Annotated in this window: 96 protein-coding genes, 2 tRNA genes, 3 rRNA genes and 3 riboswitches (1 of these 104 running past the window's edge); of the genes, 59 read left to right on the plus strand and 42 right to left on the minus strand. The window is 70.2% G+C overall.

Annotated features, from left to right (window positions below; genetic code table 11):
* The 9 genes from ACQ0O7_RS03790 to ACQ0O7_RS03830 all read left to right on the plus strand — a co-directional run.
* Positions 1-90, plus strand: a 23S ribosomal RNA gene (locus tag ACQ0O7_RS03790); the annotation flags it as partial.
* Positions 91-187: 97 nt separating this feature from the next.
* A 5S ribosomal RNA gene (gene rrf / locus ACQ0O7_RS03795) occupies positions 188-304 on the plus strand.
* Positions 305-384: 80 nt separating this feature from the next.
* Positions 385-501: ribosomal RNA gene (gene rrf / locus ACQ0O7_RS03800) — 5S ribosomal RNA — on the plus strand.
* A gap of 107 nt (positions 502-608) precedes the next feature.
* Positions 609-699: riboswitch (ZMP/ZTP riboswitch) on the plus strand.
* A gap of 20 nt (positions 700-719) precedes the next feature.
* Positions 720-2,147, plus strand: coding sequence for a glycine hydroxymethyltransferase (locus ACQ0O7_RS03805; protein WP_430780338.1), 1,428 nt, complete (start codon positions 720-722; stop codon positions 2,145-2,147).
* 299 nt (positions 2,148-2,446) lie between these two features.
* Positions 2,447-4,426 (plus strand): putative bifunctional diguanylate cyclase/phosphodiesterase, encoded by a 1,980-nt coding sequence (locus ACQ0O7_RS03810; protein ID WP_430780339.1) that lies wholly within the window; start codon positions 2,447-2,449, stop codon positions 4,424-4,426.
* Positions 4,423-5,313: an ABC transporter substrate-binding protein gene (locus tag ACQ0O7_RS03815; RefSeq protein WP_430780340.1), complete on the plus strand. Its 891-nt coding sequence runs from the start codon at positions 4,423-4,425 to the stop codon at positions 5,311-5,313. Before ACQ0O7_RS03810 ends, ACQ0O7_RS03815 begins: the two co-directional genes overlap by 4 nt.
* A gap of 42 nt (positions 5,314-5,355) precedes the next feature.
* Positions 5,356-6,003, plus strand: a complete 648-nt coding sequence (locus tag ACQ0O7_RS03820; RefSeq protein WP_430780341.1) for a TetR/AcrR family transcriptional regulator — start codon at positions 5,356-5,358, stop codon at positions 6,001-6,003.
* Complete coding sequence (locus ACQ0O7_RS03825) at positions 5,973-6,869, plus strand: ATP-binding cassette domain-containing protein (protein WP_430780342.1); 897 nt, start codon at positions 5,973-5,975, stop codon at positions 6,867-6,869. The genes ACQ0O7_RS03820 and ACQ0O7_RS03825 overlap by 31 nt, the downstream gene beginning before the upstream one ends.
* On the plus strand, positions 6,866-8,437 hold the full coding sequence (locus tag ACQ0O7_RS03830) for an ABC transporter permease (protein ID WP_430780343.1): 1,572 nt from the start codon (positions 6,866-6,868) through the stop codon (positions 8,435-8,437). Before ACQ0O7_RS03825 ends, ACQ0O7_RS03830 begins: the two co-directional genes overlap by 4 nt.
* A 7-nt stretch (positions 8,438-8,444) precedes the next feature.
* On the opposite strand, the gene ACQ0O7_RS03835 is transcribed toward ACQ0O7_RS03830, so the two are convergent.
* Positions 8,445-11,861, minus strand: a complete 3,417-nt coding sequence (locus ACQ0O7_RS03835; protein WP_430780344.1) for a PQQ-dependent sugar dehydrogenase — start codon at positions 11,859-11,861, stop codon at positions 8,445-8,447.
* A gap of 238 nt (positions 11,862-12,099) precedes the next feature.
* Between ACQ0O7_RS03835 and ACQ0O7_RS03840 the strand changes: the two genes are divergently transcribed.
* The gene (locus ACQ0O7_RS03840) at positions 12,100-14,226 is read left to right on the plus strand and encodes an MMPL family transporter (RefSeq protein WP_430780345.1); all 2,127 of its coding nucleotides are present in this window, start codon (positions 12,100-12,102) and stop codon (positions 14,224-14,226) included.
* Here the strand turns inward: ACQ0O7_RS03840 and ACQ0O7_RS03845 are convergent.
* The 5 genes from ACQ0O7_RS03845 to ACQ0O7_RS03865 all read right to left on the minus strand — a co-directional run bounded on the left by ACQ0O7_RS03845 (position 14,168) and on the right by ACQ0O7_RS03865 (position 19,808).
* On the minus strand, positions 14,168-15,805 hold the full coding sequence (locus ACQ0O7_RS03845) for a Na+/H+ antiporter (RefSeq protein WP_430780346.1): 1,638 nt from the start codon (positions 15,803-15,805) through the stop codon (positions 14,168-14,170). The genes ACQ0O7_RS03840 and ACQ0O7_RS03845 overlap by 59 nt on opposite strands.
* A 4-nt stretch (positions 15,806-15,809) precedes the next feature.
* Positions 15,810-16,316 (minus strand): DUF4142 domain-containing protein, encoded by a 507-nt coding sequence (locus tag ACQ0O7_RS03850; RefSeq protein WP_430780347.1) that lies wholly within the window; start codon positions 16,314-16,316, stop codon positions 15,810-15,812.
* Between the two features lie 114 nt (positions 16,317-16,430).
* Complete coding sequence (gene ahcY, locus ACQ0O7_RS03855; protein WP_430780348.1) at positions 16,431-17,891, minus strand: adenosylhomocysteinase; 1,461 nt, start codon at positions 17,889-17,891, stop codon at positions 16,431-16,433.
* An 18-nt stretch (positions 17,892-17,909) separates the two neighbouring features.
* Positions 17,910-17,990: riboswitch (S-adenosyl-L-homocysteine riboswitch) on the minus strand.
* 31 nt (positions 17,991-18,021) lie between these two features.
* On the minus strand, positions 18,022-18,897 hold the full coding sequence (locus tag ACQ0O7_RS03860) for a hypothetical protein (RefSeq protein ID WP_430780349.1): 876 nt from the start codon (positions 18,895-18,897) through the stop codon (positions 18,022-18,024).
* A 5-nt stretch (positions 18,898-18,902) separates the two neighbouring features.
* Positions 18,903-19,808 (minus strand): hypothetical protein, encoded by a 906-nt coding sequence (locus ACQ0O7_RS03865; protein ID WP_430780350.1) that lies wholly within the window; start codon positions 19,806-19,808, stop codon positions 18,903-18,905.
* A 64-nt stretch (positions 19,809-19,872) separates the two neighbouring features.
* Here ACQ0O7_RS03865 and ACQ0O7_RS03870 point away from each other — a divergent pair, with 64 nt between their 5' ends.
* The 5 genes from ACQ0O7_RS03870 to ACQ0O7_RS03890 all read left to right on the plus strand — a co-directional run bounded on the left by ACQ0O7_RS03870 (position 19,873) and on the right by ACQ0O7_RS03890 (position 25,819).
* On the plus strand, positions 19,873-20,820 hold the full coding sequence (locus tag ACQ0O7_RS03870; protein ID WP_430780351.1) for a LacI family DNA-binding transcriptional regulator: 948 nt from the start codon (positions 19,873-19,875) through the stop codon (positions 20,818-20,820).
* 171 nt (positions 20,821-20,991) lie between these two features.
* Entirely contained in the window at positions 20,992-21,987 is a 996-nt protein-coding gene (locus tag ACQ0O7_RS03875) for a methyl-accepting chemotaxis protein (protein WP_430780352.1), read from the plus strand.
* A 114-nt stretch (positions 21,988-22,101) separates the two neighbouring features.
* Complete coding sequence (locus ACQ0O7_RS03880) at positions 22,102-24,090, plus strand: glycosyl hydrolase family 28-related protein (protein WP_430780353.1); 1,989 nt, start codon at positions 22,102-22,104, stop codon at positions 24,088-24,090.
* A 141-nt stretch (positions 24,091-24,231) separates the two neighbouring features.
* Positions 24,232-25,122: an NAD-dependent epimerase/dehydratase family protein gene (locus ACQ0O7_RS03885; RefSeq protein WP_430780354.1), complete on the plus strand. Its 891-nt coding sequence runs from the start codon at positions 24,232-24,234 to the stop codon at positions 25,120-25,122.
* Positions 25,123-25,186: 64 nt separating this feature from the next.
* Positions 25,187-25,819: a LuxR C-terminal-related transcriptional regulator gene (locus tag ACQ0O7_RS03890; protein WP_430780355.1), complete on the plus strand. Its 633-nt coding sequence runs from the start codon at positions 25,187-25,189 to the stop codon at positions 25,817-25,819.
* Positions 25,820-25,823: 4 nt separating this feature from the next.
* On the opposite strand, the gene ACQ0O7_RS03895 is transcribed toward ACQ0O7_RS03890, so the two are convergent.
* The 3 genes from ACQ0O7_RS03895 to ACQ0O7_RS03905 form a co-directional block, all read right to left on the minus strand.
* Complete coding sequence (locus ACQ0O7_RS03895) at positions 25,824-27,296, minus strand: MFS transporter (RefSeq protein WP_430780356.1); 1,473 nt, start codon at positions 27,294-27,296, stop codon at positions 25,824-25,826.
* Positions 27,297-27,425: 129 nt separating this feature from the next.
* Positions 27,426-28,916 carry a calcium-binding protein gene (locus tag ACQ0O7_RS03900; RefSeq protein ID WP_430780357.1) on the minus strand — a complete coding sequence of 497 codons (1,491 nt, stop codon included), beginning with the start codon at positions 28,914-28,916 and terminating at the stop codon, positions 27,426-27,428.
* A complete protein-coding gene (locus tag ACQ0O7_RS03905) occupies positions 28,913-30,493 on the minus strand; it encodes an FG-GAP-like repeat-containing protein (RefSeq protein WP_430780358.1) in 1,581 nt (526 codons plus the stop codon). Before ACQ0O7_RS03905 ends, ACQ0O7_RS03900 begins: the two co-directional genes overlap by 4 nt.
* A gap of 224 nt (positions 30,494-30,717) precedes the next feature.
* Here ACQ0O7_RS03905 and ACQ0O7_RS03910 point away from each other — a divergent pair, with 224 nt between their 5' ends.
* Positions 30,718-30,933 (plus strand): DUF397 domain-containing protein, encoded by a 216-nt coding sequence (locus ACQ0O7_RS03910; RefSeq protein ID WP_430780359.1) that lies wholly within the window; start codon positions 30,718-30,720, stop codon positions 30,931-30,933.
* Here ACQ0O7_RS03910 and ACQ0O7_RS03915 read toward each other — a convergent pair.
* Positions 30,930-32,540 carry a rhamnogalacturonan lyase B N-terminal domain-containing protein gene (locus ACQ0O7_RS03915; RefSeq protein WP_430780360.1) on the minus strand — a complete coding sequence of 537 codons (1,611 nt, stop codon included), beginning with the start codon at positions 32,538-32,540 and terminating at the stop codon, positions 30,930-30,932. The genes ACQ0O7_RS03910 and ACQ0O7_RS03915 overlap by 4 nt on opposite strands.
* 199 nt (positions 32,541-32,739) lie before the next feature.
* Between ACQ0O7_RS03915 and ACQ0O7_RS03920 the strand changes: the two genes are divergently transcribed.
* Positions 32,740-34,035, plus strand: a complete 1,296-nt coding sequence (locus tag ACQ0O7_RS03920; RefSeq protein ID WP_430780361.1) for a pectate lyase — start codon at positions 32,740-32,742, stop codon at positions 34,033-34,035.
* A 55-nt stretch (positions 34,036-34,090) separates the two neighbouring features.
* Here ACQ0O7_RS03920 and ACQ0O7_RS03925 read toward each other — a convergent pair whose 3' ends face one another.
* The 3 genes from ACQ0O7_RS03925 to ACQ0O7_RS03935 all read right to left on the minus strand — a co-directional run bounded on the left by ACQ0O7_RS03925 (position 34,091) and on the right by ACQ0O7_RS03935 (position 37,124).
* Positions 34,091-35,185 (minus strand): DNA glycosylase AlkZ-like family protein, encoded by a 1,095-nt coding sequence (locus tag ACQ0O7_RS03925; protein ID WP_430780362.1) that lies wholly within the window; start codon positions 35,183-35,185, stop codon positions 34,091-34,093.
* Between the two features lie 14 nt (positions 35,186-35,199).
* Complete coding sequence (locus ACQ0O7_RS03930; protein WP_430780363.1) at positions 35,200-35,805, minus strand: GNAT family N-acetyltransferase; 606 nt, start codon at positions 35,803-35,805, stop codon at positions 35,200-35,202.
* 92 nt (positions 35,806-35,897) lie between these two features.
* Positions 35,898-37,124: a saccharopine dehydrogenase family protein gene (locus ACQ0O7_RS03935; RefSeq protein WP_430780364.1), complete on the minus strand. Its 1,227-nt coding sequence runs from the start codon at positions 37,122-37,124 to the stop codon at positions 35,898-35,900.
* Between the two features lie 146 nt (positions 37,125-37,270).
* Positions 37,271-37,444: riboswitch (cyclic di-AMP (ydaO/yuaA leader) on the plus strand.
* On the opposite strand from ACQ0O7_RS03935, the gene ACQ0O7_RS03940 reads away from it, so the two are divergent.
* Complete coding sequence (locus ACQ0O7_RS03940; RefSeq protein ID WP_430780365.1) at positions 37,445-37,990, plus strand: transglycosylase family protein; 546 nt, start codon at positions 37,445-37,447, stop codon at positions 37,988-37,990.
* Positions 37,991-38,038: 48 nt separating this feature from the next.
* Here ACQ0O7_RS03940 and ACQ0O7_RS03945 read toward each other — a convergent pair.
* Positions 38,039-38,114: transfer RNA gene (locus ACQ0O7_RS03945), tRNA-Arg, on the minus strand.
* A 398-nt stretch (positions 38,115-38,512) separates the two neighbouring features.
* Between ACQ0O7_RS03945 and ACQ0O7_RS03950 the strand changes: the two genes are divergently transcribed.
* A complete protein-coding gene (locus tag ACQ0O7_RS03950; protein ID WP_430780366.1) occupies positions 38,513-43,258 on the plus strand; it encodes an ExeM/NucH family extracellular endonuclease in 4,746 nt (1,581 codons plus the stop codon).
* 96 nt (positions 43,259-43,354) lie between these two features.
* Entirely contained in the window at positions 43,355-44,071 is a 717-nt protein-coding gene (locus ACQ0O7_RS03955; RefSeq protein WP_430780367.1) for a hypothetical protein, read from the plus strand.
* Here ACQ0O7_RS03955 and ACQ0O7_RS03960 read toward each other — a convergent pair whose 3' ends face one another.
* The 4 genes from ACQ0O7_RS03960 to ACQ0O7_RS03975 all read right to left on the minus strand — a co-directional run bounded on the left by ACQ0O7_RS03960 (position 44,072) and on the right by ACQ0O7_RS03975 (position 48,231).
* The gene (locus ACQ0O7_RS03960; protein ID WP_430780368.1) at positions 44,072-44,368 is read right to left on the minus strand and encodes a DUF3040 domain-containing protein; all 297 of its coding nucleotides are present in this window, start codon (positions 44,366-44,368) and stop codon (positions 44,072-44,074) included.
* Positions 44,369-44,632: 264 nt separating this feature from the next.
* Entirely contained in the window at positions 44,633-45,697 is a 1,065-nt protein-coding gene (locus tag ACQ0O7_RS03965) for a 3-deoxy-7-phosphoheptulonate synthase (protein WP_430780369.1), read from the minus strand.
* 200 nt (positions 45,698-45,897) lie between these two features.
* Positions 45,898-47,490 carry an ATP-binding protein gene (locus ACQ0O7_RS03970; RefSeq protein ID WP_430780370.1) on the minus strand — a complete coding sequence of 531 codons (1,593 nt, stop codon included), beginning with the start codon at positions 47,488-47,490 and terminating at the stop codon, positions 45,898-45,900.
* Positions 47,491-47,493: 3 nt separating this feature from the next.
* Positions 47,494-48,231: a response regulator transcription factor gene (locus tag ACQ0O7_RS03975; RefSeq protein ID WP_430780371.1), complete on the minus strand. Its 738-nt coding sequence runs from the start codon at positions 48,229-48,231 to the stop codon at positions 47,494-47,496.
* A 208-nt stretch (positions 48,232-48,439) separates the two neighbouring features.
* Here ACQ0O7_RS03975 and ACQ0O7_RS03980 point away from each other — a divergent pair, with 208 nt between their 5' ends.
* Together ACQ0O7_RS03980 and ACQ0O7_RS03985 are read left to right on the plus strand one after the other, a co-directional pair.
* Complete coding sequence (locus tag ACQ0O7_RS03980; protein WP_430780372.1) at positions 48,440-48,811, plus strand: tetratricopeptide repeat protein; 372 nt, start codon at positions 48,440-48,442, stop codon at positions 48,809-48,811.
* A 10-nt stretch (positions 48,812-48,821) separates the two neighbouring features.
* Positions 48,822-49,106: a Smr/MutS family protein gene (locus tag ACQ0O7_RS03985; RefSeq protein WP_430780373.1), complete on the plus strand. Its 285-nt coding sequence runs from the start codon at positions 48,822-48,824 to the stop codon at positions 49,104-49,106.
* A gap of 58 nt (positions 49,107-49,164) precedes the next feature.
* Here the strand turns inward: ACQ0O7_RS03985 and ACQ0O7_RS03990 are convergent, their stop codons facing one another.
* Positions 49,165-51,453 carry a M28 family peptidase gene (locus ACQ0O7_RS03990; protein WP_430780374.1) on the minus strand — a complete coding sequence of 763 codons (2,289 nt, stop codon included), beginning with the start codon at positions 51,451-51,453 and terminating at the stop codon, positions 49,165-49,167.
* 75 nt (positions 51,454-51,528) lie between these two features.
* Here ACQ0O7_RS03990 and ACQ0O7_RS03995 point away from each other — a divergent pair, with 75 nt between their 5' ends.
* The 10 genes from ACQ0O7_RS03995 to ACQ0O7_RS04040 all read left to right on the plus strand — a co-directional run bounded on the left by ACQ0O7_RS03995 (position 51,529) and on the right by ACQ0O7_RS04040 (position 62,698).
* Positions 51,529-51,870 (plus strand): hypothetical protein, encoded by a 342-nt coding sequence (locus tag ACQ0O7_RS03995; protein ID WP_430780375.1) that lies wholly within the window; start codon positions 51,529-51,531, stop codon positions 51,868-51,870.
* A 73-nt stretch (positions 51,871-51,943) separates the two neighbouring features.
* On the plus strand, positions 51,944-53,143 hold the full coding sequence (locus ACQ0O7_RS04000) for a PP2C family protein-serine/threonine phosphatase (protein ID WP_430780376.1): 1,200 nt from the start codon (positions 51,944-51,946) through the stop codon (positions 53,141-53,143).
* Positions 53,140-55,056 (plus strand): sensor histidine kinase, encoded by a 1,917-nt coding sequence (locus ACQ0O7_RS04005; protein ID WP_430780377.1) that lies wholly within the window; start codon positions 53,140-53,142, stop codon positions 55,054-55,056. Before ACQ0O7_RS04000 ends, ACQ0O7_RS04005 begins: the two co-directional genes overlap by 4 nt.
* A gap of 2 nt (positions 55,057-55,058) precedes the next feature.
* A complete protein-coding gene (locus ACQ0O7_RS04010) occupies positions 55,059-55,505 on the plus strand; it encodes a response regulator (protein WP_430780555.1) in 447 nt (148 codons plus the stop codon).
* 4 nt (positions 55,506-55,509) lie between these two features.
* Positions 55,510-56,328, plus strand: a complete 819-nt coding sequence (locus tag ACQ0O7_RS04015) for an inositol monophosphatase family protein (protein WP_430780556.1) — start codon at positions 55,510-55,512, stop codon at positions 56,326-56,328.
* 243 nt (positions 56,329-56,571) lie between these two features.
* Positions 56,572-57,345, plus strand: coding sequence for an SDR family NAD(P)-dependent oxidoreductase (locus tag ACQ0O7_RS04020; protein ID WP_430780378.1), 774 nt, complete (start codon positions 56,572-56,574; stop codon positions 57,343-57,345).
* A gap of 63 nt (positions 57,346-57,408) precedes the next feature.
* Positions 57,409-58,416, plus strand: a complete 1,008-nt coding sequence (locus ACQ0O7_RS04025) for a coiled-coil domain-containing protein (protein WP_430780379.1) — start codon at positions 57,409-57,411, stop codon at positions 58,414-58,416.
* Between the two features lie 81 nt (positions 58,417-58,497).
* Positions 58,498-60,006: a fused MFS/spermidine synthase gene (locus tag ACQ0O7_RS04030; protein ID WP_430780380.1), complete on the plus strand. Its 1,509-nt coding sequence runs from the start codon at positions 58,498-58,500 to the stop codon at positions 60,004-60,006.
* Between the two features lie 90 nt (positions 60,007-60,096).
* Positions 60,097-61,923 carry a serine/threonine-protein kinase gene (locus ACQ0O7_RS04035; RefSeq protein WP_430780381.1) on the plus strand — a complete coding sequence of 609 codons (1,827 nt, stop codon included), beginning with the start codon at positions 60,097-60,099 and terminating at the stop codon, positions 61,921-61,923.
* Between the two features lie 49 nt (positions 61,924-61,972).
* Positions 61,973-62,698 (plus strand): SDR family NAD(P)-dependent oxidoreductase, encoded by a 726-nt coding sequence (locus tag ACQ0O7_RS04040; RefSeq protein ID WP_430780382.1) that lies wholly within the window; start codon positions 61,973-61,975, stop codon positions 62,696-62,698.
* 75 nt (positions 62,699-62,773) lie between these two features.
* Here the strand turns inward: ACQ0O7_RS04040 and ACQ0O7_RS04045 are convergent, their stop codons facing one another.
* The gene (locus ACQ0O7_RS04045; RefSeq protein ID WP_430780384.1) at positions 62,774-63,172 is read right to left on the minus strand and encodes a hypothetical protein; all 399 of its coding nucleotides are present in this window, start codon (positions 63,170-63,172) and stop codon (positions 62,774-62,776) included.
* 345 nt (positions 63,173-63,517) lie between these two features.
* Here ACQ0O7_RS04045 and ACQ0O7_RS04050 point away from each other — a divergent pair, with 345 nt between their 5' ends.
* Positions 63,518-65,650, plus strand: a complete 2,133-nt coding sequence (locus ACQ0O7_RS04050) for a DEAD/DEAH box helicase (RefSeq protein ID WP_430780557.1) — start codon at positions 63,518-63,520, stop codon at positions 65,648-65,650.
* A gap of 440 nt (positions 65,651-66,090) precedes the next feature.
* Here ACQ0O7_RS04050 and ACQ0O7_RS04055 read toward each other — a convergent pair whose 3' ends face one another.
* The 3 genes from ACQ0O7_RS04055 to ACQ0O7_RS04065 form a co-directional block, all read right to left on the minus strand.
* Entirely contained in the window at positions 66,091-66,657 is a 567-nt protein-coding gene (locus ACQ0O7_RS04055; RefSeq protein ID WP_430780385.1) for a GNAT family N-acetyltransferase, read from the minus strand.
* Positions 66,658-66,741: 84 nt separating this feature from the next.
* Positions 66,742-67,800, minus strand: coding sequence for a nucleotidyl transferase AbiEii/AbiGii toxin family protein (locus ACQ0O7_RS04060; protein WP_430780386.1), 1,059 nt, complete (start codon positions 67,798-67,800; stop codon positions 66,742-66,744).
* Complete coding sequence (locus ACQ0O7_RS04065) at positions 67,797-68,393, minus strand: hypothetical protein (RefSeq protein ID WP_430780387.1); 597 nt, start codon at positions 68,391-68,393, stop codon at positions 67,797-67,799. Before ACQ0O7_RS04065 ends, ACQ0O7_RS04060 begins: the two co-directional genes overlap by 4 nt.
* 73 nt (positions 68,394-68,466) lie before the next feature.
* Between ACQ0O7_RS04065 and ACQ0O7_RS04070 the strand changes: the two genes are divergently transcribed.
* A complete protein-coding gene (locus ACQ0O7_RS04070; protein WP_430780388.1) occupies positions 68,467-68,679 on the plus strand; it encodes a heavy-metal-associated domain-containing protein in 213 nt (70 codons plus the stop codon).
* Positions 68,672-69,766 carry a hypothetical protein gene (locus ACQ0O7_RS04075; protein WP_430780389.1) on the plus strand — a complete coding sequence of 365 codons (1,095 nt, stop codon included), beginning with the start codon at positions 68,672-68,674 and terminating at the stop codon, positions 69,764-69,766. Before ACQ0O7_RS04070 ends, ACQ0O7_RS04075 begins: the two co-directional genes overlap by 8 nt.
* Here ACQ0O7_RS04075 and ACQ0O7_RS04080 read toward each other — a convergent pair.
* From ACQ0O7_RS04080 to ACQ0O7_RS04095, 4 genes are all read right to left on the minus strand, one after another.
* A complete protein-coding gene (locus ACQ0O7_RS04080) occupies positions 69,759-70,895 on the minus strand; it encodes a class I SAM-dependent methyltransferase (protein ID WP_430780390.1) in 1,137 nt (378 codons plus the stop codon). The two genes, ACQ0O7_RS04075 and ACQ0O7_RS04080, sit on opposite strands and share 8 nt — an antisense overlap.
* Positions 70,896-70,986: 91 nt before the next feature.
* Positions 70,987-72,891, minus strand: a complete 1,905-nt coding sequence (locus ACQ0O7_RS04085) for a DEAD/DEAH box helicase (RefSeq protein ID WP_430780391.1) — start codon at positions 72,889-72,891, stop codon at positions 70,987-70,989.
* Positions 72,892-73,113: 222 nt separating this feature from the next.
* Positions 73,114-73,338 carry a DUF3107 domain-containing protein gene (locus ACQ0O7_RS04090; protein ID WP_430780392.1) on the minus strand — a complete coding sequence of 75 codons (225 nt, stop codon included), beginning with the start codon at positions 73,336-73,338 and terminating at the stop codon, positions 73,114-73,116.
* Positions 73,339-73,378: 40 nt separating this feature from the next.
* Positions 73,379-74,038 (minus strand): TetR/AcrR family transcriptional regulator, encoded by a 660-nt coding sequence (locus ACQ0O7_RS04095; protein WP_092548965.1) that lies wholly within the window; start codon positions 74,036-74,038, stop codon positions 73,379-73,381.
* Between the two features lie 288 nt (positions 74,039-74,326).
* Here ACQ0O7_RS04095 and ACQ0O7_RS04100 point away from each other — a divergent pair, with 288 nt between their 5' ends.
* From ACQ0O7_RS04100 to ACQ0O7_RS04125, 6 genes are all read left to right on the plus strand, one after another.
* Entirely contained in the window at positions 74,327-76,018 is a 1,692-nt protein-coding gene (locus ACQ0O7_RS04100; RefSeq protein WP_430780393.1) for a Daple, read from the plus strand.
* Positions 76,018-76,986, plus strand: a complete 969-nt coding sequence (locus tag ACQ0O7_RS04105) for an alpha/beta hydrolase (protein WP_430780394.1) — start codon at positions 76,018-76,020, stop codon at positions 76,984-76,986. Before ACQ0O7_RS04100 ends, ACQ0O7_RS04105 begins: the two co-directional genes overlap by 1 nt.
* An 86-nt stretch (positions 76,987-77,072) precedes the next feature.
* A complete protein-coding gene (locus ACQ0O7_RS04110; protein WP_430780395.1) occupies positions 77,073-77,903 on the plus strand; it encodes a DUF3152 domain-containing protein in 831 nt (276 codons plus the stop codon).
* A gap of 180 nt (positions 77,904-78,083) precedes the next feature.
* Entirely contained in the window at positions 78,084-79,916 is a 1,833-nt protein-coding gene (locus ACQ0O7_RS04115; protein ID WP_430780396.1) for a DUF3152 domain-containing protein, read from the plus strand.
* A 108-nt stretch (positions 79,917-80,024) separates the two neighbouring features.
* Entirely contained in the window at positions 80,025-81,206 is a 1,182-nt protein-coding gene (moeZ, locus tag ACQ0O7_RS04120) for an adenylyltransferase/sulfurtransferase MoeZ (protein ID WP_430780397.1), read from the plus strand.
* Positions 81,207-81,293: 87 nt separating this feature from the next.
* Positions 81,294-82,097, plus strand: a complete 804-nt coding sequence (locus ACQ0O7_RS04125) for a prenyltransferase/squalene oxidase repeat-containing protein (RefSeq protein ID WP_430780398.1) — start codon at positions 81,294-81,296, stop codon at positions 82,095-82,097.
* Positions 82,098-82,102: 5 nt separating this feature from the next.
* Here the strand turns inward: ACQ0O7_RS04125 and ACQ0O7_RS04130 are convergent, their stop codons facing one another.
* Both ACQ0O7_RS04130 and proB read right to left on the minus strand, forming a co-directional pair.
* Positions 82,103-83,344, minus strand: a complete 1,242-nt coding sequence (locus ACQ0O7_RS04130; RefSeq protein WP_430780399.1) for a glutamate-5-semialdehyde dehydrogenase — start codon at positions 83,342-83,344, stop codon at positions 82,103-82,105.
* Between the two features lie 11 nt (positions 83,345-83,355).
* Positions 83,356-84,468 carry a glutamate 5-kinase gene (gene proB, locus ACQ0O7_RS04135; RefSeq protein WP_430780400.1) on the minus strand — a complete coding sequence of 371 codons (1,113 nt, stop codon included), beginning with the start codon at positions 84,466-84,468 and terminating at the stop codon, positions 83,356-83,358.
* Between the two features lie 62 nt (positions 84,469-84,530).
* On the opposite strand from proB, the gene ACQ0O7_RS04140 reads away from it, so the two are divergent.
* Together ACQ0O7_RS04140 and ACQ0O7_RS04145 are read left to right on the plus strand one after the other, a co-directional pair.
* Positions 84,531-84,833: an MGMT family protein gene (locus ACQ0O7_RS04140; protein WP_430780401.1), complete on the plus strand. Its 303-nt coding sequence runs from the start codon at positions 84,531-84,533 to the stop codon at positions 84,831-84,833.
* The gene (locus ACQ0O7_RS04145; RefSeq protein WP_430780402.1) at positions 84,833-85,615 is read left to right on the plus strand and encodes a class I SAM-dependent methyltransferase; all 783 of its coding nucleotides are present in this window, start codon (positions 84,833-84,835) and stop codon (positions 85,613-85,615) included. The genes ACQ0O7_RS04140 and ACQ0O7_RS04145 overlap by 1 nt, the downstream gene beginning before the upstream one ends.
* On the opposite strand, the gene ACQ0O7_RS04150 is transcribed toward ACQ0O7_RS04145, so the two are convergent.
* Entirely contained in the window at positions 85,598-86,308 is a 711-nt protein-coding gene (locus ACQ0O7_RS04150) for a TetR/AcrR family transcriptional regulator (RefSeq protein WP_430780403.1), read from the minus strand. The two genes, ACQ0O7_RS04145 and ACQ0O7_RS04150, sit on opposite strands and share 18 nt — an antisense overlap.
* A 101-nt stretch (positions 86,309-86,409) precedes the next feature.
* On the opposite strand from ACQ0O7_RS04150, the gene ACQ0O7_RS04155 reads away from it, so the two are divergent.
* Positions 86,410-87,333, plus strand: a complete 924-nt coding sequence (locus tag ACQ0O7_RS04155) for an NAD-dependent epimerase/dehydratase family protein (RefSeq protein ID WP_430780404.1) — start codon at positions 86,410-86,412, stop codon at positions 87,331-87,333.
* Positions 87,334-87,527: 194 nt separating this feature from the next.
* Here ACQ0O7_RS04155 and ACQ0O7_RS04160 read toward each other — a convergent pair whose 3' ends face one another.
* Complete coding sequence (locus ACQ0O7_RS04160) at positions 87,528-88,919, minus strand: gamma-glutamyltransferase (protein WP_430780405.1); 1,392 nt, start codon at positions 88,917-88,919, stop codon at positions 87,528-87,530.
* A 49-nt stretch (positions 88,920-88,968) separates the two neighbouring features.
* On the opposite strand from ACQ0O7_RS04160, the gene ACQ0O7_RS04165 reads away from it, so the two are divergent.
* From ACQ0O7_RS04165 to ACQ0O7_RS04180, 4 genes are all read left to right on the plus strand, one after another.
* Positions 88,969-90,363 (plus strand): MFS transporter, encoded by a 1,395-nt coding sequence (locus ACQ0O7_RS04165; protein ID WP_430780406.1) that lies wholly within the window; start codon positions 88,969-88,971, stop codon positions 90,361-90,363.
* A 10-nt stretch (positions 90,364-90,373) separates the two neighbouring features.
* Positions 90,374-92,071: a pyridoxal phosphate-dependent decarboxylase family protein gene (locus tag ACQ0O7_RS04170; RefSeq protein ID WP_430780407.1), complete on the plus strand. Its 1,698-nt coding sequence runs from the start codon at positions 90,374-90,376 to the stop codon at positions 92,069-92,071.
* A 129-nt stretch (positions 92,072-92,200) separates the two neighbouring features.
* Positions 92,201-93,421, plus strand: coding sequence for an MFS transporter (locus ACQ0O7_RS04175; protein ID WP_430780408.1), 1,221 nt, complete (start codon positions 92,201-92,203; stop codon positions 93,419-93,421).
* A 126-nt stretch (positions 93,422-93,547) separates the two neighbouring features.
* Positions 93,548-94,078 carry an NADH-quinone oxidoreductase subunit B gene (locus tag ACQ0O7_RS04180; RefSeq protein ID WP_430780409.1) on the plus strand — a complete coding sequence of 177 codons (531 nt, stop codon included), beginning with the start codon at positions 93,548-93,550 and terminating at the stop codon, positions 94,076-94,078.
* On the opposite strand, the gene hemC is transcribed toward ACQ0O7_RS04180, so the two are convergent.
* Complete coding sequence (gene hemC / locus ACQ0O7_RS04185; protein WP_430780410.1) at positions 94,079-95,053, minus strand: hydroxymethylbilane synthase; 975 nt, start codon at positions 95,051-95,053, stop codon at positions 94,079-94,081.
* Positions 95,054-95,102: 49 nt separating this feature from the next.
* Between hemC and ACQ0O7_RS04190 the strand changes: the two genes are divergently transcribed.
* Positions 95,103-96,392, plus strand: coding sequence for a DUF2252 domain-containing protein (locus ACQ0O7_RS04190; protein ID WP_430780411.1), 1,290 nt, complete (start codon positions 95,103-95,105; stop codon positions 96,390-96,392).
* A gap of 4 nt (positions 96,393-96,396) precedes the next feature.
* Here the strand turns inward: ACQ0O7_RS04190 and ACQ0O7_RS04195 are convergent, their stop codons facing one another.
* Together ACQ0O7_RS04195 and ACQ0O7_RS04200 are read right to left on the minus strand one after the other, a co-directional pair.
* Positions 96,397-97,404 (minus strand): hypothetical protein, encoded by a 1,008-nt coding sequence (locus ACQ0O7_RS04195; protein ID WP_430780412.1) that lies wholly within the window; start codon positions 97,402-97,404, stop codon positions 96,397-96,399.
* Positions 97,401-97,931 carry an RNA polymerase sigma factor gene (locus tag ACQ0O7_RS04200; RefSeq protein WP_430780413.1) on the minus strand — a complete coding sequence of 177 codons (531 nt, stop codon included), beginning with the start codon at positions 97,929-97,931 and terminating at the stop codon, positions 97,401-97,403. Before ACQ0O7_RS04200 ends, ACQ0O7_RS04195 begins: the two co-directional genes overlap by 4 nt.
* A gap of 91 nt (positions 97,932-98,022) precedes the next feature.
* On the opposite strand from ACQ0O7_RS04200, the gene ACQ0O7_RS04205 reads away from it, so the two are divergent.
* The 8 genes from ACQ0O7_RS04205 to ACQ0O7_RS04240 are packed head-to-tail and all read left to right on the plus strand — an operon-like array spanning position 98,023 to position 106,146.
* A complete protein-coding gene (locus ACQ0O7_RS04205; protein WP_430780414.1) occupies positions 98,023-98,634 on the plus strand; it encodes an NADH-quinone oxidoreductase subunit C in 612 nt (203 codons plus the stop codon).
* A complete protein-coding gene (locus ACQ0O7_RS04210; RefSeq protein WP_430780415.1) occupies positions 98,634-99,578 on the plus strand; it encodes a complex I subunit 1/NuoH family protein in 945 nt (314 codons plus the stop codon). Before ACQ0O7_RS04205 ends, ACQ0O7_RS04210 begins: the two co-directional genes overlap by 1 nt.
* A 60-nt stretch (positions 99,579-99,638) precedes the next feature.
* Complete coding sequence (locus ACQ0O7_RS04215) at positions 99,639-100,208, plus strand: NuoI/complex I 23 kDa subunit family protein (protein ID WP_430780558.1); 570 nt, start codon at positions 99,639-99,641, stop codon at positions 100,206-100,208.
* Complete coding sequence (locus ACQ0O7_RS04220) at positions 100,205-100,738, plus strand: NADH-quinone oxidoreductase subunit J family protein (RefSeq protein WP_430780416.1); 534 nt, start codon at positions 100,205-100,207, stop codon at positions 100,736-100,738. The genes ACQ0O7_RS04215 and ACQ0O7_RS04220 overlap by 4 nt, the downstream gene beginning before the upstream one ends.
* A complete protein-coding gene (gene nuoK / locus ACQ0O7_RS04225) occupies positions 100,738-101,061 on the plus strand; it encodes an NADH-quinone oxidoreductase subunit NuoK (protein ID WP_430780417.1) in 324 nt (107 codons plus the stop codon). Before ACQ0O7_RS04220 ends, nuoK begins: the two co-directional genes overlap by 1 nt.
* Positions 101,062-101,078: 17 nt before the next feature.
* Positions 101,079-102,959 (plus strand): NADH-quinone oxidoreductase subunit 5 family protein, encoded by a 1,881-nt coding sequence (locus tag ACQ0O7_RS04230; protein WP_430780559.1) that lies wholly within the window; start codon positions 101,079-101,081, stop codon positions 102,957-102,959.
* A complete protein-coding gene (locus tag ACQ0O7_RS04235; RefSeq protein ID WP_430780418.1) occupies positions 102,959-104,644 on the plus strand; it encodes a complex I subunit 4 family protein in 1,686 nt (561 codons plus the stop codon). Before ACQ0O7_RS04230 ends, ACQ0O7_RS04235 begins: the two co-directional genes overlap by 1 nt.
* Complete coding sequence (locus ACQ0O7_RS04240) at positions 104,641-106,146, plus strand: NADH-quinone oxidoreductase subunit N (protein WP_430780419.1); 1,506 nt, start codon at positions 104,641-104,643, stop codon at positions 106,144-106,146. Before ACQ0O7_RS04235 ends, ACQ0O7_RS04240 begins: the two co-directional genes overlap by 4 nt.
* A 55-nt stretch (positions 106,147-106,201) precedes the next feature.
* On the opposite strand, the gene ACQ0O7_RS04245 is transcribed toward ACQ0O7_RS04240, so the two are convergent.
* The 7 genes from ACQ0O7_RS04245 to htpX form a co-directional block, all read right to left on the minus strand.
* Positions 106,202-107,425 (minus strand): serine hydrolase domain-containing protein, encoded by a 1,224-nt coding sequence (locus ACQ0O7_RS04245; protein WP_430780420.1) that lies wholly within the window; start codon positions 107,423-107,425, stop codon positions 106,202-106,204.
* A 758-nt stretch (positions 107,426-108,183) separates the two neighbouring features.
* On the minus strand, positions 108,184-108,852 hold the full coding sequence (locus ACQ0O7_RS04250) for an MOSC domain-containing protein (protein WP_430780421.1): 669 nt from the start codon (positions 108,850-108,852) through the stop codon (positions 108,184-108,186).
* A complete protein-coding gene (locus tag ACQ0O7_RS04255; protein WP_430780422.1) occupies positions 108,849-109,694 on the minus strand; it encodes a GNAT family N-acetyltransferase in 846 nt (281 codons plus the stop codon). Before ACQ0O7_RS04255 ends, ACQ0O7_RS04250 begins: the two co-directional genes overlap by 4 nt.
* Positions 109,691-110,701, minus strand: coding sequence for an LLM class flavin-dependent oxidoreductase (locus ACQ0O7_RS04260; protein WP_430780423.1), 1,011 nt, complete (start codon positions 110,699-110,701; stop codon positions 109,691-109,693). The genes ACQ0O7_RS04255 and ACQ0O7_RS04260 overlap by 4 nt, the downstream gene beginning before the upstream one ends.
* The gene (locus ACQ0O7_RS04265; protein ID WP_430780424.1) at positions 110,698-111,129 is read right to left on the minus strand and encodes a DUF1707 SHOCT-like domain-containing protein; all 432 of its coding nucleotides are present in this window, start codon (positions 111,127-111,129) and stop codon (positions 110,698-110,700) included. Before ACQ0O7_RS04265 ends, ACQ0O7_RS04260 begins: the two co-directional genes overlap by 4 nt.
* Positions 111,130-111,178: 49 nt before the next feature.
* Positions 111,179-112,447 (minus strand): MFS transporter, encoded by a 1,269-nt coding sequence (locus tag ACQ0O7_RS04270; protein WP_430780425.1) that lies wholly within the window; start codon positions 112,445-112,447, stop codon positions 111,179-111,181.
* Positions 112,448-112,531: 84 nt separating this feature from the next.
* Positions 112,532-113,401, minus strand: a complete 870-nt coding sequence (gene htpX, locus ACQ0O7_RS04275) for a zinc metalloprotease HtpX (RefSeq protein ID WP_430780426.1) — start codon at positions 113,399-113,401, stop codon at positions 112,532-112,534.
* A 220-nt stretch (positions 113,402-113,621) separates the two neighbouring features.
* Here htpX and ACQ0O7_RS04280 point away from each other — a divergent pair, with 220 nt between their 5' ends.
* Positions 113,622-114,128 (plus strand): hypothetical protein, encoded by a 507-nt coding sequence (locus tag ACQ0O7_RS04280; protein WP_430780427.1) that lies wholly within the window; start codon positions 113,622-113,624, stop codon positions 114,126-114,128.
* A gap of 305 nt (positions 114,129-114,433) precedes the next feature.
* Here the strand turns inward: ACQ0O7_RS04280 and ACQ0O7_RS04285 are convergent.
* Positions 114,434-114,514: transfer RNA gene (locus ACQ0O7_RS04285), tRNA-Tyr, on the minus strand.
* Between the two features lie 148 nt (positions 114,515-114,662).
* On the opposite strand from ACQ0O7_RS04285, the gene ACQ0O7_RS04290 reads away from it, so the two are divergent.
* Positions 114,663-115,010: the 5' portion of a YajQ family cyclic di-GMP-binding protein gene (locus tag ACQ0O7_RS04290; RefSeq protein ID WP_430780428.1), read on the plus strand. 144 nt of this gene lie beyond the right edge of the window; the window shows 348 of its 492 coding nt (coding positions 1-348); it begins with the start codon at positions 114,663-114,665; its stop codon lies off the right edge, out of view.

The following is a 115,010-nucleotide window of genomic DNA, read 5'->3' on the forward strand; positions in this document are numbered from 1 at the left end:
CCCAGCTAGACTACTGGGTTGATAGGCCGGAGATGTAAGCACGGTAACGTGTTGAGTTGACCGGTACTAATAGGCCGAGGGCTTAACCACCCTATACTTTGTGTTCTGCGTCCACTGTGTGATTCACAGCAAACGAACGACCACCCCCGAGAGATTGGGGTTGCTGGTTTGTTCTGCTGATGGCTGTTTCGGTGGTCATAGCGGAGGGGAAACGCCCGGTTACATTCCGAACCCGGTAGCTAAGCCCTCCAGCGCCGATGGTACTGCACTCGGGAGGGTGTGGGAGAGTAGGACGCCGCCGGNTGCGTCCACTGTGTGATTCACAGCAAACGAACGACCACCCCCGAGAGATTGGGGTTGCTGGTTTTTTCTGCTGATGGCTGTTTCGGTGGTCATAGCGGAGGGGAAACGCCCGGTTACATTCCGAACCCGGTAGCTAAGCCCTCCAGCGCCGATGGTACTGCACTCGGGAGGGTGTGGGAGAGTAGGACGCCGCCGGACTCAACTTGTGGAAAGGCCCACCCGGGTTATCGGGTGGGCCTTTCTGCATTTCCGGAGAAGTCAGCGGGAGGCAGCGGCAGCGGCCGGCCGGGCACGCCGGTATGCTGGGTTCGGGCCGTGACTGGCGCGTTCGGATGGTTGACCATCGGGGAGCGGCTCCGTCGAGACGACGACATGCCGTGCGCCTGGGCCTCTTCGCTACGTGATAGGGAGGTCCCATGTCTGCTGAGTTGAACGCCGAGTCCACCGCTTTCCGGTCCGCGCTCGATGTGGTCCGGACGGTCGACCCGCGAATCGCTGACGCGATCGCGAAGGAGCTCACCGACCAGCGCGAGTCACTGAAGCTGATCGCGAGTGAGAACTACGCTTCTCCGGCCGTCCTGCTCGCCATGGGCAACTGGCTCTCCGACAAGTACGCGGAGGGCACCGTCGGCCGTCGGTTCTACGCCGGCTGCCAGAACGTCGACACCGTCGAGTCCATCGCCGCCGAGCACGCGAAAGAGCTCTTCGGCGCGCCGTATGCGTACGTGCAGCCGCACTCCGGCATCGACGCCAACCTGGTGGCCTACTGGGCGATCCTGGCCGACCGGGTCGAGGTGCCGTATCTGAAGAAGTTCGAGAAGCGGCAGATCAACGACCTGACCGACGCCGAGTGGGCCGAGCTGCGGCAGGCGTTCGGCAACCAGCGGCTGCTGGGCATGTCGCTGGACGCGGGCGGTCACCTGACCCACGGCTTCCGGCCGAACATCTCCGGCAAGATGTTCGACCAGCGCAGCTACGGCGTGGACCCGGCGACCGGCCAGATCGACTACAAGGCCCTGCTGGAGAGCGCCAAGGAGTTCAAGCCGGCGGTCATCGTGGGCGGTTATTCGGCGTACCCGCGGAAGGTGAATTTCGCGAAGATGCGGGAGATCGCCGACGAGGTGGGCGCGACCTTCATGGTCGACATGGCGCACTTCGCCGGGCTGGTCGCCGGTGGTGTCTTCACCGGGGACTACAACCCGATCCCGCACGCGCACATCGTCACCACCACCACCCACAAGAGCCTGCGTGGCCCGCGTGGTGGCGCCGTCCTCTGCCAGCCGGAGCTCGCGCCGCAGGTGGACCGGGGCTGCCCGATGGTGCTCGGTGGCCCGCTGCCGCACGTGATGGCCGCCAAGGCGATCGCGTTCGCCGAGGCCCGCCGGCCGGAGTTCGCCACCTACGCCCAGCAGATCGTGGCCAACAGCCAGGCGCTGGCCGAGGGCCTGCTGAAGCGGGGTGTGCAGCTGGTCTCCGGCGGCACCGACAACCACCTGGTGCTGCTGGACGTGCACCCGTTCGGCATCACCGGCCGGCAGGCCGAGCAGGCCCTGCTGGACTCCGGCATCGTGACGAACCGCAACGCGATCCCGAACGACCCGAACGGCGCGTGGTACACCTCCGGCATCCGGGTCGGCACCCCGGCGCTGACCAGCCGTGGCCTGGGCGTCGCCGAGATGGACCAGATCGCCGAGCTGATCCACTCGGTGCTGTCCGCGACCACCCCGGCCGAGGGTTCGAAGGCGAAGTTCACCCTGGACCCGGCGCTGTCCGACCGGATCAGCAAGCAGGCCACCGAGCTGCTCGCCCCGTTCCCGCTCTACCCGTCGGTCTCTCTCGGCTGACTCGGGACGATCTCCGCTGAGCCCGCCGTGACCCGGTCACGGCGGGCTCAGTCGTGTTCCCCAGAAGATCAAGGACCAGGAACCGGAGCAGCCCGTACGGGCTTCGTGGTCGAGGTCAGACCGTGTGCCGATCTGTGGCTTGAATCGAGCCGCAAGTCGGCACACGAACGGAGCCCCCGCCGCCGGGCGGCCGACTTCCTCACGCCGAGATTCCTCACCCGCCGAGATTCCTCACCCCCCGAGATTCCTCAACCGCCGCGATTCCTCAAGCGCCGCGGGTGGGCGTCGATCTGGACCGTATGTGGTTCCGCCGAGCCCGCCCGCGAGCGCGGAGCACCTCACACCTGTTCGCGACGTACGCCGCGGCCAGTCTGGTCCCGGTGCTGGCTCTGGGCGCGCTGGTGTTCCGGGACTACCACCAGGACGCGGCCGAGCAGGGCCGGGCGCAGGGGCTGGCGCAGGCCGGTGTGATCACTCAGATGGTGATCGCGCCCGCCTTGAACAGCGGTGGCTCGCCGTCGCTGGCGGGCGCCGACCTGAGCCGCCGGGGGCTGACCGCCGAGCAGGACGCCCGGATGCGGGAGGCGACCGGGCTGGCCGTCTACAACGGATCGGTTCAGCATCTGCGGCTGCGCGGTTTCACCGGCCGGGTGATCTTCTCCGACGACGGGTCGACGAGCAGTGGGGTGCCGACCACCGATCCGGATTTCCAGGCCGCGGTGAACGGGGAGTCGCGGGCCCGGGTGATCACCGGCCGGACCACCACGATCCGGGTGATGCAGCCGATGTTCGCCAACGCCACCGGGCAGTCGGTGGGTGTGGTCGAGGTGTATTTGCCGTACCAGGAGATCGCCGCCCGGCTGGAGCAGCAGATCAACCAGACGTTCTGGCGGATCGGCGCCGGGCTGGCCGCCCTCTATCTGGTGCTGGCACTGCTGGCCTGGGTGACCACCCGGTCGTTGCACCGGTACGCGGCCGCCCAGCGGTACGACGCCCAGCACGACGCGCTGACCGGGCTGCCGAACCGTGGTGCGTTCCGCGGCTGGGCCGAGGAGCGGGTGCGGCAGGCGGCCCGGGACGGTGGCCGGGGTGCGGTGGTGCTCGTCGACCTCAACCGGTTCAAGGAGGTCAACGACACCCTCGGCCATCACGCCGGTGACGAGCTGCTGCGTGAGGTGGCGGCCCGGTTCCGGGAGAGGCTGGGCCCGCGGGACATCCTGGGCCGGCTGGGCGGTGACGAGTTCGCGCTGCTGCTGCCGGGCCGGGACGCCGACGAGGCGGTGGCCTTCCTGTCCGGGGTGCGGGACCGGCTGACCGAGGAGATCGTGCTGGACGGGGTCTCGCTCAACATCGAGGCCAGTTTCGGCATCGCCCTCTACCCGGAGCACGGCCACGACCTACAGGAGCTGAAGCGGCGTGCGGACGTCGCGATGTACCAGGGCAAGCGTGGCACCGTCGACATCGTCGTCTACTCCGGTGAGGGCCAGACGCATCAGTGGCTGGTGGTGCAGGCGGAGCTGCGGCACGCCCTGGAGCGTGACGAGCTGGTCCTGCACTACCAGCCGAAGGTGGGTGTGGCCGACGGTGATGTGCGCGGCCTGGAGGCGCTGGTGCGCTGGCGGCATCCGGAGCGCGGGATGGTGCCGCCGGGTGACTTCCTGCCGGCCGCCGAGCACTCCGGCCTGATCGTCCCGCTCACCGAGTGGGTGCTGCGGCGGGCGCTGGCCGACCAGGTCGGCTGGACCGCGGCCGGGCAGCCGTGGGCGGTGTCGGTGAACGTGTCGGCCCGCAATCTGGAGGTGCCCGGGTTCCCGGCGCTGGTGGCGGATTTGCTGGCGGAGACCGGCACCCCGCCGGGGCGGCTGATGCTGGAGGTCACCGAGACCGCGCTGGCCGGTGACGCGGGCACGGTGGAGCGGACGATCGGTGAGCTGGCGGCGCTCGGGGTGGGCATCTCGGTGGACGACTTCGGGGCCGGGTACACCAGCCTCTCGCATCTGCGTGGTCTGCCGGCCACCGAGATCAAGATCGATCGGGCGTTCGTCATGGATGTGGCGCACGACCCGCAGAGCCGGGCCATCGTGCGGTCGGTGATCGAGCTGGCGCACGGTCTGGGCAGCCGGGTCACCGCCGAGGGGGTGGAGACGCCCGAGGTGTACCGCTGGCTGATCGAGGCCGGTTGTGACGAGGCACAGGGCTACCTGATCGGGCGTCCGGTCCCGTGGCCGCAGGTGGCTCCCGAGTTCGTTGTTCCCGACGTCGAAGGGGTAAGCCGATGAGGGTCCGTGGTCTCGCCGTGCTCGGGATCGTCGTTCTCCTGGCGACCGGCGGTTGTACGCGTGCCGAGCCGGTCACCGCCGGTGGGCTGGACGAGGTGGCCGCCGTGACCAGGGACGCGGCTCTGTACGAACGGTTGCCGGGGACCGTACGGGACAGGGGTTTCATTCGTTTCGTGACGGACGCCAGCTATGCGCCGATGGAGTACTTCGCGGCTGACGGCCGTACCATAATCGGGTTTGAACCTGATCTTGCGGCGGCTCTGGGCAATGTGCTGGGGATCCGGGTGGAGATGGTGATGGGTGATTTCGCCACCTCGCTGGACGAGGTGAACGACGGCACCTATGACGGGGTGCTGTCCGCGATGACCGACACCGGGCAGCGGCGCGAGCGGGCCGACTTCGTGAACTACTTCAACACCGGCACCTCGATCCTGGTGCAGCGGGGCAATCCTCGCGGTATCCACACCCTGCTCGACCTGTGTGGCAACTCGGCCGCCGTCAAGAAGGGCACCTATCAGGAGAAAATGCTGCTCACGCTGCGCAAGACATGCTCCGACCGGGGGCTGACCATGCACAGTGTGGCGACGAACGCGGACGCCCTGGTGGAGTTGCGGACCGGGCGGGTGACCGCGGCGCTGCAGGACTTCCCGCCCGCCTCGTTCGTCTCGACCGACGAGCGGACCAGCGCGTTCTTCCAGCTGGCGTCGGAGGAGCAGTACGAGCCCGGCCTGTTCGGCATCGCGGTGGACAAGGGCAACACCGAGCTGCGGGACTGTCTGCGGGACGCGTTGCAGCGGCTGATCGACTCCGGTGTCTACGCCGATCTGCTGGCCCGCTGGGAGCTGACGGCGAGTGCGGTGCCGGCCGCGACGGTGAACGGCACATAGAAATACATGGCTCACTACACACTTGAGTAGTAAGCTACACGCGTGAGTAGTGACAGTGACCTGACCGCGCGTGCCCGGATCCGGGACGCGGCGATCGCCCTCTTCACCGAGCGGGGCATCGCCGGCGCCACCATCCGGGACATCGCTCAGGCCGCCGGCGTCTCCTCCGGGCTGCTGCGGCACCACTTCGGTTCCAAGGAGGGGCTGCGCGACGCCTGCGACGAGTGGGCGCTGAGTCAGATCGCGCAGATGCAGATGCGGTTCATCGACAACCAGGCGCTCGGCGCGGTGCTGCCCGAGGCGCTGGTGTTCCAGCACTATCTGGTGCGGTCCCTGATGGACGGTTCGGCCCGTGGCGCGGCCATGTTCGCCTGGGCGGTCGAACGCGGCGAGCAGTGGCTGGCCGAGACCGATCTGCGGACGTCCGACCCGCAGGCCTTCGCCGCGGTCCTCGGCGCGCTGAAACTGGGCATGTTCCTGATGCGCGACCAGTTGAGCGCGGTGCTCGGCGAGGACGTCAGCGAGCCGCACGGCCATCTGCGCATGACCCGGGCCTCGGTGGAGATCTTCAGCCAGCCGCTACTCACCCCTGAGCAGGCCGATCGCACTCTTCAGGAGCTCGATCGGCTGGAGCGTTCCTGGACAGGAGAGAAGGGGCCATGGCAGATGCCATCGATGCCGACGGACTGATCAAGCGATTCGGGGCGGTCACCGCCCTGGACGGCCTGGACCTGACGGTCCGGACCGGGGAGGTGCACGGCTTCCTCGGGCCGAACGGGGCCGGCAAGACCACCACCATCCGTGTGCTGCTCGGCCTGATGCGGGCCGACGGGGGCTCGGCCCGGCTGCTCGGCGGCGACCCGTGGGCCGACGCCACCGCGCTGCACCGCCGGCTGGCGTACGTGCCGGGTGATGTGACGTTCTGGCCCAACCTCACCGGCGGTGAGGTGATCGACCTGCTCGGGCGCCTGCGCGGCGGACTCGACACGGCCCGCCGCGACCGGCTGATCGAGCGGTTCGAGCTGGACCCGCGCAAGAAGGGCCGGGCCTACTCCAAGGGCAACCGGCAGAAGGTGGCGCTCGTCGCGGCGCTCGCCTCCGATGTGGAGCTGCTCATCCTGGACGAGCCCACCTCCGGGCTGGATCCGCTGATGGAAGAGGTCTTCCGGGAGGTGATCCTGGAGGAGAAACGGCGCGGCGACCGCATCGTCCTGCTGTCCAGCCACATCCTCTCCGAAGTGGAGGCGCTCTGTGACCGGCTGACCATCATCCGGGCCGGCCGGACGGTGGAGACCGGCACCCTCGACGACCTGCGGCACCTGACCCGCACCACGATCCGGGCCGAGCTGACCGGCCCGGTGAACGGGCTGGCCGATCTGGCCGGGGTGCACGACCTGACCGCCGGGGACGGCCGGGTCGCCTTCGACGTGGACGCCGACGCGCTGGAACCGGCGCTGCGCTCGCTCGTCGACGCCGGGGTGCGCAGCCTGGTCAGCCAGCCGCCGTCGCTGGAGGAGCTGTTCCTGCGGCACTACACCGGGGAGCGAGCCCGATGACCGGGACGTTCGCCCTGCTCCGGCTGGTGCTGCGGCGGGACCGGATCGTGATGCCGCTCTGGGTGCTCGGTCTGGGCCTGCTGCCCGCGGTGTACGTGACCGGCTTCGACACCCTGTTCAGCACCGTGGCGGAGCGGATCCAGTACGCCCGGATCAGTGCCGCCAACGCCGGCTTCGTCGGGCTGTACGGCCCGCTGCGCGGCGACAGCGTCGGCGAGCTGGTGGTCTGGCGGGGCGGGTTCGTGCCGGTGCTGATCGGGCTGGCCGCGCTGCTCACCGTGCTGCGGCACACCCGCGCCGACGAGGAGGCCGGGCGCACCGAGTTGATCCGGGCCGGGGTGGTCGGGCGGTTCGCGCCGCTGGCCGCCGCGGTGCTCGCCACCGTGCTGGCCTGCACGCTGCTGGGCGTGCTGGTGGCGGTCACCCTGATCGGGCAGGGCCTGCCTGCTGCCGGTGCGGTGGCGCTGGGCGTGGTCTTCGCCGTCACCGGCTGGCTCTTCGCCGGAGTCGGTGCGGTCGCGGCGCAGCTCAGTGGCAGCGCGCGCGGGGGCCGTACGACAGCGGTCCTGGTCCTCGGGGTGTCCTTCGTCCTGCGGATGGGCGGCGACGTGTCGGCGCTCGGTGACGGCGGCCTGTCCTGGCTGTCCTGGCTGTCCCCGATCGGGTGGGTGCAGCGGATCTTCCCGTTCGGGGCGAACGACTGGTGGCCGGTGCTGCCCGCGATGGTGGCCGTGCTGGTCACGGTGGCCCTCTCGGGGTATCTGTCGACCCGCCGGGACCTCGGCGGCGGTCTGCTCGCCGGGCGGCTCGGACCGGCTTCCGCGGCCACCTCGCTGCGCTCGCCGTTCGTGCTGGCCTGGCGGCTGCACCGGGGTCTGCTGTTCGGGTGGACCGCCGGGTTCGCGGCGCTGGGGCTGGTCTTCGGCGGGGTCAGCGGCAGCGTGGTGCAGCTCGCCGGGGACTCCAGCGCACTGGGTGAGATCTTCACCCGGCTCGGCGGCAGCGACGCGATCATGGACGCCTACCTGGCCTCGATCGCGCAGACCTCGGCGCTGATCGTCGCCTGCTACGCGGTCCAGGCCGCGCTGCGGATCCGCGACGAGGAGCAGAGCGGGCACGCCGAGGCGGTCCTGAGCACCGACGTCAGCCGGTGGGCCTGGGGTGCCGGCCATCTGGTGTTCGCGCTGGCCGGACCGGCGGTGGCGCTGACCGCCGAGGGACTGGCCGCCGGTCTGGTGACCGGGGATCCGGGGTCCGTGCTGCCCGCGGTGCTGGCCCAGCTGCCGGCCGTGTGGGTGCTGGCCGGGGTGACCGCGCTGCTGGTCGGGGTGGTGCCGAAACTGGCCGGCGCGGCGTGGGCGGTGGTCGCGGTGGCGCTGGCCATCCTGATCGTCGGGCCGCTGCTGCGGGTCGATCAGTGGGTGCTCGACCTGTCACCGTTCACCCACGTGCCGCATCTGCCGGGGGACCGGTTCACGGCCGTACCGCTGCTGGTGTTGACCCTGATCGCGGCCGCCCTCGGCGTCGCCGGGCTGCTCGCCCTGCGCCGCCGGGACGTCCCGGTCTGACCGGAGACTACGAGGCGTAGATCGAGTACTTCGCGGTCCAGCGGTTGGCGGTGCCGAACGAGGACGGCCAGGTGCCGAAGGCCCGGGGCTGGCTCCACGCGCCCTGGTCGATGCCGCCGGTGTCGTAACTCAGGTTGTTGTCGCCGTTGGTGTTGTACATCAGCCAGTACGCCGTGTTCGGCGCGAGTGTCGCGGCGACCGGCCTGCTGTTCCACGAGTTCGCGGACAGCGTGCCGGTCGCACTCGACGCGACCAGCGTGCCGGGTGCGCCGTTCACGTCGCTGTAGATCGCCACCTGGTACTGGTCGGCCGGCGCGGCCCGCACCGTCTTGAGGTGCACGGAGATCTGGCTGATCGTCAGTGCGGTGGCGCCGTTGACGAACCGGGAACCGTTCATGAAGTTCGCCGCCCCGGTGTCCAGCGAGCCGCCGACCTGGTCGTAGCCGAACCGTGGCGCGCTCGGGTCGGCGGTGGTGAACGAGAACCGGTGCTCGTCGGCCAGAGCGTTGCCGGCCGCGTCGGTCACGCCGGTCCGGACGGTCACCGTGTACGAGGTGGCGGCGGCCAGTGCCGCACCCGGTGTGATCGTCGCGGTCTGCGAGCCCGGGTCATAGGTCACGGTCCGGTTGACCAGGGTGTTCCCCGGGCCGCGCAGTTCCAGCCCGGCCGGTGTGACGGTGCCCGCGGCCATGCTCTCGCTGAACCGGACGGTGACCGGCGCGTTCGGTGCGACTCCGGTGGCGCCGTCGGCCGGGGTGGTCGAGGTGACCGTCGGCGCGGTGGTGTCCGGGCCGGTGGTGGCGTAGATGGAGAACTTCGCGTTCCACCGGCTGGACGTGCCGAACGTCGCCGGCCAGGTGCCGAACGCGGTGCCGGTGCTCCACGCGCCCTGCCCGGTGGTGCCGGTGTCGTAGCTCAGGTTGTTGTCGCCGTTGGTGTTGTACATCAGCCAGTACGCCGTGTTCGGGGCGAGTGTCGCGGTGACCGGCCGCGTGTTCCACGAGTTCGCGGTCAGTGTGCCCGAGGCGCTGGTGGCCAGCCGGGCGCCGGGCGAGCCGTCGTCGTCGGCGTAGATCGCGAGCTGGTACTGGTTGTTCGGCGCCGCCTGCACCGCCGTCGAGTACACCGACATCGAGCTGACCGCCGCCGCGGTGGATCCGGTGACGAACCGGGAGCCGTTCATGTGGTTCGCCGCGCCGGTGTCCACCGACGCCCCGACCTGGGTGTGCCCGATCCGCTGCGCCGCCGGAGCGGTCGTGTACGTCGCGGTGTAGGTCGTCGGCGTCGTGGGCGCGACCAGGTCGTGGGTCTGCGCCCCGCCGTCGGACCAGGACGCGAAGGTCGAGGAGCCCTGCGGTGACGGTGCGGACACCGAGTTGGTCGAACCCTTGATCACGGTGCGGGTGAACGGCGTGGTGCCGGACGTCGAGCCGACGGTGAGCTGGAGCCCGGACGGCACGGTGGCGAAGTCCAGGTCGACCGTCTCCGGATCCAGCCGGCGCTGCACCGTATGGGTCAGGCCCTCCTGGTCGGTGGCCGTCAACCCCAGCTCCAGATAGGACGGGTACTCGTGGTCGGGCGCCTCGAACGACCCGGACGCCACCCCGGTCCAGGTGCGGATGGCGTGCTCGTGGCAGTTGTCCGGCGCGGAGCAGTGGTGCATGACCAGATCCCAGTCCAGACGCGCCGCGGGCAGGGCGCCCTGCTGCGGATCGGTGGCGTGCCCGGAGAAGCCGATCGTGTCGCCGACCTTCCAGGTGGTGCCCACGGCCGGCGTGTCGATGATCGCCGTCGGGGCCTCGTTGCCGGGCGTGACGGCGACGGTGCTGGTGCCCGTCGCGTTCAGGGTGTCGGTCACGGTCAGCCGCGCGGTGTACGAGCCGGTCGTGGTGTAGGTGAACGTCGCCGTCGGGGACGTCGAGTCGGTCACCCCGTCGCCGGTGAAGTCCCAGGCGTACTTCAGGCGTCCCTCGTCGGCCGGATCCGGGTCGGTGGAGCCGGTGCCGTTGAACGTGACGGTCAGTGGCGCCGGGCCCTGTGTCGGGGTCGCGTCGATGACCGCGGTGGGCGGCTGGTTGCCCGGGAAGTAGCGCACCCGGCGGATGGTGCCGCCCAGGTCGGCGTAGTACAGCTCGCCGCCCGGCCCGACCTCCAGGTCGACCGGGGAGGCCGCGTCGGACATGAACGTCTGCAGGTTGCCGGCCACCGGCAGGCCGCCCGGCGTGGACGGCAGCGACGCCCAGACGCACCGGCGCGAGTAGTCGGCGAAGAAGACCGCCCCGCGGTACGCGGCCGGATAGGCGCCACCGGACGTCGGATAGAACGCCACGCCCGTCGACGAGGAACTCCCGGTCGGGCAGGCCTCGCCCGCGACCAGCTTGGACGAGTGGTTCCAGGCGACGAACGGTGCGGTGTGCGTACCCGCCGGGGCGGTGTAGAGGCTCTCGCAGATCGGCAGGTTCGCGTTGTCGTACCCGGACTGGCGGGCATTGCCCTCCCAGCACGGCCAGCCGAAGTTGGTCACCCCGGCGGTCGGGTTCACCACCCGGTTGACCTCCTCCCAGGTGGTCCAGCCGGTGTCCGAGATCCAGGTCTCGCTGGTGCCCGGCCGCATGGTGATCCGGTACGGGTTGCGCAGGCCGTTCGCGACGATCCGGCGGGTGTCCAGGTCCGCCGAGCCGATGTTCGGGTTGCCGGGCGCGGCGGCGCCGGTGGCCGGGTCCAGCCGCAGCAGCGTGCCGTCCAGCTGTGTCTCGTCACCCGGGGTGCGGATGTCCTGGGCCCGCAGCGCACCGCCCTCGTTGACCGGGTCCGCGCACGGGTTGGTCGGGGCCCCGGAAGGGAACTGGCCGTAGTCGACCGCGCTGAAACTCGCGCCGTCGCCGGCCGCGACGTAGAGCATGCCGTCCGCGCCGAAGGCGATGTCACCGACCGAATGGCTGGGGAACTGCTGACACCAGTCGTGCAGCAGCACCTGCTCGGTCCCGGTTATCGTGTCGCCGTCGGCCCGCAGCCGGGAGAGCCGGCCGGTGACCACACACCGGCCGTTGTTGGCGTTGGCGCACACGTCGTTCCAGACCGGGGCGGTCTGGCCGGGCGGCGCGTCGTAGGTGTAGAGCACGTAGACGTACGGGTCGGCCGGGAAGTTTGGCGCCAGCGCCATGCCGAGCAGGCCCCGGTCCCACTGGTTGTGCACATTGGCCGACAGGTCGGCGAACACCGTCGGGGTGGTGTCGGCGAGGTCGTCGAACACCTTGATCCGCCCGCCCTTCTCGGCGACGAAGACCCGCTCGTCCGCGGCGAACTCCAGGTCGACCGGTGAGCTGAGGCCGCTGAAGACGATCTGCTCCTGGAAGCCGCTCGGCAGCGTCACCGCTGCCGCCGGTGGTGGGCCGACGAACCACGACATCGCGATCACGGTCATGGACGTGATGAAGCCGCCGAGCACACGCCGAAGCACGGGTGTCCCCTCCCCGTTGAATGACAGAAATAGACCTACATCGCTCCGCTGAGTAATGGCGATCCTAAGGGGACGGTGGGGCCGGACGGCGTCGGCTGTCCGACTCGACAGTCCGCCGACCGGTCAGAACCGGCCGTACGACCGGATGATGAACGTCGATGTGAGGCTGACGCGCGGCACGCCCGGATGCTTGCATGCACCGGTGGATCTCGCTGCGCTCGGCCGGTGGTGCGCCCGACGGCGACGGCCCGTCATCGGTGCCTGGCTCGTCCTGCTCGTCGCCGGGCTGGTCCTCGGCGGCCAGGTGTTCGACCGGCTCGGCACCGTCGACAGCCTGCCCCCGGACGCCGAATCACAGGTCGCCGACCGGCGGATCGACCAGTTGCAGCCGGAGGGGCCGGTGGTCGTCGCCGTCGTCGCCGGCCGCGATGTGTTCGATCCGGCCCTGGTCGCGGACGTCACGGCGGTCGCCGAAGCGATCCGGGCGATGGGCGGCGTCACCGAGGTGGAGGACCTGTACGGGGCGCCGGGCGGCCGGATCGGCGCCGGCAACCGGAGCTCGCTGATCCGGGTCGAACTGGACCGCGGCCTGCCGGACCACCGGCGGGAACGGGTGGAGGACGCGGTCGCCGAAGCGTTGCACCGCATCGACGCGCCCGAGGTCCTGGTCGGCGGCGAGAAACTGGCCGAGCGGGCCTTCGCCGAGCAGGCCATCGCGGACGCGGCGTTCGGTGAATCGGTGGCGATCGCCGTCCTGCTGGTGGTGCTGGTGCTGCTCCTCGGCGGGTTCGTGGCCGGTGCGATCCCGTTCGTGACGGCGCTGGCCACGGTGGCCGTGACGATGCTCGGCCTGTTCGGGCTGACCGTTTTCACCGAGCTGAGCCAGTTCACCGTCAACGTGCTCACCCTGCTCGGCATCGGGCTGGCCGTCGACTACGCGCTGCTGATGGTGTCCCGGTTCCGGGAGGAGCGCGCGGCCACCCCCGACGCCCCGGTCGCCGAGCTGGTCGCCCGGACCGGTGCGACCGCCGGCCGTACCGTGCTGTTCTCCGGGCTCGCCGTGGCCGCGGCGATGGCCGGTCTGGCCGTGTTCGCCGACCCGCTGCTCGGCGCGATGGCGCTGGGCGGCGCGGCGGCGGCCCTGTCGGCCACCGCGGCCGGGCTGACCGTCGTACCGGCGCTGATCACCGTGGCGCACCGCCGCATCCCACCCACCCGGCGCCGGGCATCCGGCGGGGTGTTCGCGCACCTCGCCGCGTTCGCGCAGCGCCGGCCCGCCCCGGTGGCGTTCGCCGTGGTGGCCGGCCTGCTGGCGATGTCGTTGCCGTTCCTGTTCGCCGTCGAGTTGGAGAATTCCGACGCCCGAGCGCTGCCTGCCTCGGCCGAGGCGCGCCGGTTGCAGGAGGCGGTGCGCAGCGACTTCAACGCCGGTCAGGCCGACCCGGTCGTGGTGGTGGTCGACACCGACCCGGCCGGTGCCGCGGTCCGGGACTTCCTGGACACGCTCGGCACGCTGGACGGCGTGCTGCGGGTGGCACCGCGCCCGGACATCACCGCCCCGGCCGCGATCGTCGACGTCACCCCGGAGGACGGGACGTCCCGGGACGTGGTGCGGGCGATCCGGGCGCTGACTCCGCCGTTCCCGGTGCTCGTCGGTGGTCCGGCCGCCGAGTCGGCCGACTACCGCGACTCGGTGGCCGCCCGGTTCCCGGTCGCGCTGCTGATCGTGGTGCTGTCCGCGGCCGTGCTGCTGTTCGCGCTGACCGGTTCGGTGGTGGTGCCGGTCAAGGCGCTGCTGATGAACGCGCTCACCCTGCTCGCCACCCTCGGGGCACTGGTCGTGGTGTTCCAGTGGGGCGTCGGCGACACACTGCTCGGCTTCGACTCGTGGGGCGCGATCGACGTCACCACACCGGTGCTGCTGTTCGTGTTCGTCTTCGGGCTCTCGATGGACTACGAGATGTTCCTGATCGCGCGAATCAGCGAGGAGCGTGCCGTACGCGCCGGGATCGTCAAGTCCGGGCCGGTGGTCGCCGCCGCGGCGCTGTGCAGTGGCGTGGTGTTCGCCGGGTTCCTGCTCGGTGACCTGATCGCGGTCAAGGAGATCGGCTTCGCGATGTCGCTGGCGTTGCTGCTGGACGTCACGGTCGTGCGCGGGCTGCTGCTGCCGGCGCTGATGAGCCTGCTCGGCGAGTGGAACTGGTGGGCGCCGGAGTGGCTGCGCCGGCCGCACGAGCGCTGGTTCGCGCCCGTGCGGCCGACCGCAGAGGCTAGTGACTGCCGGGACGCTTCGGCAGCACCAGTTCCTCGTGGTCCAGCTCCCGGTTGAGGACCCGCAGGTTGTCGTCGCTGAGCCGGCCGGCGTCGCGCCAGCGCAGCAGCTCCTCGCGCTCGGCGTCGATGACCGCCTGGCGGACCATCAGCGCCGCCTCGTACTGCGGCGACGACGGCACCTCCTGCGACTCGACCTGCTCCAGCAGGTCCAGCCGGCGCCGGTAGCGGTCCAGGCGGACCTGGAGCTGCTTGCGCATCTGCTCGATCGCCTCGTCCTCGACGTTGTCGTGCTGCTCCTCCTGGATGTCGTCGAGCCGGTTCAGAGCCGCCTGGACGGCCGCCGAACGGGCCTCGTTGCGCAGCCGGGCCTTGTCCTTCTTGTCGGCGCGCAGGCCCAGCCAGCGGACCAGCGGCGCGAAGGTGAGGCCCTGGCCGACCAGGGTGACCAGCACGACCACCAGGGCGCAGAAGACCAGCAGCTCCCGGTTCGGGAAGTCCTGCGGCAGCGCGAAGATGGCCGCCAGGGTGATCACGCCACGGGTGCCGGCCCAGCTCAGGGCGGTCACCTCCCGGCCGTTGATCGGCGCCTCCTTGGCCGAGTCCTCCGTGTCGTCGTCCTGCTGGCCGCCCAGCCGCAGGTGCAGCTGGCGGGGCAGCAACTGGGTGATCACCAGCCAGAGCGGGCGGATCAGCAGCACCGCGCCGAGCGTGATCGACAAGGCGATGGTGATCTGGGTCCAGGAGTAGTTGCCCAGCGCGCCCACGATCGCCCGGACCTGCATGCCGATCATCAGGAAGACGACGCCCTCCAGCAGGAAGTCGATCAGCCGCCAGACCGCGCTGGTCTGCAGACGGCTCGCACCGGTGGTGTACCGCGGGGTGTCGTGCCCGACCATCAGGCCGGCCACCACGACCGCCAGCACGCCGGAGAGGTGCCAGTGCTCGGCCACGAGGAAGGCGGCGAGCGGCGTGATGATGGACAGCGCGTTGGCGCTGAGCGGGTCGGAGCGCAGCGGGCGCAGGAACCGCACGATGTAGGCGACCGCGACACCGATCAGCACACCACCGGTCGCCGAGATGACGAACTGGCCGACCGCCGACGGGAACGAGAAGTCGCCGTTCTGCTGGGCGGCGATCGCCACGGTGAGCAGGGTCAGCGCGGTCGCGTCGTTGAGCAGGCCCTCACCCTGGATCAGGGTGATCAGCTTGCCGGGCAGGCCGGCTTTACGCCCGACGGCCAGTGCGGCGACCGGGTCCGGCGGGGCCACCGCCGCGCCCAGGGCGACACCGGCGGCGAGGGTGGCGCCGGCCACCCAGTAGGAGAAGCCGACACCGATGAGCAGCGCGGTGATCAGGACCAACACCACGGAGAGACTGATCACCGTACGCATGTTGCGCCTGATGTCGAGCAACGAGGAGTCCAGTGCCGCGTTGTAGAGCAACGGTGGCAGGATGAAGTACAGGATGATGTGCTCGTCCAGGATCAGGTTGTGCCCTGGCAGGTACGAGTAGACGATCCCGACCACCGTGAGCAATACAGCGGCGGGGAGGCCGGTCTTCTCCGTGACCCAATGGACCAGGATGATCACCCCGACGGCGCCCAGGGCGAATAACAGGATCTCCTCGTAGCTCATACGATCATTCTTGCGGCTGCTCCAAGCCGAGTTGGTCGCGGGCTGCGGTCAAAGCGCCGCGATTCTCCTCGATCACCGGGGTCGCACCCTCGACGATCCGGCGGACGGCCGGGTCGGTGCTGACCGCGAGCACGATGCCGGCGAGCTTGGCGGCCCGCTCGTAGTTCGCGATCTGGGTGGTGACGAACAGCGCGTCGAAGTCGGCCGGCGAGGCTGCTCGGTACTGCTCGGCGAGCTGTGTCTGCTCCGAGTTCGGCTCGTCCGGCAGGTTCACGTCAAGGCGCTTGGAAACGGCCCTGACCTGGTAATCCAGCTTCTTGTGGTAGTTCGCGAACCGCTTGCCGAGACGGCGTACGACCGGGCTCTCGCTCTTGCGGGCGGCCAGCTTGCCGGCTTTGATCTGGGCCAGGTTCCCCTGGTGCGCGGCGATCAGGAACTCGGCTTCCGGGCTGGCCGGGCGGGCGGCCACCGCGGCGCTGCCGGGCAGGACCAGCAGAGCTGCGAAACCCAACGTAAAAATCATGTGACGCAAAGACATATTCGCAGCATAAGTGGGACAAGTCGGTCGTAAACGCGGCGCGCCCGGCCGTCTCCGAGACGGCCGGGCGCGGTGATCAGAAAACGATCAGTAGCGGTAGTGCTCCGGCTTGTACGGGCCCTCGACGTCCACGCCCAGGTACTCGGCCTGCTTCTTGGTCAGCGTGGTGAGGCGGACACCCAGCGCCTCCAGGTGCAGCCGGGCCACCTTCTCGTCCAGGTGCTTCGGCAGCACGTAGACCTGCTTCTCGTACTCGCCCGGCTTGGTCCACAGCTCGATCTGCGCCATCACCTGGTTGGTGAACGAGTTCGACATCACGAAGCTGGGGTGACCGGTGGCGTTGCCCAGGTTCATCAGGCGGCCCTCGGAGAGCACGATCACCGAGTGACCGTCCGGGAAGCGCCACTCGTGCACCTGCGGCTTGATCTCCACCTTCTCGACGCCCGGGACCTTGGCCAGGCTGGCCATGTCGATCTCGTCGTCGAAGTGGCCGACGTTGCCGACGATCGCGTTGTGCTTCATCGCCGCCAGGTGGTCGGCGGTGATGATGTCGGTGCCACCGGTGGTGGTGATGAAGATGTCGGCCTCGCCGATGACGTCCTCGATCCGGACCACCTGCATGCCGTCCATCGCGGCCTGCAGCGCGCAGATCGGGTCGACCTCGGTGACCACCACGCGGGCGCCCTGGCCGCGCAGCGTCTCCGCCGAGCCCTTGCCGACGTCGCCGTAGCCGCAGACCACGGCCAGCTTGCCGCCGAGCATCACGTCGGTCGCCCGGTTCAGGCCGTCGACCAGCGAGTGGCGGATGCCGTACTTGTTGTCGAACTTGCTCTTGGTGACCGCGTCGTTGACGTTGATCGCCGGGAAGAGCAGCGTGCCCTCCTTGGCCAGCTTGTAGAGCCGGGCCACACCGGTGGTGGTCTCCTCGGTGACACCCTTGATCTCGGCCGCGATCTTGGTGAACCGCTGCTTGTCGGCCGCCAGGCTGCCGCGCAGGGTCTCCAGGATGATCGAGTACTCGTGGTTGTCGTTCTCGGTGGTCGCCGGGACCGCGCCCGCCGCCTCGAACTCGACACCCTTGTGCACCAGCAGGGTGGCGTCACCGCCGTCGTCCAGGATCATGTTCGGGCCCTGGCCGTCGCTGAACTCGAACAGCCGCATGGTGGCCCACCAGTACTCCTCCAGCGACTCGCCCTTCCAGGCGAAGACCGGGACACCGGCCGGGGCCTCGACCGTGCCGGTCGGGCCGACGACGGTGGCGGCGGCCGCCTCGTCCTGGGTGGAGAAGATGTTGCAGGACACCCAGCGGACCTCGGCGCCCAGCTCGACCAGCGTCTCGATCAGCACGGCGGTCTGCACAGTCATGTGCAGCGAGCCGGCGATCCGGGCGCCACGCAGCGGCTTGCTCTCGCCGAACTCCTTGCGCAGCGACATCAGGCCGGGCATCTCGTGCTCGGCGAGACGGAGCTGGTGGCGTCCGGCCTCGGCCAGCGAGAGGTCGGCGACGGCGAAGTCGAGACCGTTGACGGATCGAAGTTTGTCGCTCATTAAAAGAGGGCTCCTCCCTCACAGGAGGCGCCCTTGAGTCATCGTGAGCCCGGCCGAGCGTGGCGGACGTCGTTGTCCGTTGCAGCGCCTCTCGGCGGACCCGGCCAACTTTAGCCGCTGTCCGGCAAGATCACATCCGCCTGAGTGATCCGTCAGTGTCCGTAATCACATACGTTCCGTCGCCGAGTGGTGACATATCGTACTCATCAATGGTTGAAATGCCCATTTCGCCGGTTACCGAACCGGAGCTGGTGTCGACCGTGAAGTGCTTCCACCACATCTCCCCGGTCTCCTCGCCCTCGCCGCTGACCACCACGATCGCGGTCTCCGCGGTGAGGAAACCACCGGCCCACTCGACGCCGGCCTCGCCGAACTCCCAGTCGCCGAACGCGGACAGCGGAACCCGCAGAACCTCCGCGAAATCGCTCACATCGTGGAAGGCCACATCCTCCTGCTCGTGATCCACCGTCATGATCAGACGCTGATCCGGGGAGACGTCGACCGGCACCCGGTTCGACCATTCGTCGAGCCGGGCCACCGGGCCGTCCGGGGTGGCCACGAAACACCAGGTGCCGTCCTGGCCCTCACCCACGTCCAGCAGCATCCGGTCGTCACCCAGCGGATGATGCGAACCGCCGTGCCCGGAAGTGGGCAGACCGTGCCGGGCCAGCGGGGTGCCGGTGGCCGCGTCCAGCACCATCCACAGGTCCTCACCACCGCGGCCGGCCTGCACGTTCGGCAGGTAGAGGAAGAGCGACCGGTCGTCGGTGGAGAAGGCCAGGTCGGCCCGGGCATAACCGTCACCGGCACCCACCTCGAACCGCCACAGCTCACCGCCGCCGGTGTCGACGCAGCTTACGAACTCCTCGGTGGCGTAGGCCAGGCGATCCCGGGCGGACGCCACGGCGTAGGCCTGGACCTGCTCGGCCGGGAAGGTGTGGACCAGTTCGAGCGCGGTGTCGTAGACGTCGACACCGTGCTCGGAGATTCGGGAGATCACGCGCACGGGCGTCAGCGTAGTTCCCGCGTCCCGTCCGGGCGGGTCAGCACGTAGCGGCCGGTGCCGAGGACCTCGATCGCGTACTCGTCGCGGGCCTCGACGTCCAGCTCACCGAGGACCGCACCGGTGCGGGCGCCGACCCGGTAGAACTTCCACCACTCCTCGTCCTCGTGCTCCTCGTCCTCACCCCGTACGACAGTGATCAGGGTCTCGTCGTCGACGAATCCGGGACTCCACTCGACGTAGACCTCGTCGTCCTCGTCGAAGCCGAAATCCGCGACGGTGAGCCGGAACAGCACCTCACCACCGGGGAACGTGTGCACGGCAAGGTCCGCCGAGCCGTGGTCGACGGTCACGAACCGGGTCTCGTCCGGCGCGACACCGCACAGCGAACGGTCGTTCCAGCCGTAGTCGCGCGGTTCGGTGCCCGGCCCGGCCAGATAGATCCGCAGGCCGTCCTGGCCCTCGCCGACCTCCAGCAGCATCCGGCCGTCACGCAGCGGATACTGGTCGCCGCCGTGGCCCACGGTGGGCAGCACATGCCGGGACCGGAGCTCCCCGGTGGCCGCGTCCAGCACGATCCACTCGTCGTCGCCGCGATCGGCCATCGCGTTCGGCACATAGACCCAGACCAGGGCGTCGTCCGCGGACAACGCGACGTCGGTGTAGGCGACACCCCGCCGTGGGCCGCGCTCACCGAGGTCGAAGCGCCATTCCTCGCGCCCGTCCGGATCAGTGCGCAGCACGGCCCGGTCGGTCGCGTAGATCAGCCGGTCGCCCGTACTCGTGACGGCGTGTCCCTCGCTCCCCGGCTCCCGGAAGGTGCTCCGGGGCGGGACGGTGAAGGTCCGCACCGGGGTGAGCTCGGCGTCGTAGACCTCGACCAGGTGGTTCAGCTTTCGGGAGAATACGCGCACGCGGGCAGTTTAAGGGGTGCGAAAACCTTCCTTAGACCCGCAAAAACCCCTCATTCTGTACGGCGTGAAGCACCCGCACCGGATCCGGGAGATCGCCGAGCGGGCCGGGGTCAGCCCGGCCACCGTGGACCGTGTGCTGCACGACCGTGGTGGGGTGCGGGAGAGCACCGCCCGCACGGTCCGGCAGGCGATCGCCGAGCTGGAACGGCGGGAGCCGGCGCCGGCCCACGCCCCGGTCGTGATCGACGTGGTGCTCCAGACGTCGGCGCGGTTCGGCGCCGCGGTGTGGGCGGCGGTGGAGGCCGAGGCCCCGGAGTCGGCGCCGGTGCCGATCCGGGCCCGCCCGCACCTGTCCGACGACGCCGCGGCGGCCCTGGACCGGATCGACCGGGCCGGCTCGGACGGGCTGATCGTGCTGGCCCCGCCGGTCGCCGAGGTGACCGCGGCGATCGACCGGCTCGGTGTCCCGGTGGTCACCCTGAACCACGAGCTGCCGGCCGGCCGGCGGATCGCGCATGTCGGGGTGAACGGGTTCGACGCCGGGGCGACCGCGGCGTACCTGGTGGAGCGGTTTCTCGCGGACCGGGCCGGCGACGTCCTGGTGATCAACGGGAACGGTGAGCGGGAGGCCGGGTTCCGATCGGTGATCCAGTCCCGGCGGGTGGTGTCGGCCCCGTCGTCGCCGCGGGGGATCCTCGCCGGCCACCCGTCGATCCGGGCCGTCTACTCGGCCGGGAGTGGGGGCAGCGCCGAGGTGCCGGCCGCGTTCGCCGCCCTGCACCGCAACTACGACGTGTTCGTCGCGCACGGTCTGGACCGGGAGACCGCCACCCTGCTGCGCGAGCACCGGATCTCCGCGGTGCTGCACCAGGACCTGCGGGCCGATCTGCGGCACGCCCTCCGGTCGATCCTGCGGGCACACGGGGTGCTCGGCGGCCCGGTCCACTCGCTGCCGTCGGCCGTGCGGGTGATCACGCCGTTCAACATGCCCCGAGAGTTCACCTGCTGGTAACTAAACGCGTGCCACCGGTCACCGATTGATCCGGCATGACAAACGACAGTGGGCTCGGGCAGTGGTGCCGGAACCTCAAGGTATCCACCAAAGTGCTCACCGTTGCCGGTGTGGCCATCGCCGGAACCGTGGCGACCGGGACGATCGGTCTGGTCGGCATCAACCAGGCTGGTGGTGGCGCTGCTGCTGGCGATCGTCAGCGCGATGTTCGTGGCCCGGCTGATCGTGCAGCCGCTGCGCCGGGTCGGCCGGGTGCTGGATCAGGTGGCCGAGGGTGACCTGTCCGGCGACCCGAAGGTGGACCAGCGGGACGAGGTGGGGCAGATGGCGGGCGCGCTGCTGCGGGCCACCGGCACCCTCCGGCAGACGGTCACCGACCTGGCCCTGAACTCGCGCAAGCTGGCCGACGAGTCGGAGACGCTGGCCCGGACCAGCCGGAACAGCGCGTCCAGCGCCGACCAGGGTGCCCAGCAAGCCGCCACGGTGGCCGACTCGGCGGCCATCATGTCGGCGAACATCCAGACGGTCGCAGCCGGTGCCGAGGAGATGGGCGCCTCGATCCGGGAGATCAGCGAGAGTGCCACCCAGGCCGCCCAGGTCGCGTCCCGGGCGGTCGACGTCACCGCCACCACCAGCACGGTGATGGCGAAGCTGAACGAGTCGTCGGCGGAGATCGGTGACGTGATCAAGACGATCACCGCGATCGCCGAACAGACCAATCTGCTCGCGCTGAACGCCACCATCGAGGCGGCCCGCGCCGGTGAGCTGGGCAAGGGGTTCGCGGTGGTGGCCAGCGAGGTCAAGGAGCTGTCCCAGGAGACCGCCCGGGCCACCGAGGACATCGGTCAGCGGGTGGCCGCGATCCAGGCGGACACGGCCGGCGCGGTCGCGGCGATCGGTGAGATCAGCGAGATCATCGCGCGGATCAACGACTTCCAGACCACGATCGCCTCCGCGGTCGAGGAGCAGACGGTGACCACGAACGAGATGAGCCGCAACGTCAGTGAGGCCGCGGAGGCCGGCAGCCGGGTCGCGGACACCATCAACGCGGTCGCGTCGTCGGTGCGGGAGACCACCTCCGGGGTGGCCGAGGCCGATCGGGCGGCCACCGATCTGGCCGGGATGTCCGGGGATCTGCGCCGGATCGTGGACAGGTTCAAGCTCTGATTTTGCATTTGATTGCAAGAGATAGGCAGAACTGCGAAAGACATGGACAGAGGCTTGTGAGTTAGATCACCGGACATCTATCGTCGGCTCACCGTCTCTCCCATGGAGCCTTCGATGTCCTTCGACATGAGGCGGATCAGCGCTCCACCGCGCTGGTCCGCCGTCCTTCTCGGCGTGGTGGTCGGCGTGACCGGCCACACGCTTCCGGCATCGGCCGCGAACAAGCCGGTGGTCACCCGGGCCGCCCTCGACCCCGCCCTCACCGCCGGCCGCGGCGCGAACGTCGCCTTCCTGGAGCAGGAGGCCGAGAACGCCGCCACCAACGGAACGGTGATCGGGCCGGACCGCACCGCCTACACCCTGCCGTCCGAGGCGTCCGGGCGGTCCGCGGTCACCCTCGACCCCGGCGAATGGGTGGAGTTCACCCTGCCGAAGGCCGCGAACGCGATCACTGTGCGGTACAGCATCCCGGACTCGGCGACCGGGGGCGGAATCACCGCGCCGCTGACCGTGAAGACCCGGCTGGGCACCCGCACCATGACGTTGACCTCGGAATACTCCTGGCTGTACAACCAGTACCCGTTCACCAACGACCCCGGGGCGGATCTGCTGCACCCGGACTGGTGGATCACCGAGTGCCAGTGTGTGCCGGCCGAGACCACACCCACCCCGGTGATCACCAAGCCGTTCCGGCCCGCGCACTTCTACGACGAGCAGCGGCTCCTCCTCGGCCACACCCACCGGGCCGGTGACACGGTCCGGCTGATCGCGCGGAACGTGCCGACCACCATCGATCTGCTCGACTCGGAGCTGGTCGGGCTGCCGAAACTGGACCTGACCGGGGTCAACGTGCTGGCGTTCGGGGCCGACCCGACCGGCCGGCGGGACGCGGCACCGGCCATCGAGCGGGCCATCGCGTACGCCAAGAAGGTCCATCGCCGGGTCTACCTGCCGCCGGGAGTCTTCCAGGTGAACCGGCACATCGTCGTGGACGACGTGACGATCACCGGCGCCGGCAACTGGTACACGACGGTCAAGGGCCGTTCGGTGGCGCTGAGCGAACCGGCGCCGGACGGCTCGGTGCACACCGGCGTCGGGTTCTACGGGAAGCCCGCGGCCGAGGGCGGCAGCCGCAACGTGCACCTGTCCGGGTTCGCGATCCAGGGCGACGTCCGCGAACGGATCGACACCGACCAGGTCAACGGCGTGGGCGGGGCGATGAGCGACTCGACCATCGACGGCCTGTACATCCAGCACACCAAGGTCGGCCTCTGGTTCGACGGCCCGATGGCGAACACGAAGGTCACGAACAACGTGATCGTCGACCAGATCGCCGACGGCCTGAACTTCCACACCGGGGTCCGGAACTCGCTGGTCCGCGGCAACTTCCTGCGCAACACCGGGGACGACGCGCTGGCCGCCTGGTCGGAGACCACCACCAACACCGGCAACGTCTTCGACCGCAACACCGTCCAGACGCCGACCCTGGCCAACGGCATCGCGATCTACGGCGGCCACGACACCACCGTCTCGAACAACCTGATCGCCGACCCGATCCGGGAGGGCAGCGCGCTGCACGCCGGCACCCGGTTCGGCGCCGAGCCGTTCACCGGTCACCTGCGGTTCCGGGACAACACCACGGTGCGGGCCGGCACGCTGGAACTGAACTGGCGGATCGGCCTCGGCGCGATCTGGTTCTACGCGCTGCAGGGCACCATCGCCGCGGACGTCCGGGTGACCGGCGACCACTACCTGGACAGCACCTACAACGCGGTCATGCTGGTCGCCGACTGGCCGGTCAAGGACCTCTACTCGATCGACGGGATCACGTTCAAGGACATCCGGATCGACGGTACGGGCACCAGCGTGCTGAGCGCCCGGGCCGGGGGTTCGGCCTCGTTCGAGAACGTGGACGCCCGCAATGTGGGGGCCGCCGGCGTCAACAACTGTGGCCGCTTCCTGTTCACCCCGGCCGGATCCGAGTTCGGTCTGACCGATCTCGGTGGCAACGACGGCGGCTGGCTCGGCCCGTACCTGCCGAACGTGATCACGTGTGACGACCGCCCGCCGGTGGTGCCGCCGGCGCCACCGTCGCCCTGGTGACGACCGCACCGCAGCGGCCGTGCCGACCACAGAGTGTCGTCACGGCCGCGCCGGGTAATGCCCGTACGAGCAGTTGGTTTTCGGGTGTACTGCTTGGGTAGCCTGGGCGGCGCTGTTGGACTGCCACAGATGGGAAGTACGTTGAGCCGAACACTGTTGGTCACCGGTGGTGCCGGATTCGTCGGTAGCTCCTTGATCAAGTCGCTGCTGAACGACTTCCCGGACGCCGCGGTGATCTCGCTGGACAACTATTTCACCGGCACCCCGGAGAACCACGTCAACGACCCGCGCGTCACCTACATCGACGGGTCGACGGCAGACATCGCCAAGCTGTGGGCCGACCGCGGTCTGCCCGCCCCGGAGCTGGTCTTCCACCTGGGTGAATACTCGCGGATCCCCCAGTCGTTCGAGGATCACGACCTGACCTGGGACTTCAACCTCCTCGGCACCAAAGAGGTGGTCAAGTTCACCGCCGGCCACGGCGCCAAGCTGATCTATGCCGGATCCAGCTCGAAATTCGGCAACGACGGCGAGGACGAGAACCTCAACCCGTATGCCTGGACCAAGGCCAAGAACATCGAGTACATCAAGAACTACTCGAACTGGTTCGGCCTGGACTACGCGATCGCCTACTTCTACAACGTGTACGGGCCGGGCCAGATCAGCCAGGGCAAGTACGCCACCGTGATCGGCATCTTCGAGCGGCAGTACCTGTCCGGCGAGCAGTTGACAGTGGTCTCCCCGGGCACCCAGACGCGTGACTTCACCCACATCGACGACATCGTCCGGGGCCTGGTCCTGGTCGCCCGCAGCGGCTCCGGCGACGGCTATCTGCTCGGCACCGGCTCCGAGTGGCCGCTGGCCGAGGTGGCCGAGATGTTCGGCGCCGGGTTCACCCTGATCCCCGAACGCCGAGGTGAGCGCGTCCGCGGGCAGGCCGACACCACCAAGGCCAACAGCCTCGGCTGGCACCCCGAGAACCGGCTCGACGAGTACATCGCCGGCTTCGTGGCCGCGAACCCGCGCCGATAAATTCATCACCGAGTTTCCGGTTCGGCGATACATAAACTGCCGCTGGAGGGGAATTCGGGCCCTCATGCGGAACGGGATCAGTATCGTCGTCGTCTCCGGCCACGCCCCCCTGGTGCGCGGCCTGCAACAGTCACTGCCGGAGGCGACCGGCGGACGGGCCGCCGTGACCGGGGTGGATGACGGATCGGACGTGACCGGCCCGGTCCGGGACGCCGAACCGGACGTGGTCCTGGTCGACCTGCGACCACCGGCCGGGGTCGCCGCCGTCACCGCGGCCCGCGCCGCCGCCCCACGAGCCCGGATCCTGGCCATCGGTGGCGATGACCCGTCGACCACGATCGAGGCGCTGCGGGCCGGGGCCTCCGGGGTGCTGCCCCGCGGCGACGAGGCGATCCCGCCCCTGCTCGCCGCGCTGGAAGGCTGGGCGGTCGTGCCCGTCCCGCTGCTCACCTCGCTGGTCGAGCGATCCGGCCCGGCGGGCGACCAGGTGACCAACCCGGTGACCACCCAGCTCGACGACCACGACCGGCGACTGCTGCGGTTGATCGCCACCGGCTCGTCGACAAGCGAGATCGCCGGGCTGCTGCACGTCTCGGACCGTACCGTCAAGCGGTTGACCGCGGCGCTGCTGCGCAAGCTGCACGTCTCCAGCCGTACCGAAGCGGCTGCTCTCGCCGGCAGCGCCGGCCTGGTCTGACCGCCTATCCGGTGGCGCGTGGCCGCGTCGACACCGCCGACAGCGGCGTGGCCACGTCCTCCAGCGACTTCCCCTCCGCGTCGATGCCGATGACCGCCTCGACGACACCGCCGATCGCCATCACCCCGGCGCCGATCAGGAACCCGAGGAACAACTTGCCGGGATCCTCGCCCTCACCGATCAGCCAGCCGTAGAAGACCGGCCCGATCGCGCCGAAACACTGGGCGATCGCGAAGAACACCGCGATCGCCTGGGCCCGGATCTCCAACGGGAAGATCTCACTGACCGTCAGGTACGCCGAACTGGCCCCCGCCGACGCGAAGAAGAAGATGACACTCCACGCGATCGTCTGGGTGGTGGCGTTGAGCGCGCCCGCGTCGAACAGGAACGCGGTGATCGCCAGCAGGAACCCGGACAGCAGGTACGTCCCGGCGATCATCTTGCGCCGCCCGACGGTGTCGAAGAGGCGTCCGATGGTGAGCGGGCCGATCAGGTTCCCGGCCGCGAACGCCACCATGTAGAGCGGCGCCGTCTTCTCGTCCACCCCGTAGAACGTGGTCAGCACCAGCGTGTAGGTGAAGAAGATCGCGTTGTAGAGGAACGACTGCGTGATCATCAAGGTGGCGCCGAGCGTGGACCGGGCCGGATACAGCCGGAACAGCACCCGCAGCAGAGACAGATAACCGTGCGCCCGGGTGGGCCGGATGTCGATCGCCTTCGACTCGTCCAGCGGGGCCAGCGTCTGACCGGACGCCTCGGCGGCCCGCTCGATCCGGGCGATGTTCTCCTCGGCCTCCGCCTCCCGGCCGTGCATGACCAGCCAGCGCGGGCTCTCCGGCAGGTGCCGGCGCAGACCCCAGATCGCCAGGCCGATGATCGGGCCGAGCAGGAAGCCGATCCGCCACGCCCAGTTCAGGTCGATGTTGTTGAGCAGGATGTACGTGCCCAGGGTGCCGATGATCGCGCCGCCCCAGTAGGTGCCGTTCACCCCGATGTCCACCCGGCCGCGATACTTCGCCGGCATCATCTCGTCGATCGCCGAGTTGATCGCGGCGTACTCGCCACCGATGCCGGCTCCGGCGATGAACCGGGTGAGATACAGGAAGATCAGGGCGGCCGTGCCGTTGCCCCAGGTGAGCGCGGTGAGCGCGTTGCCGGACAGGTAGACGGCGAGCGTGACGATGAACAGGTTGCGCCGGCCCAGGGCGTCCGAGAGCCGCCCGAAGAAGAGCGCCCCGAACACCTCGCCGAGCAGGTAGACGGTGGCGATCAGGCCGACCTGGGTACTGCTCAGCGCCAGTGTCTCCTGTTCGGACAGAACCGGCCCGAGCGAACTGGCGACGGTGATCTCCAGCCCGTCGAGGACCCAGGCGGTCCCCAGGGCCATCACGATCCTGGTGTGGAACGGCGACCAGCTCAGCCGGTCGATCCGCGCGGGAATGAGACTGCGGATGGTGGTCTCTGATCCGCTGGCCATAGACGGACCTCCATTGCTGGGATGTCCTTCGCGACTACCCAGCAACCTCCCAGCTATTCCTCAAAATGCAAGGTCGTCACGACGCGGGGCCGGACCACCGGCCCGGCCCCGCGTCGTGCGGCCGCCGTGTCAGCGGCCGGTGGTCTCGCAGTTCAGCAGCTCACCGGTGGCCTGGCCGTAGTCCAGCAGGCAGGCGTCGGCGCCGTCGCCGCCGTCCAGGGCGTAGCGGTTGTACGCCTCCGGACCGCCGTAGTACAGCGTGTCGTCACCGGCCTCGCCGAACACCTTGTCGACGCCCGAACGGGAGCCGTCGTTGGCGTACAGGGTGTCGTCGCCGCCACCACCGCGGATCACGTCCGCGCCGCCCGAACCGTAGATCACGTTCGCGCCGCCGTTGCCGGTCAGCACGTCGTCGGCCCAGCCGCCGTACAGGTTCTCCACGTCGGCGCCGATGGTGTCCCGTTCACCCGCGGAACCGTCATCACCGGTCTGGCCGTCCAGGTCCGCGCGCACCGGGACGAGCCGGCCGCCGTAGTTGACCCCGTCGACACCACTGCCACCGGCGGTCAGGTCGCTGCCGAAGCCGCCGGTCAGGTCGTCGTCGCCGGCCCCGCCGGACAGCTTGTCGTTGCCGTCGTCGCCGGTCAGGTAGTCGTCGCCGCCCAGCCCATACAGGGTGTCATCACCGTAGCCGCCGAGCAGATTGTTGCTCATCCCGTTGCCGGCCAGCCAGTCGTCGCCGCTGCCGCCGTACAGGCCCTCCACGTCGGATCTGATCGAGTCGCCCTCGCCCGACTGGCCGTCGTCACCGGACGCGCCGTCCGCGTCGGCGGCGACACGCCGGGACCGGTACCCGTAGTTGACCCAGTCGTAGCCGGATCCGCCGTGCATGACCTCCCGGGCCGTGCCGTGCCAGGCGCCCTGATGGAACTCGTCGCTGCCGGCGTCGCCGTACAGCACGTCCCGCCCGGTCGCCTCGTCGAAGCTGTCGTCATGGGGGCCACCGTGCGCCACGTCGTTGCCGGCGCCCGTATCGATCCGGTCGCCGCCCTCCTGGCCCCAGATCGTGTCCCGGCCCGGTCCGCCACGCAGGTCGTCACGGCCGGGACCGCCGTACACGACGTCGTTGCCCTCGGCCGCGTAGACGTAGTCGTTGCCGCCGTTGCCCCAGATCGTGTCGTTGCCGTCACCGCCGAAGAGATTCTCGCTGCGCGGGCCGCCGATGATCTTGTTGGTGCCGCTGCCGACCCGGATTGACAGCCCGAGGTCGCTCTTGTTCACCACGGTGTCGTTCTTGTCGTACGTCGCGATGCTGCCCCAGGTGGGAGCGCCGGAGGTGGTGCAGCGGACCCGGGTCTTGTCCTTGCCGGCCTGCTTGCAGCCCTTGCCCGGTTTGATGGTGACCCGGTCGTCGATGGTGACCGTGTTGCCGGAGCGGGTGATGGTCACGTAGTTGACCTTCTTGGCCCCGGCGGTGAATTTGATCTGGGTGCGGTTGACGACCTGGGCGGTGCCCACCGGCGCGGCCTGAGCCGGGCCGCCGACGAGCAGACCACCGAGAACCGCGGCGGTGATGGCGCCGGCCCGCAACGCTGTCATCGAGCTGCTGCTGTTCTTCATCGCGCGACGTACCCGCCGTAGCTGACGCGGAAGTCGTGGGTGAGGAACCGGCCGCTGGTCACCGTGGCGCTGCCCAGCCCCGAAGACCCGCCGAGGAACCGGGTCACGCTTCCCGAGCCGAGACCGGGCCTGTCCCCGCTGTGCACCTCGCCCGGGCTTCCGACCAGCGCGTCCAGCCCGCCGCCGCCGTCGAGGTTCAGCAGGGCCACGGCGGTACCGAACTGGTCGTCGCGTTCGGGGCTGTCCGGCACCCCGGCCGACGCCTGACTCAGAGTTTGCGACTTGGCGCCGGTCAGGCCCTTGGCGGAGCCGCGCAGCAGCACGACGGCCCCGGCCCCGTTGTTCTCCCCGGGGATCCCGGCCAGCACGTCCGCGCGACCGTCGCGGGTCACGTCACCGATGGCGATGCTCCCACCGAAGCTGTCACCCTCCTCGGCCGCGCCGGCCACCCCGGCGCTGTTCTGGGTGATCACGATGGCGCCCTTGGCCGACAGGCCGGTGGAGCGGCCCGGAATGCTGATCACCGCGCCGGCGGCGCTGTGCCTGCCCACCTGCGCCCCTACGCCGGAGACGACCTCGCCGTACCCGTCGCCGGTGACGTCCCCGACGGCGAGGTCTGCTCCGAACGACCAGAGGGAGAGATTGTCCAGGTTGCGAGTCCTGACGACGTGACCCCCGCTGAGCGCGGTGACCTTCTTGAGTGACACTCCGGAGGCGGAGCCCCAGAACTGGGTGATCGTCCCGTTGCCGAACCCGCCGTCCGGTGCCTTGCCCGGCGCGCCGACGACCAGGTCCTGATAGCGGTTCTTGTCGATCCGGCCGATCGCCACGCTGGAGCCGAACTCGTCGCCGCCCCTCGACGCGCCGGGCACCCCGGCGGTGCTCTGGCTGATCCAGCGCGCGCCGGTGGCGGTGACGCCGCCCGCCCCGCCCTTGAGCACGACGACCGCGCCGGCCGACTCCTGCTTCCCGATCGTCTTCAGCGGAATGCCGATGGCCAGGTCGTCCCGGCCGTCACCGGTGATGTCCCCGGCCGCCAGCGAGGCACCGAACCAGTCCGAGTCGGCGGAAGCGCCGGGAATGCCCGCGGTGCTCTGGCTGAAGTGTTTCGCCCCGCTGATCCGCAGCCCACCGGAACCGCCCGGAACGACCCAGACGCCACCCGCCTGGTATCCCATGTTGCGCAGGTCGGGCTCGGTGTAGTCGCCGATCGCCAAGTCGTCGTACCCATCGGCGTTGAAGTCGCCGACCGCCATCGACCGGCCGAGCTCGGAGCCCGGGTGACCGGGGATCTCGGTGCGCAGGACTTCGCGGTACGCGGTGGACGAGTAGGTGACGGCCACCCCGGCGTAGCTGAAGACGGCGACGTCGTCGCGGCCGTCACCGTCGAAGTCGGCTCTGGTGGGGCCCTTGCCCTTGGCCGCCTTCACGGTGACCGGGGTGCGTTCGGACAGCAGCCGGATGCCGTCGCGGACGGTCTCCGTGGTGGTCGGCGCGGCGCTGGCGGACCCGCCGGTGGTCATCAGGATCGTGGTGGCGGCGATCGCCGTGGCGATCACGGTTCGCGTGTTGCTCATGGGTGCTCCTCGAAGCGTAGGAGCGCAGATTACGCATCGACGCATCTACCGATGTGCCTCTCGGGGCCACCGGCGGATCACGATTCAGCGACGATCCGTCTGCGTCACGACGTACCGGGATCGGATCGTCCTGAACCGGGTGGTTTACACCTGCCTGTCGCCTGATCGCGGCCTGCTCCCGGCCCGGTCGGGCCGTCTATCTTGTGGGGCAGGAGGTGGGCAGGATGTCAGAGAAGTCCTATGCGGACACGTTCGACGCCGGGACCGCGGAGTGGCTGCGCGCCGGCGGGGCCGGAATGGAACACGTGGAGATCTCCCGGTTACCCGACGGCGGTGTGGCCATGCGCAACTCCAGCGACCCGGACACGGTCCTCTTCTTCACCCGGGCCGAGTGGGACGCCTTCACCGGTGGTGTCGGCGACGGCGAGTTCGATCTCTAGGCCGGGTCCAGGGCCAGGGCGTCGAAGATGAAGTTCGGGCTCAGGAACGTCGCACCGCTGCTGCCGCTGACCACCGAGACGGACAGGGTGTTCGCGCCGGTCTTCAAGGCGCTCGCCGGGATCGTGTAGGTGTAGGTGGTGTTGAGGCCCCGCCACGTGCCCCGGGTGACGTTGCGGGAGTTCAGGTTCACCGGAGTGGGGGAGGCCGACGCGGGCGACGAGTAGTTTCCGATGCTGACCGCGGGACGGCCACCGGCGAAGGTGGAGGTGGTGGCGATGCGCAGCTTGACGCCGTTCGCGGGCACCGACGCCAGGGTGAAACCGAGCGCCATCGGTGAGTTGACCGCCTTGAACGCGGCCATCGGGAACTTCGCGGCCCCGTTCGCCACGCTGTAGGAGCTCGCCTTCCACGGCGACATGCGCGCGTCGGACGGGTGCATCGTCTCGATCCGGTCGGCGTTCAGGAAGCCGGCCGGGGTGCCGTCGAACGTGCCGAGCTGGAACAGGGTGCCCGCGGCCGGGACGCTCCCGGAGATGGCCAGGGCCGTGGTGGCGCCCGCCGGCACGGTCACCGACCGGGTGCCGACGGCCAGCTCCCCGGCGTACAGAGTGGCGGTGTAGGTCCCGGGTTTGATGTGCCCGATCACGAACTTCCCGGCTTTCACCTGGCCCCAGTACTGCCCGGTCGGGCCGGCCAGCGCGACGGTGGCCCGCAGGCCGTTCCAGCTGCCGGTGGCGGTGCCGCTGACGCCGCCGCGCTGCGCGTCGGAGAGCATCCCCGGGATGAACGACGCCAGGAAGTCCATGCTGCGTGCGGTCGGCGCGGAGCCGTCGGTGAGAGCGAGGGCGTACGGGCCGTGCAGGCCCAGCCGCAGCGCCTCGGTCTGCTGGTGTCCGCTGAACATGTAGTGCGTGATGTTGACAGCGCCACCGGTGTCGTTGACCTCGATGTCCCGGAAGAACGGGCCGCCCGAGGTCATGTCGGTGTAAGCGGGCAGGATGAACGCCCCGTGCCCGGTGCCACTGGCGCCGAACGGCTGCTGGGTGATCAGCCGCTGCGAGCTGTAGAACTTCGACGCGGTCCGGCCGGCCGCGTTCGCGAAGACGTCCGAGCCCTCGACGGTGGTGCCGAACCCGCCGGTCTTCGCTCCGGCCGGAGAGGTGGTCAGCAGTGACGGCTTCAGCCGGGCGATGAAACGGGCCTCGCCGGGATTCAGCGCCTTGGTGATGTTCGTGGCCATGTAGAGGGTGTTGTCGTTCTTGCGGGCGAAGTAGTACTGGGTCACGCCGATCGACGTGTTCGCCACGCTCACCAGGATCGAACTGCCGTTGTTGAAGGTCTTGCCGGTCACGGCCGCCGACGACCAGCCGGACTGGAACTGGCCGGCGGCGAATCCGGCGGCGGCCAACTCGGTGCCGTTGTGCTTCAGCGACGTCACGTTGCCGTTGCCGCCGTTGATCGTGAACGCCAGGCCGGTGCCGGTGTCGAAGCTGACATTCGCGGCGGCGTTGGCCCAGGGCTGACCGACACCGAGCAGTCCGGCACCGGCGAGAACCGCGGCCGAGGCGAGGCCGGCAGCGAGGGCTTGACGACGTTTACGCGACATGTGACCACCTAGGAGAGCTGTTGCTGACGTCGGGTAGGTGGTCCGGCGGCGCACAAAGGTTGCCCTCTTCTCAGAAATCGTCCGCGGCGTTGACTCCGATTTCCGGGCGCTCCTAGATTGACGGCGCTTCGACTTCCACCATTTCGACGGTTTCCCCATCCGGGCATCGCTGTGCCCGGGTCCGTGGAGAGGATCCGCAATGTCCGAGAAACCTTCCCTGCTGCGGCGCTGGCGGGCCGGCGTCCTGACCGGCGTCGTCACCATGGGCCTCGGTGTCGGCGCGGTCGTGGTGACCCAGCAGGCCAACGCCGCGACGATCGACACCAGCGCGTTCTACGTGCTGAAGAACCGCAACAGCGGCAAGGCGCTGGAGGTCTTCACCCAGTCGACCGCCGACGGCGCCAAGGTCACCCAGTGGGCCGTCAACAACGGCGCCTGGCAGCAGTTCAAATTCCTGGACATGGGCAGCGGCTTCTATCGCCTCCAGGCCAAGCACAGCGGCAAGGTCGTCAACGTGCGGAGCGCCTCCAAGTCCGACGGCGCCGCGGTCGTGCAGTCGACCGGCGACAAGAACGCCACCAGCCAGCAGTGGACCGTGCAGGACATCAGCAGCGGGTACGTCCGGCTGATCAACCGGAACAGCAGCAAGGTCCTGAACATCACCGGCTCCTCCACCGCCGACGGCGCGGCCGCGGTCACCTCGACCGGCAGCACCAGCGCGAACAGCCAGCAGTGGCAGCTCGTCAAGGTCGGCGCGTCGTCCGGTGGCGGCACCACCACCCCGGCCACCCCGGCCACCCCGAGCACTCCGACCGCCGCGTGGCCGTCCGCCACCAGCACCAAGCCGGTCAGCTCGACGATCCCGGTCTCCGGCACGCTCGACGGCAAGAACGTCCGGTACGTCGGCAGCGGCGCCCTGGGCGGCAGCGGTCAGGACGAGGGTCAGGACCCGCTGTTCAAGCTGGCCGACGGTGCGGTGCTGAAGAACGTCATCCTCGGTGCCCCGGCCGCCGACGGCATCCACTGTTCCGGCTCCTGCACGTTGCAGAACGTGTGGTGGGAGAACGTGGGTGAGGACGCGGCCACCTTCAAGGGCGGCGCGTCGGCGAAGTACATCGTGGACGGCGGTGGCGCCCGCAGCGCCGACGACAAGGTGTTCCAGCACAACGGCGGCGGCACGCTGACCATCAAGAACTTCCAGGTCGCCGACTTCGGCAAGCTCTACCGCTCGTGCGGCAACTGCTCCACCCAGCACAAGCGTGCGGTGGTGGTGCAGAACGTGGTGGCCACCGCCCCGGCCGGCAGCCTGGTCGGCATCAACCAGAACTTCGGCGACACCGCCACCCTCTCGGCGATCACCGTGGTCGGCAAGAAGAGCCTGGACATCTGCGTCCGGTTCACCGGCAACAACACCGGCAAGGAGCCGACCAAGGTCGGCACCGGCCCGGACGGGACCTTCTGCAAGTACTCGACCTCGTCGATCACCTTCAAGTGAGCTTCACTCCGGGGTGAGAGAGGGAGGGCTGTGGCGCGCGAGCCACGGCCCTCCCTCACTCGATCGTGACGGTCGCCTCGGTGACACCCCGGGCCCGGGCGACCGTGCCGGCCTCCGCCTCGACCGCGCCGATCCGCGCGGGCGTCAGCGGGGCGAACGGAGAGACGGTCAGATCAACCCGTTCCCTCTTCAGGGCGGCCCGCCACACCCCGGCGATCTCGCCGTCCAGCAGCAGCACGCCCGGGTTGCCGAGGATCCGCCACACCTGCTTCTGCCGGTCCTTGGCGGGCACCAGCAGGTCCCGGTCACGGGCCTGGAGCAGCGGATCCATCGCCGGGAGGAAACGCACCCCGGCCGGTCGCGGCGCCGACTCCAGCAGACCGGTGGCACCGGCCGGCAGCCAGGCCCGCCGGCCGTCCACCCGCACCTCGGCCAGATCGGCCGGCCACACCCGTTTGAGCACCGTGGCGGTGGTGCCCAGATACTTCGCCACCTCACCCGGGCCGGCCGGGCCGAGGAAGCGCAGGTAGGTCTCGATCAGGCGGCCGGCGCCGGCGTTCGCGGCCGGGATCGGTGGCGCGCCGGGGATCGGGCCGAGCGTCGCGTCCCGGCCCCGGGAGATCACCTCCACCCCGCCGGCCAGGCCGGCCTGCTGCCAGACGTTGCCGGCCACGTGCCGGGCCGCGCAGGCCGCGCAGTCGTACGTCACCTCGACCGGAACCCGCCGGCTCACCTCCGTGCTCGCCTCGCCGCGCGGAATGGGCCGGGTGACCACGGCCCGGAACGCCTCGGCGGTCGCGGTGAACGCCCGGACACCCAGCGCGGGCGCGTCCGGGATCTGCCCGCTCCGCATCCGGGCCGCCGCGTCGTCGTCACCGATCGGCCACAGCTGCTCCACCAGGGCCGGCAGGTCGGCGCGCCGGTGCAGGTGCGGGGCGCCGCGGGCGGCCCAGACGGTGATCAGGCGGTCGTCGGCGCCGACGTCGGCGGTGGTCCGGGCGGCGAGGGCCACGTGGGGGGAGCCAGGTGTGTACTCCTGCACACCCAGGTCGAGCAGCGGCAGGTCGGCGGGCCGGTCACCGGTGCGTCCGGCCAGCCCCTGCGCGGCGACCCGGTAGGCCATCACCCGCTCGCGATCCACCTCGATCATGGTCGGACACCCCCTCACCGCCGACCGTACCGCCGCGAGGCGACGTTCCTCCGGCGATCGTCGCGGGTGTCGGCGCGCCCCTCCACGTACTCCCAGGTGTCCAGGTGCACCGGACCGTACGGCCCGGTCTGCTGGATCGCCGGCTCGGCGGCCGGGCGGTACCCGCAGCGACGGGCCACCGACGTGCTCGCGGTGTTGCCCCGGTCGATCCGCAGCAGCAGCCGGCGCAGCCGCAGGTTGTCCATCGCGAACGCGGTGAGCAGGGAGAGTGCCGCCGAGGCCAGGCCGCGGCGGCGAAAGGGCAGGCCGACCAGATAGCCCAGCTCGGCCTCGTGGGCGTCGGCCCGCACGTTGAAGAGCAGCACCTCACCGAGCGGCCGGCCGCCGTCGGTGGTGATCGCGAGCTGGATCCGGCTGCCGTCGAGCCGGCCCCGGTGGGCACGCCGCAGATAGGCCAGCCCGGCCTCCACGTCGAACGGCGACGGCCGCAGTGTCCAGCGGGCGATGTCCGGCTCGTCCAGCAGCGCCACCAGATCGTCGAGATCCTCCCAGCGCCACTCGCGCAGGACGATGCCGTCCCCCGTCAGCCTCAGCGGGTAGGGCAGCGGGCTGACGGTCACCCCTGAATCGTGCCGGTAATTGCACCTTTAGTGCTAGTGGTCTTCGATGCGATCCGGGTCAGATCCTTGATACCGCTTTCGGCCGTTTCGGGTTAGGCCTCACCAGCGGTGATCTCCAATCCGGCGGCGCGCAGCCGGTCGACGAGGGCGTCGCCGATGCCGGTGGCCGGGGTCAGCACCCCACCGTCGGACTCCGGCAGACGATCCCGGTCCAGGGCCAGGGCCAGGGCGGATTCGCCGAGCATGACAGCCGTCGCGGCATACCCGGGATCGCCTTCGGCCCGGACCCGGGAGCGGTAGCGCGCCCCGGTCGTGGTGGTGGCGAAGATGTCCACGGTGAAGTGTCCATTGCGGCGGGTGGCCTCGTCCGGGCCGGTGCCGGGGGCGGGCAGGAGCCGGTCCAGCACGAACCGGACCGGCGGCACGGTCAGGCCGACGACCAGGCCGGTCATCAGGATCTTGGTGGCCCGGGCGAGGACCGGGGAGGCGGCGGAGGTGCCGACGCTCATCACCTCGCGGTAGCGGAACCCGCGGCCGTACGCCCACCCGCGCAGCGCGTTGCTCCGGCGCACCACCCGGGTGTTGTAGGAGGCCATCACGAACGGCGCCAGATGCCCGCGCAGTGTCGGGTGCACCGCGGAGCCGGGCAGGGTGAGCATGTCCGGCTGGCGGCCCAGGTCGGGTTCGGCCTCCCGGTCGGGGCTCAGCGAGTACGGGCTGGCGCCGATCCGCCGCAGCCGCCGGTCCCGTTTCATCTCGTCGATCTGGTGCCGCATCGAGTCGATGGTGCCGCCGCTGATCCCGCCGCGCATGCTGGTCACGACCAGTGTGGTGTCGGTGAGTTCGCCGGCGCCGTCGGCGCGGACCCGCTCATGCAGGACGTGCACCCCGATATCGGACGGGATCGAATCGAAGCCGCAGGAGTGCACGATCCGTGCACCGGTGCGCCGGGCGGTCTCATGGTTGTCGTCGATGCTGTCCCGGGCGAACAGCACCTCACCGGTCAGATCCACGTAGTCGGTGCCGGTCTCGGCGCAGGCGCGGGCCAGTGCCCGGCCGAACTTCGCGTACGGCCCCACGGTGGTCACCACCACCCGGGTCCGGGCGGCCATCGTGGTCAGGGCCCCGGTGTCGTGCGCGTCGGCGACCACGATGGGCAGTTTCAGGCCGAGCCGTTCCAGTCGCTGCGCGGACCGGCCGGCCAGCGCGAGCCGGGTGCCCTCCGGGGCGCTGCCGGCCAGATGCTTCGCCACCAGCGCTCCGACGAAACCCGAGGCACCGTAGACGATCACGTCGAACTCGCGCTGTCGATCGCTCATGGCTGCCGATTGTGCACCCTCCGTGGAGGGTTGGGTACCCGGCGCGGCGCGCCGGGATCAGCACGTTATCCACACAAAGGAAGATCAAAGCAGCTAATTTGTGACCAACAACTCCATTGCGACGGCCCGCACCACGCGGGCACCGCCGACCGGTAACGCCGAGTCCTGCCGCCGGTCGCGGATCTACACGAAACAGGCACGGAGCGGGGGACCCACACGTTCCTCGGCGCTACGGCGCCTCGGGGTGAAGCCGCCACGCGCGGCCGGGCACCTCTGCCCGAACCCGACAGCTGACCTCGCAGGCGTGGAGGAGAAAGCTCATGGTTCAGACAAGTGCACAGTTGAAGCGCGTCATCGGACTGACGATCGCGTGTGTCGCCGGAAGCGCCGTGCTGTCCGGGCCGGCCTCGGCCGTTCCCGCCGACATCAACTGGGACGCGATCGCGCGCTGCGAATCCGGTGGCAACTGGCGCATCAACACCGGCAACGGCTACTACGGCGGCCTGCAGTTCAGCCATGGCACCTGGCGGGCGTACGGCGGCGGCCGGTACGCCAGCACCGCCAACCGGGCCAGCAAGTCGGAGCAGATCCGCATCGCCGAGCGGGTGCTGCGCGGGCAGGGCATCGGCGCGTGGCCGACCTGCGGGCGCCGGCACGGCTACCAGCCCGCCTCCCGGGCCAAGAAGCGCACCTCGCACGTCCGCAAGGCCTCGAACGGCTCGTACGTGGTCCGCCGCGGCGACACCCTGGCCGGGATCGCCGACCGGTACGACGTGCGGGGTGGGTGGAAGGCGCTCTACCGGGCCAACGCCGGCACCCTGCGCAGCCCGCACCGGCTGGTGGTGGGGCAGCGCCTGAAGCTCTGAGCGAAGCCGGCCGGCCGCTCCGCGAGTGCGGGGCGGCCGGTGCGCGCATGGTGGGCCCGGCGCGACTTGAACGCGCGACCTACCGCTTAGGAGGCGGTTGCTCTATCCACTGAGCTACGAGCCCATGCTGATCTGTGCTGAGGGTACCAGGACGGCTCGGCTCCGGAGGTTGACGTACTCGATGTGGCCTGATCCGCCGATCCGTGCCGGTTGACCGATTTCGTCATCGGCATACCATTCCGCGCGGGAAGTTTTCCGGGGCGTGTCGGTGGATCTACATTTCGGCGACCGTACAAAAGCGAACAATGAACGGCGGGAAAATCCTCACTCCAATGTGCAGGGCATGACCTTTCCGTTACCTATCCGATTGTCTTTCGTCACCCGAACTACCTACGCTCCGGCGGATCTACTTCGTTCGGAGGGTCCACCTCGATGCGTTCCTACATACGCAGCGTGGGTGTCGCCGGACGGTCCATCCCCGTACCGAGCCCTGCCGGGTTCCGTGCGCTGGGTGCTGCCGTCATGGCGACCGCGCTTGGTCTCAGCCTCACCGGCCCGGTTTCCGCGGCCACCGATGTGCCGTTCATCAGCGAGATCCACTACGACAACGCCGGTGCCGACACCGGCGAGGCGATCGAGATCCAGGCCCCGGTCGGCTATGACCTGAGTGGCTGGAAGATCTACCTCTACAACGGGACCGGCGGCGTCACCTACAACCCGACCACGACGCTCAGCGGTGTGGTCCCGTCGTCCGGTGTGGTCGTCACCGAATACCCGGTCAACGGTCTGCAGAACGGTGACCCGGACGGCGTCGCGCTGGTGCAGCCGGACGGCACGGTCAGCGAGTTCATCAGCTACGAGGGCACCTTCACCGCGACGAACGGCCCGGCCGCGGGCCGGCTCAGCGTCGACATCGGAGTGGCCCAGACCGGCTCCTCGCCGGCCGGCCACTCACTGCAGAAGATCGACGGCAAGTGGACCGGGCCGGCGGCGAACAGCTTCGGCAAGGTCAACACCGCGCCGGCCACCCCCGAGGAGCCGGAGGAGCCGGGCGAGCCCGGCGCCGGCTGCGAGACCGCCGTCACCCACACGATCGCCCAGGTGCAGGGCACCGGTTCGGCGACGCCGCTGGCCGGTCAGGTGGTCACCGTCGAGGGCGTGGTCACCGCCGACCACCGCACCGGTGGCTACAACGGCATCTACATCCAGACGGCGGGCAGCGGTGGGGACCGTCCGGTCGCCGCGGGCACCCCCTCCGAGGCGATCTTCGTCTACCTGACCAACAACGCCGCCAACCACCCGTCGGTGGCCATCGGTGACACGGTCAAGGTGGCCGGCACGGTCAGCGAGTACAACTCGCTCACCCAGATCACCATCGGCGCGAAGGCCGACGTGGCGGTCTGCGCCACCGGCGCCACCCTGCCCACCCCGGTCCCGCTGACCCTGCCGCTGTCCGACGAGGCCCGGGAGTCCGCCGAGGGCATGCTGGTCGCCCCGGCCGGAACCTTCACGGTCTCCGAGGTCTACAACACCAACCGGTACGGCGAGGTCGTCCTCGCGGCCGGCGACACCCCGGCCCGGATCCCCACCGACGTGGCCCGGCCCGGCAGCCCCGCCGCCCTGGAGCGCAAGGCCGCCAACAAGGCCGGCCGGATCCTCGTCGACGACGGCCGGACCACCAACCTGGCCGAGGCCGGCCTGCCCCCGGCGTACATGGCCAAGGACAAGCCGCTGCGGGTCGGTGACTCGGTCCAGAAGTTCGGCCCGAGCGTGCTGGCCTACGGTTTCAGCGAGTGGCGCCTCCAGCCGGCCGAACCGGCGGCCCCGGGCACCACGTTCGCCGCGACCAACCCGCGGACCAGCGCCCCGGTCAACGTCGGCGGGGACATCAAGGTCGCCAGCTTCAACGTGCTGAACTACTTCGTCCACTTCGGTGGCGACGCGCGCGGTGCGGCGAACGAGGCGGCCAAGGAGAAGCAGGAAGCGAAGATCGTCTCGGCGATCAGCGCCCTGGACGCCGACGTGGTCGCCCTGATGGAGATCGAGAACTCGGTCCGGTTCGAGGCCGTCGAGACCCAGCTGGCGCTGAAGACCCTGGTCGGCGAGCTGAACGCGGTCGACGGCGCGGGCGTGTGGGACTACGTGCTGTCGCCGGCCGAGCTGCCCGGCGCGTCCGCCCAGGACGTCATCACCAACGCGATCATCTTCAAGCCGGCCTCGGTCACCCCGAAGGGCCCGTCGAAGTCGATCAACGACGAGTCGGTGTGGAACAACGCCCGCGAGCCGATCGCGCAGACGTTCACCGCCGGCAGCATCGACTTCACCGTGGTCGCGAACCACTTCAAGTCGAAGAGCACCTCGGTCACGCCGACCGGTGACAACGTGGACACCGGTGACGGGCAGGGCGCCTACAACGGCGACCGGATCCGGCAGGCGGAGGCGCTGGCCGAGTTCGTCAAGGACCTCGGCGACGACAAGGTGATCCTGCTCGGTGACTTCAACTCGTACGGCCAGGAGGACCCGCTCCAGGTCCTGTACGAGGAGGGCTACTCGGACGCGCGCGCCGCGTTCGCGCCGGACAAGTCGTCGTACGTCTTCGGCGGCGAGTCCGGTTCGCTGGACCACGCCCTGGTCACCGGCGAGTTCGCGAAGCGGATCACCGGCGTCGACATCTGGAACATCAACTCGGTCGAGTCGTTCGCCTTCCAGTACGACGGCTACGGCCCGTTCTACGAGGCCGGCCCGTTCCGCTCCAGCGACCACGACCCGGTGGTCGTCGGCCTGAACACCGCCGCCGAGCCGACCACCGTCGACCTGCAGCTGCTGAGCATCAACGACTTCCACGGCCGGCTCGAAGCCCCGTCCGCCGGCAACGGTGGCGCGGCCCAGTTGGTCGGCGCGGTCAACAAGCTGCGCTCGGAGAACCCGAACACCGCGTGGGTGTCGGTCGGCGACAACATCGGCGCCTCCACCTTCATCTCCGCGATCGACGGCGACAACCCGACCCTGGACGCGCTCAACGCCGGTGGCCTGAACGTCTCCGCGGTCGGCAACCACGAGTTCGACAAGGGCCTCGCCGACCTGCTCGGCCGGGTCGAGGAGCGGTCGAACTTCCCGCACCTGGCGGCCAACGTCTACAAGGACGGCGAGCGGGTCCTGCCCGGCTACGTCGTGCAGGAGATCGGCGGCGTCAAGGTCGGCTACATCGGTGTGGTGACCGAGCAGACCGGTTCGCTGGTCAGCCCGGACGGCATCCGGGGTGTGGAGTTCCGCGACCCGGTCGCCGAGACCAACGCCCTCGCCGCGCAGCTCTCCGACGGCGACGCGGCCAACGGTGAGGCGGACGTGCTGGTGCTGCTGGCCCACGAGGGTGCGGCCACCGCGAACATCGGCTCCGCCGAGGCGCTCGCCGCCGACCCGGTCTTCGGTGAGTTCACCACGGTGAGCGCCGAGATCGACGCCATCTTCAGCGGGCACACCCACCAGCCGTACGCGTTCCAGGTCCCGGTCCCCGGCACCGACCGCACGCGCCCGGTGATCCAGGCCGAGGACTACGGTCTGCGGCTGGGCAAGGCGGTGCTGACCGTCGACAAGGCCACCAAGTCGGTGACCGCGTCGACGTCCGAGCTGCTCACCGTCACCGGCTACCCGTCCGACCCGGCGGTCGAGCGGATCGTGGCCGACGCCAAGGTCAAGGCCACCGAGCTGGGCAAGCAGGAACTCGGCAAGATCACCGGCGACATCAAGCGGGCCTACAACCCGGAGACCAACGCCGAGGACCGTGGCTCCGAGTCGGTGCTGGGCAACTTCATCGCCGACGTGCAGCTGGACCAGACCAGCGACGCCGGCCGTGGTGGGGCGCAGATCGCCTTCATGAACCCGGGCGGCCTGCGCAACGACCTGCTGTACGGCACCGACGGAACGGTCACCTACTCGGCCGCGTTCGCGGTCCAGCCGTTCGCCAACGACGTGGTCACCCAGACTCTCACCGGCGCCCAGATCAAGCAGGTGCTGGAGGAGCAGTGGCAGCCGGCCGGCGCGTCCCGCCCGGTGCTGCACCTGGGCTCGTCGAAGGGGCTGACCTACTCCTACGACGACGCCCAGCCGCGCGGCTCGAAGATCATCGCGTCGACGCTGAAGCTGAACGGGACCGTCCTGGACCCGGCCGGCACCTACCGCGTCACGTCGAACTCGTTCCTCGCCTCCGGCGGTGACAACTTCACCACCCTCGGCCAGGGCACGAACCAGACGACCACCGGTGACAACGACCTCACCATGCTGGTCAACTACTTCGCGAAGTACACCCCGATCACGCCGGACACCACGCCGCGCAGCACCGCCGGGGTGCCGGACAGCACCGCCCCGACCGGGACCTACGCCCTGAACACGGCGGCGATCTGGCCCGGCCAGTCGGTCACGCTGACCGAGTCCGCGCTGAACGACGACGTCAGCGACAAGGCGAAGATCACCCGGGTGGTCACCTGGGGCGACGGCAGCGCCGCCCAGACCATCCCGGCCGGCGCCACCAAGGTCACCCACGCCTACGCCAAGGCGGGCAGCTTCACGGTCACCGTGGCGCTCACCGACGAGGCCGGCAACAAGGGCGCCGGCAAGGTCACCGGCACGTCCACGGTGGCGGTGAAGGCGCAGGCCGGCACGTACAGGCTGAATGCGAAGTCGATCTGGGCCACCCAGTCGGTCAACCTCGGCGTCAGCGGTGTCACCGGCGCCACCGGGCTCACCATCACCTGGGGCGACGGCAGCACCACCAAGACCACGGCGAAGAACGCGACGGTGTCCCACAAGTACACCAAGGCCGGGAACTTCACGGTCAAGGTGACGCCGTCGAACACGGCCGGGACCGGCAAGGCCGTCACGGTCGGCAGCGTCAAGGTCACCAAGGACACCGTCAAGCCGACGGTGAGCCTGACCGTGCCGAAGCAGCCGGCCAAGGCCTCCTCGTGGAAGTCGATCACCGGTAAGGCGTCCGACAAGGGCCTCGGTGTCGCCAAGGCGAAGGCCAAGGCGATCGAGGAGCGGTCCGGCAAGTGGTACTACTACTCGGCCGGCAAGTGGACCAAGGCGAAGTCGAAGAAGGACGCCCTGGCCAAGGCCGCGGTGCTGACCGCGACCCCGAACGCCAAGGGGATCTGGAGCATCAAGCTCTCCGGCGTCACCAAAGGCAAGCTGGTGATCGGATACTGGGGCACCGACAAGGCGGGTAACGCCTCCGCCGGCCGGTTCCACACCGTGAAGATCACCAAGTAACGAATCCGCGCACAAAGTCGAGGCCCCCGCTGTATGGCGGGGGCCTCTTCACGTCCGGTAGCGGTATTTTGATCACCACCTGATACGGGAGGTTGGATGAGCGGCCGGACGAGTCGATCATCATCGATAGTTCTCATCGTCGGACTGGCAGTTCTCGCCTCCGGCGTCATCCTGCTGCTGACCGGTGACTCCACCTGTGGAACCACCGAGATGCACATCGGCGGTCAGTGCATCACGTACGGTGACGGATCTTCGCGTGTCCTGGAGCCGGACGGCCAGACCCGGCTGCCCGCTCTGGTCGCTGTCGGACTCGGCGGCCTGATCGCAGCGGCCGGGGTGTGGCTGGTCTTCTTCGCCGATCAGTCGGTGCCCCAGTCGGCGGGTGTCGGCGACCGGATCGAGTTGGCCCGGCGGCAGGGCTGGCAGTTCCTCGACGTGGACGCCGATCTGCTGACCGCCTGGAGCGACACCCCCGACTTCGGCGAGGAGCAGCCGGCGTACGCGGTGCTCCGCGGCCATTACGACGACCTGGAGTTCGTCGTCTTCGACTTCCGCAAGCCGGACACCGGTGAGCTGTGCACGGCGTGGATCGTCTACCTGCCCGAGCCGTCCCGGGCCTTCGTCCGGTGGGCCACCGCGCAGGAGCCGTTGTATCGCCGCCCGCTCAACCTGGTCGGAGTGCGGGCCGACGCGGTCGTCGACATCGCCGCGCGACTGCACCGGTCGACCGAGCCGGACGCCGTGTTGCGGCAGGTCCGGGCGCTTGTCGAGATCGTCCGCCGGTTCGAGGCGCAGGCCGCGACCAGCTCCTGATCAGGATTGCCGGTACGCGGTCTCGGCGCGCTGCCGGCGCCACCGCTGGACCGCTCCGGCCACGGTGATCGCCGCCCACACCGCCACGATGTACGCCGCGGCCGGCCAGCCCGTCACGGCCAGCACCACGGCGACCGTGCCGATCACGGCGGCCATGATGAACAGTCGTAGCGGAGGGCGACCGGTCGCTGACACACTGAAGTTTCCGCCGCCCATTCGGGCACAGAAGTCGGGATCGTCACGTCGCAGCTGGCGTTCCAGGGCTGCCAGTCGCCGGGTGTCCTCTTTGCTGAGCATGATCGCTACCTTCCGGTCTGCCGCGCCGGTGAAGCATGGATCGAGATGTCGCGATCCCGATCAGTGCTCATTGTTACCTCTGAGTTGCCGTTGTGATACGGCCTGGTGTGCCGAATTTTCGGTCCGTTCCGTTCCGGACAGCAGGACCTGTTGCAATCCCACTTTTTCGGGTACAACGGCCCAGTTGATCAGGGATGACGGCCGGGCGGCAGCCGGCCGTCATCCTGGTGAGTCCGATGCGGACCCACCAGGGGCCCGATCACCTCAGACCGTGCGCCGCTTCGCCGACGCCGCGGCCAGCCGCTCCAGCACATCCACCGTGGCGTCCCAGCCCATGCAGGCGTCGGTCACCGACTGGCCGTACGTCAGCTCGCCGCCCAGGTCCTGCCGGCCCGGCTCCAGGAAACTCTCCAGCATCACACCGCTGATCGCGCGCTGGCCGGACTCCATCTGCCGGGCGATGTCCTCGGCCACCACCGGCTGCCGGTTGTGGTCCTTGCCGCTGTTGCCGTGCGAGCAGTCGATCACCAGCCGTTCCGGCAGGCCCGCCTTGCGCAGCAGGGCCAGCGACGACTCGACATCCTCGGCGCTGTAGTTCGGCTTGCCGCCGCCACCACGCAGCACCAGGTGGCAGTCCGGGTTGCCGGCGGTGTGCAGGATCGCCGGGGTGCCCGAGTAGTCGATGCCCGGGAACACGTGCCGGGCCTCGGCGGCCTGGATCGCGTCGACGGCGGTGGCGACACTGCCGTCCGGGCGGTTCTTCATGCCGATCGGCATCGACAGGCCGGACGACAGCTGCCGGTGCACCTGCGACTCGACGGTCCGGGCGCCGATCGCACCCCAGGCCACGGTGTCCGCGATGTACTGCGGGGTGATCGGGTCGAGGAACTCCACGGCCACCGGCAGCCCTCGCTTGACCACCTCGAGCAGCAGCTTGCGGGCGATCCGCAGACCGGCGCCGACGTCACCCGAGCCGTCCAGGGCCGGATCCATGATCAGGCCCTTCCAGCCGACCGTGGAACGCGGCTTCTCGAAGTACACCCGCATCACGATCAGCAGGTCCTCGCTGAGCCGTTCGGCCTCCAGCCTGAGGCGGTCGGCGTATTCGGCGGCGGCCACCGGATCGTGCACCGAGCACGGGCCGACCACCACGATCAGCCGTTGATCTCGGCCGTTCAGGACGTCCTCGACCTGCTTCCGGCCGGCCAGCACGGTGTCGTGGAGGTCACTGGTCAGCGGCAGCTCGTGGTGCAGCAGTGCCGGGCTCATCAGCGGGACGACCTTCTCGATCCGCTGGTCACGAACGCGCTGCACCTCTGGGGCGGTCATGGTCTCTCGTCTCCTTCGACCGGCCCTGCGTCAGAGCCGGTTTGCTCGGGGCAAACAAAAAGGCAGCGACGTCGTCGCTGCCTTCGCCGGCTCTGGCGGGTGTCTCAGGTCATGCGGTCATGGCCGAGGCACCGGCGTGAGCCGGCCTCGTAAACCAATAGAAGGACCGCATCCGAGACATGCCCGCCAGCATAGCCACATCAGCGGGCCGGATGCAGCATCCGCGGCTCCTGTTCAGCTGTTGGGACGACAGGCGGAGGGCCGAGCGGCAGCATCACGGTGAAGACGGTCTGGCCCGGACCGCTCTGCACACCGACCTTGCCCCGGTGCGACGTGACCACCGCGTGCACGATCGACAGGCCCAGCCCGGTGCTGCCGGCCGCCCGTGACCGGGAGCTGTCGCCCCGGGCGAACCGCTCGAAGATCCGGGGCACCAGGTCCGGTGGGATGCCCGGCCCGTCGTCGATCACCTGGATCACCGCGGCGTTCGGCACCGCGCCGACCTTGACCGTCACCGTCGACCCCTCCGGTGTATGGGTACGGGCGTTGGCCAGCAGGTTCGCCACCACCTGATGCAGCCGGGCGCCGTCGCCGGTGACCGTGACCGGCTCCTCCGGCAGATCCAGCTGCCAGTAGTGCCGGGGCCCGGCGGCGTGCGCGTCACTGGTCGCGTCCACGGCCAGCATGGTCAGGTCGACCGGGTCCTGGGCCAGTGGCCGGCCGGCGTCCAGCCGGGCCAGCAGCAACAGGTCCTCGACCAGGGCGGTCATCCGTTTCGCCTCGGACTCGACCCGGGTCAGCACGTGCGAGATCTCGTCCGGGATCGGCTGGCGGCTGCGGCGGGACAACTCGGCGTACCCACGGATCGCGGCCAGCGGGGTGCGCAGCTCGTGGCTGGCGTCCGCGACGAACTGGCGGACCTGCATCTCCGAGGCGTGCCGCGCCTCCAGGGCGTTGCCGACGTGGTCCAGCATCCGGTTCAGGGCGGCGCCCACCTGGCCGACCTCGGTGCGCGGATCGGTGTCCTGCTCCGGCACCCGCTGCGCGAGCCGGACCTCGCCCCGGTCCAGGCGCAGTTCGGAGACGCGGGTCGCGGTCGCCGCGACCCGATCGAGAGGCAGCAGTGTGCGGCGGACGATGAGCGCCCCGGCCCAGCCCGCGATCAGCAGCGACCCGAGGATCACACAGCCGGTGAACCCGGCCACGGTCAGCAGCGTGGAATAGGTCTTGTCCAGGGGGAGGCCGGTGTACAAGGTCACCGCCTGGCCGTTGTACGACGCCGAGCTGGCGATCACCCGGTAGGCCGGGATCTCGCTGCCCAGATTCACGTCGACCCCCTGCCGCCCGCCCTTGACCTCGCTGATCAGGGTGGCCACCGCGGCTGCGCTCAGGTCGTCGTAGTCGCTCTCCGGGCCGCGGCTGCCGGCCACGAACTTGACCAGACCGCCGTCGACGACGGTCCCGTCCGGGGCGATCCACAGCGTGATCGACTTGTCCTGGCTGCCGAACCCGGGCCGCTTGCCGTCCGGCGGCGCCTGCGGGCTCCCCGGTTCGCCGAAGGTGGCGTAGTTGTCGCTCTTGATCACCCGCAGGCGCTTCTCGATCGACGCCAGGTCGTTGTCGAGCTGATCGTGCAGCGAGTTGTAGAGGTAGAGCTCGGCGGTGCCGCCGACGACCAGGCCCAGCACGGCCAGCAGCGCGATCATGGTGGTGACGATGCGGGTGCGCAGTGACCAGCCGGCCGGGTGGAACCAGCGGGCCGGGCGGCGGGTGGTCGAGGCGGCGTCACTCATCGGTCAGTCGGCCGGCTTCAGGACATAGCCGGCGCCGCGCATGGTGTGGATCATCGGCGTACGGCCGGCGTCGATCTTCTTGCGCAGGTACGAGATGTACAGCTCGACCACGTTCGCCTGCCCGCCGAAGTCGTAGTTCCAGACCCGGTCCAGGATCTGCGGCTTGCTCAGCACCCGGCGCGGGTTGCGCATCAGGTAGCGCAGCAGCTCGAACTCGGTGGCGGTCAGCGTGACCAGGTCACCGCCGCGGCGCACCTCGTGCGAGTCCTCGTCCAGGGTGAGGTCACCGACGACCAGCTGCGACTCGGTACGCATCGGGGCGTGCCCCATCCGGCGCATCAGCCCACGCAGCCGGGCCACCACCTCCTCCAGGCTGAACGGCTTGGTCACGTAGTCGTCGCCACCGGCGGTCAGGCCGGTGATCCGGTCCTCCACCGAGTCCTTGGCGGTGAGGAACAGCACCGGCACCTCGGGGGACTCGCCCCGCAGCCGGCGCAGCACCTCCAGCCCGTCGATGTCGGGCAGCATCATGTCGAGGACGACGGCGTCCGGGCGGAAGTCGCGCGCGGTGCGGACCGCGGTCATGCCGTCGCCGGCGCTGCGCACGTCCCAGCCCTCGTAGCGCAGGGCCATCGAGAGCAGCTCCGCCAGCGTCGGTTCGTCATCCACGACCAGCACCCGGACCGGGGTGCCGTCGGGCCGCCGGAGTTCGGTGCCGGATTCCGCGTTCGCCATCGTCATGACCCTCACTGTGGTGCCCCACGCTCTGCGCCGGCTTTCCGTTTGCTGTGTGCCGCCTGTGTGTTCCATCTTCGGCCGTACGGCCCGGCGGATGAGGACCGGACGTGACCGCCCTTGTTGACGACCTCGTATCGGGGGAACACTCGATGTCGGGGCGATGTTGTGCGAGCGTTGGTCAAAGTCACGGCGCGAGCGTGAGGAGCATGCAGTGGATCTTCTCGAGGACTACCGCAGGGCCACCTTCTTCTTCGAGTCGGGAGACCCGCTCGGAGCCGCCAAGCTCCTGGAGCCGATAGTCGAGGCCGAGCCGCACAACGCGGCGGTCCGGCAGCTGCTGGCCCGGGCCTACTTCAACTCGGCCCAGCTCAACGGGGCGGAAGAGCATCTGCGGGTGCTGATCGAGCATGATCCCTCCGATCACTACTCGCATCACGTGCTCGGCCGGACCCTGGAGAGGGCCGGCCGATTTCGTGAGGCGCTGCCGCACCTGCGGCTCGCCGCCGCGATGAAGACGCAGACCGACTACCAGGAGGCACTGCGCCGGGTCGAGACGTGGCTCGGCAAGTCCGGCGCGGCGTAGGGTCACGATCGTGAAGCTGAAGCTGGACCTGCACGACATCTTCAACAAGGGCCACGAGATCGACCGCGCCCTCCGCGGGATCATCGACGAGGCGATCCAGAAGAAGGCGAGTCTGGTCGAGATCATCCCGGGCAAGGGCAGCGGCGCCCTGAAGAAGAAGGTCATCCGCTTCCTGGACCAGAAAGAGATCAAGCAGCTCTACCACCGGGTGGAGAAGGACGGCGACAACTGGGGCCGTCTCTTCGTCCACTTCCGGCACGACGTCTCCACCGGCCGCCGCGGCCGAGGACGCTAGAGGTCTCTGTTCGTGGGGCGATCCGCGGCTCGCATCGAGCCGCGGATCGCCCCACGAGTCACAGGGTGTAGGTCCTGGCCACCGCCACCAGTTCGCTGCTGTGCGAGCCGAGGACACCGACACCCGGCGGGCGCGGCCGGAAATCCGGGACCGTGGGCAGGTCGTCGCTGCCGTCCATCACCCGGAACGTGACCGGGCCGGTGGACCGTACCGTCAATTCGATCTCGACGCCGGTCTCCGGCGGCGCGTGGAAGACGAACCCGAAACCCCACCTGCCGTCCGCCGGGATGCCGACCTCCGCCGGCCGGCCCCCGATCGTCGCCGCGGTCACCGGCGTCGCGGCCGCCACGTGCAGCGTGGTGAACCGGGCCGCCCGCTGCGGGTCGAGCAGCAGTCGCATGCTCCGCTGGTCGCCCGAGCGGGACTCGGACACCAGGGTCAGGGCCGGGGCGGGCAGCGTCGCGGTCGTCGCCGGGCCGGTGCGCAGCAGCTCCGCACCGAACGCCGGGAACCGGTCGGCCACCGTCGCCGGCTCGTTCGCCAGATGACCCGCGGTCCACGGCTGCGGCTCGGACTCCTCGCTCAACCAGACGGCCACACCGTCGTCGGTGTCCAGCGCGTACATCAGATGGGTCAGCGACGGGTGCTCGTCGTCGAAGGTGTCGACCGCCAGGCCGGTCACCACACACCCCACCACGGTCACCGTTGCGACGAGTGACGGCAGTGCCTTGCGTACGCGTACCGCAATCGTGTCCGGGTGTAGAAGATCGATCATCGGGAGCAGCGCCAGAGCGAGCAGGACGGTCAGGAACGCACCCACCCCGGCCATCGGCATGCCCAGCGCGGGGAAGAGCATCAGCACGGTCGGCAGCAGGATGACGATCGGGACCAGCGCGCCGACGGTCTGGACACCGAGCGCCGGCCAGGCCCGCAATCGTGCCGCGACCAGGGCGGCGACCGAACCGGCCAGGGCGGGCAGGGTGGCCAGGTAGGCGCCGCCCGGGGTGAACACGGCCAGCACCACGCCGAGGATCGCCAGCCAGATCAGGCCACCGGCGGTCAGCGCGGCCGGAGTGATCCGGCGCCGGAACAAGGCATACCAGACCAGGACGACGAGTACCGACAGGGCGATCACTGCCAGGCGGTACCACATCGGACGGTACGGGTCGATCGGCAGACCGCCGTACTCCGGGCGGATCGCCACCAGGGCCATCCACAGCCCCTGCGCCAGCAGCGGTGCCACCACGATCGGGATCAGGGCCATCGGCGCCGCGGCGAACACCCGGCGGCCCACCGTCCAGGCCAGGGCCAGCGCCACGATCAGCGCGAGCACCGCCAGTGGCAGCACCAGCTCACCCGGGTAACGGATCAGCAGGCCCGGCACCGGGAAGTAGGTGGCGTCCCCGGAGCTCCGGATCGTGCCCAGATCGAGGGCGCCGAACTCGCGGACCAGGGCGAGCGCGTTCGACCCGTGATGCTGCAGGCTGTCGCGGTCCATCGCCTCCGGCCGGTCGGTCGGCGCGTGATAGACCGCCGCGCCGTCGATGTACGCCGTGTTCAAGCCCAGGAACCGGCCCGACTCACGGAACGGGGTGAAATCGGTGTCGTTCGGCAACAATCGGTAGATCTCCACGGCGAAGGACGTGCCCACCGGGTACGGCGTCCGCGCGTACGTCTCGACCAGCTCCCGATTGCCCTCGGTGGTCTCGAACATGATCGCCGGGCCACTGCTGCCCCGCGCCTCCAGATTGAGCACCACGCCACCGTCCCGGGCCAGCGGATGCTGATCGACGAACGCCTTGGCCCCGCAGAGACAGGCCTCCTCGGCATCGGTGAGCACCAGCACCACGTCGTTGCGGGGCCGCTCCCCGGCGGTCAGCGCCCGCGCCGTCTCCAGAATGGTGGCGGTGCCCGCGCCGTCGTCGTTGGCGCCCGGGGCGATCTGCGCCGAGTCGTAGTGCGCCATCAGGAAGACCCGGCCCGTCGGGGCCGTGCCGGGCACCACCGTGATCACGTTGCGTACCCGGGCGTACCCGGTGCCGCCCACCGACGACGACAGGCCGGCGCCCTGCACCGACACGGTGTCCTGGACCTCGGGGGACAGGCCCAGGTCGCGGAGGGCGCCGATCAGATGCTCCCGGACCCGGTCGTTGGCGACACTGCCGGCCGGGTGCGGGGTGGTGGAGATGGTGCGTACCGTCGCGAATGCTCTCTCCGCACTGAAATCGGTCGCCGGTGCCGAATCCGCGCGCGCTGCCGGCGGCTGCGCCGAACGGATCGCCACGAACCCGGTCAAGACGAGCACTACCAGGGCGGCAGCCGCTTTGGTGAGAGCTGAGTCACGCATGAGCACATCTAATCGTCCGGGTGCGCCCGGCGGGTAGCCCGAAGATCGATTCTTGCGTGCAATAGCGTGGTCCGGGTGACTAAGCCGCTAGATCCAGCAGCCGTCATCGCAGAGTTCATCGAACGGGTGGCCCCGTACAACCCCCAGCCGGGCGCCGACCCCGTCGCCGTCCTCGGGGTGCGTACCGCGCTCGGCGAGGACGTCTTCACACTCAGCGATCACGTCATCCGTGCCCTGTGCCGCGCGATCGAGTCCTATCGCGACCCCGAAGACCGCGGCGACTGTGCCAACTGCGGTGGACGTCACCTGGACGAGAACCTGCACTGCCGGGACTGCGGGCAACTGCACGGCATCCTCGGCCAGGTGATCGCCGAACACGCGCGACGCGTCGCCGCCACCGGCGACGACTCCCGGTGACGACCGAAGTTGTGCAGCCGGGCCGCGTGGTACACGATTTGCGGGTCACCTATGCGTCGAGTGGGGAAACCGAATGACAGAGCGCTCGCTCGCACCCCGCAGGTACGCGCCCGCCCAGATGGAACGGTTGCGGATCCTGCTCGTCGAAGACGACGAAGGTGACGCCTTCCTGGTGCGTGAACTGCTCAGTGAGGCCGAGGCGCCGTTCGAGCTGACCGTGGCCAGCAGCCTCCGCCAAGCTCGCGAGATGCTGACCGACATCGAATGCGTCCTGCTCGATCTCGGGCTGCCCGACGCCGAAGGCATCGACGGGCTGCGCAAACTCCTCGCCGTCGCCGGCAGCGCCGCCGTCTGCGTCCTCACCGGCCGCTCCGACGAACACCTCGGCGTCCAGGCGGTCGCCGAAGGAGCCCAGGACTACCTGGTCAAAGGCCAGGTCGACGGGGTCTTGCTGATCCGCTCGCTGCGGTACGCGGTCGAACGCAAACGCGCCGACGAGAACGCCCGGCTGCTGCGCGAAGTCGAACTGCTCCAAGCCGAATCCGCCCGTCTCGAACGCGGCCTGCTGCCGAAACCCCTCAAGAAGGACGACTTCGGCATCGAGGTCGAACCGTTCTACCGCTCCGGCCGGGCCATGGGCCTGCTCGGCGGCGACTTCTACGACGTGGTCCAGGTCGGCGACGACAAACTCCACGTCATCGTCGGCGACGTCTGCGGCCACGGCGTCGACGAAGCCGCCCTCGGCGTCGAACTCCGGGTCGCCTGGCGGGCCCTCATCCTGGCCGGCGTCCCCGAGGAATACGTGCTGTCCGCTCTTGAACAGGTACTGATGACCGAACGGCGAGCCCGTGAGGTCTTCGCCACCGTCGCCTCCGCCGTCATCGACCTGCCCGCCAACCGGGCCACCGTCCGCGTCGCCGGACACCCGCCGCCCGTCGTCCTCTCCGGCGGCAAAGCCGCACCCGTCGCCGTACGCACCGGCATCGTCCTCGGCGTCCGGCCCACCCCCACCCCCGCCACCGAACTGGAATTCACCGGCGAAGACTGGTCACTGCTGATGTACACCGACGGGCTCATCGAAGGACGCACCGGCGCCGGCGACGAACGACTCGACGTCGACGGGCTCTGCAAACTCCTCGACGAACCGGAAGCCCGGGCCAAACCCCTACCCGAACTACCGGAATGGCTGGTGGCCCGCGCCGACCGGGACAACGGCGGCCCCCTCACCGACGACGTCGCCATGCTGCTGATCTCCCGGGGCGGTGGCCGGTGAGCGCCCTCAGCATCCGCACCTGGACCCTGCGCGGCCGGATCTTCGCGCTCTGCCTGGCCGCCGGCATACTCCTCGGCGGGCTCGGCGTGGTCGCCGCGATCACCGCCGCCGCCAACAACCGGCAGGTCGACGACGTGCTCGACCGGGCCAGCCCGATGCGGGCCGCCGGCGAGACCCTGAGCACCGCGCTCGTCAACCAGGAGACCGGCATCCGCGGGTACGCGATCACCGGCCAGGAGCGCACCCTCGAACCGTATCGCCGCGGCGTCGAGTCGGAAGCCGAACAGGTCGCCCGGATCCAGCGGCTCCTCGCCCCCGGCGACGACGAGATCCGCGCCGCCCTCGACACCGTCGAAGCCCGTGCCGCCACCTGGCGGGCCAACGTGGCCGAACCCCTCATGCGGACCGTCCAGACCGAAGGTACCTCCGCGGCCCAGGAACGCGTCGAAGCCTCCGACACCCGCGACTTCGACGAACTGCGCGGCGCCGTCAGCGTCATGCAGGACCACATCTCGGTGATGCGGGCACAATCCGCGCAGGACGCCCGGGACAGCAGCCGGATGATGGTGATCATCGAGGTCATCGCCGCCGCCATCATCCTGGCCACCGGCGTACTCCTGCTGATCCTCCTCGACCGGCTGGTCAGCCGGCCGATCCTGCACCTCGCCGGGCAGGTCCGCCAGGTCGCCGCCGGCGACTACGACAAACACATCGACGGCACTGTGTACGGGTCACCCGACCTGGCCGGACTCGCCGACGACGTCGACCGGATGCGACAACAGATCGCCAGCGAACTCAGCGAAGTCCGCGACGCCCGCCAACAGGTCGAGTGGATCAACAAGCAACTGCAGAACCAGGCCGAGGAACTCACCCGATCCAACCGGGACCTCGAACAGTTCGCCTACGTCGCCTCACACGACCTGCAGGAACCGCTGCGCAAGGTGGCCAGCTTCTGCCAGCTGCTGCAACGCCGGTACGCCGGGCAGATGGACGAACGGGCCGACCAGTACATCGCCTTCGCCGTCGACGGTGCCCAGCGGATGCAGCGCCTGATCAACGACCTGCTCGCGTTCTCCCGGATCGGGCGGCTCACCACCGGGTTCACCGATGTCGACCTGGGTAGGGTTCTTGCGGACGTACGGTCACAGCTCTCCACCCGGGCCGGTGAGGGCGCGGAGATCAGCTGGACCGGACTGCCCACCGTGGACGGCGAGGAGCCGCTGCTCACCACACTCTTCGTCAACCTGGTCGGCAACTCGCTCAAGTTCCGCCGCCCCGACGTGCCGGTCACGGTCCGGGTCAGCGCTGCACGCGACGACTCCGAGTGGAAGATCAACGTCCGGGACAACGGCATCGGCATCGAAGCCGAGTTCGCCGACAAGGTGTTCGTGATCTTCCAGAGGCTGCACGCGCGGGACGCTTACGAGGGCACCGGCATCGGACTGGCGATCGTCAAGAAGATCGTCGAATACCATGGCGGACGGATCTGGCTGGACGTCGATGTGCCGGAAGGCGCCTCGATCTGGTTCACCCTTCCGGTGATGCCGGGCATGGACGCCCTGGGCGAGGCGTCATCCGTTTCATCCGAGTCCGATCCGGCGGCTATCGCCGCATCGGAATCCGATGCGGCCGCACCTGAGGCGGCCGCACCTGGTTCGGCCGCACCTGGTTCGGCCGGGTCTGGTTCGGCCGGGTCTGGTTCGGCCGGGTCTGGTTCGGCCGGTTCCGGTACGGCCGGGTCTGGTTCGGCCGGGTCTGGGGCGTCCGCGTCTGTTTCATCCGTATCGTCCGAGGGTTCAGGTTCGGCCGAGTGGTCATCCGGTTCGTCCGATGGGTCATCCGGTTCGGCCGAGGGATCATCCGGTTCGTCCGATGGGTCATCCGGGGACGAGGAAGAGAAGGTGGGCACGTGAGCATGAATCGGGAGAACGGCACCCCGATCGAGGTGTTGCTCGTCGAGGACGACCCCGGCGACGTGCTGATGACGCAGGAGGCGTTCGAGGAGCACAAGGTCCGCAATCGTCTCAACGTCGTCTCCGACGGCGCGGAGGCGCTCGCCTACCTGCGGCGCGAGGGACAGTACGCGAACGCCGTCCGCCCCGACCTGATCCTGCTCGACCTCAACCTGCCGCGGCGGGACGGCCGCGAGGTCCTCGCCGAGATCAAGAAGGACGACGAACTCGGCCGGATCCCGGTGGTCGTGCTGACCACCTCGTCCGCCGACGAGGACATCCTGCGCAGCTACCAGTTGCACGCCAACGCCTACGTGACCAAGCCGGTCGACTTCGAGCGTTTCATCGCGGTCATCCGCCAGATCGACGAGTTCTTCGTCAGCGTCGTGAAGCTGCCGCCGCGTGCCTGACCGGATGCTGGATCAGGTCGCCGAACTCGTCCGCGAGGTGGCGCACACCGTTGTGCTGCCCCGCTTCAAACACCTGTCGGCCGACGAGGTGCACCAGAAGTCGCCCGGTGACCTGGTCACCATCGCCGACCAGGAGTCCGAGAAGGCGCTGACCCGCGGCCTCACCGCGCTGCTGCCCGGTTCGGTCGTCGTCGGTGAGGAGGGGGTGGCCGCCGACCCCAGGGTCCAGGACCGGCTCGGTGACAGCGGCGCGGTCTGGGTCGTGGACCCGGTCGACGGCACCAACAACTTCGCCCAGGGGCGGACCCCGTTCTGTGTGATGGTCGCCCTGGTCCGGGACGGCGAGACCACCGCGGCCTGGATTCTCGACGTGGTCGCGGACCGGCTGACCGTGGCCGAGACGGGCTCCGGCGCCTACCGTGACGGCGTCCGGGTGAAGACCCGCACCGACGACCCCGGCGCGACGGCCCTGACCGGCGTGATCGCCCACCGTTACTTCCCGGACGACCTGCGCGCACAGGTCCTGGCCCAGGCCGCCGGGCTGGGGAACCACCACATCGGGCGGCACTGTGCCGGCTACGAGTACCCAGCCGTCGCCACCGACGAGCAGCAGTTCGCGATGTTCTGGCGAATCCTGCCGTGGGACCACGTCCCCGGAAGCCTGATCGTCCGCGAGGCCGGCGGCGTCGTCCGCCACCTGGACGGCGCGGAGTACCGCCCCGTGGGCCACAAACGGGGCCTGCTGGTAGCCGCCAACGAGGACATCTGGACCTCGGTCCACAGCACGCTGTTCCCCGACGGCCGGCCCCCGGCCCACACCTGACCCGAGCCCGCCCCGGGGCGTCGCGCACGTCCCATGCTCGGCCCGCGACGTCGCGTCTGGCCCGCATCCGTTTTGTGGTGTCGTGCCTGGCCGGGGTCTGTGCCCCTCGCCGGGCGGTGCGCTCGACTCGTGCGAAATCCGGCCGGCCGGATGATTCGGTCTTCGCGGTCCAATATCGGGTGAGCGGCCCGTCACATTCCGCGGGTGACGCCGGGAACGGCCCTGGCGATCTAGGGTGCGGGCATGACGTCGTACCTCGATGAGCTCTTCGGGCTGACTGGGCGGACCGCTGTGGTGACCGGCGGCAGCTCCGGGATCGGCCGTGCCATGGCCCTCGCCCTGGGCCGTGCCGGCGCCCGGATCGTGCTGGTGGCCCGCCGGGAGGCGCCTCTGGTTGAGGTGGTGGCCGAACTGCGCGGCCACGGCGTCGAAGCCGGCTCGATCTCGGCGGATCTCGCCGACCGGGAGGCCGTCAAGGGCGCCGCCACGGCGATCATCGCGGAGTTCGGCTCTCCCGACATCCTGGTGAACTCGGCGGCCGTCAACCTGCGCCCACCTCTCGGTGAGTTGAGCGATGAGGTGTGGGATCTCACCCTGGCCGCCAACCTGACCGCCCCGTTCATGCTGGGTCAGGCCTTCGCCCCGGCGATGGCCGCCCGTGGCTGGGGCCGGATCGTCAACGTCGTCTCGCAACAGGCGTTCCGCGCGTACGGCAACAGTGGCGCCTACGGCGCGGCCAAGGCCGGACTGGTCGGTCTCACCCGATCGCAGGCCGAGGCGTGGTCTCCGCAGGGGGTCTGCTGCAACGCGATCGCCCCCGGAGTGGTGCACACCCCCCTGACCGATGCGGTCTTCGCCGATCCCACGAAAGTGTCGGTTCACACCGCCCGAACGATGATCGGACGCAACGGTGTACCGGGCGATTTTGCCGGTTGCGTCGTTTTTCTGGCTAGCAATGCTGGTCAGGCGGTCACCGGGCAGACACTCTTCGTCGACGGTGGATATTCGGCCACCTGATCGATCTCCCTTTCGCCTGCTGAGACACGGTAAAGTACCGGCGCTCACGACTTGGAGGTAACTGTGGCGGCCAGTCTCCCGCGCCGGTTCACTACCCTGCTCGCGCTTCTGGCTGCCGTTTTCGCGGTGGTCCTGGTCGCACCCGCCTCGCCGGCCCTCGCAGACCCCGAGGGTGGCACGAAGAAGTTGCGCAACGCTCTGGAGACCGCGGCCAAGGGCTACGACTCGGCGAAGACGAAGCTCGCCAACTCCAAGAAGCGGCAGAAGCTCCTGACCACCGCGCTGAAGCAGGCGGAGACGAACGCGTCGGCCCTGACCGCACAGGTCAACGAGGTCGCCGGCCGCTCCTATCAGATGGGCCGGGTGAGCACCGCCGGGTTGCTGCTCAACAGCGCGGACCCGAGTGACTTCATCGAGAAGGTCCAGAGTCTGGACATGCTCGCCCAGATGGACAGCGGCACGCTCGCCGAGTACCGCGACGAGATCGCCACCTCGAAGAAGGCCAAGCTCGCCCTCGATGCCGAGGTCAAGGAACAGCAGCGTCAGGTCAACGTGATGGCCAAGCGGAAGCGCGACGCCGAGATCGCCCTGGCCGAGGTCGGCGGCGGTTCGGCGGGTGGCTTCATCGACCCGAACTCGCCCGCGGCCGATCCCGCCCCGCGAAACTCCGACGGGTCCTGGCCCAAGGAGTCGTGCACGGTCAAGGACCCGACCTCGAACGGGTGCATCACGCCCCGCACCCTGCACGCCCACCAGCAGGCCCGGGCGGCCGGCTTCAAGCGGTACACGGTCTGCTTCAGTGAGCGCGCCTCCGGCGAGCACCCCAAGGGCCGGGCGTGTGACAACTCCGCGGCGTCCAGCGGCTTCGAGAACGTGGCGGCCACCGGCGGCGACAAGGCCTACGGCGACCGGCTCGCCGCGTACTACGTGAAGAACGCGAGCAGCCTCGGCGTGATGTACGTGATCTGGTACCGCCAGATCTGGATGCCGAGCACCGGCTGGCGTGCCTACAGCGCGAGCGGCGGCCCGGCGGCGGTACACACCAACCACGTACATCTGTCCATGCTCTAGAAGGTTCCTCAGCTTTCGCACAGGTGGAATGCGGCCTGTCGATGAGGTGGCACCTCCTCCACCGCCGGTAGCATCCCGGCGGTGGAGAACCAGCCGCGTGCCCTGCCCTCGGTCCTGGCGACCGCTCTGGCGTTCGGATCCAGTGGTGCCGTCCTCGTCCTGGAGATCGTCGCGTTGCGGCTCGTCGGGCCCTACGTCGGCGTGACCCTCCAGGTGAGCAGTTCGGTGATCGGAGTGGCGCTGGCCGCGATCGCCTACGGCTCCTGGATCGGTGGCCGTCTCGCCGACAAGTTCGACGCCCGGACCATGCTGGCGCCCGCCCTGATCCTGGGTGCGATCGGTACCGCGGCGACCCTGCCTCTCGTCCGCTGGGGCGGTGAGCTGCTGCGTGGTGGCGCCGCCCCGGCCGTGTTGATGCTGGCCGCCCTGGCGATCTTCCTGCCCGCCCTGGTGTTGTCCACGATCGCGCCGATGGTGGTGAAGCTCCAGCTCGCCGACCTGCGTCAGGCCGGCTCGGTGGTGGGCCGGCTGTCCAGCATCGGCACACTCGGCGCGATCACGGCCACCCTGGTGACCGGGTTCGTCTTCGTCGCGGCCATGCCGAGCAGCGCGATCGTCCTGAGCCTGGCCGTCCTGTTGGCGGTCAGTGGACTGGTGCTGGGCTGGTGGCTGCACCGCGACGGGACCCGCTCGAAACTGCCCGGGTCGCCACGGATCCGGGCGTCGCTGGCCGTGCTGGGGCTGGTCGGTGCCGGGCTGGGGGCCGCCGCGCCGACGCCCTGCGACGTGGAGACGGCTTATCACTGCGCGGACGTGACCGAGGATCCGTCGCGCGAGGGCGGCCGGACCCTGATGCTCAACTCGGCCCGTCACTCGTACGTCGATCTGAACGACCCGACCTACCTGGAGTTCGAGTACGTCCAGTGGATCGGTGCCGTCGCCGATGTGCTGAAGCCGGCCGGCACCCCGGTCGACGCGCTGCATCTCGGCGGCGGCGGGTTCACCGTCCCGAACTATCTGCGCGCCACCCGGCCCGGCAGTGAGCAGCTCGTCCTCGAACTCGACGGCGGGCTTGTCGATCTGGACGAGCGCAGTCTCGGGCTGAAGACCGGCCCGGACATGCGGGTGCGGGTCGGTGACGCGCGGGTGGGGCTGGCCGAGCGCCCGGACGCCTCCTACGACCTGGTCGTCGGCGACGCCTTCGGGCACCTGGCCGTCCCCTGGCACCTGGCCACCCGTGAGATGGCCGAGGACGTCGCCCGGGTGCTGCGCACCGACGGCGTCTACGCCCAGAACGTGATCGATTACCCGCCGAACCGTTTCATCCGCGCCGAGACGGCCACTGTCGCGGCGGCGTTCCCGCATGTCGCACTGATCGCCCCGCCCGCCGCGCTGACCGGGGACCGCGGCTCGAACTTCGTCATCCTGGCCTCGCACTCGCCGCTTCCGCTGGATGCCGTCCGTCCCGCCCTCTCGGCGCTGAAGGAGCCGGTCACCGTGCTCTCCGGGCCCGAGTTGACCGACTTCATCGGCGATTCCCGGGTCCTCACCGACGACTACGCGCCGGTGGATCAGCTGCTGGCGGGCTGACGCCGCTGCCGGTGCGGTGCCGCCCACGGTTTCCGAACGGGTTTTCGTGTGCGGCACCGTCGGGTGATCCCGGCGGGCGAGAATCGGCGCATGGGGCGAACGGAGCGAAACGGTCATGATGGATCGCTCCGTCTGGCCGGTCGCTACCGCCTGGTCGAGAAGCTCGGAACCGGCGGGATGTCGGTGGTCTGGCGTGGCTACGACGAGGTCCTCGGTCGTGACGTCGCCGTCAAGGTGCTCTCCCCGCAGCTGGCCGGCGACCTGGCCTTCCGGGACCGGCTCCGCCAGGAGGCGCTCGCCGCGGCCCGGCTCTGTCACCCGCACATCACCGGGATCCACGATTTCGGCGAGGCCCCGATCTCCGAGCGGTTGACCGTCCCCTACGTGGTCATGGAGCTCAACGACGGCGAATCCGTCGGCGACCGTCTCGGCCGGCAGGGCTCGCTCGACTGGCGGGAAGCCGTCATGATCGCCGCCGAGGTCGCGTCCGCACTGGCCACCGCCCATGCCCGCGGGCTGGTGCACCGCGACGTGACACCCGCGAACATCATGCTCACCGGCGCGGGTGCGAAGGTCGTCGACTTCGGGATCTCTGCGATCGTCGGCCAGCGGGACGCGGCACCCGACGGCAGCCTGCTCGGCACACCCGCCTACCTCGCCCCGGAACGGCTGGGCAACTCCTCGGTCTCGCCAGCCGCCGACGTCTACGCCCTCGGGATCCTGCTCTACCGAGCGCTCACCGGCCGGATGCCGTGGCCCGCGGTGAGCACCACCGAGGCGCTGCGCGCCCACCTCTACGCCGACCCCGAGCCGATCCCCGAACTGGACGGGATGCCGACCGTCGTCGCCGACCTGTGCCTGCGCTGCCTGGCGAAGAGCCCGGAGGAACGCCCGGCCGCCGCTGAGGTGGCGCGGTCCCTGGCGGCGACCGTCGGGCTGCGACCGGTCATCCCGCCCGTGCGACAGGGGGAGAACGCCGCGGCGCCCACGACCCGAGCGGTGGCGACGGTGCCGGGTGGCCGGTTCGGACGGCTCCGGCCCACCTCGGTGGCGACCACCATGCGGCTGCGTGCCGGTCTGCGGATCGGATCCGCCCTGCACCGAGGCTCGGTACGCCCACTCGGCGGTGGCCTCTTCCTGGCGAAGCGGCGCCGGCGGGCCACCATCGCCGCGAACCGGCTGACCGGGACCCGGGACCGGAAACCCGCGATAGCCGCCCTGGCCACTGTGATCCTGCTCGCCGGGACCGCGCTCAACTGGTCCGCGCGCCACGAGGCCTCGGACGCCGAACCGTCCCGGACCACCGAGGTGGGCGTCACCACTGCCGGTGCCGGTGCCACGGCGGAGGGTGCCACCGCGGTGGACGCCACCACGGAGGGTGCCTCCGCGATCGTGCCGGATCGTGGCCGATGCCTGGTCAGATACCAGATTCGACGGGACTCCGGCGCCTACTTCGAGGCACGGCTGAGCGTGATGACGACGGAGGCGTCGGCGTGGCGGGTCGAGTTCACCTTTCCCGGTACGCAACGCCTGGCCGCCCTGCCCGAGACCGTGATCCAGGAGGGCCGCCGGGTGGTGCTCGACGGGCGGGGGCGCTCCCGTGCCGTCACCCTGCACGGCGGTTATCGAGGCCGGAATCCGCTGCCGCTCGCCTTCACCTTGAACGGCCGGCCGTGCCGCGCCGAGGTCCTCGGCGGCACTGTCACCACCAGGCCACCGGCCGCACCCGGGGACGACTCGGTCAACGCGGCGACGGTCGAGCGCCCACCAGCCGGCAAGGAAGCGGCGGGCAAGGACCGTAAGCGCCTGCCGTCCCGTCGCGGCGGAACGGCGCGCAAGAACCCGGCGGTGGCCCCGCCCGGCCGGGACCTCATCCCCGCCCCGAAACGGTCGGCCGGCTTCTCTCTGGCGCTCTGAGCGCCGAGGCCGGCGATCGTCCGGATGAACCGCGGATAGGGTCGAGATCATGACGAGACTCGCAGTTGTCACGGGTGGCGGGACCGGGATCGGCAGGGCGACGGCGGGAATGCTCGCCGGCGAGGGCTTCGACGTGATCGTCGTCGGCCGCCGTGCCGAGGTGCTCGCCGACGCCGTGAAATGGATCGGACCGCAGGCCACCGCGGTGACCGCCGACGTCTCCGACCCGGCCCAGGTGCCGGCTGTGGTCGAGGCGGTGGCCGGCCGGCCACTCGACGTGCTGGTCAACAACGCCGGGGCGTACCTCTCCGGGGACGAGAGCAGCCTCCACGGAGTGGCGGACCGCTGGCGGGCCAACCTGGACTCCAACGTGCTCACCGCGGTTCTCATGACCACCGCGCTCCTTCCGCAGCTCCGCCGCCCGGGCGGAAAAATCATCCTGACCAGTTCGATCGCCGCCCAGCGTGGTGGCGGCGGTCCCTACTCGGCGGCCAAGGCCGCCCTGCACGGCTACGCCCTCGACCTGGCCACCTCGCTCGGCACCGAGGGCATCACCGCCAACGTCATCTCTCCCGGCTACGTCACCGACAGCGAGTTCTTCGACGGCCGGATGACCCCGGAAGGACACCAGAAGCGCGTCGACGCCACACTCGTCAAGCGCGCCGGCACTCCCGACGACATCGCCGAGACGGTCCGCTGGCTGGCCGGCCCCGGCGGCGGGTTCGTCACCGGGCAGATCATCAACGTCAACGGAGGCTCGGTCCTGGGCCGGTAGGCGCGGGCCGGAGGAGATCCGGCCGCCGCCACCCGCCTCGGGCGACGACGGCCGGCTCCGGTGGCCGGGCCCACCTCATCCCGCACCGCCGGTGAAGCGGCCCTCGTCAGGACGATTGGCCCGGAACCGCAGCCCCGACCATCGCTCGTCGATCGACACCTGCCCACACGGGCGCATGTCGAAGTCGGCGACGATCGGCCACAGCGAATCCCGGTTGATGTCGGCCTTGTTCCCCTTCGGATAGGCGATCCAGAACGCGCCCGGTTTGTCGAGGTCGGTACGGTGCTGTTCGAGCTGATCCCGCACTCCTGCGGCATCCTCGGCGAACAGCACCGCCGTACTCGCGGTCGCGAGGGTCGCCGTCTCCCGAACCCCCTCCGGCATCGGAGTGAGCAGCGGAAGCCGGGCCGGCTCGTTGAGCCAGACGGTCGAGTTCGGCTTGATCAGCAGTTTCTCGGCGATGGTTGTGCTCATGTCACCGAGACTTCCATCCGTGTGGCACCGCTTCGCCGTCTTCGCCGAACGCTCCCCGCCCGGGTGCCGGACCGGCCCGTGAGCCGGCCCGGCATGGTGGTGGGCGGGGGCCGGCCTCGGCCGGCTTGACGCCACTCCGTGCCGGAACGAAACGGGCCGTACCTCCACCTGACGCCTTCATGGTGACCCTCCGATCGATTCCGCTTGGACGCCTTGGAGCATGGCCGATTCGCCACGCCGCCGTTCGAATTCGCCCGCCGGCCTGTGGACAACTTCCGGCTGTGGATAACTCGAAGGAGGCCTGCCGCGGCCTGATAGACATGCCGGGTGACTGATACGACGCGGATGGCGGCCGGCGAGGCCGAGCGGGCGGTCGTGCGAGAGCGGGCCGAGGAGGTTCTCCGCCGACTGGCCGGGGAGCACGCGGTGCTCCGGGAGGACCAGTGGCGGGCGATCGAGGCACTCACCGTCGACCGGCGGCGAGTGCTGTGTGTGCAGCGCACCGGGTGGGGCAAGTCGGCGGTCTACTTCGTGGCCACCGCCCTGCTGCGATCCGGTGACCGGGCGGCCGGCCCGACGGTCATCGTGTCACCGCTGCTCGCCCTGATGCGCAACCAGGTCGACTCGGCGGCCCGGGCCGGCATCACCGCCCGCACGATCAACTCGGCCAACCTCGACGAGTGGTCCCTGATCGAGCAGGAGATCCGGGCCGGCGAGGTGGATGTGCTGCTGATCAGCCCGGAGCGGCTCAACAATCCCGATTTCCGTGACAACGTCCTGCCCGGTCTCGCGGGCAGCACCGGCCTTCTGGTGGTCGACGAGGCGCATTGCGTCTCCGACTGGGGGCACGACTTCCGCCCCGACTACCGGCGCTTGCGGACCTTCCTGGCCGGTCTGCCCGCCCGGACACCGGTTCTGGCCACCACCGCGACCGCCAACGCACGGGTCACCGCCGACATCGCCGACCAACTCGGCGACGCTCTGGTCCTGCGCGGCCCGCTGGAGCGCGACTCGCTCCGCCTGGCAGCTCTGCGCCTGGAGGACCCGGCACACCGGCTGGCCTGGCTCGCCGACCACCTGGAGCGGCTGCCGGGTTCCGGCATCATCTACACGCTGACCGTCGCGGCGGCCGGGGAGACCACGGACTTCCTGCGGTCCCGGGGCTTCGAGGTGGCCTCCTACACCGGTCAGGTCGAGGACGCCGACCGCCGGGCCGCCGAGCAGGACCTGCTCACCAACAAGATCAAGGCGCTGGTTGCGACCTCGGCGCTCGGGATGGGGTTCGACAAACCCGATCTGGGGTTCGTCGTCCACCTCGGCGCGCCACCCTCCCCGATCGCCTACTACCAGCAGGTCGGCCGGGCCGGCCGCGCGGTCGAGCATGCCGAGGTGGTGCTGCTGCCCGGTCCGGAGGATGTCGCGATCTGGCGCTACTTCGCGTCCCTGGCATTCCCGCCGGAGGAGCAGGTGCGCGCCGTGCTGGCGCAGCTGTCTCCGAGCCAGCCGATGTCCACGCAGGCGCTGGAGCCGCTGGTCGACCTGCGACGGACCAGGTTGGAGCTGATGCTCAAGGTCCTCGACGTGGACGGCGCGGTGCGCCGCACACGCGGTGGCTGGCTAGCCACCGGGGAGCCGTGGACCTACGACGAGGCCCGCTTGCGGCGCGTCGCCGAGGCACGGGAGGCCGAGCAGAAAACCATGATCGAGTATGCGGTGACGACCTCCTGCCGCATGGAGTTCCTGCGCAGATGTCTCGACGATCCCGAGGCGGTCCCGTGCGGCAGGTGTGACAACTGTGCGGATCCGCTGTTCGACAGCGAGGTGTCCGCGGGCTCGCTCGCGGCGGCCGAGGCGTTCCTGGGTCGCCCCGGTCTCCAGATCGCTCCGAAGAAGATGTGGCCCACCGGCTTGGCCGCGGTCGGCGTCTCGCTGAAGGGCCGGATCGCCCCGGCCGAGCAGATCGAGCCGGGCCGGGCAGTCGGCCGTCTCTCCGACTTGGGGTGGGGCAACCGGCTGCGCGCCGCGGTCTCGCCCGAGGCGGTGGACGGCCCGATCCCACCGGAGCTGGCGGATGCCGTTGTCGAGGTTCTCAAGGCCTGGGCCAGGGGAGACGACGCCTGGCAGCAGCGCCCGGCCGCCGTCGCGGCAGTTTATTCACAGCGTCATCCACAACTTATCCACAGCCTTGCCGAGCGCATCGCGGCGGTCGGCCGACTGCCGATGCTCGGGGTTGTCCAGTCCACCCCGGCACCGGACGGCGGCGGTCATCGGGGAAACAGCGCCCAGCGGGTCCGGGCGCTGCACGACGCTTTCGAGGTGCCGCCGGAGATGGCCACGGCGCTGCGTGAGCTGTCCGGCCCGGTGCTGCTCGTCGACGACCTGGTCGATTCCGGCTGGACGATGACCCTCGCCGGGCGGGCCCTCCGCCGGTCCGGTGCTCCCGGGGTCCTTCCACTCGCCCTCGCGGTGGCCGGATGAGCGATCCCAGAGCCTGTCGGTGACCGGCCGAAACGGCTTGAGCCGCCGCACGTGACGCCCCGGCCGCGCAGGAGCCGGGACGGCGCGGTCCGGCATGGGGTGGTGCGGGACGGCGCGGTCTGGCGTGAGGTGGTGCGGGACGGCGCGGTCTGGCGTGAGGCGGTGCGGGACGGCGCGGTCTGGCGTGAGGCGGTGCCGGCGGTGCGGGTTGTGCGGTCCGATGTCAAGCGGTGCGGGCGGTGCGTGCGGGCGGTGCGTGCGGGCGGTGCGGTCTGGCTTAAGGCTCGGCGATGCTGGGGCGGGACGGTGCGGTCCTGCGCGAATCCGGTGTGGTGCGGTGCGGGGTGGAGCTGTCCCGCACGAATCCGGTGCGGGGTGGAGCGGGGCGGGTGCGATCCGGCATGAAGCTGGGTGGAACAGCGTGGAACGGGGTGATTCGGTTAGGAGTTGCCGAGGACGGATTCTCTGGTGGGGCGGCGGTCGATCTCCATGAAACGGTGAGTGCCGGCCAACTCGGTGAACCCGGAACGGCGGTAGACGTCATGGGCGTCCCTGGTGGCTAGGAGGAAACGCTGGATACCGCGTTCGGACAGGTCGGCAAGGATGGTGTCGATCATCCATTTGCCCAGGCCGTGGCCTCGGTGATGCTGGTCCACGAAGACGTCGCAGATCCAGGCGAAGGTGGCTCCGTCAGTGACCGCCCGAGCGAATGCCACCTGCTCGCCCGAGGGCGGAACCGGCGAATCGGTGAGTGGGGCCGAGGTCTGGAGGAGTGCTGAGGCGGCGGGCCGGGACGCTACGGCGGCGGGCGAGGACGCTACGGCGGCGGGCGGTGTGGGTGCGAACACCGAGTAGGGGACTGAGCCGTCGATGGAGCGGGCTACCAGGTCGTAGGACCGGCCGGCCGCCCAGTACGACTCCTCGGCGAGCCAGCGGTGCACGCGAGTGAAGTCGACGCGCTTCGGGTCTGCGGACAGGACGTATCCGTCGCGTTCCAAGTCTTCCACGGAATCCTCCTTCGTCATGTCACGTGTCCGGCCGGTCGCATCGTGTCACAGAGGTCGATCGGCCCGGGCGTCCAGGCCGTCGACTCAGGGAAGGGGGTGCAGCAGACGATCTGTCACCGCGGCTAGACGGGACAGCCACGCGGCCGGTGAGTCGCCGTCGGGAAGAGGGCCCTCGATCGTCCAGGACAGGACTGCGGATGGAGACAGCAGGGACGCATAGGGCAACGCCACGGGCGCGGCGGTCAGGGAGCCATGGTGTGCCGCGTCGAGGGAACCGTGCGGCGCGGATGCGGTGGCCAGGGAACCGCGGGGTGTAGCGCCTAAAGCGACCCGCCTCAGATATGGCCTCAGCCGGATGCCCGGCGACTCGGCCAGTAGGACGGCGTCGTACACGTCCTTCATCGCGGACCGCTGATAGGCGTCCTGATCGGCGGCCAGCCAGTGCAGTTTCCAGGCCAGGGAGAGTTCCCGGCTCGGGGTCCACAAGCCCAGCGGCGACTGCCCACCGGCTCGGGGGATCGCCGTGCACACCGGTGGTTCGGGTAGGTGCTCGCCGAACGACAAATCGATCTGTACGCTGCCGATCTCGAAGTCGGGGGCGTGCCAGGGGATGGTGATCCGGACCCGGCCGGTGTCGGGCTCGGAGTCGTCGTAATCCTGGTACTCCCAGTCCGAGGTCGAACTGATCTCACCGGGGGCGAACACGATGCCCTCCGGAGACCACGGCCGCTCGGTGAGGAGCGCACCGACGACCTCCTCGAAGTCGAGCTGTGAGTCGGGCTGTTCGAGGTCGGACACCCAGGTAAGACCGTCGGGTGGCAGCCGGCATCGACGGCCCCGGGTGTCGAACTCCTCGAACTCCCACATCTCGTTGCGGATGGCGCCGTGCACCGCCTCCGGCCACTCCTGCACCGGTTTGAGCGTGTCATGGTACGGGTCGGGACTCTGCCGATCAGGCGTTGTGACGAGCGGCTGCGGCACCATCCAGTCCAGGTCGCCGGGTGTCCGGGCGGCGTCGCCGATCCAGGCCGGCATGGTCATGCTGCCGCGCAGCACCAGGCGCTCCGCCCAGGACGACTCGGCGATCACCGTCAGCACATGGTCGAGGGCGGCCCGATGACGGTGGGGCTGGTCCGGGCTCATACGAACCATCCGTCGTCCAGCGCCGGATTGTCGTCGACCAGCACGAACTCCTCTTCCACCTCGGCGACCTCCCATCCGGCGCCGGTCAGGTCGGCCAGCAGCCCGGCCAGGGCGGCCGCCGCCTGCGGGCGCCCGGCCCGGTAGCAGCGCTGGGTCACGAACCGCTCCCGCACCCCGTCGGCCCGCACCCGGCGCGCGTTGCGGGACAGCCGGGCGTCGTGCCGGGTGGCCACCGCGCGCACCGGCTCCAGGTCGGTGCCGGCGGGCAGCAGCAGTTTCACGTGATGCTCGAAATAGCGGGAACCGGCCTCGGCCGCGGTGCCGGGCGCGTCCCGCCCGGACGCGGCGGCTTCGACCTTGAGCCGGGTGACCGGGAACCCGTCGCCGGTGAGGGTCGCGGCGGTGTGCCGGGCCGCCGACTCCGCCTCGCCGGGTGTGCCGTCGGTGAGCCAGCTCAGCATCGGCTGGTCGGCGGTGACCCCGCTGTCCAGCAGGATGCGGGTGAACTTGACCCCGGATCCGGCCGCCCAGGATCGAAGCTTCTCGTCGTCGGCGTCCGCGGACACCGTCAGGTGGATCTCGTATCGGCTCACGCCCCGCACGCTAACCCGCGGGTCTGACAGTTACGCTGAGGTCGGAGCCGAACCTGGCGGAAGGGGACCCGACATGGCTGTGACCAGCAAATACACCGTCAAGGGCATGACCTGCTCGCACTGCGTCCAGTCGGTCACCGAGGAGCTGTCCGCGCTGCCGGGTGTCACCGCCGTCGAGGTCGATCTTCCCTCCGGTGGGGTCACCGTGGCCAGCGACTCCGTGTTGGCCGAGGACGCGGTGCGCGCGGCGGTCGACGAGGCCGGCTACGAGCTCGTCGATGCCTGACGGGGTCGGGGAACTGCCGCGACAAAAGACGGCGAGTGCCGGTGAAAGCCCGGAAGCGGCGAGTGCCGGTGAAAGCCCGGAAACAGCGAGCGCCGCTCAGAACCCGGAACTGGACGAAGAGCCACAATTCGGGCTCTCCGCTAGAAGAGATAAAAAGCCCGAAGGCGACGGTTTCCGATTCGCCGCCATCGGCGCCCTGCTGATCGTCGTCCTTTTCGCCGGCTACGGTATCGGCCGTCTGAACAGCAGCGGCGACAGCGGCGGCGAGAGCAGCGTCGGCGCCCCCGCCGCGGTGAGCACCCCCACACCCACCGCCTCCCCGTTCGACGAGAGCCAGCCGCACACCCACGGCAACACCGCCCCGATCGGTACGGCCGGGAGCGCCCCGGTCGGCGGCCTCTCCCTGAGCGGCTCGGGCCTCACCCTGACCCCGCTGGTCACAGCGTTCCAGCCGGGCGAGACCCAGCGACTGGAGTTCACGATCAACGGCCCGGGTGGTGCGCCGGTCACCACCTTTGCCGTCGTACACGACAAGCCGTTGCATTTGATCGTGATTCGCCGTGACCTCACCGGTTTCCAGCATCTACACCCGGTGATGGCGCCCGACGGCACGTGGAGTGTCGATCTGACGCTGGCCGAGCCGGGCCTGTATCGCATGATCGCCGACTTCACCGCGCGGGTCGGTGGGGTCGACACGGTCAGCAGCCTGGGCAGCGACCTGACGGTCGCGGGAGACTACGCGCCGGTCACCCTGCCTGATCCGGCCCGGTCCGCGACCGCCGGCGACTTCCGAGTGGGGTACGAGGGCACCCCCTCCACCGAGTCCACCCAGCCGCTGCTGATGACGGTGTCCGACAGTGCCGGGAAGCCGGTGACGCTGGAGCCGTACCTGGGCGCGTTCGGCCACCTGGTGGTGCTGCGCCAGAACGATCTGGGGTATGTCCACGTGCACCCGGAGACGCGGCTGATCGACGGGCGGATCAAGTTCTGGCTGTCCGCGCCGAGTCCGGGCACCTACCGGATGTTCCTCGACTTCCAGGTCGCCGGGAAGGTCTCCACAGCGACCTGGACGGTCGTGGTCAGCTGAGCAGTCCGGCCAGCGCCGGCGTGACGCCCCACTGGCCGGTCAGCGCGGCGTACTCGTCCCGCTGCTCCGGGGTGGGCGCGGCACCGGTCCGCCGGGCCCGCAGCATCAGGTTGCGCGGCGTGTGTGCCGAGTCGATGAACTCGACGACGTCGACCCGGTAGCCGTGCAGCCGCAGCAGGGCGGCCCGCAGCGAGTCGGTCAGCACGTCGGCGAAGCGCTCACGCAGGATCGCGTGCCGCGTGACCTCCCCGTACGGCGATGGGGTCGTGGTGCCTTTGAGCTGCGCCGCGATGTCGTGGTGGCAGCAGGGGGCGGCCAGCACCCACCGGGCCCGCCAGCCGACCGCCCGGGCCAGCGCCTGATCGGTGGCAGTGTCGCAGGCGTGCAGCGCGAGCACCAGATCGGGTTCGAACGGCACGGTCGCCTCCTCGATGGTGCCCGCCACGAACGTCACCTGCTCGGCACAGCCCAGCTCGGCGGCCACCGCGCTGTTGCGTACCCGCTGGTCCTCGCGGACGTCCACACCGACCACCTCGACGGTCACACCACGCCCGGCCAGATAGCGGTAGGCGGCGAAGGTGAGATAGGCGTTTCCGCAGCCCAGGTCGACGACACGCAGCGGTGACGGCAGCTCGTCGGGCAGCGTCGCGGCGAGCGCGCGGAGGAAGGCGTCGATCTGCCGGCGTTTGGCCGCGGTGCCGCCGATCACACGGAACAGCGGGTCACCCGGGTCGAGCAGCCACTGTTTGGCCCGGTCGTGGGTCTCCGGCGCGCGCTGCCCGGCGACGGCCGCGCCCCGGTGCACCTGGGCGTCGCCCTTCTTGGTCACCCGGACCTGCACGGTGGCCGACTCGGTCTCCACGTGCCAGTTGCCGAACGGCTCGGCCAGCAGGGCGTCCACCGCCTCGGCGGCCTCGGTGCCGTCGACGTTGCGGGTGAACGGCCGGGCGCCGTCGTCGGTGACGATCTGTAGCTTCCGTCCCTGCTTCAAGGTGACCGGGCGTACTTGAGCGCGGGTCACCGACGGTGCGTGCCCGCGACGGCGGCCGGCCGCGACGGCCCGGGTGAGGCCGGGCGCGAGCAGGAGTTCCCGCACCTCGGCGAGGACGGATTCGAGCGGTTCTGGCATGACTTCCATTCTGCCCGCGACCGATGACGGCCTGCCGGGGCCGTGCGCCGCATGAGATCCACCAGGACCCCATGCGGCGGTACGGGGGAGATCAGGCCTCGGTCGCTGTGCCCTCGGACACGGCAGCCGTGGTGCGCCGACGGCGGCGCCGGGGCGCGGCCGGCTCGTCAGAAGCAGCCGGAGCCGCCGGAGCCGAGTCAGCCGGAGCCGAGTCAGCCGAAGCCGGGGCCGGGGCGGCCGGAGCCGAGTCAGCCGAAGCCGGAGCCGAGTCGGCCGGCGCGGCGTTGTCGGAGAACGTCAGCGAGGTCGCCGGAGCCCGCCGCCGACGGGTCCGGGTGCGGGGCGGGGCCTCCCCAGCCACCGACGCGTCAACCGACGCGTCAACCGGAGCGGCGGCCGGAGTGGCAACCGGAGCAGTGGCCGGAGTATCGGCCGGAGTATCGGCCGAGGGCACGGCCGGAGTGTCCACCGAGGGCGCCGCCACGGTGCCCGCAGCCGGAGCCTCTTCGCTGATCCGGCGCCGCCGCCGCTGCCGCTTGGGCCGCTCGGCGGTGTCCGCACCGGAGTCCGGGCCGGCACTCGAACCGGTGCTGTCGGCCGGCCCGCTGCTCCCGCCACGGGAACGCCCGTTCCGGTCGCGGTCGCGGTCCCGGCCGCGGCCGCCGCGGTTGCCACCACGCCGCCCGGCGGTGCCGAGGTCCTCCTCGACCTCGGCGGACAGCCCGGCCCGGCTGCGCGAGGCGGTCGGCAGGGTGCCCGAGATCCCGTCCGGGATGTCCAGGTCGGAGTAGAGCGCGGGGCTGGTGTGGTAGGTCTCCGGGGGTTCCGGCATGGCGAGACCGAGCGACTTGTCGATCAGCACCCAGCGCGGCATGTCCTCCCAGTCGACGAAGGTCACCGCGACACCGGTGGCGCCGGCCCGGCCGGTGCGGCCGATCCGGTGCGTGTAGGTCTCCGGGTCTTCCGGACAGTCGTAGTTGATCACGTGGGTGACGCCGGAGACGTCCAGGCCGCGGGCCGCCACGTCGGTCGCCACCAGCACGTCGATCTTGCCGCTGCGGAACGCCCGCAGCGCCCGCTCGCGCGCGCCCTGGCCCAGGTCGCCGTGCACCGCGGCGACCGCGAACCCGCGGAAGTCGAGGTCCTCGGAGACCCGGTCGGCGGCCCGCTTGGTCCGCGTGAAGATCATCGTGAGGCCGCGGTCCTGGGCCTGCAGGATGCGGGCCACCATCTCCACCTTGTTCAGCGGGTGGGTGCGGTAGACGACCTGCTTGGTCAGCGGCGACGGCCCGCTCTGGGTGGTGTGCCCGGCGTGGATGGTGACCGGGTTGCGCAGGAACCGGCGGGACAGCGCGACGATCGGGTCCGGCATGGTGGCCGAGAACAGCATGGTCTGCCGCTGCTCGGGGATCATCGCCAGGATCTTCTCGACGTCCTCCAGGAAGCCCAGGTCGAGCATCCGGTCGGCCTCGTCGAGCACCAGAGCCTTGACCGAGCTCAGCTTGAGCATCTTCTGCTTGCACAGGTCGAGCAGACGGCCTGGGGTGCCGACCAGGATCTCGACGCCCTTCTTGAGGACCTCGACCTGCGGCTCGTACGCCACCCCACCGTAGATCGGCAGCACCCGGACGCCCCGGGTGCTGCCCGCGGCGGCCAGGTCACGGGCCACCTGGAGACCGAGCTCACGGGTGGGGACGACGATCAGTGCCTGCGGCTGGCCGTCGGCGCCCTCGGACGGGGCGGTGACGCGCTCCAGCAGGGGGAGGCCGAAACCGAGGGTCTTGCCGGTGCCGGTGGGTGCCTGGCCGATCAGGTCGGTGCCCCGCAGGGCGATCGGCAGCGCGTACTCCTGGATGGCGAAGGCGTGGGTGATGCCGGCCTTGGACAGCGCCTCGACGGTCTCGGCCCGGACGCCGAGCTCGGCGAAGGTGGGGCTGTCGGCGCGGACCGGCGCACGGCTGGTCACGGGTACTAGAGCTTGCTCATTGTCGGTCATGAAGTTTTACGGGTGCCCTCTCGTGGTGCGCCCGTCGGAAAGTCTTTGGGCGCGGTCTCGTATAGGCGCGGGCCGCACGCTCGAAAGCGGGCCACACGCGGGCCGTCGACTTGACAAATCGACGACGACACAGGCCACTCTACCCGACCTGATAGCAGACGCACCCGAGAGAGAGTTACGGGAGGGAGCCCTGTGACCGGGCATCCCTCCCGGCGCTGAAGTTCAGCGAGTGGTGAAGCCGAAGGGCCGGTGCGACGCCTCGGCGATCTCCACGTAGGCCACCTTGGCGATCGGAATGATCACCTTGCGGCCCTTCTCGTCAGTCAGTGACAGGACACCGTCCTTGGCCAGAGCATCCGTCACGGCCTGCTCGACCTCCGCCGGGGTCTGAGCGCTCTCCAGCACAAGCTCGCGCGGCGACTGCTGCACGCCGATCTTGACCTCCACGGAGTCCCTCCTAAAAAGATCCGTCTACCCGTTCGAAAGGCTATCCGATTTCCGGGGCCATTCCGGCCGTTGAACCGCCCTGGAGCGGGAAGCTGGCGATCCCACGCCAGATCAGTGCAGCTACGAGCGCTTCGGCTTCAGCTTTGGGCGTACGCCGTCCGTTCGCCAGCCAGAACTGCGCGGCCTGTCCGGCGGCCCCGGCGAGGCCGGAGGCGAGCAGCTCGGCCTGGTCGGCCCGGAGCCCGGTGTCGGAGATGATGGTGTCGGTCACCGCGGCGATGCAGCCCTGCTCGACCCGCTCCACCCGCTGGCGGACCTGGGGGTCGTTGCGCAGGTCCGACTCGAAGACGAGCCGGAACGCCTCGCTCTCGTGGTCCATGAAGTCGAAGTACGCCCGGACGGCGCCCTTCACCCGGTCCTTGTTGTCCGGGGACGCCAGCATGGCCCCACGCACCTTGGCGATTATCGCGTCGCAGTGCGTGTCCAGCAGGGCCAGGTAGAGCTCGAGCTTGCCGGGGAAGTGCTGGTAGAGGACAGGCTTCGAGACGCCGGCCCGCTCCGCGATGTCGTCCATCGCCGCGGCGTGGTAGCCGTGGGCGACGAAAACTTGCTGCGCGGCGGCCAGCAACTGCTTACGGCGCGCCGAGCGTGGCAGGCGGGTGGGTCGTGCGGTCTGTGGCCCGCCGGACGCAGCGGTCATTTCTGTGAACCTCCAGGGGGTCGGGTCCCCGCGGTGTAGTCGTCTCGGATTGCCCGGTTCGGCGCATGTCGCGGTCGTGCGGGCAATTGTCGCGACGCTGCAACTTATCGCCACTGCAACGACACGGTAGCCTCAGCGGGGGCGAGCGAGGAGCACGCGGTGGATGAATCAGGGCATTCCGGTGACACCGGAGCCTCAACGGGTGGCAACGGAGCCGACTCGCATGACCGCACACGGGTGAACGGCTGGGCGAGCAACGACAGCTCGTGGAGCAACACAGGAGCGGGGTTGGAGCAGGGAGTGGACACGCCTCCATGGCGGCGGCCGGCGGACGGGCGAACCTTCGGGCGGCAGCAGTTCCCGGCCGAGAGGCCGTATGGGACGGAGCCGTCGTCCGGGATTCCCGATTCGTCGCAGAACTCCGAGAATCCCCCTTCCGGGTCCACTGACGGGTGGCCCGCCGAGCGGAACCGGCTCGCCGACATCCTCGGCCATCGCCGCCCGCCGGGCGTGCCGCCGCTGCCCGCCACACCGAACAGCGCACCGCCCTATCCGTACGAGGGTGACCTCGACGACTCGTACCCCCAGCAGCGTGCCGCGGTGCCGATGCCCCGCCCGGACTGGCTGCCCGAGGCGCCGGCCGAGCAGCCGCCCGCCGCGCCGGTCCCGCCCGAGCCGATCCGGTCCCGGCATGCCCTGGTCACCGACACTCTGGCGCAGGGGTTGCCGCCTTTCGACGGGGCGACCGGCGACGGTTCGGCGTACGATTCGCCGAGCTTCCCGCGTAACCCGTCATTCCCCTCGCCGGGGCTGCCGGGCACCGACGACGCCGAGACCGGTGACGACGGTGAACCGCGCGGGGTCCTGCCCCAGCGCGTTCCGGCCCAGCCGGACGTCCCGAGAGTTCCGGAGCCGCCCTCCGTGGAGCCGTCGGCCGAAGCACCGGCATTGGCGCGGATAGCGACGCACCTGCGCCGCGGCGACGTCGTGCCCGCCCAGGAGCGCCAGGAGGGCTTCGACGTCCAGGACATCCTGGCCGCGGTCCGCGAGGTCGACGGTGTCCGGGACGCGTCGCTGCGGGCCACCCCGGCCGGTGCGCACAGCCTCCGCCTCGATCTGTCCGACGGCGCCGACCCGGCCGAGGTGAGCCGCCAGGTGGCGCGTCTGCTCCAGGACCGGATGGGCCTGGACGCGGCGATGCCGGGCGATCCGCCGGCCGCGCTCCGGCCGTCCAGCGCCCCGGTCTCCTCGCCGCGCACGCCGCTGCTGCCCAGCCAGCCCACCCGCCAGGCCCGTGCCTCGGTCCCGGTGGCGCCGGTGTCCAGCCCGGTGCGCCCGGTCTCCAGCCCGGCCCGCCCGGTGTCGAGTCCGGCCGCGCCGGTCTCCGGCCCGGCCGCTCCGGTCTTCACGCCGGCCGCTCCGGTCTCGGTGCCGCCGGCCGCCCCGATCGGCCCGACGGCGCTGATGGCCCCGCCGCCCGCGTTCACCCCGCCCCCGCCGATCAGCACCCCGGCGGCTCTGGTCCCGGCGGACGCCTCCAAGCCCCGCCCACTGGATCCGGGGGACAACCCGGGCCCTCGCGTGATCATCGAGAACGTGCACGTCAACTCGTTCGGCGCGGACGCCACCGTCGAGGTGCGGCTGCGTGCCGGCGGCCGGACCGCCTCCGGTGTGGCCACCGGCCCGGCGGTCGACGGCTACCTGCTGCGCCTGTGCGCGACGGCCACCGCGGGCGCCGTCGACGAGCTGCTGTCCACCTCCGGTCACCCGGACGGCCCGGCACGCTGCTTCGTCGAGCACGCCGCAGCCGTCTCGTTCGGCCCGATGCAGGTCGCCGTGGTGGTGCTGCTGCTGTCCTGCGGTGGCGGCTGGGTCGAGCAGCTGGCCGGCTCGGCGGTGGTGACCGGTGACGACCGGCATGCGATGGTCCGCGCCACACTGGCCGCCGTCAACCGCCGGCTTGAGGCACTCTTGGCCTGATGAAGGGTGCGATTCTGGCCGACGACAGCGCGCTGTTGCCGGAGGGTGAGATTCCGCCACCGTGGCCCGCGCGCCGGGTGACAGTCGGCGGCGCGATGCTGCACGTCCGGGACACCCCCGGGCAGAGCCCGGACGCCGAGCCCGCGGTGTATGTGCACGGTCTCGGCGGTTCCTCGCAGAACTTCACCGATCTGGCCGGGCTGCTCGCCGACCGGCTGGACGGGCAGGCGGTGGACCTGCCCGGATTCGGCTACAGCGACCCCAGTCCGCGGTATTCGATTCCGGCCTTCGCGTCGACGCTGATCGACTATCTGGAGCATGACGGCCGTGGCCCGGTCCACCTGATCGGCAACTCGCTGGGCGGGGCCATCTCGGTGCGGGTGGCGGCGCTGCGGCCGGATCTGGTCCGGACCCTCACGCTGATCTCCCCGGCGATGCCGTTCCTCGATCCGCGCCGGACCGCCCAGGGCCCGGTCCTGCCGGTGCTGGCGCTGCCCGGCGCCGAGCGGCTGATGGCCTGGGCGCTGACCCGGCTCACCGCCGAGCAGATGGCCGAGCAGGTGCTGGCCGCCTGTTTCGGGGACACCAGCAAGGTGCATCCGCAGCGGCGGGCCGAGGCGATGGAGGAGATCCAGCTCCGCTACACGGTGGCTCACTATCCGAAGGCGTACCTGGGCACTCTTCGCGGTCTGGTCGGCAGTTTCCTGCGGGCCTACCTGCCGGGGATCAACTCGCAGTGGCGGCTGGCCGCCCGGGTCGAGGTGCCCACGCTGGTGATGGGCGGCCTGAACGACCGGCTGGTGGACCCACGGGTGCCGGCCCAGGTGGCCCGGGTGATCCCGGACAGCCGGCTGCTGGTGCTGCCCGGGGTCGGGCACGTCGCCCAGATGGAGGTGCCCCGCCTGGTGGCCCGGGGGATCGTCGGCCTGCTGGCCGAGGTCCGCCAGTCGACCAGCAGAAACTCCTGACCCGCCGGGGTTGCACGATGTAACGCACGGCACCAAGGTTGTCCCCTGCTGGGCGCCGTACGCGGTATGTGGAAATCTGAAAAACGATGATCTCCCATGCCCACCGCCGACAGCGGACCTGGATCGCCGTGACCGTGGGCGTGCTCACGGCCACCCTGATCGCCGGCTGTTCGACAAGTGAATCCGGTCCCGCCTGGCATCCGGCGGCGGCCGCCCCGCCGTCGGTGAGCGTGCCGGAGCCGTCCGACGAGCCGGTGGCCGGCGTGTCGCCGAGCGAGGAGCCGACCCGGGAGACACTGGCCGAGGACGTGCTCCAGCTCAAGGGCAGGACGCCGACGACGGGATCCGGGAAGTTCACGTTCTCCGGGGAGCGCGGTCCGGTGGCCGGCCGCAAGGGCAAGCTGCACCGGTTCAAGGTCGCTGTCGAGAAGGGCAGCGGCGAGGACGTCGACGACTTCACCGCGCAGGTGCGGGCGACGCTGGAGGACGACCGCAGCTGGTCCGGCTCCGGCAAGCTGCGGCTGCAGATGGTGGCCGGCACCGACAAGGCCGACTTCACCGTCTACCTGGCCACCCGGGACACCGCCGGGCGGATGTGTGAGCAGGGCGGCACCAACATCCGGATCGGTGGGGTGCCGTTCACCTCCTGCCGGACCACCGGCAAGGCGATCCTGAACCTGGACCGCTGGCGGAAGTCGTCGACGCCGTACCTGGAGGCGAAGGTGGGGCTGGCCGAGTACCGGCGGTACGTGATCAATCACGAGGTCGGGCACGAGCTGGGGCACCGGCACGAGGGGTGTCCCAAGGCGGGCGGACCGGCTCCGGTGATGGTGCAGCAGACGCTGATCCTGCGAGGCTGCAAGCCGTACTCCTGGCCGCGCCGCAACGACAAGGACCTCTCCGGACCGCTGCTCTGAAAGCCCATCCGGTACGGAAACGCGAAAGTCCTGTGACGGACGGTGAGTCATGGCAGGCTTTCGCTTGCTATGGCAAACGCGACAAACAGCCCTGTTGACCCGGCCGCCGGAGATGACCGAGGCCGGGCCGGGCGTTCCCGCGCCCGTGCCGTGCCGGCGACCTCCACCACGAAGTCGCCGGTGACCGAGCCGGTCCGCAAGCCCGCGCGCAAACCGGCCGCCAAGAAGTCCACCACCGCGGAGAACCCGGAGAAGCCGAGGCCGGCCGCGGTCAAGAGCACCTCGGCGCGGACCGCACCGACCCGGACACCGGCCCGCAAGACCGCTGTCACCCGGGCGCCGGCCGAGGAGGAACCGCCCAAGCCGTCCCGGCGCCGGGCCATCGCGGCGAAGCCGGTGACCGAACCGGTGGAGCCGCCGGTGGAGACCGTGGCGGAGGCGCCGGAGCCGGCGATGACCCGCGGGATCCTGGAGCTGGCCGCCGAGCGTCTCGCCGCCTCGCAGCCCCGGGAGCCTCAGCCGGAGCCGCCCGCGCCGGCCGGCGGCGACCCGATGGCGGCGCCGGGCGCCTTCGTGAACCCTCGGGCCACCGGTGGCCGCCGCCCGAGCCGCTCGGTCGGTGCCGGTCCGGCCTTCCGGGCCGCTCCCGGTGGCACCCGGCCCGGCGTGGGCAGCCGTCCGACGCTGACCTCCCGGCCGCCGGCCGGCCCGCCCGAAGCGGTGCGCCCATCGGTCCCGGAGCTTGCGGCGGTACGCCCACCGGCCCCGGAGATCGAGGAGGTGGAACCGGTCCGGGATCTCCCGCCGGTGGACCTCTATCCGCGGACCGCGAACCGGCGGGGTCTGCCGCCGAGCCTGCGCCTGCCGGCCGAGCTGCCGGACAACCTGTGGCCGCCGAAGAGCCTGCTGGATCGCAACCTGGCGGAGAACATCCATGTCCCGGCCCGGGTCGAGGCATGGCCCGAGCCGGAGGGCCGGCACCACGCGCCGGAGTTCGAGGCGGTCACCGAGGAGCGGATCTACGTTCCGCCGGCGCCCGAGCCGGAACCCGACTTCCTGCCGGTGGTGCTGAGCCGCCCGGAGCCGGCCGTGCCCGCGGCGCCCGAGCTGTTGCCCGAGACACCCGAGCTGTTGCCCGAGGCGCCCGAGCTGTTCGTCGAGGAGGAGCCCGAGTACGTTCCGGCGCACTCGCGCTCGATGCCGGCCCGGCACGCGGTTCCCGAGGCGACCTCGGTGCGGCGGATCCGGCGGCGCAGGCGTGCGGTTCTGGTGGCGTACGTCATGGTCGTTCTTCTGGTGTTGGTCGTGGGTCATGAATTGTGGAACGACGAGCAGCCGATCGCACCGGGCCGGGAGACGTCGCAGACCGCCGGCGAGATCGGGGTGCCGGCCGAGACGGCGCCCGCGGTGGAGCCGACGGCCGACAAGGCCGAACCGAAGCCCGAGGGTACGGCCGGGCAGTTCCGCTACGAGCGCAGCCGCGGCCCGATGCTCGGTGACGGCGGCCGTCTGTACCGCTTCCGGGTGGCGGTCGAGGAGATCGTCGAGGGCACCTCGGCCAAGGAGTTCGCCGAGACGATAGACGCCACGTTGGGTGACGACCGGAGTTGGGTGCACGACGGGAGTCTGCGCCTGCGCCGGGTCGCGAAGGGTGGTGCCGACGTGGACTTCACCGTCTACCTGGCGTCGGCGAAGACCTCGGAGAAGATGTGCGCGACTGGCGGCCTGGACACCGAGGGTTACACCTCGTGCCGGGTTCCCGGGCGGGTGATAATCAACTCCGATCGATGGGCCGAGGCGGTTCCGGAGTTCGGTGACCGGCTGCAGACCTATCGCCGCTACGCGATCAACCATGAGGTCGGGCACGAGCTGGGGCACGGCCACGAGGCCTGTCCGGGCAAGGGCGAGCCGGCGCCGGTGATGCAGCAGCAGACGTTCGGCCTGAAGGGCTGCACGCCGAACCCGTGGCCGTATCTGGACGGCGAACGGTACGACGGTGAGCCGGTCGCCTGATTATTCCGCGATCCCGCATGTCGGGCCGGTGGCCAACGTCATGGATGCACAGGTGCTAATCGAGCAACAATGGTCGGCGATCCTTACCACCGAACCCGGGGAGTGAATGTGGCTCTGCCCCCGCTCGTCGAGCCGGCCGCCGAGCTGAGCGTCGACGAGATCCGCCGCTATTCGCGTCACCTGATCATCCCGGACGTCGGGATGGACGGGCAGAAGCGGTTGAAGAACGCCAAGGTCCTCGCGGTCGGCGCGGGCGGTCTCGGCTCGCCGGCGCTGCTCTACCTGGCCGCGGCCGGGGTGGGCACGCTCGGCATCATCGACTTCGACACGGTCGACGAGTCCAACCTCCAGCGCCAGGTCATCCACGGTGTCTCGGACGTCGGCACGCCCAAGGCGGAGTCCGCGGCCCGGAGCATCGCCGAGATCAACCCGCTGGTCAACGTGGTCATTCACAACACCGCGCTGGACCGCGACAACGTCAAAGAGATCTTCAGCCAGTACGACCTGATCGTCGACGGCACCGACAACTTCGCGACGCGTTACATGGTGAACGACGCCGCGGTGCTGTTGGGTAAGCCGTACGTCTGGGGATCCATCTACCGCTTCGACGGCCAGGTCTCGGTCTTCTGGGAGGAGCACGGTCCCTGCTACCGCTGCCTCTACCCGGAGCCCCCGCCGCCCGGCATGGTCCCGAGCTGCGCCGAGGGTGGCGTGCTCGGTGTGCTGTGCGCGTCGATCGGCTCGATCCAGGTCAACGAGGCGATCAAGCTGATCACCGGCATCGGTGAGCCGCTGGTCGGCCGCCTGATGGTCTACGACGCCCTGGAGATGGAGTACCGCAAGATCAAGGTCCGGAAGGACCCGAACTGCGCGCTCTGCGGTGACAACCCGACGGTCACCGACCTGCTGGAGGACTACGAGGACTTCTGCGGCGCGGTCTCCGACGAGGCGCAGGAGGCGATCACCGGCTCCACGATCACCGCCCGCGAGCTCAAGGACTGGCAGGACAGCGGCAAGGACATCTTCCTGGCCGACGTCCGCGAGCCGGCCGAGTGGGAGATCAACCGGATCCCCGGCGCGGTCCTGATCCCCAAGGGCGAGATCCTGTCCGGCGCGGCGCTGTCCCAGTTCCCGCAGGACAAGCAGATCGTGCTGCACTGCAAGTCGGGTGTGCGGTCGGCGGAGGCGCTGGCCGCGCTCAAGGCGGCCGGTTTCAAGGACGCCGTGCACGTCCAGGGCGGCATCGTGTCCTGGGTCAACACGGTCGACCCGTCGCTCCCGGCGTACTGAGTCGTCATGATCGGGGAGTCACCAACGGGTGACTCCCCGGACAGAACGGGCCTGCGTTCCACAGGTCCGGCCGGTACCGTCGTCACCGTGATCGATATAGACGCCGCGATTGGCTATGTGGTCGCCCACGGTGACCCCGTCGAACGGGCGCGGTTGTCCCATATCAGGACCGGTCAGCCGCCCCCGCCGGACGCCGTCGACCGGATCGCCGCCGGGCAGATGCCCGAGGGCGGCTGGCCCGCCTCCGCCGACGGTGCGATCCCGTCGGTCGACGCCACCTGCTTCCGCCTCGCCGAGCTGGACGACATCGGCGCCCTCAACGGCCCGATCGGCGAGCGTGCCCTGCAATGGCTGGCCTCGGCACAGCGGGCCGACGGCACCTGGCAGGAGCACGAGTCGCTGACCGAGCAGGCGCCGCCGTGGGCGCTGCCCGGCGACCCGGAGGCCACCCTCTACCTGACCTCGGTGGCCGGCTTCTGGCTCACCGCCGCCGCGGTGATCACCGACCCCTTTCAAACCCGTTCGGCGTACGGCGAGATCGCTCGCTCGTCAGCCGCCTGGGTGGTGGCGCAGCTGCGGCCGGACGGCAGCTGGCCTTCCTTCCTGGCCACCGGCTGGCACGCCGCCGGGCTCCTGCACCAGCAGCAGTTCTTCTACGAGTCGGCCCGGGTCCAGCAGGTGCTCGGCAGCCGCCTGCCGGACATGTCACCGGCCGACGTGGCGTCGATGGCGGTGGCGCTGCGGCGGGTCAACCTGGGCGACGACTGGCTGCTGCAGAGCGCCTGGAAACGCCTGGGCGAGACGCAGCGCCCGGACGGCGGCTGGGACAGCAACGAGGGCCCGCTCTTCGACGTCAACACGACGCTGACGGCGCTGCGGGCCCTTCGTTGACCTGACTAGCGGGTGTGACCGTTACCGGTCACCACATACTTCGTGGAGGTCAGCTCCGGCAAGCCCATCGGGCCGCGGGCGTGCAGTTTCTGCGTGCTGATGCCGATCTCCGCACCGAAGCCGAACTCGCCGCCGTCGGTGAACCGGGTCGACGCGTTCACCATCACCGCCGCCGCGTCCACCCCGGCCACGAACCGCCGGGTCGCCGTGGTCGACTCGCTCACGATGGCCTCGGTGTGACCGGTGCCCCACTGGCGGATGTGGTCGAGCGCGTCGTCCAAGGAGTCGACGACGGCCACCGCGATGTCCGGGGACAGGTATTCCGTACCCCAATCGTCGGAAGTGGCAGGGACCACCGCATCGTCGTAACCCGCCACGCGGGCGTCGCCGTGCACGGTGACGCCGCGGCTCTGCAACTCCTCCAGCACCAGCGGCAGGAAGGTGTCCGCGATCTCGGCGTGCACCAGCAGCGACTCGGCGGTGTTGCAGGTGGAGTAGCGCTGTGTCTTCGAGTTGACGGTGACCGCCAGCGCCTTCTCCAGATCGGCGGCCGAGTCCACGTAGACGTGGCAGTTGCCCACCCCGGTCTCGATCACCGGAACCGTCGACTGCTCCACCACCGTCTTGATCAGCGAGGCGCCACCGCGCGGGATCAGCACGTCGACCAGCCCGCGGGCCCGCATCAGCTCCTTCACCGAGTCGCGGGTGGTGGCGTCCAGCAGCTGGATCGTGTTGACCGGCAGGCCGGCGTCGGCGATCGCCTTGCGCAGCACCGCGACGATCGCTGCGTTCGACGAGAAGGCCGAGCCGGAACCGCGCAGCAGAGCCGCGTTGCCGCTCTTCAGACAGATGCCGGCGGCGTCGGCGGTCACGTTCGGCCGGCCCTCGTAGATCATCCCGACCACCCCGAACGGCACCCGCACCTGCCGCAGCTCCAGCCCGTTGGCCAGAGTCGAACCGCGCACCACGTCACCGATCGGGTCGGGCAGCACGGCGAGCTGGCGCAGACCGTCGGCCATCGCCTCGACCCGCTCCGGGGTCAGCGTCAGCCGGTCGATCATCGCCTCGGACAGGCCACTCTCCCGCGCGTTCGTGATGTCCACCCCGTTGGCGTGGACGATGTCGTCGGTCCGCTCGACCATCCGGTCGGCCATCAGCAGCAGGGCGGCATCCTTCTCGGCACGGGTGGCCCGGGCCAGATCGATGGAGGCGACCCGCGCGGCGGCGGCTTGTTCCAGCACGCTCATGGCGAGCCTTTCTATAGCAGCACCAGATCGTCCCGGTGGACGACCTCTCGTTCATATCCCGGCCCCAGCGCCGCGGCCAACTCCGGTGTGGACCGCCCGAGCAGCGGCGGCAACTCCACCGCGTCGTAGTTGACCAGCCCGCGCGCCACCGGAGTGCCCGAACCGGCGTCCACCAGGTCCACCGGGTCGCCGGCCGCGAACGACCCGTCGACCGCGGTGATCCCGGCCGGCAGCAGCGACTTGCGCCGGGCCACCACCGCCGCGACCGCGCCCGCGTCCAGATGCAGACGCCCACGCGGCGACGTGGCGTGGGCCAGCCAGAACAACCGGGCCGCCGGACGGGTGGCGGCCGCCGTGAACAGCGTGCCCACCTCCTCGCCGGCCAGCGCCGCGGCGGCCAGCGGCGCCGCGGTCAGCACCACCGGGATGCCGAACCCGGTGGCGATCCGGGCCGCCTCGACCTTGGTGACCATGCCACCGGTGCCGACCCCGGCCTTGCCCGCCGAGCCGATCGTCACCCCTTCGAGATCGCCGTCGTCCCGGACCAGCGCGATCCGCCGGGACGACGGGTCGGCCGGATCGCCGGTGTAGAGCGCGTCCACATCGGAGAGCAGCACCAGCAGGTCGGCGTCGGCCAGCACGGCCACCAGCGCGGCCAGCCGGTCGTTGTCCCCGAAACGGATCTCCTCGGTGGCCACCGTGTCGTTCTCGTTGACGATCGGCAGCGCGCCCAGATCCAGCAGTTTGCGCAGCGTGCGATAGGCGTTGCGGTAGTGCGCCCGCCGGGTCACGTCGTCGACGGTCAACAGCACCTGGCCCACCGTCACGCCGTGCCGGGCGAAACCGGAGATGTAACGCCCGATCAGAAGCCCCTGGCCCACCGAGGCCGCCGCCTGCTGGGTGGCCAGGTCACGCGGTCGGCGCGACAGATGCAGTGGGGCCAGCCCGGCGGCGATCGCGCCGCTGGAGACCAGAACCACCTCACGGCCACCGGTCGCGAGCCTGCCCAGCTCGTCGATCAGGGCGTCCACCCGCTGCTCGTCGATGCCGCCCGCCGCGGTGGTCAGCGAGGACGACCCCACCTTGACCACGATCCGGCGTGCACCGGTCACCTCATCCCGCACTCGGCCCATTGTGCTCGGCAGGCGGGTGTCGATCGTTGTCAGATCCCATATCGTGGCGGGCGATGACACCGCAGGAGTACGTCGAAGAGGTCCTGACCCTCGTGGAGCGGATCCCCGAGGGCCGGGTGATGTCGTACGGCGCCATCGCCGACGCCCTGGCCGAGCGCTCCGGCCGCAACTCGCCCCGCCAGATCGGCCGGATCATGTCGCTGCACGGCGGCGCGGTCCCCTGGCACCGGGTGTGCAGCGGCGGCGGCCGGCTCCCACCCGGCCACGAGGCGCGGGCCAAGGCGTTGCTGCTGGCCGAGGGCGTGCCGATGCGCGGCGACCGGGTGCTGATCGCGGACGCCGGATGGATGCCCTGATGCGCGCCGGATCACCGAGCCGGACAGCGTGGAGCGCCGCCCGCTACCGGGCCGCCCATCAGCTCCTGGAGGGCGGGTCGATCTTCAAGGACGATTTGGCGGTACGGGTGTCCGGAGAACCCGAGCAGGCCCTCCTCGCCGACGCACCACGCCGGGGCATGCGCCTGTTCATCGCGGCCCGGCACCGGTTCGCCGAGGACGCCCTGGCCGCCGCGGTGTCCCGGGGTGTGCGCCAGGCCGTCGTGCTGGGGGCCGGGCTGGACACTTTCGGGTACCGCAACCCGTACCCCGGCCTGTCGGTCGTCGAAGTCGACCATCCGGACACCCAGCTGTGGAAACGGGAGCGGCTGGCATCCGCGGGCATCGACATCCCGCCGACCGTGAGCTACCTGGGTGTCGACTTCGAGACCACCGCGCTACCGGTCTGGGATCAGCCGACGTTCTTCCTCTGGCTCGGCGTGGTTCCCTACCTGACCCCGGACGCCTTCACCACGACGCTGACGTCGATCGCCGGTCACGAGGTGGTCTTCGACTACGCCCAGTCACCCGCCCTGATGGCCGACGATCGGCGGGCCGCTCTGGAGGCGCGGGCCGCGCGGGCGGCCGCGATCGGCGAGCCCTGGCTGTCGTACGCCGAACCGGCCGAGATCGGCTCCCGGTTGCGCGGTCTCGGATTCACCGAGATCGAGGATCTGGGGCCGTCGGCGCTGGCCGCGCGTTACTTCGGCCGTACCGACGTGCCCCCGTCGACGCCCGGTGGTCACCTACTGCGGGCCCGTTAGTCCCACGGTCGCCGCCGCGTTGCGCATCTGGAACTCGAAGAAACCCCGCCGGTCCTCCTCGATCGAGTGCCTGAGCTGCCCGAACAGCTCATAGCTGATCGCGCCGCAGAGCTGGAAGTAGGCCGCGATGGTGTCCGCCACGAACCGTGCCGGCAGGCCCGGATAGAACTGCTCGGCGATCGGCCCGAGCTGGTCGAGGAAGCGTCCGGTGATCGGCTCCCGGCCGGCGAGTTCCCCGTCTCGGTACGCCTGCGCGAGCGCCGCCCCCATCTGCAGGAGCAGTCGGGTGGCCGGTAGCACCGTGTCCTGCGGCGCCTCGTACCCGGGCACCGGGCTGCCGTAGATCAGCGCCCACTCGTGCGGGTTCGCCAGCGCCCAGTCCCGGGCCGCGTGCGCCGCCGCCAGCCATTTCCCCAGTGGTGTGGCCTGCTGCGCCGCGGCCTGCTCGGCGGCCTCGCCGACCGTGTTGTACGCGTCGACGATCAGCGCGGTGAGCAGCTCGTCCCGGCTGGCGAAGTACCGGTAGACCGCCGACGAGGCCATCCCCAGGTCCCGGGCCACCGCGCGCAGGGACAGGTTCGCCCCGTCGGTGGACAGGTGCTGCCGGGCCACCGACTTGATCTCCTCGGTCATCTCGGCCCGCACCCGGGCCCGCAGGCCGGTCGGCGTTTTTGCTGGTGGGCGCTCAGTCATGGGGACAGTGTGCCATAACGAGAGCACTGCTCTTGCTTTTTCCTAGCGCGTTGTGCGATCGTTGTTCTCAATAGAGAGCACTGCTCACAAAGGAGAGCGCCATGCACCTGATTGTCGGTTCCGGTCCGATCGGCTCCACCGTCGCCCGCCTGCTCGCCGATCGCGGCGAACACGTCCGCATGGTGACCCGCGGCGGCGGCGGCCCCACCCACGAGCTGATCGAGCGGGTCGCCGCCGACGCCTCCGACACCGGCCGGCTCACCCGGCTGGCCGAGGGCGCCGAGGTCGTCTACAACTGCGCCAACCCGAAATACACCGAGTGGACCCGACTCTGGTTCCCGATGAACGACGCGATGATCGCCGCGGCGAAAGCGTCCGGAGCGGTGTACGCCATCACCGGCAACCTGTACGGCTACGGCCCCCAGCCCGGCGGCTTGATGACCGAGCACAGCCCGCTCGCCGCCACCGGCCGCAAGGGGCGGGTGCGCAACAAGATGTGGCAGGACGCCCTGGACAGTGGGGTGCGCACCTTCGAGGCCCGCGCCTCCGACTACCTGGGCGCCGGGGCGGTCGGCGTGTTCTCCAGCGTGCTGCTGCCCGCCATCAAGGCCGGCCGGGCCGCGTGGGGCCCCGGCGACATGGACGCCCCGCACACCTTCACCTACACCGGTGACATGGCCCGCACGCTGGTCGAGCTGGCCCGCGACGAGCGCGCGTGGGGCCGGGCCTGGCACGTGCCGTCACCGGAGGCGATCAGCATCCGCGCCCTGGCCGACCGTTACTGCGACCTGACCGGCCAGCCCCGCCTGAAGGTGCACGGCATGCCCCGCTTCGTGATGCGCACGGCGGGCGTGGCCGTCCCGATGGCCCGCGAGATGGCCGAGATGGACTACCAGTTCTACGCCCCGTTCATCCTCGACTCGTCGCTGACCGAGCGCACCTTCGGCCTGAAGCCCACCCCGCTGGACGTCCCCCTCCACGAAACCGCCGCAGCCGCCGAATCAACAGCGGCCCGGACCATGTGACCCCACCATCCATCCAGCGCTGTTATCTGCCGCCCGGCGCTCGCCTTCCGCCCAGCGATCGCTTTCCGTCCGGCGCTCGCCTTCCGCCCAGCGATCGCTTTCCGTCCGGCGGTCGCTTTCCGTGCGGCGCCCGCCTTCCGTCCGGCGCCCGCCAGCCGTCCTGGTCGGCGCTGACCCGGCCGTCTGTGGCTCGCTTACAGCAGTAGCCCTACTCCGCCGCGTCGTGGGTCGCCGGCCGCACCGGATCGGCCCACGGCGGTGACACCCCCGAAATAATGGTTGATGTCCGGCCATTCCACGATCTGCCAGCCGGCCTCCGCCAGAGCCGCGAGCTCACCGGGCGGACAGCCGGCCTCGGCGTGCACGGTGTCCTCGACCGCGTGGAACCGTGGCCGCGCGATCGCCTCCGGCACGCTCAAACCGTCGACGAGCACCCCGAGCAGCGTGTCCACCAGCGCGGTCCGGATCCGCGAGGCCCCCGCCGAACCCGCCGCCACGGCCAGCCCACCATCCGGCGCGGTCACCACGAGCGGGCACATGTACGACGACATCCGCTGCCCCGGAACCAGATCATCGGACAACAGCTCACCCTCACCCAGCATCGAGTTCAGGTTGATGCCGAGCCCCGGCAGCCAGACCCCGGCCCCCAGCCCGAGCGTCGTGGTGATCACACAGGCGTTGCCCTCGATGTCCACCACCGAGACGTTGGTGGTGTCCCCGAGCCGCTGCTGACCCCGGTTGACCAGAGCGGACGCCACCCCGGCCGCCCGAGTGGACCGGGTCAGATCGGCGGGTAGCGCACCGATCGTGTCGACGGTCCGGTTCAGGTCGTGCCGGGCGTGCACCCGGTACCCCGCCAGCGACGCGTGGTCCACCGGCACCGAGGCGACCCGATAGGCCGCGAGATCCGCCGGCCCGATCGTCCCGCCCGCCGCCCGTACCGTGTCGACGAGCAACTTCCCGTACTCCCCGGTATAGAACACCTCCGGTCCGTCGTTAGCCAGCGCGTCCATCGCGGTCGCCAGTCCCGGATGGAAGAGCAGTTCGTCGCCCTGCAACAGCCGGCCGCCCGGCTGGTAGAGGGCAGCCCCGTCACCGTAGGCCAGCGCCGGCGCGCACGACTCCAGCGTCCGCGCGTGCGCCGGTGGCAGCAGCACCCCGGTCCGGGCCAGTCCCGCGGCCGGCGCCACCACCTCCGGCCAGGGCAGCCGGCCCCAGCGGCGGTGCACCTCCCCGAGCCCGGCCGGCACACCCGGCACGGCCACACTGGCCCCGCCGATCGAGTAGATCTGCGGCAGCCCGCCGAAGAACACGTCCACCGCCACCATGTCGGCCGGGCTCCGATCGCCGTCGAGCCCCGGCACCGCCACGAAGAAGTCGAGGCAGGTGACCTCACGCGTCCTCGCGTCGAAGTAGGTGGCGAACCCCCCTCCGCCCAGCCCGGTGTAGACGGTCTCGGCGACACAGCAGGCCAGCACCGCGGCCACCGCCGCATCGGCCGCGGAACCACCGGCCTGCAGAACGCGCATCCCGGTACGAGCGGTCGCCGGGTGACTGGCGGCGACGCCGGCAGCAACGCTTTTCATAGCGGCGAGCGTAGGCGGAGCAGGGCGATCATGGTTACGATGCGCGTCGATGACGACCTCCGGTCCCTCTCCCGTGGTACCTCCGACGAGTGGCCTACCCCGCAGCGTTTTGGCTGGATATGCCCTCGGCTCGTTGGTCACCGGAGCGTTCGGTACGGTGCCCGGTTTGCTTCTTCTGCCTTATCTGACCGACACGCTGGGTGTAGCCGCCGGTGTGTCCGGATTACTGGTCCTCCTTCCGAAGGCATGGGACGTCCTCGCCAACCCGGTGGCCGGCCGGATCTCCGATCGCCGTGGTTCCCGCCGACCCTTTCTCTTGATCGCCGGACTGCTGCTGGGCGTGCTCTTCGCCGCCATCTTCGCGGCCCCCTTCCCGGGTGGGACCGCCTCCGCCGCGTGGGTCGCCCTCCTCTTCCTCGCCGCCGCCACCGCCTTCGCCTTCTTCCAGGTCCCCTACGTCGCGATGCCCGCCGAACTCACCGACGGATACGCCGAGCGGACCCGGCTGATGACCTGGCGGGTCGCCGTCCTGGCCCTGGCCATCCTGGTCTCCGGCGCACTAGCCCCACTCGTCGTCGAGCTCACCGGCGGAGGACGCGAGGGCCACCGGTGGTCCGGGTCGTTCGTCGGCGCGCTCATCGTCGTGGGCGCGGTCGCCACCTTCCTCGGTACGCGTAAAACCGCCCCGCACACCGCCGTCGAGGCCGAGCCGAGCCTCCGGGCGCAACTTCGGGTAGCCAACGGGAACGCCCCCTTCCGTGCACTGTTGACCTGCTGGATCGTCCAGGCCGCCGGCATCGGCACCATGCTGGCCGGAGTCAAGTACTTCGCTGATCACGTCCTCGTCCAGAAGTCCGGTTCGACCTTCCTGTTCGCCGCCTTCGTCGGCCCCGCCCTCCTGGTCATGCCGCTCTGGACCGCTGTCGGTAGACGGCACGGCAAGCTTCGTTCCCTGGTCGCCGCCTCGCTGCTCTTCGCCGTCGCGGCGCTGGGCCTGGTCGTCGCACCGGCCCTGCCCGCGGTCGCCGCCTATCTGATCGTGGCCGTGGTCGGAGTCGGGTACGCCGGTCAGCAGGTTTTCGCCATGGCGATGCTGCCGGACTGCATCGCCCACGACACCGAGCGCACCGGCCGTCGGCAGGCCGGCGTCTTCACCGGCCTGTGGACCGCGGGGGAGACCTTCGGGTTGGCGCTCGGGCCCGGAATCTACGCATTGATCCTCCAGCTCTTCGGTTACGTCTCGTCGGCCACCGGTGAGCCGGCCGCTCAGAGCGACTCGGCCCGGCTCGGGGTACTGCTCGGATTCACGGTCGTCCCGGCCCTGCTGGTCGGTGCCGCCGTGGTGCTGCTGCGACGTTACGACGATCGAGCCGGATCGGGTTCCGGCCCTGTGGATAACTCCCCGCTGTGGACAACCGAGGGCGTGCCGCCGGAGAAGGGATAACGTCGCCGTCATGACCGATGCGCTGCCCGCGAAGGGCGTTCCGGGCGAGCGGATCCTCGCCGAGCTGCGCGAGATGCGTGGCGCCGACCTGCCGACACACGGCGGCCGGCTGTTCGCTTATGTCTACGACCCCGCGCTGGACGGCCTGGACGAGCTGACCCGGGCGGCGCACGCGACAACCGCCCACGTCAACGGTCTCGACCCGACCGCCTTCCCGTCCCTGCTGGCGATGGAGAATGCGCTGGTCGCCGCCGCGGCCAAACTGCTAGGCGGTGGCCCGTCCACGGTCGGCAGCGTCACCAGCGGTGGCACCGAATCACTGATCCTGGCGGTCAAGGCGGCGCGCGACGCCCACCCCGACATCGCGCACCCCCGCCTGGTGGTCCCCGCCACCGCACATGCCGCGTTCGCGAAGGCGGCCCATTACCTACGCGTCGAGCTGGACACCGTGCCGGTCCAGGCCCCCACGCCCGGCCCATGGGAAGCAGAGCGGGGGAATGGCGTAGCGCCCGGCAACGCTCCGGGGGAGAGGCCGACGGCGAGTGGAGTCCCGGTCCGGGGGCTGACGGTTGATCCGCGGGCGATTGCCGCCGCGATCACGCCGGATACGGTGCTTGTCGCGGCTTCCGCCCCCAGCTATGCCCATGGCGTCGTCGACCCGATTCCCGAGATCGCAGCCGTGGCCGCGGCTCACGGGGTCCGGTTCCATGTGGACGCCTGCTTCGGCGGCTGGATCCTGCCCTACCTGCGTCGGCTCGGGGCCGATCTGCCGCCGTTCGACCTGTCCGTGCCCGGCGTCACCAGCATTTCGGTCGACCTGCACAAATACGCCTACACCCCGAAGGGCGTCTCGATCCTCCTGCATGCCTCCGAGGAACTGCGCCTCCCGCAGTACTTCGCGTATGCGGACTGGCCCGGCTACACGATGATCAACCCGGTGATCTCGTCCACCCGCTCGGGCGGCCCGATCGCCGCCGCCTACGCCACCTTGCGCAGCATCGGCGACGACGGCTACGCGAAGCTGGCCGAAGCGACCCGCTCGGCAGTCGACATCCTCGCGTCAGCGGTCGAGGCCACCGACGGCGTCCGGCTCTTCGCCCCACCCGAGACAAGCGTGGTCTGCCTGGCCGCCGAAAGTGAAAGCACCATGAACGCCGATCACGGTGGCCGCACCGATCACGGCGACCGCACCGATCACGGCGACCGCACCGGCCGCGGCGATGACAATCCCGGCGGTGGCGGTGGCGGTGGCGGTGGCGGTGGCGGTGGCGGTGGCGGTGGCGGTGGCGGTGGCGGTGGCGGTGAGTGGAGTGGCGTTGAGAACCGGGTCGACCTGTTTGTTCTGGCTGATGAGTTGGCTGCTCGCGGTTGGCACACCCAGCCGCAGATGGCGTTCGGTGATCTGCCGCCCACGATCCATCTGACGGTGACTGCTGCCGTTCACGCCACCGCGCCCGCCTTTGCGGCCGACCTGGAGTCCGCGGTTGCGGCGGCGCGCGCTCGTGGCCCGGTTGTGCTGCCACCGTTGCCGCCCCTGACACCGGAGATGATCACCCCGGAGTTGATCGCCTCCCTGGCTGACGGCCTGGGTCTGGGTGGTGGAGATTTCACGCAGATGGCCGTCGTCAACACGGTTCTGAACGCGGCGCCGCCACCGTTGCGTGAAGCCCTGCTGACCGGATTTCTGAGTCTGATGCAGCGACCATGACCCGGTAGGGTGGCCGTCATGGCTTTCCTCTGTGCGTAGGAGCGCGTCCCCGCATCCCCGATGCGGATCGCCGCCTCCTGATCGCCCCGTGACGTCCTCGTTCGGCGTCGCGTCCTCCGAGGAAGAGTCATGTCTTCGTACCTTGTGGTGCTGCGCACCCCGCATGCTGCCCGCGCGTTCGCCGCCGCCCTGATCGGCCGCTTGTCGTACGGCCTGGTCTACCTGGCCCTCATGCTCGCCGTCATCCGGGCCACCGGTTCGTACCCGACGGCCGGTGTTTTTCTGGCCCTGTTCGGCCTGACCAGTTCGGTGCTGTCGCCGCTTCGGGCGCGGTTCGTCGACCGGCACGGCCCGCGGCGGGTGCTGCCGGTGATGGCGGCCGTCTACGCGTCGGCGCTGGCCGCGATCGCGGTGGCGACCTGGCATCCGGGGGCGTCAGAGCCGACGTTGTACGTGCTGGCGGCCGCCGCCGGTTCGTCGACGCCACCGCTCGGCCCGGTGATGCGTGCCCTCTGGAGTGACCTGCTGCCCGACCCGGCCTTGCGACAGCGCGCGTTCTCCTTGGACACCGTGGCTGAGGAGGTGATGTACATCGGCGGCCCCCTGCTGGCCGGTGCGGTCGCGGCGGTGGCGAACCCGTCCCTGGGCGTGGCCCTGAGCGCGTTCCTGATCCTGACCGGCAATCTCCTGCTGGTCACGTCCCCAGCGGTGAAAGGCGCAGCCGGGGTTGAGCCGGGAACGGTGGGGGCGGCAAGGTTCGCGGCTGCTGTCCGGCTGCACCGGCCGATGTTGATCGCGGCCTCGGTGGGCATGTGTCTGGGCGCGTTGAGCCTGCTGGTGGTCGCGTTCGCCCAGTCCGAGAACCATCTGGCCGCGGTCGCCTGGATCGAGGCCGCTCTGGCGGCGGGAAGTGTTGCCGGTGGCCTGACCTACGGCGCGATCACGTGGCGAATGCCGGCCGCCCGTCGTCTGCCGCTGTTGGCGGCCGCGATGGGCGCGTCCTTGGCGGTGGCCGGCCTGTCCGCGAACCTGTACGTGCTGGCCGCCCTGGTCGGCGTGGTCGGCCTGTTCGTCTCCCCGTCGCTGACCACGGCCTACCTGATCGTCGACGAGACGGCCGCGCCGGATGCCCGTATCCAGGCCGGCGCCTGGGTCAGCACTGCCTTCAACCTGTCCAATTCAGTGGGTGTCGCGGTGGTCGGTCTCCTGTTGGCTCATCTCTCGCTGCCGTTGTGCTTTGCGATTGCGGCGACACCGGCGTGCATGGCGGCGCTGATGGCGTTCACCCGGGTGAAGACCGCGAAGCAAGCCGCCGCGATCTCCGGGATCTCGCCGCCGCGGGTCTTCTGATGCCGGTGGGACGTACCAGGGCGCGTTACTACACCGAGGGGCCGAACCTTCCCGAGCGGGTGCTTGAGGTGGCGCGGACGCCGATGACGCTGCGGCAGCCGTACGCGGATGCGTTAGGTTGACCGGGTGGCCGGTCTGCCAGGAGTGCTCGGGGAACCCATCCGGTTTGTGCTGAACTGGGGGCGGCGCTATTCGCTCTGGGTGTTCAATTTCGGGCTCGCCTGTTGTGCGATCGAGTTCATCGCGTCGAGCATGGCGCGGCACGACTTCATGCGGCTCGGGGTGATCCCGTTTGCGCACGGGCCGCGCCAAGCCGACCTGATGGTGGTGTCCGGCACGGTCACCGACAAGATGGCTCCGGCGATCAAGCGGCTGTACGACCAGATGCCCGAGCCGAAGTATGTGATCTCGTTCGGCTCCTGTTCGAACTGTGGTGGGCCGTATTGGGATTCTTATTCGGTCACCAAGGGCGTCGACCAGATCATTCCGGTGGACGTCTACGTGCCGGGGTGCCCGCCCCGGCCGGAGGCCCTGCTGCACGGCATCCTGAAGTTGCAGGAGAAGATCGCCGCCGAGCAGTCGGGCCTGGGCGGGGTGCACCGCCCGGACCCGCTGGCACTGACGGCCCCGATGATCACGAAACCGGAAGAAAAATGATCACGAGGCCGGGAGCGAGGCCGGCAGCGAGGCCGGCAGCGAAGAAGTAGGAGAGGCCGGAAGCGAAGCAGTAAGGATCTCCCGCGCGCCCTGCCGGAGCAGCGAGGCGGCGACCGAGGTCCCGAGCACAACCGGATCGCTGGCCCACTCGTGCGCGTCCAGCACGGTCTTCCCGTCGAGGCTGATCACCCGGGCCCGCAGACTGATCCGCCCGTCGGGCTCGGTGCGCGCGTACCCGCCGATCGGCGAATGGCAGCTGCCTTGCAGGATGTGCAGCATGGTGCGCTCGGCTTCGGTCTCCTGCGCGGTCCGCCGGTCACTGAGGGTTTCGGCGATCTCCAGGGCCGCGGTGTCGTCGCGCCGGCATTGCAGGACGAGGGTGCCGGAGCCGACGGCGGGCACGAAAGTGTCGACGTCGATCGGCTGGGTGATCCGTTCCGGCAGGTTGATGCGGTGCAGGCCGGCGACGGCGAGCAGGAGCACGTCGTAATCGCCGGCGTCGAGTTTGGCGAGCCGGGAGTTGGCGTTGCCGCGGATCGGCACCGGGGTCAGGTGCGGCCAGTGCAGGTTGAGCTGGGCGACGCGCCGGACGGCGGAGGTGCCGACCCGGGTGCCGGCCGGCAGGTCGTCGAGGGTGCGCCCGGCCGGGTCGACGAGGCAGTCGCGGACGTCGTCGCGGGTCAGGTAGCCGGCGAACACGGTGCCGGCGGGCGCCGGCCGATCGCCGGGTACGTCTTTGACGCAGTGCACGGCCAGGTCGGCCCGCCCGTCGAGGAGCGCCTGGTCGACCTCTTTGGTGAACGCGCCCTTGCCCCCGAGCTCGGACAGCGCGCCCTGCCATCGGTCTCCGCTGGTGGTGAGGGGCACCACTTCCACGTCGGCGATTCCGGTCAGCATGCGGCGGACGCGTTCGACCTGGGCGAGTGCCATGGGGGAGGAGCGGGTGCCGATACGCAGCAGGCGGGAAGCGGACATAGCGGAAAGAGTAACCGCCGGTGTGCGTGGCTTGAGTAGCGTGGCCGACATGAGAGCGGACTTCATCATCGACGTTCTGACTCGGGAGTTCGGCCAGCTCATGGCGCAGGACCCGGCTGCCTTCCGCCGCAAGTTCCGAAAGATGGCGGCGTCCCCGTTCGCTTTCTACCGGGGTAGCGCGTCACTTTTCTACGCCGATTTGAGCGGCGATTTCCGCGATGGCAGTTTTCTCGATGAGCGGACCAGCCGGGTGTGGATCCACGGCGATCTGCACGCCGAGAACTTCGGGACGTACATGAATTCCGATGGCCACCTGGTCTTCAACGTCAACGACTTCGATGAGGCGTACGTCGGCCCGTTCAGTTGGGATCTGAAACGGTTCGCGGCCAGCGTGGCCCTGCTCGGCTACTCCAAGGCGCTCTCCGACGAGCACATCTCGGCGCTGGTCACCGGCTTCGCCGAGTCGTACCTGACCGAGTTGCGGGCGATCGCGCAGGGCGGTGACGACGCGATCGGCTCGATCACCCTGGCGAACGCGGACGGGGTGCTGCGCCGGGTGCTGCAGCAGGCCCGCCTGAGCACCCGGGTGGATCTGCTCGACAGCCAGACCACGATCGACGACTTCGACCGCCGGTTCTCCATGGGTGACGGGATCTACGAGGTCGGCGAGGAGGCGGCGGCGAAGGTGCGGAAGGCGTTCGGCCGCTATCTGGGCACCCTGCCCGAGTCGACCCGGCCGGTGTCGTTGCACATCAAGGACATCAAGCTGCGCAAGGGTGTGGGCATCGGGTCGGCCGGGCTGCCGTCGTACAACCTGCTGCTGGAGGGGCACACCGAGGCCCTGGAGAACGACGTGATCATCTACATGAAGCAGGCGCAGGTGCCGGCGGTGGCCCGATGGATCGACGACGAGCGGGTCAAGAGCTACTTCCGGCACCAGGGCCACCGTACGGCGGAGTCCCAGCGTGCCCTGCAGGCGCACGCCGACCCGTGGCTGGGTTTCACCGAGCTGGACGGGGTGGGTCAGCTGGTGGCGGAGGTGTCGCCGTACGCCGCGGATCTGGACTGGTCGGACGTCAACGAGCCGGAGGACCTGTCCGGGGTGATCGCCGACCTGGGCCGTGCGGTGGCCCGGATGCATTCGGTGGCCGACGACGAGTCCAGCCATGATCTGGTCGACTTCTCCACCGAGGAGGCGATCGTCGCGGTCGTCGACAAGGACGAGGCCGGGTTCGTACGGCATCTGGTCGAGTTCGCACACCGGTACGGTGACCAGGCTCGCGAGGACCACCAGGACTTCGTCGACGTGTTCCGCAACGGCCGCCTCCCCGGCCTGTGAACGGTCAGCGGTAGGAGAGCGAATAGGCCATCTCGCCGTCGACCGGGTCGGCCCCGCCCTGATACCGCATCCGGATCTCGATGTTCCTGTCGAGCGCCGCCTTGATGACGAGCTTGCGGATCTTCGGGTCCGCTTCGCAGGGCACCGAGAGTTCGGCCAGTACCTTTCCGGCGTCCGGCGTGTGTGCGCCCTTCTGCCGTCGGTACTGCATGGCGACGGTTCCGCCGGGGCCCCGGCAGATCATCGAGAGGGTGGCCGGCCGGGTCGGGAAGTTGGACGAGGCGTACCGGCTGTACCAGCGGAACTCCGGTCCGATCTCGCTCAGCGTCCGGGTGCCGGAGTCCTTGATCCCGGGTTCGCCCCCGATGCCCACCCGGATGTGCAGGTTGTCCTCGTCGTAGGTGCCGGGGGCCAGTGGAAGCCGCAGGTCGGGCCGGGGCGAGGTGACCCGGAACGCGAATCCGGACCGGTCGGCCTGTTCGATGTCGTCGAGGCCGAAGACCAGTGCCTTCCCTTTCAGCTCGACCTCCTGGCGTACCGGAACCGGCTGGTCCCCGCATCCGACCGCGATCCGGGCGGTCTCCGGGCCGCCCTTGACCACGAGTGTGGCCTTCCCGGCGCCGACGCAGGCCACGGTGACCACGATGGGCGTGACATAGAACTTCTCGGTGTGGGTGAACGCGGCGGTGACCGGCGACTTCACGTCCCGTCCCGGCACACCGGCGGCATCGGCGATCAGCCGGTCCAGGGCGACCTGGGCCCGTTCCTCGGGGGTGGCCGGCACCGCGGAGGACGCCGCCGGCAAGGGCTGGGGAAGCGCCTGCCGTCCCTGAGCCGCGATGGCCACACCGCCGGTGACGGCCAGGATCGCCGCCGCGGCCGAGCCCACCACCTTGGCGAGGCGCCGCTGCCGGGTGGTTCGGCGGACCGCCCCGGTGCCCGGTGGCCGCACCCGCGGCAGGGTGTCCTCCCGCAGGTCGGCGAAGAGGTCCTTCAGCGGATCCGTGGTCATGACACACCCCCGTCGAGCCGTGCGGCGAGGGCGGCCCGCCCGCGATGGAGATTGGAGCGGACGGTCGCCTCGGTGACCCGTTCCCGGACGGCGATCTCGGCGACCGCCAGATCGGCCAGATAGTGCAGCACCACGGCCCGGCGCTGGGCCGGCGGCAGGGTGCCGAGCGCGGCGACCAGCGCGACCCGTTCCGGCCCCGGCCCGTCCACCTGTGGTTCGGCGGGCCGCTGCCGGCGCAGGAATCCGAGCGCGGTCCGGGCCCGGCGCCAGCGGCTGACCGCCAGATTCCAGGCGACCCGGCGGATCCACGCGACCGGATCCTCGTACCCGGCGATGTTCTTCCACCTGGTGTACGCCCGGCAGAACGCCTCCTGGACGACGTCCTGTGCCTCCTGCCGGTCCCCGAAGTAGGCGTAGAGCTGCACGGTGAGATCGCCGAAATGGGCGGCGTACACCTCGTCGAACGACGGCGGATCGTGCTGCACGGGGTCCGGCGTCTCCGATCGGGGTTCGACGATGGCTGTCACGACGACTACACGCCGAACCCGCCCCGAACGTTGCAACCTACCTGGGGTCGCCTGAACCGCGGGAGCGGGCCTGGACCATAGGATGACCGGCATGACGCCCGAAGAGGTCGGTGAACGCCTGGTCAATCTGCTGGCCACCGACGACCCGGAGAAGGGCACGGTGACCGCCTCGGTCTCGGGCGGCGGTCCGGGGCATGCCCGCGCGGTGGTCGACGTGCCGGTGGCCCGCTGGTGGTTCGCCGCCGAGGCGGCCCGGGACGCCGGTGCGCTGGGCTGCGACTTCTTCGACTGGCTGTCCGCCGTGGACGAGCTGGACGGCGGCTTCTCGGTGCTCGCCCACCTGTGGTCCACCCGCCGCCGGCACGGTGTGCTGCTGCGCACCCGGGTGTCCCGGACGGAGCCGCTGGTGGAGTCCCTGGTGGACCTCTATCCGGGTGCGGAGTGGCACGAGCGGGAGACGTACGAGATGTTCGGGATCGATTTCTCCCGGCATCCCGGCCTGCGCCCGCTGCTGCTGCCGCCGGAGTTCGAGGGGCATCCGCTGCGCAAGGAGTTCGTGCTGGCCTCGCGGGTGGCGAAACCGTGGCCGGGCGCGAAGGAGCCGGGCGAGTCGGAGGGCGGTGCCGGCAAACGTGCCCCGATGCGCCCGCCGGGTGTCCCGGACCCGAACGAGTGGGGCCCGCACGCCGGGGAGCGGTCCTGATGGATCTCCTCGTCCGGGTGCTCGCGGTGATGGCCGCCTTCCTGGTGTTGCCGCTGGTCATCGGCCAGGTGGAGCACAAGGTGATGGCACACATGCAGGGCCGGGTCGGCCCGATGTACGCGGGCGCCTTCCACGGCTGGGCGCAGCTGATCGCGGACGGGGTGAAGTTCGTCCAGAAGGAGGACATCACCCCCGGGAACGCCGATCGTACGGTCTTCCAGCTCGCCCCGATCGTGGCGTTGCTGCCGTACCTGGTGGTCCTCATGACCATTCCGCTCGGCCCCGGCCTGGTCGCGCAGAGCCTGGACATCGGCCTGTTCCTGGTGCTGGCGGTGCTCGGGTTCGGGGTGGTCGCGGTGCTGATGTCGGCCTGGTCGTCGGCCAACAAGTACAGCCTGCTCGGTGGTGTCCGCGGTGCCGCCCAGCTGCTCGGCTACGAGCTGCCGCTGGTGCTGTCGGCGGCCAGTGTGGCGATGGCGGCCGGCACGCTGAGCCTGCCCGGCATCGTCGAGGCGTGGCAGCCGTGGTGGCTGATCTGGCAGGCGCCGGCCGCGCTGGTGTTCTTCACCGCCGGTCTGGCCGAGATCCGCCGTCCGCCGTTCGACATGCCGATCGCCGACTCGGAGCTGGTCTTCGGCTACATGACCGAGTACACCGGGCTGCGGTTCGCGTTCTTCCTGCTGGCCGAGTACGTCGGCATCGTGGTGATCGCCGCACTGACCACGGTGCTGTTCCTGGGCGGTTGGCATGGCCCGTACGCCGATCAGCTGGGTTGGCTCTGGACCCTGATGAAGATCTTCGCCCTGTCTTTCGTGATCATCTGGGTCCGGGTCAGCTACCCCCGGCTGCGGGAGGATCAGCTGCAGCGTCTGTGCTGGCTGGTCCTGGTTCCGGTGTCGCTGGCGCAGCTGGTTCTGACGGTGGCTGTGAAATCCCTGCTCTGAGGAGCGGGGCGAGGTCGCGCCGACACCGGCGACGGGGCAGGATGGTCGTTTGTGAGTGAGATGCCCGGCAAAGGTCTGCTCGACGGTCTCGCCGTCACCCTGAAGACGATGACCAAGCGGACCACCACCCAGCAGTACCCCGATGTCGAGCCCGATCTGCCGCCACGTTCCCGCGGTGTGATCGCGCTGTCCGAGGAGAACTGCACGGTCTGCATGCTGTGCGCCCGGGAGTGCCCCGACTGGTGCATCTACATCGACTCGCACAAGGAGGAGGTCGTCGTCCCGGGCGCCGCGCGCGCCCGCCAGCGCAACGTGCTGGACAAGTTCGACATCGACTTCTCCCTCTGCATGTACTGCGGTATCTGCATCGAGGTGTGCCCGTTCGACGCGCTGCACTGGACTCCCGAGTTCGAGTACGCGGAGACCGACGTCCTCTCGCTGCTGCACGACAAGACCCGGCTGGGCGAGTGGATGCGGACCGTCCCACCGCCGCCGGCGCACGACGTGCTCGGCGAGCCCTCCAAGGAGGAGGCGACGGCGGCACGCCGGGCGGCCGGTCCGGGCGCGGCGACGGCGGCGCGAACGGCCCGATCAGCCGCGGTACGCCCGAGGCCGGGTGCCGAGCGGTGACCGTCGCCGACGTGCTGCTGCTGGCCCTGGGCGCTGTCGCCGTCGGCTCCGCGGCCCTGGTCGTCACCAGCTCCCACCTGGTCCGTGCCGGGCTGTACCTGGTGGTCAGCCTGGGCGCGATCGCCGGCCTCTACCTGGTCCTCGGCGCCGAGCTGGTGGCCTGGGTGCAGATCCTGGTCTACGTCGGCGCGGTGGTGGTGCTGCTGCTGTTCGCGGTGATGCTGACCCGCGCGCCGATCGGCCCGTCCCCCGACCTGGACCGGCCGGCGCTGCCCGCGATCCTGATCGGCGGTGGGGTCGGCGTCGGGCTGGCGGCGCTGTTCGTGGACGCCTTCCGCTGGGCGCGCCATCCACAGGTCGAGCCGGGCACCGCCGAGCGGGTCGGTGAGCAGATCTTCGGCGCCTGGGTGCTGCCGTTCGAGGTGCTGTCGATCCTGCTGCTGTCCGCCCTGGTGGGTGCGATCGTGCTGTCCCGCCCGGATGTCGGCGCCCGTGTGGCCGGGTCCCGCGACGAGGAGCCGGAGGCCTGATGCACGTCGTCATCCCGTACGTCATCGCCGCCCTGCTCTTCGGCCTCGGCGTCTACGGCGTGCTGCGCCGGCGCAACGCGATCCTGGTGCTGATGGCCGTCGAGCTGATGCTCAACGCGGTCAACCTGATCCTGGTCACCGCGGACGTGTCGCTGCGGTCGGCCACCGGGACCGGGGGCGTGCTCACCCTCTTCGTGATCGTGCTGGCCGCCGCCGAGGTGGGTGTCGGCCTGGCGATCGTCCTGCAGTACTACCGGATGCGGAAGGCGGTCGTGCTCGACGACGTGCGCCTGGACGACGACGGGGAACGGGTGGCCGGGTGAGCGCCGATGTCGCCGGGATGCTGCTCCCGGCCGTACCGCTGCTGGTGGGTCTGATCGGTCTGCTGCCGCCGCCCGGCGACGGCGACCGCCGGCGGATCGCCGCGGGCCTCGGTGTCTCCGGTGCCGCGATCGCGTTGCTCCTGGCGTTCTGGCTGGTCCTGGACCCGATGCGAGTGCCGTCCACGGGCCTGCCGCTGGGCGGGTTCGGGTCGCTGAGCATCGGCTGGAGCGCTCTGGTCGACCCGGCGGCCGGTTATGTGGCGCTCGCGGTCACCACCGTGGCCCTGTGCGTGCAGATCTACTCGATCGGCTACCTGCACGACGACCCCCGATACGGGCCGTACGCCGCCCAGGTCAGCCTCTTCACCGGCGCCATGCTGCTGGTGGTGGCGAGCAGTGACCTGATCGTCATGCTGATCGGCTGGGAGGTGATGGGCGCCTGCTCGTACCTGCTGATCGGTCACGACCGGCGACTACCCGAGGCCCCGGCCGCGGCGGTGAAGGCGTTCCTGGTCACCCGGATCGGTGACGTCGGCTTCCTGCTCGGCATCGCGGTCCTGATCGCCTCCGCGGGCAGCACCCGCCTGCCCGACGTGCTCACCCACGACCATTCGGCCGGCACGCTGACCGCCGCGCTGCTGCTGATCCTGGCCGGGGTGGCCGGCAAGAGCGCCCAGTTCCCGCTGCACACCTGGCTGCCGGACGCGATGGCCGGCCCCACCCCGATCTCCGCGCTGATCCACGCCGCCACCATGGTCGCGGCCGGCGTCTACGTGGTGTTCCGGCTCTACCCGCTCTATCTGCGGTCGCCCGCGGCGCTGGCGGTGCTCGCGGTGCTGGCGTCGATCACCATCCTGCTCGGCGCGATGTCCGCGATGGTTCAGGACGACCTGAAGCGGGTGCTGGCCTGGTCCACCGTCTCGCAGATCGGCTACATGACCGGTGCGCTGGCCGTCGGATCGCCCGCCGCCGCCCTGTTCCACCTGCTCACCCACGCCGCGTTCAAGGCGCTGCTGTTCCTCGCCGCGGGCGCGGTGATCCACGCGGTGGGCACCAACCTGCTGTCCCGGATGGGTGGCCTGCGCGAGCACATGCCGGTCACCTTCTGGTCGTTCGTGATCGGTCTCGGCGCGCTGGCCGGCCTGCCTCCGCTGGCCGGTTTCTGGTCCAAGGAGAACGTGCTGACCGCCGCCGCGCACGCCACCGAGGGTGGTGAGGTCACGCCGGTCTGGGCCGGGTGGCTGGTCTGGATCGCCGCGCTGCTCGCCGTCGGCCTGACCGCCTGGTACTCGACCCGCCTGCTGCTCCGCGCCTTCTTCGGCGTCTCCCGCGCCCACGGCCCGCACGGCCCGGACTGGGAGGTCGGCTTCGACGACGCCCGCCACCTGACCCCGGCCGAGCCGCACGATCCACCCGGCTCGATGCGCTGGCCGTTGATCCTGCTCGCGATCCCGGCCGCCCTGCTCGGCCTGGCCGCCTTCGCCCCCGGCTTCCGCACCGCCCTGGAACTCGACGACCCACACCTCGGCGTGGCCGTCGCCCTGCCGATGCTGCTGCTGGCCACCGGCGCCGGCACCGCCTGGTGGCTGTGGCGCGAACTGCCCGGCGTCGATCCGGCCGAGGCGCTGGGCCGGTCCCGCCCGCTGCTGGCCGCCGGTTTCCACATCGACGACATTCAACACCGATTGGTGGTACGCCCGGCGAAGGCACTCGCCCGCTGGGCCACCACCGGGGACATCCGCATCGTCGACGCCGCCGTGACCGGAACCGGCGCCGGCACCTCCCGAGCCGGTGAGGCGCTCGCCGAGGCACACCGGCTGCCCCTGCCCGCCGCCGCGGTCGCCGTCTGTGTGGCCGCCCTGCTGCTCGGCGCCATCGCCTGGTGGGGAGCCCTCTGATGTACCGCGACTACGCCGAGCCCGAACTCGGCCTCCCGCAGATCCTGCTCATCGCCATGCTCGTGGTGCCGCTGCTGGGCGCGGCGGTGGTGGCGCTGTTCCCGGCGGCCCGCGACCGGCAGGCCCGGCTCGTCGCCACCGGATTCGCCGCGGTCACCTTCCTGCTGTCGGTGGCCCCGCTGCTCTATCAGGAGTCCGAGTACGGCTGGTTCCAGTACGGCGACCGCGACACCCCGCCGCTGCTGCCGTGGGCGCGGGTCGACATCGAGTGGGTGCCTGCCCTCGGACTCGACCTCCACCTCGGCGTGGACGGGATCTCGTACCCGCTGATCGTCCTGACCGGGCTGCTCACGCTGCTGTGTTGCGCGTACACGGTGAAGAAGGTCCCGGACGGCGGCGCCGGCCGCACCCTGGCCGCCCTGCTGCTGGTCCTGGAAGTCGGCGTGCTCGGCACCTTCCTGGCCCTCGACCTGATCCTGTTCTTCCTGTTCTTCGAGGTCGTCCTGCTGCCGATGTTCGCGGTGATCGCCGGCTGGGGCGGGCCGCGACGCCGGGCGGCGGCCCGCAAGTTCGTCCTCTACACCCTGGCCGGCTCGGTCCTGCTGCTGCTCGGCGTGCTGATCGTCGTCGCCCGGGCCGGGACCGGCGACCTGGTGGCGCTCACCGGCGCCTCGCCGCTCGACCGCACCGTCCAGTACTCGGTGTTCGCCCTGCTCGCCGTCGCGTTCGCGATCAAGGCCCCGCTCTGGCCGCTGCACACCTGGCTGCCCGACGCGCACACCGAGGCGCCCACCGTCGGATCGGTGATCCTGGCCGGCGTACTGCTGAAAATGGGCACCTACGGCCTGATCCGCGTCGGTGTCGGTGTGGCCCCGCTCGGCGCCGCATGGGCCGCCCCGGTCCTCGGGATCCTGGCCGTCATCGCGATCATCGCCGGTGCACTGATCTGCCTGCGCCAGACCGAACTGAAACGGCTGATCGCCTACTCCAGCGTCGGCCACATGGGCTTCGTCATGCTCGGCATCGCCACGTTGTCGATCACCGGGATCCAGGCGGCGCTGATCGGCAACATCGCCCACGGCCTCATCACCGGACTGCTGTTCTTCCTGGCCGGGGCACTCAAGGACCGCACCGGCACCGGCTCCCTCAACCAGCTCAGCGGACTCCGCGAGACCGCGCCCCGGCTGGCCGCGCTGTTCGGTTTCGCCGCCATCGCCTCGCTCGGGCTGCCCGGCCTGGCCGGTTTCTGGGGCGAGGCGTTCGCGGTGGTCGCGGCGGTCCAGCGCGGGGGGCCGCTGTGGCTGACCCTGGCCGTGTTCGCCGCGATCGGCGGCGCCCTCACGGCCGCCTACTTCCTGCGGTTGCTGCGCCAGGTCACGCACGGTCCGCCGACTCCCGAGGTCCGGGCCCTGGACCCTTCGTCGTACGAGGCCCACGTCCTGCATCCACCGACCTCGCCCGGCCCGGCCTCACCCTCGGCCTCGCCTTTCTCCTCGCCCTCGGCCTCGCCCCTCTCCTCGCCCTCGGCCGGCTCGGACGATGAGCCGCGCTCCGAGCTCTCCCGGGCCGAGTGGTTCGCCTGGGCCCCGCTGGTCCTGCTCACCCTGGCCGTCGGGGTGCTGCCCGCCCTGATCCTGGGTGGCACCCTTCAGCCTCTGACCACCCTGCTGGGAGTCCACCGGTGAGAAGCCAGGCCGTCGACCACATCGCCCTGCTGCCGCTCTACGCCGCCGCCGGAACCGCGATCCTGGCCCTGCTGGCTGATCTGCTGGTGGCCCGGCGGGCGGTCACCGTGGCGGTCACCCTGCTCGGCACGCTGGCGGTCGCGGGCAGTGCTCTGTCGGTCGGGTCGTGGGACGGAACGTTCTGTTCACCGGACGGCTGCTCCTGGGTGCCGACCTGGCCGGCCGCCGTGACCGCCGCCCTGTTCGCCGCCCTCACCGCCGGAACCCTCGCCCTGTCGATGCCCATGTTGCGCCTGGGCACCGCGCCGGCCGGCGAGTTCTGCTTCCTGCTGGCCTGCTCGATGACCGGCGGCGTGACCGTGGCGTACGCGGGCGATCTGTTGACCTTGATCGTCGGCCTGGAGACCTTGACCCTGCCGCTGTACGTGCTGGTCGGCCTGCGCCGCTACGCCCCCACCGACCGGCCCAGCGTGCGCCCGGCCGAGGCGTCCCTGACGTTCTTCCTGATCAGCGTCATCGCCACGGCGATCGCCCTGCTCGGCATCGCCCTGACGTACACCGCGACCGGTGTGGTCCACCTGAACCGGCTGGGTCCCGCCGAGCCGCCGTTCCAGGCCCTGGCCGGGGTGGGCGCCGCCCTGCTGCTGATCGGCCTGGCGTTCAAGGTGGCGGCGGTCCCGCTGCACGCGTGGGCCCCCAGCACCTACGACGGCGCCCCCATCCCGATCGCCGCCTACCTGTCCACCGCGTCGAAACTGGCCGGCGTCCTGGCCCTGGCCGCGGTGGCGAGCCGCCTGGACGCCGGGGCGGTGCTGTCCGCGCTGGCCGTCCTGACGATGACCGTCGGCAACCTGGTGGCGCTGCGCCAGAACCGGATGGTCCGCCTGCTGGCCTGGTCCTCGATCGCCCAGGCCGGATACATCCTGGCGGCACTGGCCATGGGCGCACCCGGAGTCCCCGCCGCCCTGGCGTACGCGATCTTCTTCGTGATCCTGGAGCTGATCGCCTTCGGCGTGGTGACCGCCCTGCGCCCGGCGAGACTGGTCGCCCGGACCGCTGTCGCCCTGGCCGAGGAGACCCCCGCCGACACCGACGGCGGCACCCTGGAGGACTACCGGGGTGTGGCCCACCAGCATCGTTGGCCGGCCGCCGCCCTGGTGCTGGCCCTGTCCGGCCTGGCCGGCCTGCCCCCGGGCCTGGCCGGCCTGTTCGCGAAGGTGACGGTGGTCGGCGCCCTGGTCTCCGAGGGCTGGATCTGGCTGGCCGCGGTGGTGGTGATCAACGCGGTGATCGCCCTGGCCTACTACGCCCGGGTGGCGGTCCTGCTCTACACGTTCCCGGCCCGCCCCGGCATCCCGGTCGCCGACCCCCACCTGGTGTACGACATCACCCACCCCCGCTTCCCGATCCCCCGCCCGGTGACCGCCACCCTGCTGCTCGCGGCACTGGTGACGGTCACGCTCGGCTTCGTCCCGCAGGTGCTGTTCAACGCCCTCAATTAGTTCGCGTGCCGATCTGCGGCTCGAATCGAGCCGCAGATCGGCACGGCCCGGTCTACTAGCTGTTCAGGGCGTCCCGCACGTCGGCCGGCACCGGCTTGCCCATCATGTGACAGATGGTGATCGTGTCGGAGGCCGGCAGCACGGTGATCATGCGGGCCACACTGTCGTTCATCTCGGTGTCGCCCGGGCCTCCGGTGGCGTCGGTGACCGCCGAACGGCGCCCGTTCTCCGTGGTCACCGCGGAACTGTGGTGCCCCAGCGTGTCCCCACCGTGCCCCCAGACGGTGCCGCACGGCGAGTCGATCCGCATCAGGCCCAGCCCGTACCCGCCGGTACCGAACGACGCCGGCATCTCGACGGTCGTCTTCATCTGCTGGAGCGCCTTCGGCGACAGCAGGTCGCCCGCCAGCAGCGACGAGAAGAACCGGGACAGCTCGGCCGGGGTGGAGATGATCGCGCCCGCCGCCCCGGCGAACCCACCGAGAGGCAGATCCGAGACATCGGTGTACGTGGGCGTACCGCTGGCGAATTTGATTCGGTATCCGTGGGCGTAACCCGGTCCGGTGTACGTGGCCCGCGGGTTCGCGTAGTAGGTGTGCCTGAGTCCGAGCGGCTTGGCGATCCGCTGCTGAGCCAGCGTGGCCAGCCCCTTGCCACTGACCTTCTGCACGATCATGCCGACCAGGGTGTAGTTCGTGTTCGAGTACGCCCACCCCTGCCCCGGAGCGAACGTCGGCGCGTGCCGGAACGCGATGTCGAGCAGCTCCCGCTCGGTGAACACGTGCTGCGGATCCTTCTCGGCGTCGGCGAAGAAGTTCGGGTCCGCGGTGTAGCTGAACAGCCCGCTGGTGTGGTTGAGCAGCATCCGGACGGTGATGTTCCGCCCGTTCGGCACGACCCCCGGAAGGTACTTCTCCACGGGCGAGTCGAGTTTGAGCTTCCCCTGATCGACGAGCTGAAGAGCGAGCACAGCGGTGAACGTCTTGGTGTTGCTGCCGATCTCGAACTGATCCCGGACGGTCATCTTCCGCCCGGTCTCCCGATCAGCCACCCCGGCGACGGTGACGCGGACCTTGCGCCCGTCGTCAATCCGGGCGACGTATCCGGGAACCCCGACCCCGAGCACCCGCTGCGCGACCTCCCGCATGCTCGGTTCCACACTGGCGGAGTGTCGCCCACCGGCAGCCGCAGCCACTCCCGACCCGGCAAGCACCGCCGTAGCGGCCAGCACAGCGGTCGTACCCTGCAGAAAACGCTTGGTCTTGGCATCCGTCGTCATGCCCAGAATCCTGCCGACTCCAGCCCGCACGGTCATTGCAGCTGTCACCCCAACCGGGGTAGTGCCAGCACTACCTAGGCGACGCCGAGAACACGGAGAAGGCCGTCGATCGTCTCCTCCCGGCCCACCCGCCCCGGCAAACGGAAGAAGTGCACGCATACGGACTCGGCGAGCCGGGCTGAGGAACGGGCAGAAACCGTTCCGGACTCAAGTCGTTGTCGACCGTCTTTCACAGTCGCTCAGCGAATCATCCCGGCGAAGTCGCGATCGGCCTCGTTCTCCGCCGACTCAAGCCGTCTCTCCGGTCGGCGACCAGCGCGCGATCATCCCTCACGCGTTGTCTTGGGGTATTTGCCACCATCTCGCGTCATGCACTCGACTTCCGCCTCACTCGCGGTCAATTCCCCGCGCGAGTGTCCACTGCCAGCCTTTTTCCGGCCGACCTTGGTGGATTCGCCACCTTCCGATGAGTCTTCTTCTCGGCTGCTGGCCCGCTCGCTGTCCATTCCTCGCGCGAGTGTCCATTGCCACCCCTTCTCCTGGCCGACCTTGGTGGATTTACCACCGTTTCCGGTGGTAAATCCACCAAGATCTCTGCCGAACGGGTCGCCCGCGCGAGGGATCGACCGCAAGTGATCAGGCGACCAAGAACAAGACTCGAAACAGTGGGGGATCCACCAAGATCGGCCCGGAAGGGAGCGCTCGCGCGGGGAATGGACCGCGCGGGCTGACAGCCGAAAAGAAAGCTCCTGGAAGCCTCACCGGGTGGTCGGTGACAACCGTTTCTCGATGTCGGCGCGAAGCTGTGGGGGCAGCGCGTCGGCCACCAGCAGTTGCGACAGGTCTTCCGGGGCGTGCATGTAGATGCGGAACGCCTCGGACAACGTCAGGCCGTGTGCTGGCCGCTCCACCACCTCGATCCGGTCGCCGGGGCTGATCTCGCCCTCGGTCAGGATCCGTAGATAGGCGCCGGTGCGGTTGGAGGCGGCGAACCGCTTGATCCAGCGGGGCTCGCCCATCCGGTGCTGGAAGGTGGCGCACGGGATGCGGCCGAACGTGGTCTCCAGCACCACCCCGGCGCCGACCCGCCACTGCTCGCCGAGGACCGCGTCGTAGAGGTTCAGGCCCTGGGTCGTCAGGTTCTCGCCGAACAGGCCGGGGGCCAGGTCGCGGCCCAGCTCCGCCGACCACCAGGCGTAGTCCTCCACCGCGTACGCATACACCGCCTGGTCGTCGCCGCCGTGATGTTTGACGTCGCCGATGAAGTCGCCGACGACGCCGCTGTGCAGGCCGGTCGTCTTCGGGCCGGGGCGGCGGACCGTCACCGGGTGGTCGACCGGGCGCTTGCCGATCCCGGTGACACCGCCCTTGCCGGGGTTGGGCTCGGAGCCGCCCACGTTCAGGGAGAGGATCGTTCCGCTGGTCATGAGGAGAATTCCACCACCGCTCGGTCTTCGATCGGCCGGTAACCCAGACGTGGGTACAGCGCGTTGCTGGTCGGATTGGCCAGGTCGGTGAAGAGGACCATCTCGGTGATGCCGGCGTCCAGCGCATTTCGGGTGGCGGCGGCGGTCACCGCGCCACCGAAACCCCGTTTGCGGTGTACGGGCGGGGTGTACACGTACTGGACACGGGCCATGCCGGCCTCGGAGCGGGACCGGGTCGCCATCGCCACGGGTGTGCCGGACGTCTCCCAGATCGTGACGCCGCCGTCGGTCAAGCGCTCGTCCAGCACCGTGCCCACATCGGACGGATGCTCGCCCATGTCGTCGAAGAAGGCGGTGAACCAGTCGAGCAGCAGCGGACGGTCCGCCGGCCCGGCGACCCGGGCGCGACCGGGCGGGGACGGCTCAGGTGGGGTCAGCTCGGCCAGCCGGAACAGCCGGGTCCGCATGCCGGTCGTCATCGGCCCGCCGACCCGGGAACCCCACACCTCGGTGAAGGCGGGGACGTCCCCGGCGAGCATGTTCGCCGGGCCGTGCCAGCCTCGGTCGGCGAGGGCGTGCGCGGCCGCCTGTACCGCCTCGGACGGGACCCCGGTCAGCGTCAGCGGGTAGGGCGGCGTCTGGAGCAGCGCGCCCTCGACCACCCCCGCGGGGGACGTCCACCAGCCCAGAAGCGGGGCGACATCGCCGTACACAAACGGGCCCTGGGACCGCAACGTGGCGACCACGGTGAGCAGAACGGTGTGCCGGACCGGCTCCGACCGCAGGAACTCTCCGGCGCGCTCGTCGAACAGCTCGATATCGGAGGTCAACTGCCAGGTCATCGGAGCCACTCCTTGGCGATGCGGGACAGACTGTCGACGCGGGTCTCCGGGGCGTAGACGGAGCCGGCCAGCATCAACTCGTCGGCTCCGGTGCGCTCGACCAGGGCGTCCAGGGCGTCGACCACCTCGGCCTCGGTGCCGATCACCTGGGTCCCCGGCAGCGTCTCCAGCACCGCGTGATCCATCTCGGACAGATCGCGCTGGGCGGCGGTCTGTGGGGAGATCATCGGACCGAGTCGCCCGGTGCGCAGGCTGAGCGCCATCATCCGGCTCGGCCCAGCCAGGAAATGCGCCTCCTCGGTGGTCTCCGCGGCCAGCGCCGACACACTGACCATCGCCCACGGCCGGGGGCATCGCGGCGAGGGCTGGAACCCGTCCCGATAGATCCGCAGCGCGCCGTCCACATCGGAATTCATGGCGAAGTGGTACGCGTAACAGAACGGCAGGCCCAGCGCCGCCGCGATCTGCGCCCCATAGGTGGACGAGCCCAGCATCCACACCTCGGGAAACGTCTCCGGAGCGGGCGTGGCACTCAGCTTGCCGGCCGGCACCCGGGCATCCCCGAGCAGGCCCAGCAGCGTGCGCAGATGCTCCGGGAACTGCTCCACCGCCAGCTGTGGCGAACCCCCGCGCAGCGCGGCAGCGGTCGCCTGATCGGTGCCCGGCGCGCGGCCGATGCCCAGGTCGATGCGCCCCGGATAGAGCGCCTCCAGCAGCGCGAACTGCTCGGCCACCACGAACGGCACATGGTTCGGCAGCATCACCCCGCCGGACCCCACCCGGATGTCGCGGGTGTGCGCGGCCACCGCACTGATCAGCACCGGCGGTGAGGTCGAGGCGACCGCCGGCATGTTGTGGTGCTCGGCCACCCAGAACCGGGCGAACCCCAGCTCGTCGGCGGCCCGGGCGATCTCGATCGTGCCGTGCAGAGCGTCGGAGCTGCCGTGGCCCTCGCGGACGGTGGCCAGGTCGAGCACGGACAGCGGGACGCGGGTCGATGCGGTCATTGTTTCCCGTTCTGATCGCGGATCACTTGCACTCCCACGGTCACCGCGCCGAGCGCGACACCGGGCACCAGCAGCCAGAACGGCCATGGGTACACAAAATCGGTGATCGAGACCGCGACCAGGGCGTAAACGACGACGTTCACCGCGACGAGCGCACCCCAGATGGTCCAGAGAACGAGTAAAGCGGTCGGCAGGCGACGGGCCGCCTTTCTGGCCTGGGCTTTCACCTCGGCGTTGGTCATGCCCGGCCGGGGCAGATCCTGGACCAGAACGAGAAGATCACCGTACGTCCGGGCGGCATACGCCGAAGCGACCCGCTCGTCGTACTCGTGAAGGGACAGTCTGCCCTCATCCAGCGCGCTCTTGAGCTGGTCGGCGATCTGCTGCCGATCGCCGTCCGCCGCGCGCATGTCGACCTCTTTGGACATTGCCGCCCCCTCGCCGAAGCCCTGCCAGCAGGCTATCGAATCCGGGCGGTCACGCGGGGTCGGCGGCGAGGGCTGTGGATAACCTTTCGGCGGCGTGCCGGTCGGCGCGTGCCATCGAACCCTCGGGCAGTGCGGCGACCGCGGCCGCCAGCATCAGCACACCCGCCGCGAAGACGAACGACCAGGGCAGACCGCCCGGCTGGTCGACGATCACGCCGGAGATCGCGCCACCCGCGGCACTGCCGGCGACCGAGACGGTGACCATCCAGGTGTACGCCTCGTTCAGCATGCCGGCCGGGGCGATCCGGCCGACCAGACTGTTCTCCACAGTCAGTGCCGGGGCGATGGTGGCGCCACCCAGCACCAGGGCGGCGCCCAGCCAGAGCGGGCCCGGCATGAACGCCAGCACCAGGAAACTCACCGACACCGCGGCGAGCAGCCAGGCGAACTGCCTGGTCAACGCCATCGCCGGGCGGCGGGTGCCGAACCAGATGCCGCCGATCGCACTGCCGACACCCCACACCCCGAGCAGCACACCGCCGAGGGCCTCACCGCCGCCGTGCTGCGAGGCGTACGCCGGGACGATCACCCCGGCCGCACCGAACGCGACACCCAGCGCGCCGACACACACCAACAGGGCCGGGAACCCGCCCGTACGCAATGGGCCCAGGCCTTTCGCAGTGGCATGTGCGTCCAGTGCGCCGCGATGACGCATCACCGGAAGACGGGCGATCCAGGCCGTGCCGGTGAGGGTGGCGACAGCCGCGCAGATCAGCGCCGCGGCAGGCTGTCCGGTGATCACCAGGAACGCCGACACCAGCATCGGGCCGAGCACGAAGACCAGCTCGAAGAGTGACGTCTCGGCGGCGATCGCGGCATTGCGCAGATCGTGCCGGCCGGTGCCCGGCGCGGTCATGTCGGTCCAGGCCCGGCGGATCGCCGCGGTCAATGGAGGGTACGTCGCACCAGCCGCCGCCGACGCCACGAAGATCCACTCCAGAGCCGCCGGACCGCCCCGGCTCGCCAGCAGCAGAGCAGCCAGCGCCAGCGGGTGCAGGATCGCCGTCGCCAACAGGATCGGAGCCGGGCCGATCCGGTCGGCGAGCCGGCCGGCGATCGGGCTGACCGCGGCGCCGGCCAGGGCGTAGACACCGCCCGCGAGGCCGGCCGCCGCATACCGCCCGGTGGCCTGCTCGACCAGCAGGAGCAGCGCCAGCGGGGTCATGCCGATCCCCAGCCGGGCGATGATCCCGACCGGGAACAGCACCTTGGCGCCGGGTAACTGCCAGACGCCAAGGTACTGACGCAACGCGGTCACGGGCCGGCCTCCGGGAGTAAGGGGTCAAACGCGTCCCGAGGCTAACGCCGGCAACTGGTTAACACACCTGAAATATGGCCGGTGTCACCAGCGCCGGGTCAGCGCGGCCTGCTCCCGCAGCCGGCGCACCCGCTCCTGCATCGGCGGGTGGGTGGAGAACAGCGCCGAGATGCCGCCGCCCGAGAACGGGTTCGCGATCATCAGGTGCGCGGCGCTGGTCAACTGGCCGTCGGCCGGCAGGGGCACCCGGCTCGTACCGTGATGAATCTTCTCCAGGGCACTGGCCAGCGCCAGCGGATCACCGGTCAGCGTGGCGCCGGACGCGTCCGCCTGGAACTCCCGGTTCCGGCTGATCGCCAGCTGGATGATCGACGCGGCCAGCGGGCCCAGAATCATCATCAGCAGCAGGCCCACCGGGTTCGGGCTGTCATCGTCGTCGGAACCCATGAACGGCAGGAAGAACGCCAGATTCGCCAACATCGTGACGATGCCGGCCAGGCCCGCGGCCACGCTGGAGATCAGAATGTCGCGGTTGTAGACGTGCGACAGTTCGTGCCCGATCACCGCGCGCATCTCCCGCGGCTCCAGCATGTTCAGAATCCCGGTCGTCACCGCCACCGCGGCGTTCTGCGGATTGCGGCCGGTCGCGAACGCGTTCGGCTGCATCGTCGGCGACACGTAGATCCGGGGCATCGGCTGGCCGGCCTTAGCCGCCAGCTCACGAACCATCGCGTAGATGCCCGGCAACTCCGCCTCGGAGACCTGACGGGCACCCATCGCCCGCAGCGCGATCTTGTCCGAGTAGAAGTAGCTGAAGGCATTCATCCCCAGCGACACGATCACGGCGAGAACCAGGCCGGCGCTGCCACCCAGCCAGTAGCCCACGGCCAGGATCAGACCGGTGAGCAGACCCAGCAGAGCGGCTGTCTTGAGGCCATTGTGATGACTGGACAACTTTCACTCCTTCGGCTTGCGGGCTCGTGGCCCGCATACCAGAGAACATCGGCAAAAGGTGTGTTCATCCATGTGCCCGCTGTGACTTCCCTGAACACGCCGCTGTGCGCGTGCCCCACATCACGCTGCCCTATCGATGGATCATCGACATCCGAGCGCACGCAACGCCTCAGTTCGAGCGAAGACCTCCGAATGACCCGGACCGATCAGGAGATGACGCGTGCCCCTCGACGCAGGGAAGTCTGGTGCGACACAGAAGGCTTCCTCTTCCTGGTCGTATCGGCCGATTGGTTCAACCGCAGCAGGATGCGGGCCGGGAAACCACCGGACCGTCTACGCCGATGACCTGCAAGTCATCACGAAGGAGTCGCTGACCAGCCCGGTATGGGCCGCCCCGGAGCCACTGACACAGGACATCGAGGACTCGCTCCGGGAGATCCTCACCCCGGCTGACGTGACTCCTCGCGCCTTCAGCCGTAGTGCCGCACGCCTCGAACAGAATGCCGTGCTGTCCGCTGACCTATGGATAGGCGATATCGAAGCGGTGGAAAGGAGGACGACAGTGGCCACCAAGACTGGGCTCCTCACGGAAGTGGAGACCAACGCTCTCCCGCTCGTGGAGGTCGTGCGCCTGTCAGACCGCAAGCCGGCCGAGCCGAGTCGGACGCGGATCCGTGAGGCCGAGGCGCATCTCCTCAAATCGCCGTTCCACACAACCGACGACTGATCCCAGCCCAGCAGACAACGCTGAACCCCAGGCAGGGGTCCATCGTCGTGCGTTACGGCCTCTCCGCGGAACTTGACGGCGTATCTGCAAGCCGCCTACTAACTACCTTTCTCACCGCTTCGCCTCCACCGGCCCGCGGGCCGATCTTCAACGAGCTGGGCGCTATGAGCCCAGACCGGCCGGACGGGTAGGGGCGTTCCCGCCATGTTCCCCGAAGGGGGCGAAGACAGCGGCTTCCCCGGAGCACAACGAGAACGGCCCCGGCTCAGCGTTTCCGCTGGCACCGGGGCCGTTCTTCTCGCCTGTGGCGGGTAGAGGATTCGAACCTCTGTAGCTTTCGCGACGGATTTACAGTCCGCTCCCATTGGCCGCTCGGGCAACCCGCCTGGGCAACTGCCGTGGTCTCCCGCGGCAGCGGACATAAGAATAGCCGTAGCGCGAACCGCATCAACAACCGGGTACGGTCGGCATGTCGCGGGCCGCGAACCGGCCGCGTAAGGCATCGACAAGCATCCAGCCGCAGGAGTCTGATCTATGGCAGCCAACCCGTCGTTCGACATCGTGAGCAAGGTCGACCGGCAGGAGGTCGACAACGCTTTCCACCAGGCGGAGAAGGAGCTCGGTTCCCGGTTCGACTTCCGGGGGACCGGCACGACTCTCGCCAAGTCGGGTGAGGCGTTCACGATCACCTCGGAGACGGAGGAGCGGGCGACGGCCGCGCTCGACGTCTTCAAGGAGAAGCTGGTGAAGCGCAACATCTCGCTGAAGTCCCTGGACGCGGGGGAGCCCCGGCAGTCCGGGAAGACCTGGAAGATCGACCTGAAGGTGATCGAGGGGATCGAGACGGACAAGGCGAAGGCGATCAGCAAGAAGATCCGTGAC

This window comes from Actinoplanes sp. G11-F43, assembly GCF_050589265.1.
GTDB lineage: Bacteria > Actinomycetota > Actinomycetes > Mycobacteriales > Micromonosporaceae > Actinoplanes.

Bases quoted from the DNA above. Each gene is read 5' to 3' on its own strand.
- ACQ0O7_RS03805 (WP_430780338.1), top strand. From the start codon at position 720: ATGTCTGCTGAGTTGAACGCCGAGTCCACCGCTTTCCGGTCCGCGCTC.
- ACQ0O7_RS03810 (WP_430780339.1), top strand. From the start codon at position 2,447: ATGTGGTTCCGCCGAGCCCGCCCGCGAGCGCGGAGCACCTCACACCTG.
- ACQ0O7_RS03815 (WP_430780340.1), top strand. From the start codon at position 4,423: ATGAGGGTCCGTGGTCTCGCCGTGCTCGGGATCGTCGTTCTCCTGGCG.
- ACQ0O7_RS03825 (WP_430780342.1), top strand. From the start codon at position 5,973: ATGGCAGATGCCATCGATGCCGACGGACTGATCAAGCGATTCGGGGCG.
- ACQ0O7_RS03830 (WP_430780343.1), top strand. From the start codon at position 6,866: ATGACCGGGACGTTCGCCCTGCTCCGGCTGGTGCTGCGGCGGGACCGG.
- ACQ0O7_RS03835 (WP_430780344.1), bottom strand. From the start codon at position 11,861: ATGACCGTGATCGCGATGTCGTGGTTCGTCGGCCCACCACCGGCGGCA.
- ACQ0O7_RS03845 (WP_430780346.1), bottom strand. From the start codon at position 15,805: ATGAGCTACGAGGAGATCCTGTTATTCGCCCTGGGCGCCGTCGGGGTG.
- ahcY (WP_430780348.1), bottom strand. From the start codon at position 17,891: ATGAGCGACAAACTTCGATCCGTCAACGGTCTCGACTTCGCCGTCGCC.
- ACQ0O7_RS03880 (WP_430780353.1), top strand. From the start codon at position 22,102: ATGTCCTTCGACATGAGGCGGATCAGCGCTCCACCGCGCTGGTCCGCC.
- ACQ0O7_RS03890 (WP_430780355.1), top strand. From the start codon at position 25,187: ATGCGGAACGGGATCAGTATCGTCGTCGTCTCCGGCCACGCCCCCCTG.
- ACQ0O7_RS03895 (WP_430780356.1), bottom strand. From the start codon at position 27,296: ATGGCCAGCGGATCAGAGACCACCATCCGCAGTCTCATTCCCGCGCGG.
- ACQ0O7_RS03900 (WP_430780357.1), bottom strand. From the start codon at position 28,916: ATGAAGAACAGCAGCAGCTCGATGACAGCGTTGCGGGCCGGCGCCATC.
- ACQ0O7_RS03905 (WP_430780358.1), bottom strand. From the start codon at position 30,493: ATGAGCAACACGCGAACCGTGATCGCCACGGCGATCGCCGCCACCACG.
- ACQ0O7_RS03910 (WP_430780359.1), top strand. From the start codon at position 30,718: ATGTCAGAGAAGTCCTATGCGGACACGTTCGACGCCGGGACCGCGGAG.
- ACQ0O7_RS03915 (WP_430780360.1), bottom strand. From the start codon at position 32,540: ATGTCGCGTAAACGTCGTCAAGCCCTCGCTGCCGGCCTCGCCTCGGCC.
- ACQ0O7_RS03920 (WP_430780361.1), top strand. From the start codon at position 32,740: ATGTCCGAGAAACCTTCCCTGCTGCGGCGCTGGCGGGCCGGCGTCCTG.
- ACQ0O7_RS03925 (WP_430780362.1), bottom strand. From the start codon at position 35,185: ATGATCGAGGTGGATCGCGAGCGGGTGATGGCCTACCGGGTCGCCGCG.
- ACQ0O7_RS03935 (WP_430780364.1), bottom strand. From the start codon at position 37,124: ATGAGCGATCGACAGCGCGAGTTCGACGTGATCGTCTACGGTGCCTCG.
- ACQ0O7_RS03940 (WP_430780365.1), top strand. From the start codon at position 37,445: ATGGTTCAGACAAGTGCACAGTTGAAGCGCGTCATCGGACTGACGATC.
- ACQ0O7_RS03950 (WP_430780366.1), top strand. From the start codon at position 38,513: ATGGCGACCGCGCTTGGTCTCAGCCTCACCGGCCCGGTTTCCGCGGCC.
- ACQ0O7_RS03955 (WP_430780367.1), top strand. From the start codon at position 43,355: ATGAGCGGCCGGACGAGTCGATCATCATCGATAGTTCTCATCGTCGGA.
- ACQ0O7_RS03960 (WP_430780368.1), bottom strand. From the start codon at position 44,368: ATGCTCAGCAAAGAGGACACCCGGCGACTGGCAGCCCTGGAACGCCAG.
- ACQ0O7_RS03965 (WP_430780369.1), bottom strand. From the start codon at position 45,697: ATGACCGCCCCAGAGGTGCAGCGCGTTCGTGACCAGCGGATCGAGAAG.
- ACQ0O7_RS03970 (WP_430780370.1), bottom strand. From the start codon at position 47,490: ATGAGTGACGCCGCCTCGACCACCCGCCGCCCGGCCCGCTGGTTCCAC.
- ACQ0O7_RS03975 (WP_430780371.1), bottom strand. From the start codon at position 48,231: ATGACGATGGCGAACGCGGAATCCGGCACCGAACTCCGGCGGCCCGAC.
- ACQ0O7_RS03990 (WP_430780374.1), bottom strand. From the start codon at position 51,453: ATGCGTGACTCAGCTCTCACCAAAGCGGCTGCCGCCCTGGTAGTGCTC.
- ACQ0O7_RS04000 (WP_430780376.1), top strand. From the start codon at position 51,944: ATGACAGAGCGCTCGCTCGCACCCCGCAGGTACGCGCCCGCCCAGATG.
- ACQ0O7_RS04010 (WP_430780555.1), top strand. From the start codon at position 55,059: ATGAATCGGGAGAACGGCACCCCGATCGAGGTGTTGCTCGTCGAGGAC.
- ACQ0O7_RS04015 (WP_430780556.1), top strand. From the start codon at position 55,510: ATGCTGGATCAGGTCGCCGAACTCGTCCGCGAGGTGGCGCACACCGTT.
- ACQ0O7_RS04020 (WP_430780378.1), top strand. From the start codon at position 56,572: ATGACGTCGTACCTCGATGAGCTCTTCGGGCTGACTGGGCGGACCGCT.
- ACQ0O7_RS04035 (WP_430780381.1), top strand. From the start codon at position 60,097: ATGGGGCGAACGGAGCGAAACGGTCATGATGGATCGCTCCGTCTGGCC.
- ACQ0O7_RS04040 (WP_430780382.1), top strand. From the start codon at position 61,973: ATGACGAGACTCGCAGTTGTCACGGGTGGCGGGACCGGGATCGGCAGG.
- ACQ0O7_RS04045 (WP_430780384.1), bottom strand. From the start codon at position 63,172: ATGAGCACAACCATCGCCGAGAAACTGCTGATCAAGCCGAACTCGACC.
- ACQ0O7_RS04050 (WP_430780557.1), top strand. From the start codon at position 63,518: ATGGCGGCCGGCGAGGCCGAGCGGGCGGTCGTGCGAGAGCGGGCCGAG.
- ACQ0O7_RS04060 (WP_430780386.1), bottom strand. From the start codon at position 67,800: ATGAGCCCGGACCAGCCCCACCGTCATCGGGCCGCCCTCGACCATGTG.
- ACQ0O7_RS04070 (WP_430780388.1), top strand. From the start codon at position 68,467: ATGGCTGTGACCAGCAAATACACCGTCAAGGGCATGACCTGCTCGCAC.
- ACQ0O7_RS04075 (WP_430780389.1), top strand. From the start codon at position 68,672: ATGCCTGACGGGGTCGGGGAACTGCCGCGACAAAAGACGGCGAGTGCC.
- ACQ0O7_RS04080 (WP_430780390.1), bottom strand. From the start codon at position 70,895: ATGCCAGAACCGCTCGAATCCGTCCTCGCCGAGGTGCGGGAACTCCTG.
- ACQ0O7_RS04085 (WP_430780391.1), bottom strand. From the start codon at position 72,891: ATGACCGACAATGAGCAAGCTCTAGTACCCGTGACCAGCCGTGCGCCG.
- ACQ0O7_RS04095 (WP_092548965.1), bottom strand. From the start codon at position 74,038: ATGACCGCTGCGTCCGGCGGGCCACAGACCGCACGACCCACCCGCCTG.
- ACQ0O7_RS04105 (WP_430780394.1), top strand. From the start codon at position 76,018: ATGAAGGGTGCGATTCTGGCCGACGACAGCGCGCTGTTGCCGGAGGGT.
- ACQ0O7_RS04110 (WP_430780395.1), top strand. From the start codon at position 77,073: ATGATCTCCCATGCCCACCGCCGACAGCGGACCTGGATCGCCGTGACC.
- ACQ0O7_RS04130 (WP_430780399.1), bottom strand. From the start codon at position 83,344: ATGAGCGTGCTGGAACAAGCCGCCGCCGCGCGGGTCGCCTCCATCGAT.
- ACQ0O7_RS04140 (WP_430780401.1), top strand. From the start codon at position 84,531: ATGACACCGCAGGAGTACGTCGAAGAGGTCCTGACCCTCGTGGAGCGG.
- ACQ0O7_RS04145 (WP_430780402.1), top strand. From the start codon at position 84,833: ATGCGCGCCGGATCACCGAGCCGGACAGCGTGGAGCGCCGCCCGCTAC.
- ACQ0O7_RS04150 (WP_430780403.1), bottom strand. From the start codon at position 86,308: ATGACTGAGCGCCCACCAGCAAAAACGCCGACCGGCCTGCGGGCCCGG.
- ACQ0O7_RS04155 (WP_430780404.1), top strand. From the start codon at position 86,410: ATGCACCTGATTGTCGGTTCCGGTCCGATCGGCTCCACCGTCGCCCGC.
- ACQ0O7_RS04160 (WP_430780405.1), bottom strand. From the start codon at position 88,919: ATGAAAAGCGTTGCTGCCGGCGTCGCCGCCAGTCACCCGGCGACCGCT.
- ACQ0O7_RS04165 (WP_430780406.1), top strand. From the start codon at position 88,969: ATGACGACCTCCGGTCCCTCTCCCGTGGTACCTCCGACGAGTGGCCTA.
- ACQ0O7_RS04170 (WP_430780407.1), top strand. From the start codon at position 90,374: ATGACCGATGCGCTGCCCGCGAAGGGCGTTCCGGGCGAGCGGATCCTC.
- ACQ0O7_RS04175 (WP_430780408.1), top strand. From the start codon at position 92,201: ATGTCTTCGTACCTTGTGGTGCTGCGCACCCCGCATGCTGCCCGCGCG.
- hemC (WP_430780410.1), bottom strand. From the start codon at position 95,053: ATGTCCGCTTCCCGCCTGCTGCGTATCGGCACCCGCTCCTCCCCCATG.
- ACQ0O7_RS04190 (WP_430780411.1), top strand. From the start codon at position 95,103: ATGAGAGCGGACTTCATCATCGACGTTCTGACTCGGGAGTTCGGCCAG.
- ACQ0O7_RS04195 (WP_430780412.1), bottom strand. From the start codon at position 97,404: ATGACCACGGATCCGCTGAAGGACCTCTTCGCCGACCTGCGGGAGGAC.
- ACQ0O7_RS04205 (WP_430780414.1), top strand. From the start codon at position 98,023: ATGACGCCCGAAGAGGTCGGTGAACGCCTGGTCAATCTGCTGGCCACC.
- ACQ0O7_RS04210 (WP_430780415.1), top strand. From the start codon at position 98,634: ATGGATCTCCTCGTCCGGGTGCTCGCGGTGATGGCCGCCTTCCTGGTG.
- ACQ0O7_RS04215 (WP_430780558.1), top strand. From the start codon at position 99,639: ATGCCCGGCAAAGGTCTGCTCGACGGTCTCGCCGTCACCCTGAAGACG.
- nuoK (WP_430780417.1), top strand. From the start codon at position 100,738: ATGCACGTCGTCATCCCGTACGTCATCGCCGCCCTGCTCTTCGGCCTC.
- ACQ0O7_RS04230 (WP_430780559.1), top strand. From the start codon at position 101,079: ATGCTGCTCCCGGCCGTACCGCTGCTGGTGGGTCTGATCGGTCTGCTG.
- ACQ0O7_RS04235 (WP_430780418.1), top strand. From the start codon at position 102,959: ATGTACCGCGACTACGCCGAGCCCGAACTCGGCCTCCCGCAGATCCTG.
- ACQ0O7_RS04245 (WP_430780420.1), bottom strand. From the start codon at position 107,425: ATGACGACGGATGCCAAGACCAAGCGTTTTCTGCAGGGTACGACCGCT.
- ACQ0O7_RS04250 (WP_430780421.1), bottom strand. From the start codon at position 108,852: ATGACCAGCGGAACGATCCTCTCCCTGAACGTGGGCGGCTCCGAGCCC.
- ACQ0O7_RS04255 (WP_430780422.1), bottom strand. From the start codon at position 109,694: ATGACCTGGCAGTTGACCTCCGATATCGAGCTGTTCGACGAGCGCGCC.
- ACQ0O7_RS04260 (WP_430780423.1), bottom strand. From the start codon at position 110,701: ATGACCGCATCGACCCGCGTCCCGCTGTCCGTGCTCGACCTGGCCACC.
- ACQ0O7_RS04265 (WP_430780424.1), bottom strand. From the start codon at position 111,129: ATGTCCAAAGAGGTCGACATGCGCGCGGCGGACGGCGATCGGCAGCAG.